This window comes from Streptomyces sp. NPDC006309 (genome assembly GCF_040613095.1).
Lineage (GTDB): Bacteria > Actinomycetota > Actinomycetes > Streptomycetales > Streptomycetaceae > Streptomyces.
Genome location: NZ_JBEXRO010000001.1, coordinates 1 through 113065, shown reverse-complemented (window position 1 = coordinate 113065; position 113065 = coordinate 1). Strand labels below are relative to the sequence as shown.

The window sequence follows — 113065 nt, the reverse complement described above, 5'->3', positions numbered from 1 at the left end:
GGAACGGCGACGAGTTCCGGTACTCGCTCACCGGCGCCTTCCCGGTCGCACTCGGCTTCCAGGAGAGCGTCGCCCTGCCCGCCGAGCGCACCGACTACGTCTCCACCGGCCCCGGGCAGCGCTGGCAGGAGACCGTCACGGCCGCCGACGGCGCCCTGGCGGAACGCGGCGGCCCCGTCCGCTACACCGGCGGCACCCGGCCGGAACTGGACTGGTTCGCTCCCGTGTGGCATCCGTGGCTGGGCACAGCGCTCGGCGGGGGCCAGGAACGCGCCGGGAACCGGATCCGGCTGGACACCCCCGGCTGGGGCGACTCCGGGCCCGACCACACCGGCTCCGGGGACGTGTGGAGCGGGAGCAGCGGGATGACGCAGACCACCGCCGTCCGCGTGGACGGCGCCCTGGCCGACCGGCGCACCGGCTCCGCCGTCCACGTGGAGGACGCGCCCGCCGGCGAGCACACCTACACGGTCGTCACCGACACCGCCCTGGACGCCGGCCGCTGGCCGCTCGCCACCCGGGGCCACAGCGAGTGGACCTTCCGTTCGGCGGCCACTCCGGAGGACCACTGGACCGCCCTGCCGCTGATCAACCTCGCCTGCCGCCTCGGCACCGGCCTCGCCGGGACCGTGCCCGGCGGGCGGCGGACCCCGGTCACGCTGCGCGCGGAGTACGTGGCGGACGCCCAGGGCACCGGCACGCTCGGCGGTGGCCGGCTGGAGGTGTCGTACGACGCGGGCCGGACCTGGCGGCCGGTGCCCCTGACGGGCCGGGACGCCTCCTGGCAGGGCACCCTGGCGGTGCCGCGCACCGCGACCGACGTCTCCCTGCGGGTCTCGGCGCACGACGACCGGGGCGGCTCGGTGACCCAGAGAATCGTCCGGGCGGCGGCGGTGCGCCGGCCTACGGGCGGGGCCGTCCCCCGCGGGCGGCCCCGCCCGGGTGCTCCTGATGCCCCTCGTGCGTGACGATGCCCCGGACCACCCCCTGCTCCACCAGGTCCTGCGGGCGCAGCCGCAGCTGCCCCGCGGTCGCCTCCACCTCCCCGGGCCCGCGTTTGAGGATCGCCGCGGCGAGTTCCGGGGCGATCACCGAGAAGTAACTGTCGGGTGTGGCCCAGGTGTTGCCGGGCGCCGCCAGCGCCAGGGCCCCGCCGGAGCCGCCCTCGCCGATGACGAGGGCGGTGACCGGCACCCGGGCGGCGGCCACCGCGCCGAACACCTCGGCGATCGCCGGGCCGGCGCCCTGCCGCTCCGCCTCCGCGTCGTTGGCGGCGCCCGGGGTGTCCACCAGGGTCAGCACCGGGATCCCCAGCCGGTCCGCCAGCCGGATCAGCCGGGCGGCGGTGCGGTACCCGGCGGGGCGGGTCGCCGCCCCGGTCTGCGCCGCGTACGCGACGGTACGGCCGTCCCGCTCGCCGAACCCGCACAGCATGCCGTCGGTGTCCGTGCCGCCGCACCGGTCGCCGCTGATGCCGGCCCGGTGGGTGAAGTAGGCGTCCAGGTAGGCCCGGCAGCGCGGCCGGTGCGGCGAACGGGCCCGCCGGACGGCCTCCCAGCCGGTGCCGGGCAGCCCGGCGGCGCCGAGGGCGGCCGGCACGTCCGCGGCCACGACCGGCCCGCCGTCCACGGGCGTCCCGCGCGTCAGCAGCCGCAGCCACCGGCCCAGCACCGCGCGGACCTCGGCCGGCTCCACCACCGCGTCCGCCGAGCCCGCCGCCACCTGCGCCTCGGCCGTGTAGGCCGCCGGGTCGGCGTCCGGGGGGCGGACGCGGGAGCCGGCGAAGCCGACCTGGGCGCCGGACAGGGCCAGGACGACGTCCGCGCCCGCGCCCAGCGTGGCCCAGCCGCCGCCGGTCGTCGGATCCCGCAGGACGGCGATCTGCGGCAGACCGGCCTCCCTGGTGAGCGCGGACTGACGGGCGACCCGCTGGAGCTGGGTCAGCGCGAGCATGCCCTCCTGCATCCGGCTGCCGCCGGTCGCGACGAGCGGCACGACGGGCAGCCGGTGCGCGCGGGCGTAGGTGTACGCCGCCTCCAGCCGGTCCCCGGTGCGTTCGCCGAGCGAGCCGCCCAGGAAGCCGAACTCGAAGGCGATCAGCACGGCCGGGGTGCCCGCGACGCTCGCGGTGCCGCAGACGGCCGACTCCCGCTCACCGGTGCGCTCGGCGGCGCGGGCGCGCGAGGCGTCGTAGCCGCGCCAGCCGAGCGGACCGTCCGGCCGGGACTCCGCCGGCGGCGCGGGAAGGTCACGGAAGCTGCCGGCGTCCGTGACCAGCGCCAGCACCTCCCGCGCCGGGAGCCGCCGGTCAGGCACCGGTCAGCGCCCGCTTCAGGATCTTCCCCATGTCGTTGCGGGGGAGCTGCTCCAGGTAGCGGACGACCCGGGGACGCTTGTGCGGGGCCAGCCGCCGGGCCACGTGGTCCGCCAGTTCCTCGGCGCCCGGCGGGGTCCCCGGCTCCGCGGGCACGATCCAGGCCACGATCCGCTCGCCCAGGTCGGCGTCGGGTTCCCCGGTGACCGCCGCCTCCCGCACCCCCGGATGCTCCAGCAGCGCGTTCTCGATCTCACCCGCCCCGATCTTGTAGCCGCCGCTCTTGATGAGGTCGGTGGCCTTGCGCCCCACGATGCGGACGTAGCCGTCGGGCTCGCGCACGGCCATGTCGCCGGTGCGGAACCAGCCGTCGGCGGTGTACGCGGCGGCGGTGGCGTCGGGCCGGTTCAGGTACTCCGTGAACAGGTGGGGCCCGCGCACCTGGATCTCGCCGACGCTCTCCCCGTCGTACGCGGTGATCTGCGAGCCGTCCTCCTCCACCAGCCGCAGCTCCACGCCCGGCAGCGGCACCCCGACCGTGCCCGCCCGGGCCTCCCCGTCGGCGCGGACACTGGTGTTCATCAGCGTCTCGGTCATGCCGTACCGCTCGATCACCCGGCGCCCGGTGGCGGCGGCGATCCGCTCGTGGTCGTGCACGGGCAGCGCCGCCGACCCCGAGACGAGCAGCCGGGCCCGCCCGAGCGCCTCCGCCAGCCCGGGGTCGTCCGGCAGGGCCTCGGCGATGCGGTGGTACATCGTCGGCACCCCGAACACCATGGTCGCGCCGTCGTTCAGCTCCCGGGCGACGCCCTCGGGGGAGAACCGCCCCAGGTGCCGCACCGCGCCGCCGCGCCGCAGCGGGCCCAGGACGCCCAGCACCAGCCCGTGCACATGGAACAGGGGAAGCGCGTGCACCAGGACGTCGTCCGCGGTCCACTGCCAGGCGTCGGCGAGCGCGTCCAGCGTGGTGGCCAGGGCCCGGCGGGGCAGCACCGCGCCCTTGGGCGGGCCGGTGGTGCCGGAGGTGTAGACGACCAGCGCCGGGTCACCGTCCGCGGCCTCCTCCCCGGGAACGGTGCCGGTGGCGCAGGCGTCGACGTCGATCCTGGGCAACGCGGCCAGGAGGGGAGGCAGTTGAGCCCCGGGCGCGGCGAGGACCAGCGACGGCGCGCTGTCGGACACGATGTGCGCCAGCTCCTTCTCGCCCGACCTGGGGTTCAGCGGCACCGCGGCCACCCCGGCCAGCAGCGCGCCGGTCACGGCGACGGCCGTCTCCAGCTCGGGGGTGGCCCACACGGCGACCCGTCCGGTGCCCCGCAGCCGGCCGGCGAGCGCGCCGGCGGCGCCCGCGAGTCCGCCGTACGTCAGGGTCCGCGGGCCGAACCGCAGGGCGGCCCGCCCGCCCGGACCGTCCGTCAGAGCGGGGAAGAGAGAGGACACCTGGCGCACTCCTTCACAGTCGGCACTGTCGACCGCCGGGGACGACAGCACCCTTCCTACACCAGACACCCCCGGCCCACGACCGCCCTCAGACCGGTGAGGTGTCCACCACATCGGCGACCACACAGCTGACGTTGTCCAGGCCGCCGGCCGCGTCGGCCGCGGCGATCAGCCGGTGGACCGCCGCGTCCGGGCCGGGGGCGGCCGCTAGCAGCTCCCGGACCCGCTCGTCGGGTACGACCCCGGTCAGGCCGTCGGAGCAGAGCAGATACCGGTCGCCGGGCCGGGCGTCGTGCAGCCGCAGGTCCGGTGCCGGGGTCAGGCCGCCGCCCAGGGCCTTCAGCAGGAGAGCGCGCTGGGGATGGCTGCCGGCCTCCTCAGGGGTCAGCCGGCCCTCGTCGACCAGCGACTGCACCACGCTGTGGTCATGGGTGATGCGGAACAGCTCCCCGTCCCGCAGCACATACGCCCGCGAGTCCCCGATGTGCACGAGCGCGAGCTTCGACCCCGTCCACAGCAGCGCGGTCAGCGTGGTGCCGTTCTCCCCGTCGCCCTCCGCCAGGTCCCGTACGGCCTCGCTCGCATCGCGCACGGCGTCCTCCAGCAGGTCCAGCACACCGCCCGCGGCCGGTTCCCCGCGGTCCGCCAGGCGTTTCAGCGCGGCCACGGCGGCGCTGCTCGCGGGCGCCCCCGCCGGCCCGAACCCGTCGGCGACGGCGAGCAGTCCGCGGCCCGCGTACACGGAGTCCTGGTTGGCCGGGCGGACGTGTCCGCGGTCGGAGTGAGCGTGGTAGCGCAGTTCCATCATGGTGGTGGGTGCCCTTTCCGGTTCGCCGGTCAGCTGGTCGACGAGGAACGCGGCGAGGTCCCGCCGTACGGCCGTCTCCGCCTCGACACGCGCCCAGTACGCCCGGATCTCCCGGGCCGCGTCCGCCGGGTCCAGGGCGCACACCGCCCGGATCCCGGCGAGCGGCATGCCCAGCCGGCGCAGCCAGGCCACCAGCCGGGCCCGCTCCAGCTGCGCCGTGGCGTAGTACCGGTAGCCGGTGTCCGGGTCGACCCGGGCGGGCCGCAGCAGCCGCAGCTCGTCGTAGAGCCGCAGGGCCTTGGGGGAGAGCCGGCTCGCCTTCGCGAAGGCACCGATCGTCAGAAGTTCCACGCGCACCCCGTATCTCTCGTCGTCCGCCACCGATGCTGGGGCTTCCCCGAGGGGGAAGGTCAAACGAGGTGCCGCTCGCGCGTGGTGCTTGTTAGCCTCGCAGCGCCCGCCCATCGAACCGACGTACGACAGGGAGCCCGCCGTGCCCCGCATCGCCCTGGCCACGTACGACCCCGGAGCCGTGCCGAGCAGGGACGCCGACCTGCCGCTGCTGGTACGGGCGTTGAGGGACGCCGGGGCGCGGGCGGACGCCCCGTACTGGGACGACCCGGCGGTGGACTGGGCCGGCTACGACCTCGTCGTCATCCGTTCCACCTGGGACTACAGCTGGCGGGCCGAGGAGTTCACCGCGTGGGTGGAGCGGGCCGGCGCGCTGACCCGGCTGGCCAACCCGGCGTCCGTGGTGCGCTGGAACACCGACAAGCGCTACCTCGGGGAGCTGGCGGCGGCCGGCGTGCCCACCGTGCCCACCCGCTACGCGGCGCCGGGCGAGCCGGCCGGCCTGCCCGCCGGCCACGACTTCGTCATCAAGCCGACGTCGGGCGCCGGCGCCCGGTTCGCCGCCCGTTACACGCCCGCCGAACACGACACGGCGCTCCGGCAGCTCGCGCGGATGCACACCGAGGGCCTCACGGCGATGGTGCAGCCCTACATGCCGGGCATCGACGCCACCGGCGAGCGGGCGCTCCAGTTCTTCGGCGGCCGGCTGCTGCACGCCAGCCGCAAGGGGGCCGTGCTGTCCCTGGGCACCCCGTACGACGCCGACAAGGTCGCCCATCCCGGCCTGGAGCCCTGGCGGCCCACAGCCGCCGAACTCGCCGTCGCCGAAAGGGCGCTGGCGGCCGTACCCGGCGGCGCCGCGCTGCTGTACGCGCGCGTGGACCTGGTGGACGGGGAGGACGGCGCACCCCGCCTGATGGAACTGGAGCTGGTGGAACCCAACCTCTTCCTGTGGCTCCACCCGGGCTCGCTGGAGCACGTGACGGCGGCGATCCTGACGGCGGCCGGCGCCGGTTAGCCGCGCGGCTCAGGTGACGACCGCCGTGCGCTGGAGCAGGCCCCAGGTGAACTCGGCGACCACCTCGTGCCGGGTGCCCGCCCGGTCGGGGGCGGTGAACGCCAGCCCCCAGCGGGTCGGGGCGGTGCCCTCCAGCGGGCGGGCGGGGGCGAACGCGCGGGCCGCCTCGTCCACCGTGCACGACCAGGGCGTCAGGTCCTCCAGGGCGCGCAGGTCCGGGGCGGGGGCGTCCGGCGCCCGCACCAGCCACTCGTTCCAGACTCCGCCGTCGGGCCCGACGAGGACCTCGAAGCGCAGGCCGGGCCAGAGCGGGAGGGCCCACTGCCGGGCCTCGCAGTCGACGTCGCCGAGACGGCGCGGGAGCACGCGCGCGGGTGGGCCGAGGACGGAGCGGTAGCGCGCGGCGGCGCCCCGGGACCGCGGCGAGCGGACCATGGCCTGCCAGCGCTTGTTCGTCTCCCTCATCTGAGCGAGGGAGGCGCCCAGTTCGCGGCGGGCCTCCTCGACGAGGCCGGGGTTGTGGTCGGCCATCCGGCGCAGCAGCACCAGCTGGAAGTCGAGTCGCATGGCATCCATGGTGCCCGGTCCGTTCCGTCCGCTCCCGGCCATTGCCCGCACCCCCTTCCCTGACTAGCCTGTGTTCGTCATGCCGATCGTCTGTTGATATCTCGAACGTCGGGATGTCGCCCGCAGGCGCCTAGACCCAAAGGGAGGGGGCCGGACGTGGGACGCCTCGTGCCTGCCGTGACCCGGGCTCTCGACATTCTGGAGCTGTTCCTCGACGGGGACGGGACACTCTCCGCCCCCGACATCGTGCGCCGGCTCCAGCTGCCGCGCACCACCGTGCACGAGCTGGTCACCACGCTCGCCGCGCGCTCGTACATCGTGCCGCTGCCCGGACAGCCCGGACGGTACCGGCTCGGCGTACGCCCGTACCAGCTCGGCAGCCGCTACGCCGAACAGCTCGATCTCGCCGCCGAGGGCCAGCAGGTGGCCCGCTCCGTCGCCGAGACCTGTGACGAGACGGTCCACGTCGCCATCCTCGAGGGCACCGACGTCATCTACATCGCCAAGGTCGACTCCACGCACGCGGTCCGCATGGTCTCCGCCGCCGGCCGCCGCCTGCCCGCCCACTGCACCTCCGTGGGCAAGATGCTGCTGGCCTCCCTGCCGGAGCCGGAGCTGGCCGCGCGGATCCCCGACGGCACCGAGCTGGCCGCGATGACCCCGAACAGCATCACGCGGCCGGCCGCCCTGCGCGAGGTCCTGGCGGAGATCCGGCGGCGCGGGCTCGCGGTGGAGAACCGCGAGTCCAACCCGGACGTCTCCTGCGTGGCCGCGCCGGTCCGCGACCGCACCGGCCAGGTCGTGGCCGCCCTCTCCATCTCCGTGCCCATGATCCGCTGGAGCGAGGAGCGCCGGTCCGAGCTGGAGCAGCTCGCCGTGAAGGGCGCGGCGGAGCTGTCGGAGCGCCTGGGCCACCGGAGCGCGGCATGACGGCGTACGAGGTGGCGGTGCGGGCCGGAGCGGCGCTCGGCGAGGGCCCGACCTGGGACCCGGCGACGGGCCGGCTGATCTGGCTCGACATCCTGGGCATGCGGGTGCACACGTACGACCCGGTGACCGGCCGGCGCACGGTCCGTACGACGGAACAGCACGTCGGCGCGGCCAAGCCCCGGGCGGGCGGCGGCCTGGTGCTGAACCTGCGGGACGGCGTGGGCCTGCTGGACGCCGACGACACCTTCCGCTGGCTGCACCACGAGCCGGTCGCGGGCCGCCGCGCGAACGACGCCGCGGTGGCACCCGACGGCTCGCTGTGGGCGGGCACGATGCGCTACGACGAGGCGACGGGCGGCGGCACCCTGTCCCGGCTGACCGGGGACGGGACGGTGCGCACGGTCCTCGCCGACGTCACCGTCAGCAACGGCACCGGCTGGAGTCCCGACGGCAGCCTCATGTACTACGTCGACACCCCGACCCGCCGCGTGGACGTCTTCGACCACGACGCGGACGGTGTGCACGACCGCCGCCCCCTCGTGGAGATCGAGGAGGGCGCGGGCTACCCGGACGGCCTCACGGTCGACGCGGAGGGCTGTGTGTGGGTGGCGCTGTGGGACGGCGGCGCGGTGCGCCGGTACACGCCCGACGGGGTGCTCGACCGGGTGATCCGGGTGCCCGCGCCGCGCACGACGGCCTGCGCGTTCGGCGGCCCCGCGCTGACCGACCTGTACATCACGACGGCCCGTACGGGGCTGCCGGCGCCGCACCCCCTGTCCGGCTCGCTCCTGGTGATCCCGGACGCGGGCCGGGGCCTGCCCCAGCCGGCGTTCACGGGCTGAGCCCGCGCCCGGCGGCGGGTCCGCCGGGCAGGACGCGGATGATCCGGGCGGGGCGTCCCTCACTCGTGGGCGGCGACGCTCTTCGCGGGGGCGGTGGCGGGGGCGGTGGCGGTGGCACGGGCGCGGACCGCCTCGATGTCGCCGGGACGGCGGAGGGCGCGGGAGACGGCCCCGATCTCCTGGAGCAGACCGGTGGTGTCGGGCCCGGTGGCCGGTCCGGGCGGTGCCGGCGTACCGGCCCCGGCGCCGACGGCGTCGAGGATGCTCACCGCGGCGGCCAGCGCCCGGGCCCGCTCCGGGGGATGGCCGAGCCCGAGGGCGGCGTCGTAGGACCGTCTGCCCAGGCCGGTGTCGAGGTGCCGGGCCAGCGGCAGCAGCACGTCCCGGATGAACGTCTCCCGCCGGGTGAGCCGGAGTTCGGGGGTGGCGCGCAGCACGAACGGCACCCCGTCGCCGCTCGCGGCGCGCATCAGCCGGTACAGGGGCCGCAGTTCACGGTGGGCGAGCCGGATCCGCCAGCGGTCGCGCAGGTACTGCCCGGCGTGCGGCAGGATGAAGCCGGCCGCGATGACGATGGCGGACAGCGCGGCGACCGGCGGGGCCAGGTCCGTGCTGAGCCAGTCCAGGTCACGGCCGCACCAGCGGGCGGTGACGGCGGTCAGCTTGGCCGCGTCGAAGATCAGGTTGAGGACGTAGCCGGCGCCCAGCAGTTTCAGGCCCCACCGCAGCCAGGCGTCCAGGCCCTCGGCGCGCACCCAGTTCCAGACGAGGCGGGACGTGATCAGGCAGGCGGCGCAGTGCGCGAGGAGGTAGAGCAGGATCTCCTCGCGCATGAACGGCGTCGTGGCGTAGTAGGTGTCGAGGTCCCGCAGCCGTTCCTCGGGGGCGTCGGCGAGCAGGAACAGCGTCCACAGGGCGGCGATCACCCCGGAGTACACCGTGATCACCCAGCGCGTCGCGCGGCGGGTGGCGGCCGAGCGGTCCGACAGGCCGTTGCGCCAGGTGATGATGAGCAGCAGGCAGGACCCGCAGAACGCGGTGATCAGCGAGTAGCACCACGGCGCCGAGACGTTGGGCACGCCGGTCAGCCGGTTCACCCCGGCGATGGTGGAGGGCGTGCAGAACACGAACACCGCGCAGGCGAGCAGCAGCAGCCCGCCGACCGCGCGCAGCAGCGGGTCCCGCCATAACCGGATGATCGAGGGCAGCTTGATCACCAGGGCGGCGGTGAGCACGGCGGTGGGGATCCGGAAGGAGATGTAGAACTCGCCGAGGAGTCCCGAGGGATCCAGCGCCAGCCGGGTCACCGCGTGGCTCCACCTGTTCCCGTCGCGCGGTCCGCCTGTGGGGCGCGCCCTTCGCGCTCACCCGCCCGTTCCCGTCCGCGGTAGCCGAGGGAACGCTGGACGGGGTCGAGGGGGAGGTCGCGGGCGCGGGAGAGACGGTCCCGGAACAGGGTGGCCAGCCGGTGCCCGAACTCGTCGGCCTCGGCCTCGTCGGCCTCCCGGGAGCCGTTGCGGGCGGCCACCGTGAGGGCCGTCTCCCGCCAGCCGGGGGTGCCGGCGAGGGCGCGGGCGGCGGCCCCGGTCAGGTGCTGGTGGCGGTGTCCGGCGTGCAGGTGCCACAGTTCGTGGCCGAGGATGACCAGTTGCTGCACCGCTTCGGCGCGTTCCTCCACGATGACCAGGTCGAAGTCGGTGAACTCCACCCACAGTCCGGTCACTTCGATCTCGTCCGGGAACCGTTCGAAGCGCACCTCCACCGGCCGTCCGCCGCGCAGCGCGCCCATCTCCTCGCACAGCGCCAGGCACAGTTCGCGTACGCCGTCGGGCTGCCGTGGCCGGGCGCGGACGGCGGTGGCGAGGTCCCGGGCCAGGGAGCGCATCGCGGAGCGCGGACGGGGGCGCCGCAGGCGGGCGGCCAGGCGTGCGGCTCCTTCTCGCGCGCCGCCGAAGCTCATCGGTCTCCCTTCCCGCGGTGTCCGGCCGGTCCGAGCGTACGCGTCCGGGCGTGTCCGCGTCATGCGATCCGGCGACCGCCGTGCCGCGCGGAACGATCTGTTCCGGAGTGTGGTCAGACGGGCGTGACCGGCACTCCGCCCGCCGCCGCGCCCAGCAGGGTCAGGCGCACCGACCCCGGCCCCGACAGCGTGGTGAACTCCGAGAGGACCGCCAGCGCGAGCGTGTTGGTGCCCCGGGTGCGCAGGATGCCGTTGGGCAGGACGAAGGTGTGCTGCGGGCCCACGTTGTTGATGTACTGGCCCAGGTTCCAGCCGTTGAGGAAGATCTGCGCGCGGTAGGCGCGGTACGGGTCGTCCTCCAGGGTCAGCCCCACCGAGGCGTCGACGTCGGCCGGCACCGACAGCCGGAAGGCGGTCCGGTACCAGGTGACGCCCTGCCGTCGCACGGCGCGCGGGAAGCTGACCTCCTCCCAGTCCCGGTCCCGGAAGCCGGGCAGGTGCCAGCCCTCCCGCTCCCCGTACAGACCGCCGTTGTTCATCGGCCCGCGCACCGGGTCGGGAGCGCCCTCGCCCTGGATGCGCCAGCGCACCTTCGGGGACGCGCCCTCGAAGGTGACGGCCGTCAGCCCGCGTGCCGCCTTGTGCGTGTCGAGGGACTTGCCGTCCTGGTCGTGCTGCATGCGCCGGACGAGGACGGACAGCACGTGCCGGCCCGGGGAGCGCAGCCGCTCGCGCACCGGGAAGACCGCCGTGTCCGTCCAGGTGCCCTTGCGGATCGTCGTCTCCTTGTCGGGCACGGGCATGCGGTGGGTGCCGAGCGGTTCGCCGTCCAGCCAGGCCATCAGCAGGCCCTGGGTGCCGCTGCTGTAGGCGAGCGAGACCGCCTCGACACCGGTGGTGCCGGTGAGGGTGCCCCGGTACCAGACGTCTCCGTAGTGGAAGCCGTAGTCGTCGGCGAACAGCACCGGCTGCCCGGCCGGGACGGCCGTGGTGCTGTACGACGACGTCCTGTCCGCGGCCCGCCACGTCGAGTCGTCGAAGCCCGGGCCCGCCTCCGGGTTCTCCGTGCGCATCCGCCAGCCGCCCAGCGCGGGCAGCCGGACCTCGGGGACGGCCGGCAGCTCGCCGGTGGTCATCACGCTGCCGGAGAGGGTGACCCGGGTGGCCTGCCGGCGCCCGTTCCACACCAGGGTGTCGATGCCGCGCGGACCCCACACCTCCAGGCCGGCCGCCTCGCTGATGTCACCCGTCAGATGGACCTCGGAGCCGCGCACCTCGGCGTGGCGCAGCAGGGCCGGGCCGTACACGAGCAGCGTTCCGGACGGGGTGTCGTACGGGAAGAGGCGGACGGCGGTGGCGTCGTCGGCGAAGAGCAGCAGCAGCGGGGTGCCGGTCTCTCCCTTGCGCACCAGCACCCGGATCAGGCCGCCCCGGCCGAGCGGTGCGCTCACGTGGAGCCGGTCCCGGTCGTAGACCCAGGCGGCCTCCGGGTCCAGCCGCTGCACGTACGGCTCGGCCGGGCACCTCAGCACCAGTTCGGCCATCTCGCCGCGCCGGCCCGCGAACACGGCGATGTCCTGGCGGCCCGCCGTCAGGCACAGCATGGGCGCGACGGTGGCGTACTCCAGGGTCCGCGCGCCCAGCGGCAGCCCGGTGGTGAGCAGCTTGGCGTCCTTGCCGGGCACGGTGATCCGCAGCCGGCCGGCGTCGGTCGGCAGGTCGGTGGTGACGTCGTCGGTGCCGTCGTTGCGGGCGACGTACACGTGGGTGCCGGTGTCCTGGTTGGTGAGGTGGTAGACCTTCAGGCCCTCGGCCCGCACGTCGGCCGCCCGGTCCAGCCTGGCGAAGGCGGGCACGCGTTGCAGCAGGTGCCCCAGCTGGTGCAGCGGGGCGATCTTGCCGGTGACGTTGCGGGCCTCGTCGATGGCGGCACCGTAGTCGTACGACGTGTAGACGACGGGGGCCGGCAGCCAGCCCCACGACGTGCCGCCGAACGTCATGTACACGTTGTGGAGGGTGAGCCCGTTGGCGAGGTTGGTCAGGTAGAAGCGGCGCTCGTAGGCCGCGTCCCGGGTGCGCCGCGACTCGGCGTACCCCTTGCCGTCGAACCAGGACCCGCCCCACGGGTCGAACCAGCCGCCCCCGAACTCGGGCACGAACCCGGGCGTGGACGGCGACGCCGTGGCCCCGCCCTTCGGCCCGCCGGGCCCGTAGTGCCCCCAGTCCGGCGGGGTCCGGTCGGGCGAGGGGTACCCGTCGAACCCGTACAGCCAGCCGCCCCGCTCCCCGCCGGTGTCGAACGACCCGGGCACCCAGTACCCGTTGCGTCCCTTGTCGTTGTGGAACAGCGGTACGTCGATCCCGTCGGCCCGCACCTTCCGGTACAGGTGGGCCATGTAGTTCCGGCCGGCGGCCTCGCTCACATGGGCGTCGTACTCGTTCTCGATCTGGTACAGCAGGACCGTCCCCGTGCCCCGCGTGAACAGGTGCTCGCGCACGATCCGGTTCACCCGGGTCAGCCACTCGTCGACGTGCGCGAGATAGGCCGGGTCGTCGGTGCGCGCCCTGCCCTTCGCCGCCGTCAGCCAGCCGGGGAAGCCGCCGCCGTCGACCTCGGCGTTGATGTACGGGCCGGGCCGCAGGATGACGTACAGCCCGGTCTCGGCGGCCGTCCGCAGGAACAGGCCGAGGTCCCGGACGCCGGTGAAGTCGTACCGGCCCGGTGCGGGGGAGTGGTAGTTCCAGGCCACGTAGATGCTCACGGCGTTGAAGCCGTGGGCCCGCATCTTCTGGAGCACGTCCCGCCACAGGGAGGGGCTGGGCAGCCGGAACGGATGCATCTCCCCGGACCACACCACCAGCCGCCGCCCGTCCACGAGCAGGGAGTGGCGGTCGTAGCCGACGGTGTGCCGGGCACCGTCCGCGCTCGGCGGAGCCGGCGCCGGGCCGGTCGGCACACCGGCGCCCGCGTACGCCGAGGGCGCCCCCGGGCCGCCGCTGCCGCCCATGGCGAGACCGAGCGCGGCCGAGCCGGTCAGGGCACTGAAGGTACGTCTGCTGAGCGCCAAGGTGGATCCTCCCGGGCGATCTTACGGGGCGCGGGTGCGGCCATTCTGCACGGGAGGACGCCCCACAATGGACGCATGAGGATCTCGGCGCGGGCGGATTACGCGGTACGGGCGGTGCTGGAGCTGGCCGTACGGCAGGGTGACGGCCCGGTGAAGGCGGAGCGGATCGCCGCCGTGCAGGAGATCCCGCACAAGTTTTTGGAGGGCATCCTCGGCGACCTGCGGCGGGCCGGGATCGTGGACAGCCGGCGCGGCGGGGGTGGCGGCTACCGGCTCGCCGGGGACCCGGCGGCGATCACCGTGGCGGACGTCATCCGCGCGGTCGACGGCCCGATCGTGTCGGTACGCGGCGAACGCCCGACCGGCCTCGCCTACACGGGTACGGCCCGGCCCCTGCTGCCCCTGTGGATCGCCCTGCGCGCCAACGTCCGCCGCATCCTGGAGGGCGTCACCCTCGCCGACCTCGCCGCGGACACCCTGCCCGAACCCGTCCGGGCGCTCGCGGCGGAACCGGCCGCCTGGGAGAACCCCTAGAGACCGTGCCACTCGTCCAGCCGGGGGACGGGCGGGTTTCCCCTACGGGGGTCCGTCGTTGGGCCCGGCATGATCAGGAAACTCGCCTGTGCCTCCGTCCTCGCCGTCGCCCTCCTGGCGTCCGCCCCCGCCGCCGAGGCGGCCGTGACGCCCGCTCCGTCCGCCGGGGTGCCCGGCGCGCCCCTCCTCAGGGGCCTCCTCGGCGCCCTGGAGGTGGGCCACCCGATGGGCTCCCCGCAGTCCCTGGTGCCCCGGGGCGTCCTGGGCGGGTGAACGCCGGGCCGGGCACCGTGAAAACCCCGGTGTGAATGGCCGGAGTTCACCCTGCCGGGCCCGGGTGGGGCTCCCTACGATGCCCACGCCTCCCTCCCCGCTTCACAGATGACACACAGCTCCTTCACCTGTGGACGGACGCCGGAGGGAGGCGCACCCCCCACCCGACGACCCGGGAGAAACCATGACCGGTGGACTCATCCTGAGCGGCGCCGTAGCCGCTCTGCTCACCACCGCACTGCCCGCCCAGAGTCCCTCCCCCGTGTTCGACGACCCGCCCCCGGACAAGATCGTCATCGACGTGGCGACGGTGAACGGCTCCGGCTGTCCCGCCGGTACGGCCGCCGTGGCGGTCTCACCGGACAACACGGCCTTCACCGTCACCTACAGCGCCTACCTGGCCCAGGCCGGCGGCAACTCCGACCCCACGGCCTTCCGCAAGAACTGCCAGCTCAACCTGGTGGTGCACGTCCCGCAGGGCTTCACCTACGCGATAGCCAGCGCGGACTACCGCGGCTTCGCCTCGCTCCAGCGGGGCGCCACGGGCACGCAGAAGGCGTCGTACTACTTCCAGGGCTCCTCCAGCACCGTCCCCCGGACCCACCCGTTCGGCGGCCCCTACAACGACGACTGGCAGGCCACCGACTCCACCGACTGGGCGCAGCTGGTCTGGGCGCCCTGCGGGGTGCTGCGCAACTTCAACATCAACACCGAGCTGCGGGTGAACGCCGGCACCGCGGCCCCCGACAAGGTCAGCTTCATGACGATGGACTCGACCGACGGGGACATCAGCACGGTGTACCACATGGCCTGGAAGAACTGCCCGAAGTCGTGACGGGAGCAGATCAGGGAGCCCGCGGCCCCGGACGGGGGCGCGGGCTCCCCCCGGTCACTTCCCGGCGTGGCCGACGAAGGCCGACCAGGCGGCGGGGGAGAGGGCCAGCTGAGGGCCTTCCTCGGCCTTGGAGTCGCGGATGTGGATGGTGGTGGGGTGGACAGCGACCTCCACACAGTCGCCGGACCCGCTGCTGCTGTAGCTGCTCTTGAACCAGGCCAGTTCGGAGGTGCTCATAGGTCTCCTCGCATCCGTTCCAGCAGGCTCACGGAGTCCTCGATCGAGAGAGCCTGTGAACGCAGTCTGGCATAACGGCCGTTGAGTACGCTGATGGCCTCCGGGGCCGAGAGGAGCATTCCGCACTCGGGGGCTTCCATGTAGGCGAACCACCTGTGCTTGGGGGTTTCCAGCAGCTGCATAGGCCCGTGCAGCCCAGCGTGTGACATCCGCGCCAGCGGCATGATCTGGATCTCGACGTTGCGCAGCCGTGCCGTGTCCAGCAGGTGGCCGATGGTCTCACGCATGACTCCCTTGCCCCCGGTTCGGCGCAGGAGGACCTGTTCCTCGATGATGAAGCTGAAGGCGGTGTTCGGCCGTTCCGGCAGCAGTCGCTGGCGCTGGGCTCGCGCGACCCAGTTGACCTCGATCTCCTCGTCGCTCAGGGGCGGCAACTCATCGGTGAACAGTTGTCGTGCGTACGCCTCTGTCTGCACCAGCCCCGGGACCATCCGGCACTCGTAGGTGTAGAGGGTGATCGCGAGCTTCTCCAACTCGGCCCACCGCCGGAACCAGGACGCCAGTCCCGGCTGGCGTTCCAGATGCCCCGCCGCCCGCCGCAGCGCCCCCGTGTTCCCGAGCGCCGGTTCCGCCGCCTCGATGAAGTCCGCATCCGGCATGCGACGGCCCAGCTCCACCGAGGCGACGGTGTGCTTCGAGTACCCGACGAGCCGGCCGAACTCCTCCCGGCTCAGCCGGTGGTACTCCCGCAGCGCTTGCACGACCGCCCCGAACGTCCGCATGCTGTCCGACGACTCCGGCTCGCTGCCCGCACGACCATCGACCACCTCGGTCACCTCCCGGCGCCCATAGTCACGATCGGTCACCGGTACTGTCCAGTGCGTCACCGCGTACGCTCCCGCAGCGTACGCGGCCCGCGCCTGGTGAAGTGCCCGTCCCGCCCGCCACATTGGGCCCATGACAGCACCACCGGTCCGCCCGCCCCTGCTCGCGCAACGTCTCAGCCCCACCCCCCGAGGCGCTCGCCTGGCTAGGCGGCTCGCGCTCGCCCAACTCGATGACTGGGGCATCCCGCCCGGCTCCGCCACGGCCGAGGCGGTCGCCGTGATCGTCGCCGAACTCGCCGCCAACGCCGTGACACACGGGCGTGTGCCGGGACGGGACTTCGAGCTGCGGATCGCTCTCGTCGCCGGGAGTGTCCGGATCGAGGTCAGCGACACTCGCGCCGAACGGCGCCCGCCCGGCCCGGGGGACGTACCCGAGCCCGCGTCCCTCGCGGAGACGGGGCGCGGGCTCGTACTGGTGGACGCGCTGGCCGACCGGTGGGAGGTGGTCGACCGCGAGCCGCCGGGCAAGACCGTGCGGGCCGAGGTGGACGTGCCGCCCTGGCTGTCCGTCGCCACCACCGGCCCGCGCCACCGGCCCGGCGGCGCGTCCGCCTGATCGGTCGGAGCCCTATCCCGCCCGGCCGATGTCCGCCGCGTTCGGCCAGCTCTGGGCGTTGGGCCAGCCCGTCGCGGGGGCGGGGGCCAGGCCCGTGGCCGGAGCCGGGGCCGTCATCCCGCGGACCTGCGCCGCGGTGAGCCCGCCGCGGGCCGGGACACCGGGCGGAGTGGGGGCGGCGAACGCCGCGGGAGCCAGGGGCGGGGGCGCGGGGGGCGCGGTGGGCGGCGGCACCGGCGCGGGGAAGGCGGGCGGTACGGGTGCGGGCGCCGGTGCCGGTGCCGGTGCCGGTGCGGGCGAAGAAGCCGGCATCTGGACGTACGCCGGTTGGGGAGCCGGGGTGAACACCGGTTGAGGGGTGGGAGTGAACACCGGCCGGGGGGCCGGGGTGTACACCGGCTGGGGGAAGGCGGCGGGGGCCGGCTGGGGGAGGGAGGCCGCCGCCGGAAGCGGTGTTCCCGTGCCGGCCGGCGGTACGGCGGCGGGGAGCGGCATGCCGGTGCCGGTGGCCGGGGCGGGGGCGGCCGGGGTGACGGCCCCGCCCGTGCCGGTGGCCGGGGCGACGGCCTGGGCGGCCAGCCCCGGCAGACCCGCCCCGTTGGTCTCGCTGACCAGCCGGTCGACCGCCGCCGTACCCGAGCTGTAGCTGGTCCCGGCGCCCGGCCCGGGTACGGCGGCTCCCCTCCTGGACCCGTAGAGCACCTGTTCCAGGCCGGACACCAGGCGACGCACGTCGACCTGGGGGCGCACCACGAGCCGCAGGAAGCGGCTGGAGGATCCGATCTTGTTGCCGCATTCGCGGACCAGGATCCGGTGCTCGGTGAGCATCCGGTCCCGGACCACCGTGCCCTCGGCGCCGACGGGCAGGCGCACGAAGAGGAAGTTGCCCTGGGAGGGGTAGACCGTGAGGCCGGGGAGCGCGGAGAGCCGGCCGGCCATGTCCGACCGGTCGCGGCGGACCTGCTCCAGGCTCTGCGCGTACTCGGGCCCGTGCTCGCGCAGCATGAACACGACGTGCTCGGCGAGGGAGTTGAGGTTCCACTTCGGCAGCGTCGAGCGGATCCGGCCCGCGAGCGCCGGGTTCGCGACGAGGTAGCCGAAGCGCACGCCGTGCAGGCCGAAGTTCTTGCCGAGGCTGCGCAGCACGACGACGTTGGGGCGGAGCACGGCCTCCTGGACGACGCTCGGCTCGGCCTCCGCGTCGGCGAACTCCAGGAAGGACTCGTCCACGATCACCAGGTCGAGGTCCGCCATGGTGTCCATGAACTCCACGACCTGCCGGCGGTGCAGATAGCCGCCGTCGGGGTTGTTCGGGTTGCAGACCACCGCGACCCGGGTGCCCCGGGCGCGGATGAACTCGGCGTACCGGCCGAGGTCCAGGGCGAAGCCGTTCGCCTCCTGGAGCGGGAACATGTCGACGCGCTTGCCGGTCTCCATCGGCTGGTCGGTCCAGCGGCCGAAGGTGGGCACCGGGATCGCCAGGGACTCGCGGACGAGGAGGTGGTCGATCCAGGTGATCAGCTCCGTGGAGCCGTTGCCCATCGCCACGCACTGCGGGGGCAGCTGGAGCAGGCCGCACAGTTCCGCGGTGATGGTGTCGGCGCTGCTCGGGTAGTACGTGATGATCTCGCGCAGCCGGGCCCCCATCTCCTCGAACATGGCGGGGGTGGGGAAGTACGGGTTGCACGGGATGCAGAAGTCCACCGGGCCCGACCCGTCGCTCTCCCGCGTCAGCGCCGCCATCGAAGGGCTGTGCGCGGCGGCGTCGCGGAACAACGAGGTGACGTTGTCAGGCAAGGGAACCTCCGTCCGGGGGCGGCCCGTGCGGGGGAGCACGGGCCGCCCACTGGTACGCAGGGGGCCTCAGTGGCGTTCAACTCGGCGGCTGTGTGAGCCGCTTCACGCCCCGAACGTGTGGACCGTCGTCGTCCGGTAGGTCTGCCCGGGCCGGAGCACCGTCGAGGGGAAGTCCGGGTGGTTCGGGGAGTCCGGGAAGTGCTGGGTCTCCAGGCAGAGGGCGTCGCCCTGGCGGTAGGTGCGGCCACCGGTGCCGGTCAGGGTGCCGTCGAGGAAGTTGCCGGAGTAGAACTGGAGGCCCGGCTGGTCGGTGGCGATCCTCAGGGTGCGGCCGGAGCGCGGGTCGCGGAGCGTGGCGACGTGTTCGGGCCGGGCGGTGATGCCCTTGTCCAGGACCCAGTTGTGGTCGTACCCCTTGGCCTGCACCTGCTGCTCGTGACCCGCCCGCAGGTCCCGGCCGACCGGCTTGCCCCGGCGGAAGTCGAAGGGGGTGCCCGCGACCCCGGCCAGCTCGCCGGTGGGGATCAGGCCGGAGTCGGTGGGCGTGTAGCGGGAGGCGGCGATCGTGAGCTCGTGGTCCTCGATCGTGCCGCTGCCCTCGCCGGCCAGGTTCCAGTACACGTGGCTGGTCAGGTTGACGATGGTGGCCCGGTCGGTGGTGGCCTCGTAGTCGATGCGCCAGTCGCCGTGCCGGGTCAGGGTGTACGTCACCTTCGTGCGGAGGGTGCCCGGATAGCCCATCTCGCCGTCGACGCTGGTGTAGTGCAGGTGCAGGCCGACGTCGGAGCCCTCGGTGAACGGCTCGACGTGCCACACGTGCTTGTCGAAGCCCTTGGCGCCGCCGTGCAGGTGGTTGACGCCGTCGTTGACGGACAGCTGGTGGCTGGTGCCGTCCAGCGTGAAGCGGCCCTTGCCGATGCGGTTGCCGTAGCGGCCGATCAGAGCGCCGAAGTAGGGGCTCTTCGCCTCGTAGTCGGCGATGTCACCGAAGCCGGCGACGACATCGGCGTGCCGGCCGTGCCGGTCCGGTATCTCCAGCGACTGGACGATGCCGCCGTACGACAGCACCTTCAGCCGGGTGCCGCCGTTCTCCAGCGACCAGCGGTGGACCTTCGTGCCGTCGGTGAGCGTGCCGAAGGGCTCCCTCACCGGTTTCCGGCCGGCGGCGGCCTGGGCGCTGCCCGTGCCGAGGGTGGTGGCGGCCAGGCCCGCCGCGGCGGCGCCTGCGATGACCGTGCGTCTGTTCAGTTCCATGGGTGCGGCTCCCTTGTCTGGGCGCTTACGAACCGGACTTGCGCTTGTTCCACACGTCGAACCCGACCGCCACCAGCAGGGCCAGGCCCTTGATGACCTGCTGCCAGTCGGTTCCGACGCTGAGGAGGTTCATGCCGTTGTTGAGCACGCCGAGGACGAGACCGCCGATGATGGCGCCGAGGACGGTGCCGACACCGCCGCTCATGGAGGCGCCACCGATGAACGACGAGGCGATGGCCTCGAGTTCGAAGTTGAGGCCGGCCTTCGGCGAGGCCGCGTTCAGACGGGAGGCGACCACCAGGCCCGCCAGGGCCGCGAGCACGCCCATGTTCAGAAAGACGTAGAAGGTGACCTTCTTGTCCTTCACGCCGGACAGCTTGGCCGCCGGCAGGTTGCCGCCGATGGCGTAGATGTGGCGGCCGAAGACGGCGTTGCGCATGACGTAGCCGTAGCCGACCACCAGCACGCCGAGGATGATCAGCACGGTCGGGGCGCCCTTGTAGCTGGCGAGCAGCATCGTGACGACGAGGATCGCGGCGGTGATGGCGACGAGCTTGAGCAGGAAGATGTTGCCCGGCAGCACGTCGAGCGAGAACTCCTGCTGGCGCCGCCGGTCGCGGATCTCCCGCAGGACGGTGAAGACGATCAGGGCGATGCCCAGCAGCAGGGTGAGGTTGTGGTAGTTCGTGTCCGGGCCGGTCTCCGGCAGGAAGCCGTTGCCCATCTTCTGGAGGCCGTCGGGGAACGGGCCGAGGGTCTGGCCCTGAAGGAAGATCTCCGTCAGGCCGCGGAAGATCAGCATCCCGGCGAGGGTGACGATGAACGAGGGTATGCCGAAGTAGGCGATCATGAAGCCCTGTACCGCGCCGGCCACCGCGCCCACCAGCAGGCACAGCACCAGGGCGACGGGCCAGGCCACGCCGTGCTCCACCGTCAGGACGGCCGCGAACGCACCGGTGAACGCCGTCAGCGAGCCGACCGACAGATCGATGTGGCCCGCGATGATCACCAGCATCATGCCGATCGCGAGGATCAGGATGTGGCTGTTCTGGAGCACCAGGTTGGAGACGTTGCGCGGCAGCAGCAGATCACCGCCGGTCCACACCGAGAACAGGATCACGATGAGGCCGAGCGCGATCAGCATGCCGTACTGCCGCATGTTGTTGCGCAGGCCGTCCAGGATCAGGTGCAGCAGGCCGCCTGTGGCCTGGCCGTCGCTCTTCCCGGGCGGCGCCGGTGCCGGGGTCTTGGCGGTCACGTCCGTGCTCATCGGGTTACCTCTTTGTCCTTCGTCATCTGGCGCATCAGCGATTCCTGGGATGCCTCGGCCCGTGAGAACTCACCGGTCAGCCGACCCGCGGCCATCGTGTAGATGCGGTCGCACATGCCGAGCAGCTCCGGCAGCTCGGAGGAGATGAAGACGACCGCCCTGCCCTCGGCCGCCAGCTGGTCGATGACCGTGTAGATCTCGAACTTGGCGCCGACGTCGATGCCGCGCGTCGGCTCGTCCAGGATCAGCACGTCGGGACCCGCGAAGATCCACTTGCTGAGGACGACCTTCTGCTGGTTGCCGCCCGACAGCTTGCCCACCGGCTCGAAGACGGTCGGCGCCTTGATGTTCATGGACGTGCGGAACCGCTCGGCGACCCGCCGTTCCTCGTGCTCGTCGACCACACCGCGCCGGGCCACCTTGTGCAGGGAGGTCAGCGAGATGTTGCGGTTGATGGTGTCGATGAGGTTGAGGCCGTAGTGCTTGCGGTCCTCGGTGACGTAGGCGATGCCGTGCCCGATGGCCTCGGGGACGGTCCGGGTACGGATCTCCGCGCCGTCCTTGAGGACCGTGCCGCCCGCGTACCGGCCGTAGGAGCGCCCGAAGACGCTCATGGCGAGCTCGGTGCGGCCGGCGCCCATGAGGCCCGCGATGCCGACGATCTCCCCGCGCCGCACCTGGAGCGAGACCCGGTCGACGACCTTGCGCTGCTGGTCGATCGGGTGGTGCACGGTCCAGTCGCGGATCTCCAGGGCCGGGGCCGCGCCCTCCTGCGGCTCGTGCGGGGTGCGCTCGGGGAAGCGGTGGTCGAGGTCGCGGCCGACCATGCCGCTGATGATCCGGTCCTCGGTCGTCCCCGCCGACTTCACGTCGAGCGTCTCGATGGAGTGCCCGTCACGGATGATCGTCACCGAGTCGGCGACCTTGCGGATCTCGTTGAGCTTGTGGGAGATGATGATCGAGGTGATGCCCTGCTTCTTCAGCTCCAGGATCAGGTCGAGGAGTTTGCCGCTGTCCTCGTCGTTCAGGGCGGCCGTCGGCTCGTCCAGGATGAGCAGCTTCACCTTCTTGGACAGCGCCTTGGCGATCTCCACGAGCTGCTGCTTGCCCACGCCGATGTCGGCGACGCGGGTCTCCGGATGGTCGCTCAGGCCGACCCGGCGCAGCAGTTCGGTGGCATGCCTGAGCGTGTCGTTCCAGTTGATGAGGCCGCGCGTGGCGTGCTCGTTGCCGAGGAAGATGTTCTCCGCGATGGAGAGGTACGGCACCAGCGCCAGCTCCTGGTGGATGATGACGATGCCGTGCTGCTCGCTCGCCCGGATGTCCTTGAAGCGGCAGGGCTCGCCCTCGAAGAGGACGTCGCCCTCGTAACTGCCGTACGGGTGGACGCCGGAGAGCACCTTCATCAGGGTGGACTTCCCGGCGCCGTTCTCACCGCAGATGGCGTGGACCTCGCCCTGACGCACCGTCAGTGTGACGTCCGAGAGCGCTGTGACACCGGGGAAGGTCTTGACGATCGAGCGCATTTCCAGGACGGGTCCCGCCATGGTCGTGCCTTTCAGTCAGGTGTGGACGGTCGGCCGGGGGGACTACTTCAGCTGGCCAGCCGTGTAGTAGCCGCCCTTGACGAGCACGTCCTGGTAGTTGGCCTTGTCGACGCTGACCGGCTGGAGCAGGTAGGCGGGGACGACCTTGCTGCCGTTGTCGTAGGACTTGACGTCGTTGACCTGCGGCTTCTTGCCCTTCAGGACGTCGTCGACCATCGTGGAGGCCACCTCGGCGAGCTTGCGGAGGTCCTTGTAGACGGTCTGCGTCTGCTGCCCGGCGATGATCGACTTCACGGACGCGAGTTCGGCGTCCTGGCCGGTGATGACCGGCAGCGGCTTGTTCCCGGAACCGTAGCCGTCCGACTTCAGCGCGGACAGGATGCCGATGGAGATGCCGTCGTAGGGCGAGAGGACCGCGTCGACCCGCTCGCTCTTGTACGAGGAGGTGAGGATGTCGTCCATGCGCCGCTGGGCGGTGGCGCCGTCCCAGCGCAGGGTGGTGACCTTGTTGAGCGCGGTCTGGCCGGAGCGGACGACGAGCTGCTTCTTGTCCATGTACGGCTTCAGGACGCTCATCGCGCCGTTGAAGAAGTACCGGGTGTTGTTGTCGTCGTTGGAGCCGGCGAACAGCTCGATGTTGAACGGGCCCTTCTTGCCGCTGTCCAGGCCGAGCCTGTGCGCGATGTACGTGCCCTGGAGCCTGCCGACCTTCTCGTTGTCGAAGGAGGCGTAGTAGTCGACGTTCTTGGTGCCGAGGATCAGCCGGTCGTAGGAGATGACCGGGATGTGCGCGTCCGCGGCCTGCTGGAGGACGCTGTCCAGGGACTTGTTGTCGATGGCCGCGACGATCAGGCCCTTGACGCCCTGCGTGATCAGGTTCTCTATCTGCGAGACCTGCTGCTCGGGGTCGTCCTCGCCGTAGACCAGCTTGGTCTTGTAGCCCTTGGCCTGAAGGTCCTTCACGACGTTCTTGCCGTCGGAGATCCAGCGCTCGGAGGACTTCGTCGGCATCGCGATGCCGATGGTGGCGCCCTTGACGTCACCGGGCTTCTCCTTGCTGCCGCCCTCGCCGCTCTGCCCGCAGGCGGTCAGGGTCAGGGCGAGCGAGGCGGCCGCGGCTGTCGCGGCGAGTACGGCTCTGCGGTTGCGCATGGGATCAGTCCTTGTCGGTCTGGTGGAGGGGAGCGGATGCTTCGGCGGGGAAGCGGTGGAGCGGTCCGGGCAGCCGGGAGCCGAGGGGCGCCATGCCGTCGTCCGCGCCGTGCCGGGCGAGCAGGTCCAGGGCGAGCCGGCCGCGCCGCACCCGCTCCCGGGCGGTGTGCAGGGTCAGGTCCCTGAGGTGGGTGCCCGACGGGTAGATGCCGGGAGCCTTCGAGAGGCCGAACTTCAGGTAGAGCGGTGCGCCGCGCCGGATCAGCTCGGCGACCTCGTACATCCGGATGTAGCCGCCGAGGTCGTCGGGGGCCTCGATGTACATGTCCATGGGAGCGCCGGACACCCGGCGGATCTCGGTGAGGTGGTCCAGCGTCAGGTCGCTGGGCACGTTGACGGAGTCGGCGCCGAGCCGCTCGTAGACGGCGTACGAGGCCGGGTTGACGGGGCCGATGAGCGCCGACACCTTCAGCGTGGTGTCGGCCGGGACGATCCCCGCCTCGCGGGCCCGGTGCAGGGTCCACAGCACGCCCTCGTCGGCCACGAGCAGGCACTTGACGCCCAGTTCGGTCGCGCGGACGGCGTCCTCGACGCAGCCGGCCACGGCGTCGTGGCCCCGGGCGCGCAGTCCGGCCCCCCGCGAGTCGGACCGCACCGAGCCGCCGATGTCCCAGGTGCCGCGCGGGCCGGTGAACAGGCAGAGTTCGATGCCGCGTTCGGCGGTGGCGTCCACCATCTCGGTGATCTCGGCGTCGGTGAGCATCCACACGCCGCTGCCCTGGCTGATCCGGTGGATCGGCACGTCGAGGCGCGAGGCCTCCTTCAGGATGACCGCCAGCGCTTCGGGACCCTCGCACGAGGGGATCTCGGTGCGCCAGCGGCCACCGCCCGGGAAGGTGCGGGCGGAGGCGTCGGCGGGGTCGAGGGCGGGCGCCCCCAGGCCGAGTGCGGCGAGCACCTGCTCGCCGGGCCTGCGGACTGCCGGGGCGGAAGCGTCGGTCACAAGCTGTCCTTCGTGTTCGGTATATCGGACAAGGTTCGCGGCTCTGGGTACGGCGAGGCGCTGGTGGTACACCGGCCGGGGCGCCGTCAGGTCACGCCCCGGCCGGCGTACGACTGTTCGGGCGGCAGGCCCTAGGGGCGGAGCAGCACCTTGCCCACCGCCGGGTCGCCGGACCCGGCCAGCTCGATGGCCCGCGAGAACTCGGCCAGCGGCAGCTCGTGCGTGACCAGCGGCAGCGGGTCCAGCAGCCCGGCGCCGAACACCCGCACGGTGTGCGCCCAGGCGTCCGGCGGCGCCCCGAAGACCGTCCGCACCTCCAGCTGCCGTACGACGAGATCGGTCGGGTCCAGCCCGTCCGCGCCCGGCGCCGGGATCCCGGTGAGGACCAGGCGACCGCCGCGCCGCACCAGTGCGGCGGCGGTGCGCGCGGCGGACGCGGACCCGGCGGTCTCGATCACCACGTCGAAAGCGGCGGGCAGTTCCTCGTCCTTCAGCCGGAAACCGGTGGCCCCGAACCGCCGGGCCAGTGCCTCCCGGTCGTCACGGGTGCCCACGACGAGCAGCTCCGCGGGCGAGACGGCCCGCAGGAACTGCACGGCGAACATGCCCAGCGTGCCCGTGCCCACCACCGCGACCCGCTCACCCGGCCGGGCCTCCGCCTTCAGCGCGGCGGCGGCGACACAGGCGGCCGGCTCCAGCAGCGCAGCGGCGGTCAGGTCGGCGTCGTCCGGCAGGACGTGCAGCAGCCGGGCCGGCAGCGTCAGCGTGGCCGCCATGGCGCCGGGCCGGGTGAACCCGGTCTCCTCGTACCCGGCCGTGCACAGCGTGGTCTCGCCCGCGTGACAGCGTTCGCACACCTGGCAGTTGCGGAAGCCCTCGCCGACGACCTTGCGGCCGGCGAGCGTGCCGGGCACCCCGGGCCCCACCGCGGTGACCGTCCCCGACCACTCGTGCCCGGGGGTGAGCGGGTAACGCACGTACCCCTCGGGCCGGTTGCCCTGGTACACCTCGCGGTCGCTGCCGCAGATCCCGACCGCGTGCACGGCCACCAGCGCCTCACCGGGGCCCGGGTCGCGGGGCGTGTGCGCCTCCACCCGGTGGACACCGGGCGCCTCGACCAGGATCTGGGAACTCACCGTGTGCCCTTCGGCTTGCGCTGCTCCCAGCCCTCGGCCCACAGGTCGAACCGGGCCTGCTGCTGCGGGAACTCGGCCGCCGCGTCGACGTCCAGCTCCACGCCGAGACCGGGCGCGTCGGACAGGTGGAAGTACCCGTCCACGACCTCCGGTGCCCCCTTGACCACCTTCTTGATCTCCGCGTCGGCGAAGTCGTTGAAGTGCTCAAGGATCTTGAAGTTCGGGGAGGTGAAGCCGACCTGGAGGGAGGCGGCGGTGAGCACGGACCCGCCCACGTTGTGCGGGGCGACCAGCATGTAGTGGGTCTCGGCGGTCGCGGCCAGCTTCCGGGTCTCCCAGATGCCGCCGATGTGGCCGACGTCGGGCTGGATGATGTCCACCGCCTGGCTGTCGAACAGCTCGCGGAACTCGATCCGGTCGTGGATGCGTTCACCGGTGGCGACCGGGATGTCGACCTTGGCCGCGACCTTCTCCAGCGCCTTGAGGTTCTCCGGCGGCACCGGCTCCTCCAGCCAGGCCGGCTTGAACGGCGCCATCTCCTTGGCCAGCCGGACGGCGGTGGCGGGGGAGAAGCGGCCGTGCATCTCCAGCATCAGCTCCGCCTCCGGGCCGATGGCGTCCCGCACGGCCTCGATGAGCGAGACGGCGTACAAGGTCTCCCGGTGGTCCAGTTCGAAGTGCCCGGTGCCGAACGGGTCGATCTTCAGCGCCCGGTAGCCGCGCTCCACGACCCCCTGCGCGGCCTTGTGGTACGCCTCCGGGGTCCGCTCGGTGGTGTACCACCCGTTGGCGTACGCCTTGACCCTGTCGGTGACCTTCCCGCCGAGCAGCTGCCACACCGGCACGCCCAGCGCCTTGCCCTTGATGTCCCAGCAGGCCATCTCCACGACCGCGATGCCCGACATGACGATCTCGCCGGCGCGGCCGTAGTCGCCGTACTTCATCCGGCGCACCAGGTCCTCGACCGCGAACGGGTCGGAGCCGAGAATGTGGTTGGTCTCGGCCTCCCGCAGATAGCCGGTCAGCGCGTCGGTGTGACCGAGCATCCGGGTCTCGCCGACGCCCGTGATCCCTTCGTCTGTATGCACCTGGACGTAGGTCAGGTTCCGCCACGGTGTACCGACCACGTGCGTGCTGATTCCGGTGATGCGCACGACAGTTGCCCCTCAGCTGTTCGAGATTTCGTCACACGTTCGAAATGCTGGCGTGACAGTAAGGACGGTCCGGCAGGGGTGTCAATGGGGCGAACAGGTAACGGTTTCGGCACGGCGACCGGAAACTTATTCGGTCTCGCACGAAACCTTCACAGCCTCGCCTGGAAGCCGGGTCGTGCGGACTCTAGTCTTCCGGCGTCATGAACTTCTGTCACCCGTGCCAACGGCACCTCAACGGCGCCCTGGCCTGCCCCGGGTGCGGAACACCGGCCACGTACGCGCAGACGCCGCCGACGGCCTACGAGGCATACGCGTACACGCTTCCGCAAGCCCCGAACCAGCCGACGGCTGCCGATGTGGCCGGCGGCGTCGCGGCTGCCGACGAGTACGCGTACGGTGAGCCGGAGCCGGAGCCCACGGACCGGCCCGCCGAAACCGCCGAGGGGTTCCCGTACGGCGAGCCGGAACCGACGGACGAGCCCGCCGAAGCCGTCGAGGGCGTTGCGGCCGCCGAGGACGCGGTCGCGCCCGGCGGCCGGCGGGCCCGTGGCCGCGCCGAGGACAGCCGGCGGGACCGCAAGGCCGCCGCACACCGCCGCAGGCGCCGCCGTACGGCCCTGGTCGCCGCCGGGTTCGTCCTCGCGGCGGGCGGACTCAGCCTCGCCGAACTGGGCACGGACATGCCCTTCTCGCCGTTCACCGGGGGCACGCCGGCCCCGGCCGGGGACGCGGCGGCGGACGGCGGCGCCACACCGGCGGCACCGGCCCGCTCGGCGGCCCCGCTGGACGCCGGCTCCGCTGCGGCCCCGGGCGCGCGCGGCTCCGCGTCCGCCGACGCGTCGGCCTCCGCATCGGCCTCGGAGTCCCCGCGGGAGAAGCCTTCCGCTTCCCCCTCGGCTCAGGACACCGGCAAGTCCGCACAGCCGGCCACGACACCTTCCGGTACGACCGCTGCGGGCGACCCCGCACCCCCGGCCGCCACCCAGCCCACCGTCACCCCGACGGCCACCCCCACGACCACGGCCCCCACCCCGACCCCGACCCCCACCAGGACCTGCGACCGCTTCCTCTGGTGGTGCACCTGACCCCACGATCCCGTTGAGGGTGCACGCCGGGTCAGAGGTCGGCGCAGATGCCGCGAGCCTCGGCCAGCTCCTTCCTCACGGTGGCGTCGACCTGGAAGACCTGGTTCTGGCGGATGCGCGCGCGGGTGATGGCCTCCGCGAGTGGCTTGTACGAGGAGTCGCCCGCGGCGGCGGCCGTGGCCAGGTCGGAAGCGCCCGCGAAGCGGTACAGCGCCTGCTCGCCCGCCTTGCCTCTCGTCGAGAGCTTCGATTCGTCCACGCCGTCCAGCGCCTCGCACGCGCCTCGGGCGTCGTCCACGGCGCTGCTGCCTGCGTCCGACGGGCCACCGGTCAGCGCCCAGGCCATGCCCACGCCACCGCCGCCCACGAGCAGTCCGATCAGCAGAGCGGCCACCAGTGGTCCCCGGCCGGCTGCCGGAACGGTGGGCGGGGACGGCGGGACGGAGGCCTGATACGGCTGATTTGCCTGCATGTACACGACCATAACCGGCTCCGGCGCGGGGTGAGCGCACCTTCGAAGTCCCGGTAGCCGGGCCGACCGAAGGCCAACGGGAGGCCGCGGGGTGTTGTCACGAGCGTTCGGGCAGGGGGCGTGCGACCAGCTCCGCCAGCCGCAGACAGGCGTTCACGGTGGCTGCCCGGAGATCCCTCAGTTGCCAGTGCGCCGACTGCAACGGTCACCACATGGCGGGAGGGATCGTCAGAGCTGTCCCACCGGTTACGGAACCACCCCACGCGTCACTCCGCACCGGGCGTCGCGCCGGCGTCCGCGTCGGGCTTCCAGCTGGCCGTGCGGTGAGATGCGCCTGCCCGGCCGCGCCGACGATCCCGAACTTGAGGTCCTGCCCGACCTGCACGCCGAAGGTGACGCTCAGCTCGGTGGGTGGCTCGGGCACCGCCATGGCCGCATTGTGGACCTCCTGCAACAGCGGTCCGATGGGGCGCAGGGCGGCGCGCAGCGCGTCGGCCGCGAGGTTCGCGACCGCCCGGCTGCCGGCCCCGACCGGCACGGCGCGGCCCATTCCTTCAGGAAGGTCGTCATCCACGGCGGAAGGCACCGCATCCGCGACAGACGCCAACAGGAATCGGACCGGAGTGCCGTCGGAGAGCGCGAGATCGGGTGAAATCGACACGTCATCGGTATCGGCCCGAACCTCACACGGAACGCGACCTTTGCCCAACTCGGTTAGGCGAACGATGCCTTGGTACCTCGCGAGGCACACTCGACTCAAGCACGACCCGGGCCGATCACCCGGCTCCGGCAGCGAGGTGTGGTGCTCGGCGATGTCACCGAACCGCCGGCGACCGACGCCACAGACCCGCGAAGAGGCCCGTCGGCCGGTAGGCGCAGGCCCCAGGACCCCGGCGCCTCCTGACCGAACCCCGGCCCCAACCCCCCAGGGGCGCGGGGAACTGCGCGACAAGCCCCCACGGACCCCGGACCCGACAACGCGCCGAACCCACCCGCACCCCACCCCCGCCCAGGCCCAGCGCCAGCGCAACCGTGCCGGTGACTTCAGGCCAGCGTCACGCTGATGTTCCCGCGCGTCGCCTTCGAGTAGGGGCAGACCTGGTGAGCCTTCTCGACCAGCGCCCGCGCCGTCGCCCCGTCGACGCCGGGAATGCTCGCGGAGATCTCCACGATGATCCCGAACCCGTCCTCGTTCTTGCCGATACCGACCTTCGCGGTGACGGTGGACCCGGACACGTCGGCGCCTTCCTGCCGCGCGACGACACCGAGCGCCCCCTGGAAGCAGGCGCTGTACCCCGCGGCGAACAGCTGCTCGGGATTGGTGCCGGCGCCGTTGCCGCCCATCTCCTTGGGCGGGTTCACGACGACGTCGAGCGCGCCGTCGTCGGTGGCGACCCGCCCGTCGCGGCCGTTCTCGGCGGTGGCGACGGCGGTGTACAGGACGTCGGACTGCGTGATGGGCATGCGGTTGTCTTCCTCTTCGGTCCGCCGCGACTCGCGCCCACGATCGCCGACGGATTTCGGAAAGAATTTACCGCATGCCGAAAACGACGGGAAGGCCGCCCGGGAAGTGGGCGGCCACCACGGAAGGGTGCCGTCAGAGCTTGACGACCATCTTCCCGATGTTGTCGCCCCGCAGGACCCCGAGGAACGCCTCCAGGTTGTTCTCGATGCCCTCGACGACGGTCTCGCGGTACTTCAGCGCGCCCGAGGCGACCCACGGGCCGACCTCCTGGACGAACTGGGGCTGGAGGTCGTAGTGGTCGCCGACCAGGAAGCCCTCGATGCGGCCGCGGGTCTGGATCAGGCGGGCGAGGTTCTTCGGGCCGGGGGCGGGCTCGGTGTTGTTGTAGACCGAGATCATGCCGCAGACGGCGATCCGGCCGCCCTGGTTCAGCGAGCCGATGGCGGCCTCGAGGTGGTCCCCGCCGACGTTGTCGAAGTAGACGTCGACGCCGTCGGGCGCGGCCTGCCGCAGCTGCTCGGCGACCGGGCCGTTCTTGTAGTTGAAGGCGGCGTCGAAGCCGTACTCCTCCACCAGGAGCTTGACCTTCTCGTCGGACCCGGCGGAGCCGATGACCCGGGAGGCGCCCTTGAGCCTGGCGATCTGTCCGACCTGGCTGCCGACGGCACCCGCCGCTCCGGAGACGAAGACGGCGTCGCCCTCCTTGAAGGAGGCGGTGCGCAGCAGGCCGGCGTAGGCGGTCAGGCCGGTCATGCCGAGGACGCCGAGGTACGCCGAGAGCGGCACGTCCGGGACGCCCGCGTCCACCTTGACGGCGGGCACGGTCGCCGGACCCACCTTGACGGCGTTGCGCGCGTCCACGACCGCGTACTCGCGCCAGCCGAAGAAGTGCAGGACGTGGTCACCGGCGGAGATGCCCTCGGCGCGGGACTCGATCACCTCGCCGACCGCACCGCCCTGCATGACCTTGTTCAGCTCGAACGGGGCGGCGTACGACTTCGCGGCGCTCATCCGGCCGCGCATGTACGGGTCGACGGAGAGGTACTTGTTCCGCACCAGCACCTGGCCCTCACCCGGGGCCGGGACCGGTGCCTCGACGAGGGCGAAGTCCTCGGGCTTGGGCCAGCCGACGGGACGGCTGAGCAGGTGCCACTCGCGGTTGATCATGACAGCGCCTTTCGTTTACTTCAGTACCTGAAACAACCATGCTCATGGATATTTCATGATGTCAAGTAACCGGGTATCCTGGTGGTTATGTCCACGCCATCGAAGTCCCCCCGTCCCGACGCGCTCACCCTGGAGGTCGTCGAGCTGATCGGGGACGTCGTGGCCCGCTTCTACGCGGACTACGAGAAGGCGGCGGGCGAACACACGCTGACCGGCCCGCAGGCCCGCCTCCTCAGCCTGCTCTCGCTGGAGCCGCTGCCCATGCGCAAGCTGGCGCAGAAGCTGAAGTGCGAGCCGTCGAACGTGACGGGGATCGTGGACCGCCTGGAGGCCCGCGGGCTGGCGGAGCGCCGCCCCGATCCGGCCGACCGCCGGGTGAAGGTGGCCGCCGCCACCGAGGAGGGCCGGCGCGTGGCCCGGGACCTGCGCGAGGGCCTGCACTTCGCCCGCGAACCGCTGGCCGGCCTGTCCGAGGAGCAGCGCCGCTCCCTGCGGGACCTGCTGCGCCGCATGCTCGACGACTGAGGATCCGCCCCGGCGCCGAGCCAGTAAAGTCCATGTCATGCGTGATCTCGGGGTGGGTTTCGGTTATCTGCTGAAGGGCCAGCGGTGGGTGGCCCGGCACGGGCGGCAGTACGGGTTCGGGCTGCTGCCCGGACTGATCACCCTCGTGCTGTACGCCGCCGCGCTGGTCGCGCTCGCCGTGTGGGGCGAGGACGCGGTCGCCTGGGCGACCCCGTTCGCGGACGACTGGTCCAGCCCCTGGCAGGGCCTGTTCCGCGGCCTGCTGACCGCCGTCCTGTTCGCCCTCGGCCTGCTGCTGGCCGTGCTGACGTTCACGGCCGTCACCCTGCTGGTCGGCCAGCCCTTCTACGAGAGCCTGTCGGAGAAGGCCGACGCGGACGTCTCGCCCGACGGCACCGCGCCCCGCTCGGACCTCCCGCTCTGGCGCGAGCTGTGCATCTCCGCCCGTGACAGCCTGCGCATCCTGGTCCGGGCCGCCCTGTGGGGCGTGCTGCTCTTCGGCCTCGGGTTCCTGCCGTTCGTCGGGCAGACCGTCGTCCCCGTGCTCGGCTTCTTCGTCACCGGCTTCTTCCTCACCGAGGAACTCGCCGCCGTGGCGCTCCAGCGCCGGGGCATCGGCCTGCGTACCCGCCTCACCCTGCTCCGCTCCCGCAAGAGGCTGGTCTGGGGCTTCGGCACCCCCCTGGGCCTGGCCTTCCTGGTGCCGTTCGTCGCGGTGTTCCTGATGCCGGGCGCGGTGGCCGGCGCCACCTTCCTCGCCCGCGACCTGCTGGGCGAGGAGAGCGCCGCCGGCGGGTCCGCGGCCGCCGCCGGACTGCCGGACACGGAGGACGTCTCCCGGTGACCGGGGGCGTCAGCCGTGCGCCGCGCGCGCCGTGGCGCCGGCCGCGACCGTCACGATGGACCGCACCTGGGCGATGATGTCCAGCCGGTTGCGTACGAACCCGGGATCGGTCACCGCACCCGTCGCCGGGTCGGTGTTGCCGGTGCCGAACGTCAGGACGGGCGTGTGCACATGCCCGCCGGGCAGGGTGTCGTGCAGCCCGAGCCGGTCCCGCAGCAGGGTGACCCGGTAGGCGATCTCGTTGGAGAGGTAGTCGCCGCCGCCCCCGGCGCGGGCGGTGGAGCCGGGGCTCGGCCCGTCCGGCCGTACGACCGGGTCCGTGCCTCCCGCCGGGATCTCGGTCACCTGGGTGTGGTCGTAGACGGGGAAGCGTCCCGTCCGGTCGGCCACGACGGCGGCGTACGGCAGGGTCGTGCTCGTCCACTGCGGCTGCGAGGCCGGGTCGGCGACGGGGACGGTCTCCGTCCGCGAGACGTTGTCGTTGTCCGGGAAGCCGCCCCGCCAGGCGCCGTTGGTGCGCTCGATGTCGAACCGGCCGGCGCGGCCCTGGCTCACGGTCGTGAACAGGTCCACCCGGGGCAGGTACGGCCGCAGGGCGCGCTCCACGGTGCCCTCGGCGAAGTCCTGCCAGCGCACCGGGAACACGGTGGTCTCGACGCGCGCCGGCCCCCGGTCCGTCTCGATCACCGTGCCGTCCAGCGCGAGCGCGCTCGCCCCCGACGGGTTGGAGATGCGGATGTCCCGGTCGAGGGTGAAGGGGTCGAAACCGGTGAGCAGCACCCGCCGCAGCCGGCTCGTCGCGGGGTAGTGGATGCCGGTCTGCCCGCGCGAGGTCCGCTCCAACTCATCCAGCAGGGAGCCGCGTTGCCCGTCCGTCAGCCCGAACTCCGGTTCCCAGAGACGTAGTTCGCGGCTCATGCCCAGCCGGGCCCAGTACAGCGGCCGGTCGTCGTCCCGGCTCAGGTCACCCCCCGCCGGCCCCCGCCCCTGCGCCCGCGCCACGGCCCGCCGCCACAGCGCGGTCCCCTCCCGTACGACGAGGCTGCGGGCCCTCGCGTAGGAGTGCGCCCGCTCCAGCCCGCGGCGGAACCCGGGCGCCACCCCGTCGAACCCGGAGCGGCGCAGGATCTCCCGCGGTGCGGCCTGGTCGAGCCGCTGTTCCTCCACCGTGGGGGAGGGCGCCGCCGGACCGGCGCAGGCCGCGGTGGCGGGGGCGGACAGGCCGGCCAGCAGGGCCAGCCCGACGACGCCGAGGCGAAGGCATATGCGGGTCAAGGGAGTTCGGGTCCTTCCGTCGCTGTGGGGCGCGTGCCGCGGTGGACGGCGGCAGTATGACCCGGCGGGAGCCGCCCGCGCCATGCCGCCGACCGGGGCCGGGGCCGGGTACGGGCGGCCGAGGGGGTCGACGACGTACGACCGGCCGGTAAGGATCAACTGCCGTGCTCACGAGGACACTTCGCAGTACCACCCCCGACCGCACCCCGGCCACCCGCTGAGCGTGACGGCCGCGGGAAGGGACCGGCCCGCTCAGCCCGCCGGTTCGCCCAGCAGCCGCAGGAAGTCGCGGAAGGCGCCCGGCATGTCGACCGACTCCGGGTCCAGCAGCCACTGGTACTGGAGGCCGTCCATCACGGCGACGAGCAGGGGCGCGGTGCGTTCCGGGGTGAGTCCGTTGGGCAGCCGGTCGCCGTACTCGGTGCGCAGGACCGCGGCCATGCTCTCCCGGACGCGGGCGTAGCGCTCGGTGAAGTAGGCGCGCGCCGGATGGCCCTCGGTGACGCTCTCGCCGAGCAGCGCCGAGAAGGTCTGGACGATCGCCGGGCGCATCGCGTTGTACTCGACCAGCGCGGCCAGCAGGTCCGTCCGCCAGGGTGTGCCCGGCACGGCGTCCCACCGGTCGCGCTCCCGGAGCACGGCCACCAGCAGGGCGTCCTTGGTGGGGAAGTGGTGCAGCAGGCCCTGCTGGGTCAGCCCCGCCCGCTCGGCCACCGCGGCCAGGCTCGCTCCCCGGTAACCGCGCTCGGCGATCACCTCGAGGGCCGCGCCGACGATCTCCGCGCGCCGCTCCTCGCTCCGCACCCTCGCGCTCATGACGTCACCGTACGACATCCTCCCGAACCGAATATAACGGCCGGATAACAAAACCTACCGCGCCATAGGAGGCGATGCACGATGGAGGCACCTGCACGGACCCGACGAGGAGGAACCGATGGCGGGAGCCCAGCCCACCCCGGCCGACCAGGCCCGCGAGGCGGTCGTGGAGGCCGCCCTGCGCACCCTCGACCTCGACACCAAGGCACACCTCCTGGCCGGCCAGGACATGTGGAGCCTGCCCGCGCTGCCCGGGATCGGCCTGCGGTCCCTGGTCATGTCCGACGGCCCGATCGGCGTCCGGGGCGTGCGCTGGACCGCCGACGACCCCTCCGTCGCCCTGCCCTCACCGACCGCGCTCGCCGCCACCTGGGACCCGGAACTCGCCCGTCGCGCCGGGGTGCTGCTCGCCCAGGAAGCCCGCCGCAAGGGCGTCCACGTCCTGCTCGCCCCCACCGTCAACCTCCACCGCTCCCCGCTCGGCGGACGCCACTTCGAGTGCTACAGCGAGGACCCGTATCTGACCGGCGTCATCGGCACCGGCTACGTCCGCGGCGTCCAGTCCGGCGGTGTCGGCACCACCGTCAAGCACTTCGTCGCCAACGACGCCGAGACCGACCGCCTCACCGTGAACAACCTGGTCCCCGAGCGCGCCCTGCGCGAGCTGTACCTGGCCCCCTTCGAGGCGATCGTCCGCGACGCCCGCCCGTGGGGCGTCATGACCGCCTACAACACGGTCAACGGCACGACGATGACCGAACACCACCACCTCGTCAACGAGGTCCTGCGCGGCGAGTGGGGCTTCGACGGCGTCAACGTCTCCGACTGGACCGCCGCCCGGGACACCACCGGCGCCATCGAGGGCGGCCTGGACGTGGCCATGCCCGGACCGCGGACCGTCTACGGCGAGGCCCTCGCCCGGGCCGTGCGGGACGGCAGGGTCGGCGAGGCCACGGTCGACGCGGCCGTCCGCCGGGTACTGCGGCTCGCCGCCCGCGCCGGCATCCTGGACGGCGCCGAACCCGTGGTCGCCGCACCGCCCGCACCGGTCGACGGCGAGGCCCTGGCCCGCGAGATCGCCCGCCGCTCCTTCGTCCTCCTGCGCAACGAACGCCACGTCCTGCCCCTGAAGCCCCACGGCACCGTCGCCCTGATCGGCGCCGCCGCCCGCGACGCCCGCATCCTCGGCGGCGGCTCCGCCACCGTCTTCCCGGCCCGGATCGTCTCCCCGCTCGACGGCCTCACCGCCGCACTCGCCGACGGCACCCTCCGCTACGCCGTCGGCGCCGACCCCGCCACCGAACTCCCCGTCGCCGACGCCGGCTTCACCCTGCGGGCCGTCTGCCGCGACGCCGCCGACGAGGTCATCGGCACCCGTTCCGCCCCCGGCGGCCTGATCCAGTGGATGGGCACCGACCTCCCCGAGGGCGTCACCCACGAGACCCTCCACACCGTCGAGCTGACCGGCACCTTCACCCCGCGCGAGTCCGGCACGCACACCTTCGGCATCAAGGGCACCGGCGACTTCACCCTCACCGTCGGCGGGACGACGTACTACGACGACGACCAGCGCCCCGGCGACGGCGACCCCTTCGAGGCGTTCTTCGGCGCCCCCGTGCCCCGCGCCCGAATCGGCCTCACCGCGGGCGAGCCGGTCGACGTCTCCCTCACCCATGTCGTCCGGCTCCCCGACAACGTCCCGATGAGGGTCGTCGCGTTCGCGCTCGCCCACTGCGGCCCCCGGCGCGACGCCGACGAGCTGATCGCCGAGGCCGTCGAGACCGCCCGGAACGCCGACACGGCCGTCGTCATGGTCGCCACCACCGACCGCGTGGAGTCCGAGGGCTTCGACCGCCGCGACCTGCGGCTCCCCGGCCGCCAGGACGACCTGGTCCGCGCGGTCGCCGCCGCCAACCCGAACACGGTCGTCGTCGTCAACGCGGGCTCCCCGGTGGAACTGCCCTGGCGGGACGAGGCCGCCGCCGTCCTGCTCGGCTGGTTCCCCGGCCAGGAGGGCGGCGCCGCCCTCGCCGACGTCCTCACCGGCGCCCACGAACCCGGCGGCCGGCTGCCCACCACCTGGGGCTCCCTCGCCGACGCCCCGGTCACCCAGGTCGTCCCGGCCGACGGCGAACTCCGCTACGACGAAGGCGTGTTCATCGGCTACGCCGCCTGGGAGAAGGCCGGCCGCACCCCGTCGTACCCCTTCGGCCACGGTCTGGGCTACACCGACTGGGCCTACGAGTCCCTGGACGTGGACGGCACCACCGTCCGCGTCCGCCTGCGCAACACCGGCGAGCGGCCCGGCCGCGAGGTGGTCCAGATCTACGTCGCCCCGGCCGGCCCCGGCCCCGAGCGCCCCGCACGCCGGCTGGCCGGTTTCGCCTCCGCCGAGGCCGGCCCCGGCGAGAGCGCGGAGGTCACCGTCGAACTGCCGCGCCGCGCCTTCGAGGTCTGGGACGAGACGGCGAAGGCGTGGGCGTGTGTGAAGGGTTCGTACGAGATCGCCGCCGGACGCTCGATCGCCGACCGCAGGCTCACCGCACCGATTAACGTCTGATCCGGGACAAGTCCCCCCACCGGGCGGGACACCCCCCGAGAGCGGCCCCGGTCCAGGACCTGACCCCTGGACCGGGGCGACATCAGTCGCCGGCCCCGTCCCGCCCCCGTGCTCCGAACCCGTACACCGTCTCGGAGCGGAAGGGGGTGCCCGGTCGCAGGACCGTGGCCGGGAAGTGCGGGTGGTTGGGGGAGTCCGGGAAGCGCTGGGTCTCCAGGGCGATCGCGGCGCCCGGGGCGAACGGGTCGGACAGGTGGTCGGCGGTGTAGAGCTGGACGCCCGGCTCGGTCGTCGCCACCGTCAGGACGCGGCCGGACACGGGATCGTACAGCTCGGCCACCTCCTCGGCCGCCTCGGTCACCCCCTTGTCCAGCGCGAAGTTGTGGTCGTAGCCGGTGCCCACCGCCCGGGCCGTGCGGAAGTCGAGGCGGGAACCGGTCACGTCCGCCAGGGCGCCGGTGGGGATCAGGTCCGCGTCCACCGGCGTGTAGCGGGACGCGGCCAGCCGCAGTTCGTGGCCGCCCGCCTGGCCGGAGCCGCTCAGGTTCCAGTACGTGTGGTTCGTCAGGCTGATGACCGTCGGCGCGTCGGTGACCGCCTCGTAGGCGATGCGCAGCGCGCCCGTCTCCGTCAGCGTGTACGTCACCGCGACCTCCAGCCGGCCCGGGAAGCCCTCCTCGCCGTGCGGGCTCACCCGGCCGAGCCGCACCCCGTGCCCGACCGGCGTCACGTCCCAGACCCGCTTGTCGAAGCCCCGCGTGCCGCCGTGCAGCGAGTTGGCGCCCTCGTTCCGCGTCAGGGCGTACGTCCGGCCGTCCAGCGGGAACCGGCCGCCCGCGATCCGGTTGGCGTACCGGCCGATCACGGCACCCAGGTACGGCTCCGGATGCTCCAGATAGCCGTCGAGGGACGGGAACCCCAGCACCACGTCCGTCATCCGTCCGGCCCCGTCCGGGACCTCCACCGACTGCACGATCCCGCCGTACGACAGCACCCGGACCCGGACCCCGGCGCGCTCCAGCGTCCAGCGGTGCACCGGGGTGCCGTCGGGAAGTGTGCCGAAAAGTTCGTTCATGTGGGAACCCTAGGTCACGGATGCGTCGCCGTGATCCTCCGGTAGGCGATCTCCGCCAGCCGCGCCTGGCCGTCCGTGCTGGGGTGGAACCAGTCCCACTGGCTGAGCTGATCCGTGCCGAAGCGGTAGTCGTAGACCGCGTTCCCGTCGAACCGGCAGCGGCGGTCCCTGGCGCACACCTCCTTCAGCACCGCGTTGTACGCCACCACCCGTTGCTGCACGCTCTCCCGCCGCACCATCGCCGGCGCGGTCAGATCGTCCGCGTCGGCCAGCATCGACGGGCAGATGCCCAGCTTCCACACCTGTTTGCCCAGCGCGTTCGTCCGGCCCTCGGACCACAGCCGCTTCAGGTTCGGCACGCTGGCCACGTACACCTGGGTCCTCGGCAGCGCCGTCCGCAGCGTGCGCATCGCCTTCTCGAAGTCCGCGCGGAAGTCCGCCACCGGCGTCATCGCCGACGCCGACGACCGGCAGGCGTCGTTCGCGCCGGCCATGACCGTCACCAGCTGCGGGCCGCGCCGGGCCGCCTGCTCCATCTGCCCGGGCAGGTCCGCCATACGGGCGCCCGTCACCGCGTAGTTCCAGCTGCGCTCCGCCGCCCCCGGCACGCCCAGCAGCCGCACCGCCAGGCTGTCCACCCGGGCGTCGCCGCCCGTCGCCCACGACACCTCCGGGCAGTCCGACAGCACCGCGCACGCGTCGAAACCGCGCGTGATGGAGTCACCCACCGCGGCGATCGACTCCGGACTGCGGTCCCACACCGGCGGCCGGGCCGCGTGCGCCTTCGTGCCTCCCGGCGCGGCCGGGCCCCCGCCGCCGTCGCATCCGGCGGCGCCCAGCACGACGGCCGCCACGGCGGCGAGCACGGCCCGCGCACGGCGGCTTCGCTTTCGCATCCCTGGTGTTCCCCTCGCTCGACGGTCGGCCTCCTCCCCTGACAACGTGCGGGGGTTCCCGCCGGCTCCCCGGGGAACGGCACACCCCCGCACAAGCGTCCCCCTGGGTGAATGGCGGCGTTTTCCTGGCAGCGGGACCGACGGTACGTCACACTCCTTGCCCCGCCGCAAGGTAGCCTCGCCATCAACGCGGCCGTCGTGCCACAGCCGCCCAGCCAGTCCGCAAGATGTCCCGCTCTGCCCGGAGGTTCCGGTGACGACACGTGGAGTTCTGTACGTGCACTCCGCGCCGCGCGCGCTGTGCCCGCACGTCGAGTGGGCCGTCGCGGGGGTGCTCGGCACGCGCGTCAGCCTCGACTGGATCCGGCAGCCCGCCGCCCCCGGCACCTGGCGTTCGGAGTTCTCCTGGCAGGGTGAGGCCGGCACCGCCTCCAAGCTCGCCTCCGCGCTGCGCGGCTGGCGCCTGCTGCGCTTCGAGGTCACCGCCGAGCCCTGCCCCACCGCCGAGGGCGAGCGCTACAGCTGCACCCCCGACCTGGGCATCTTCCACGCCGTCACCGGCATCCACGGCGACATCCTCATCCCCGAGGACCGGCTCCGCGCGGCCCTGCAACGCAGCCGGCGCGGCGAGACGGACCTGGAGGGCGAGCTGTCCCGGCTGCTGGGCAAGCCGTGGGACGACGAACTGGAGCCGTTCCGCTACGCGGGAGAGGGCGCGCCGGTGCGCTGGCTGCACCAGGTGGTGTGAGTCCGGCGGGCGCCGGACATGACGAAGGGCCCTCACCACCGGTGAGGGCCCTTCCCCATGTGTCCGCTCAGACGGTCCTGAACGCCAGCACCACGTTGTGCCCGCCGAACCCGAACGAGTCGTTCAGCACGGCGATCCGGCCCTCGGGCAGCGCCCGCGCCGCACCGGTCACCACGTCCGCGTTGACCTCGGGGTCGAGGTTGTCCACGTTGATGGTCGGCGGAGCCGCGCGGTTCACCAGCGCCAGGATCGACGCGACGGTCTCGACACCGCCGGCGCCACCCAGCAGGTGACCGGTCATCGACTTGGTCGCGGAGATCGCCATGTGGTCGACGTCGTCGCCGAACACCTTCCGCAGCGCCTTGATCTCGGCGACGTCGCCCTGCGGGGTCGACGTGGCGTGCGCGTTGACGTGCACGATCTCGGCCGGCTTCAGATCCGTGTGGTCCATCAGGTTGTGCAGCGCGTGCGCGATGCCGTTGCCGGACGGCTCCGGCTGCGTGATGTGGTGGGCGTCGGCGGAGATGCCCTGGCCGACCGCCTCGGCGTAGATCCGGGCGCCGCGGGCCTTCGCGTGCTCCTCGGACTCCAGCACGATCACACCGGCGCCCTCGCCGAGCACGAAGCCGTCACGGCCCGCGTCGTACGGCCGGGACGCGCCCGTGGGGTCGTCGTTGTTCTTGGACATCGCCATCATGTTGCCGAACGCGGCGATGGGAAGCGGGTGGATGGCGGCCTCGGTGCCACCGGCCACGACCACGTCCGCACGCCCGGTGCGGATCATCTCGATCGCGTACCCGATGGCCTCCGCGCCCGAGGCGCAGGCCGAGACCGGGGTGTGCACACCGGCGCGGGCACCCAGCTCGATCCCGACGTTGGCCGCCGGGGAGTTGGGCATCAGCATGGGCACGGTGTGCGGGGAGACACGGCGGACGCCCTTCTCCCGGAGCACGTCGTACTGGTCCAGGAGGGTCGTCACACCGCCGATGCCGGAGGCGATGACCGCACCGAGGCGGTCGGGGTTCACGGACGAGTCCTCACCCGCCCTGGCGGTGAAACCGGCGTCCTTCCAGGCCTCCTGAGCGGCGATCAGCGCGAACTGCGCGGACCGGTCCAGCTTGCGGGCCTGCGGGCGGGGGATGATCTCACCCGGCTCGACGGCGACCCGCGCGGCGATCCTGACGGGCAGCTGGGCCGCCCACTCCTCCTCCAGGAGGCGGACACCGGACGTGCCGGCGAGGAGTGCCTCCCAGGTCGAGGCTGCGTCGCCACCCAGCGGTGTGGTTGCGCCGATACCGGTGACGACCACGGTGCGATTGGTCGGGCTCACGGGAATTCTTTCTCCAACGGATACGGGATTCGACGGCGCCACCGCCGGGTGGCGGGGCCTAGCAGCCTGTTGCCTGCGCGGTGGCTCAGGCCTGGTGCTTGAGGATGTAGTCGGTGGCGTCGCCGACGGTCCTGAGGTTCTTGACGTCCTCGTCGGGGATCTTCACGTCGAAGCGCTCCTCGGCGGCGACGACGACCTCGACCATGGACAGCGAGTCGACGTCCAGGTCGTCGGTGAAGGACTTGTCCCTCTGCACGTCCTCGGTGGGGATCCCGGCGATCTCGTTCACGATCTCGGCGAGACCGGTCACGATCTCTTCCTGAGTGGCGGCCATGTCAGGCGCTCCTTCTTCGATGTTCCAGACGGTTTGTGGCAGTTGTCCCCGTTCCGGACCGCATGGTCCGGCACGGAGTGCCTAGGGGAGGGTAACGACCGTGGCGGCGTAGACGAGACCCGCCCCGAATCCGATGACGAGCGCGGTGTCGCCGCTCTTCGCCTCCCCGGTCGCCAGGAGCCGCTCCATCGCGAGCGGGATCGAGGCGGCCGAGGTGTTGCCGGTGGTGCGGATGTCACGGGCGACCGTGACGTGCTCCGGCAGTTTCAGCGTCTTCACCATCGAGTCGATGATCCGCACGTTGGCCTGGTGCGGGATGAAGACGTCCAGTTCGTCCGGGGTGATCCCGGCCGCGTCCAGCGCCTGCTGGGCGACCTTCGCCATCTCGAACACGGCCCAGCGGAACACCGCCTGGCCCTCCTGCGTGATCGCAGGGAACTTGATGTTGCCGTCGCTGTCGAGCGGCAGCGCGGAGAGGTCGCCGAGCCGGAACCGGTCCCACGACACGGTCTGCCGGATCGTCTCCGCCTTGTCGCCCTCGGAGCCCCACACGGTCGGGCCGATCCCCGGCTCGTCGGAGGGGCCGACGACGACCGCGCCCGCACCGTCGCCGAAGAGGAACGCGGTCGCCCGGTCCTCCAGGTCGGTCAGGTCGCTCAGCCGCTCCACACCGATGACCAGGACGTGATCGGCCGAACCTTCCACCACCATGCCCTTGGCGAGCGTCAGGCCGTAGCCGAAGCCCGCGCAGCCGGCCGAGATGTCGAAGGCCGCGGCCTTGTTCGTGCCCAGCCGGTCGGCGATCTCGGTGGCGACGGCCGGGGTCTGGCTGAAGTGCGAGACGGTGGAGACGACCACCGCGCCGATCCGCTCGGCGTCGATGCCCGCGTCCGCGATCGCCTTGCCGGAGGCCTCGACGGCCATCGTGGCCACGGTCTCGTCGGGTCCGGCCCAGTGCCGGGTCTCGATACCGGAGCGCGAACGGATCCACTCGTCGGACGAGTCGATCTTCTCGAGGATCACCTCGTTGGGCACGACCCGGGTCGGACGGTAACCGCCGACACCGAGAATGCGCGCGTACGGGGCGCCCTTGCTGGGCTTGATCTTCGCCATGTACGGCTCCTTAGACGCCGGCGTGCTCTGCGAGGAGAGCACGGGCCGCGTCGAGATCGTCGGGGGTCTTCAGGGCCAGCGTCGCCACGCCGGGCAGTGCGCGTTTGGCCAGGCCGGTCAGCGTGCCGCCCGGGCACACCTCGATCAGCGCGGTGACGCCGAGTTCCTTGAAGGTCTCCATGCACAGGTCCCAGCGCACGGGGTTGGCGACCTGACCGACCAGCCGCTCCAGCACCTCGGCACCGGTGGCGACGGCCCGCCCGTCCTTGTTGGAGACGTAGGCGACCCGGGGGTCGGCGGGCGTGAGGTCCGCCGCGGCCTTGGCCAGCGTCTCGACCGCGGGGGCCATGTGACGCGTGTGGAAGGCGCCGGCGACCTTCAGCGGGACGACCTTGCGGACGCCCTCGGGCTTGTCCTCGGCCAGCGCGGCGAGCTGCTCCAGCGTGCCGGCGGCGACGATCTGGCCCGCGCCGTTGATGTTCGCCGGGGTCAGGCCCAGCTTCTCCAGGTGCGCGAGGGTGACCTCCGGGTCGCCGCCCAGCAGCGCCGCCATGCCGGTCTCCGTGACCGCGGCGGCGTCGGCCATCGCCAGACCCCGCGTACGGACGAGACCGAGGGCGGCCGTGTCGTCCAGGATGCCGGCGAAGACGGCGGCGGTGATCTCGCCGACGCTGTGACCCGCGACCGCGCCGGGCGCGATCTCGGACATGTCACCCAGTGCCGCGGCGGACAGGATGCCGGCGGCCACCAGCAGCGGCTGGGCCACCGCGGTGTCCCGGATGGCGTCGGCGTCGGCCTGGGTGCCGTAGTGGGCCAGGTCCAGTCCGAGGGCGTCCGACCACGCGGCGACGCGGTCCGCGGCACCGGGGAGGTCGAGCCAGGGGGTCAGGAAGCCGGGCGTCTGGGCGCCCTGGCCGGGAGCGACGAGTACGAGCACTCTCACACTCTCTCTTGGGGACGGGCACGGCCGCCCGTGAGGACAGGGACGAAGAACATGGGGGGCTTTTGTGGAGCCCCCACAAAACCCTATGTCTGAGCATCACCGTCGGCCAGACGCCCCAGGATGAGCGCGATCCGCAGTGTGAAGGCGGATCGTACATCCGAGGGCGACCAGCCGGTGACGTCCGTCACACGTCGGAGCCGGTAGCGCACGGTGTTCGGGTGAACGAAGAGCATTCTCGCCGCGCCTTCCAGGCTGCTCGCCTGCTCCAGGTAGACACTCAGGGTTTCGAGGAGAGCCGAGCCCGCCTCCTCCAGCGGTCTGTAGATCTCCTCCACCAGTTGCTCACGGGCGCCGGGATCGCCCGCCATGGCGCGCTCCGGCAGCAGGTCGTCCGCGAGCACCGGCCGCGGCGCGTCCTGCCAGGCGGAACAGGCCTTCAGGCCCGCGGCGGCGGCCTGCGCGGACCGGGTGGCGGCCAGCAGGTCGGGTACGACGGGTCCGGCGACCACCGGCCCCGCCGCGTACGGCCCGATCAGGGACTTCGCGACGGCGAGCGGGTTGGGGCTGCCGCCGGCGACGACGACGAGCCGGTCCCCGAGCACCCCGGTGAGCACCTGGAGCTTGGCGTGCCGGGCGGCCCGCCGGATGGCCTCGACGGTCAGCTCGCTGTCCCCGTCCGGGGCGGTCCCGAGCACCACGCACACATGCTCCGGGGAGTTCCAGCCCAGCGCGGCGGCCCGGCTGACGGCCCCCTCGTCGGCCTCCCCGCTCAGCACGGCGTTCACCACGAGCGACTCCAGGCGCGCGTCCCAGGCACCCCGTGCCTCGGCGGCCTGGGCGTACACCTGGGCGGTGGCGAAGGCGATCTCACGGGCGTACACCAGCAGCGCCTCGCGCAGCACCCGTTCGTCGCCGGGCGCCGCCACCTCGTCGATGGCGCTCTCCATCACCTCGATCGTGGTGCGCACCATCTCCACGGTCTGCCGCAGCGTGATGGCCCGGGTCAGCTCGCGCGGCGCGGTCCCGAAGACGTCCGTGGAGATCGCCTGCGGCGCGTCCGGGCGCCGGAACCACTCGGTGAAGGCCGCGATGCCCGCCTGGGCGACGAGCCCGATCCAGGAACGGTTCTCCGGGGGCATGGCCCGGTACCACGGCAGGGTCTCGTCCATCCGCGCGATGGCCTGCGCGGCGAGACTCCCGGAGGACTTCTCCAGTCGCCTCAGGGTCGCGGCGTGCGCGTGGACGGCATGTACGGCGGGGTCGCCGCGGTGGGTTTCGGGTTCGGGCACGGGACAAGACTGCCTTATCGGGACGGGCCCCTGCGTCGCCGGGTCCGGGACGGGGTCTACGGTGGGGCCCGTGATGGACGTCCGGCGCGCCGGTGAGCGCTACCGCGGAGGGGACCCGGAGAACGGGACCGACTCCCGCCACGCCTTCTCCTTCGGCCCGCACTACGACCCGGACAACCTCCGCTTCGGCGCGCTGATCGCCTGCAACGAGGAACGGCTCGCCCCCGGCGCCGGCTTCGGCGAACACCCGCACAGCCACACGGAGATCCTCACCTGGGTGATCGAGGGCGAACTGACCCACCGCGACTCCACGGGCCACCGGACGACCGTCCGCCCCGGCGACGTCCAGCACCTCAGCGCGGGGACGGGCGTGCGGCACACCGAGCGCAACGACGGCGCCGTCCCGCTGGTCTTCCTCCAGATGTGGCTGGCCCCCCGGGAGGCGGGCGGCGAGAGCGCGTACCGGACCGTCACGGGCATCGCCGACTCCACCCCGTACGCGGTCCCGGCCGCGGGCGCGATGCTGCACGTACGGCGTCTGGCACCGGGGGAGCGGACCGCGGTGCCGGACGCGGCGTTCGTGTACGTGCACGTGGTGCGCGGTGCCGTGCGGCTGGACGGCGAGGAGCTGGGAGCGGGCGACGCGGCCCGCGTCACGGACGCGGCGGACCTGGAGGCGGCGGCGGTCACGGCGGCGGAGCTGCTGCTGTGGGAGATGGCGCCGTGACCACGGCCGTCACCCGGCCCGGCCGCGCAGTTCCGTCAGCACCGCGTCCGTGAACGCCGGCCACGCCTCGGCCGCCCAGGGGCCGAAGGCGCGGTCGGTCAGGGCCACGCAGGCCACTCGCGCGTCGGGGTCGATCCACAGGAACGTACCGGACTGGCCGAAGTGCCCGAACGTGCGCGGCGAGGACGAACCGCCCGTCCAGTGCGGGGACTTGCCGTCGCGGATCTCGAATCCCAGGCCCCAGTCGTTGGGGTTCTGGTGGCCGTAACCGGGCAGGACGCCCTTCCGCCCGGGGTACTGCACGCTCATCGCCTCCGCGACCGTCCGCGGGTCCAGCAGGCGTGGTGCCTGCACCTCGGCCGCGAACCGCAGCAGGTCCGACACCGTCGACACGCCGTCCTTGGCCGGCGAGCCCTCCAGCGAGGTCGACGTCATGCCCAGCGGCTCCAGCACCGCCTGCCGCAGGTACTCGCCGAAGGGGATGTCCGTCGCCCGGGCGATGTGGTCACCCAGCTGCTCGAACCCGGCGTTGGAGTACAGCCGCCGCTCCCCGGCCGGGGCGGTGACCCGGTGCTCGTCGAAGGCCAGCCCGGAGGTGTGCGCGAGCAGATGGCGGACCGTCGACCCGGGCGGACCGGCCGGCTCGTCCAGCTCGACCGCCCCCTCCTCGTACGCCACGAGCGCCGCGTAGGCCGCCAGCGGCTTGGTGACGGAGGCCAGCGGGAAGCGGTGCCCGACGGGGCCGTGCGTCCCGAGGACGGTCCCGTCGGCGCGTACGACACCCGCCGCGGCGGTGGGGACGGGCCAGTTCTCGATCAGTGCCAGGCTCTGCGACGACATGCGCCCGAGCCTATGCGGCTCACAGCGGCAGCCGCATCGACGGGTCGGGGTCACGGGTGAAGCCGAGGGAGGCGTACAGCGGCTCGGCCTCCGGCGAGGCGTTGAGCAGCACGTGCCCGGCACCCCGCGCCCGGAACCAGGCCAGCAGCTCGGTCATGCACGCGCGCGCGTACCCCCGGCGCCGGGCGTCCGGGTCGGTCGCGACGCTGAAGACGTACCCGACCCGCCCCCGCGGATTGCCCGCCTTGCCGATGCGGTACTCCACGGTGCCCGCCACCAGCGCGGCCAGCGCCTCCGGCCGCCCGGCGCGGTCCACGACGAACGCCGCGAAGTCCCCGTCCTCCTCGCCGAGCCGCTCCCGCAGCGTCGGCAGCGACTGAGCGTGCCAGTCGGCCGCTCCCGGACTCCCGTTCCCCCACAGGGAGTCGAGCATCAGCTGGCGCAGTCGCAGTACTTCGGCGGCGTCCTCGGGCCGGGCCCGGCGTACGGAACTCATGGCCCGCACGCTAGCCAGCCGGCCTCGGTCACGTCGCGCGGATTTCTCACCGGTCGCGCTTGCCTGGAGTGCACTCCAAGGTCATAGCGTGGGGGCCATGACGGTGATGCAGACCACGACGGCGGCCACCGGGCGCGCCACCCCCGCCGACATCTGCTCCGCCCCGCCCCGGCGGCATCCACTGCCCGACGGCCAAGACCACTACACGATCAGCGAGGTCGTCGCCCGCACCGGTCTGACCGCGCACACCCTGCGCTGGTACGAGCGGATCGGGCTGATGCCGCACGTCGACCGCTCGCACACCGGCCAGCGCCGCTACAGCAACCGTGACCTGGACTGGCTGGACTTCGTGACCAAGCTGCGGCTGACCGGCATGCCGGTGGCGGACATGGTCCGGTACGCGGAACTGGTGCGGGAGGGCGAGAGCACGTACGGGGCGCGCCGGGGGCTGCTGGAGGCCACCCGCCGGGACGTGCTCGGCCGGATCGCGGAACTGCGGGACACGCTCGCCGTACTCGACCGCAAGATCAGTTTCTACGCCACGGAGGGAACCGACCGATGACCGACGGCAGGATCGCCACGGTACGGCTCGGCGCGCGGGGGCCGGTGACCGGCGTCCAGGGGCTCGGCTGCATGGGCATCAGCGCCGCGTACGGGCCCACCGACACCGCCCGGGCCCGGGCGACGCTGGAACGGGCCCTCGAACTCGGCGTCACCCTCTACGACACCGCCGACTTCTACGGCTCCGGCGAGAACGAGCGGTTCCTCGCCCCGTTCTTCGCCGCCCACCGGGACGAGGTGGTCATCGCCACCAAGTTCGCCCTGTCCTGGCACCCGGACGACCCGGGGAAGCGGATCATCCGCAACGACCCGCCCTACATCCGTCAGGCCGTCGAGGCCAGCCTGCGGCGGCTCGGCGTCGACGTGATCGACCTCTACTACATGCACCGCCGCGACGTGGACGTCCCCATCGAGGAGACCGTCGGCACGATGGCTGACCTGGTCCGGGAGGGCAAGGTCAAGCACCTCGGGCTCAGCGAGGTCACCGCCGACGAGCTGCGCGCCGCGCACGCGGTGCACCCGGTCGCGGCCGTGCAGTCGGAGTGGTCCCTGTTCAGCCGGGACATCGAGGCCCGGGTCGTACCGGCCGCGCGTGACCTGGGCGTCGCCCTCGTGCCGTACTCCCCGCTGGGCCGCGGCTTCCTCACCGGCACCTTCGCCGACGCCGCGCGGGACCTCACCGCCGACGACTTCCGCCGCCACATGCCCCGCTACAGCGGGGACAACGCGGCCGCCAACGCGGCCCTGCTGGCGCCGGTCCGCGCGATCGCCGAGGCCCACGGCGCCACCCCGGGCCAGATCGCCCTGGCCTGGATCCAGCAGCGGGCGGCGGTCGACGGGCTGACGGTGGTCCCCATCCCGGGCACCCGCAGCCCGGACCGGGTGACGGAGAACACCGCGGCGACACGCATCACCCTGACCGACACGGAACTGGCCCGGCTGGAGCCGCTCGCGGCCGAGGTGGCGGGCGACCGCTACGCGGACATGGCCTTCACCTCGGCGGGCAGGGAGTAGCGGCCGTCCGAGGCGCAAGTCCGGTGGCGGCCGTCCGAGCCCGACGTCCTGCCGGAGCCGGCCGGACCTCGCCGGGCAGGCGGCCCGGGAGACGACACGGTCCACCTCCGGCGGCCGGGGCCGGTTGGGGGTGGGCCGTGGTCGGCGGTGGGGGCCGGTGGTGGGGGCCGGTGGTGGGGGTGCTGGTCCCGGGGTTGGCTGTGCCCGGCCGATGGAGCGGCCGGGAAGGGGCGGGGCCCCCGGCCCGGCGGACCGCGCCCGGCGGACCGCGCCCGGTGGACGGGGCCGGTTGGGGGTGGGCCGTGGTCGGCGGACGGGCCGGCTGCGGGGGTACTCGCCCCGGGGTTGGCTGCGCCCGGCCGATGGAACGGCCGAGAAGGGCCGAGCCCCCGCCCGCCGGACCGCGCCCGCCGGGCCGTGCCCGGCGGACGGGGCCGGTCTGGGGCGGGCCGTGGTCGGCGGAGGGGGCCGGCCGCGGGGGTACCCCCGGTGTTGACCGGACCGGGCCGGGCCCGGACCGCGCCCGGTGGACGCTACAGCTCGGCGAGCAGTTCGGTCTTCTTCGCGGCGAACTCCTCGTCGGTGATCAGCCCGGCCCGGTGCAGCTCCCCGAGGTGCCGGATCCGCTCGGCGATGCCGGCGGGATCGCGTGGTGACACGGCCGGTGCCACCGGGGCCGGCCCGCGGGAGCGCACCGCCGCGAGGACCGCCGCGGCGAACGGCAGCGACTCGTGCACCGGACCGTAGCCCAGCCCGAACACCACCGACGCCGGGTCCTGGTCCGGCTGCGCGGACCGGCCGGCGCCCGGGTCACGGGGCAGCAGCCGCAGGTGTCCCTCGAAGACCTCCGGCGACCGCCACTCCACCCCGCTCAGCCCGGCCACCGCGAAACTCTGGTCGCCGGCCTTCCACTTCGCCGAGGACGCCCCCGTCCAGGACCAGCGGAACTGCACGGACGTCCCGTCGAAGGAGGCCTTCCCGTCGTACGCCTTGAACTGGAGCGGTGCCTCGGGCGCCGCCACCAGGTACCGGTCGGCGGGCCCGGACCCGGTCAGCAGGCCCCTCAGCTCGTCGGCGTAGTACTCCGCGAGGGTCTCCCGCTCCGCCGGCAGCACCAGCCGGTAGGGGTCGGAGCCCTCCTTCAGCTGGCCGTCGGCCGCCTCCATCAGCGGATCGGCGCCGGGGCGTGGCCGCAGCCGCAGGACGACCGTGCCGCGCCGGCCCGGGGTGAGGGTCACCCCCTCGACCGCGGCCAGCGGAATCAGGCGCTCGCCGAGCGCCTGGAACAGCTTCGGTGTCCGCATCCCCCGTTCGTAGCGGATGAGCACGGAGTCGGACTCGAACTCCCAGACGGCATGAAAACCCGCCAGTACGTCACCCATGCGGCTCATCGTATGCGGCACGTGCTCCTCCGTCGCCACCCGCGCAGACCGCAATTCCTGCTGTCTCTACGCGCGTCCGGCCGTCGTCGTGCCGGACAGACCGGACCGGCACACGTCGTTCTCCTGTGCGCACGTCACCCCGTCGTACGCGCCCACGCCGATCTCGGCGAGGTTGCGCAGGCTGTCCGTGCCCGGCTGGAAGTATCCGCTGTGGCCCTGCGCGTCCCGCGCCGACAGCACCCGCGCACCGAACCCCGCGGACACCGGGTCGGCGCCGTGACCGAGGCCGCCCAGCTCCAGGTACGGCACGTCCTGCACCCAGTCGGTGGCATCCCGCATGGCCCACACCCGGGCCGTCGTGCCCAGGCGGCCGGCCGCGGCGACCCGCATGCCGGGGCTCGCGGCCACGGCTATGTCGGTCACCCGGCCGGGCATGCCGTGCGCGGCGACCCCGCAGACGACGGAGCCGTAGCTGTGGCAGAACATCGACACCGGGGCCCGGCCGGGCAGCGCGCGCAGCAGCGCGTTCAGCCGTACGGCGCCCTCCTCGGCGCGCAGGCCGGTGGCCGCGTCCACGCCGAGCCCGTCGGGGGCGGTGTAGTCGGCCCAGGCGATCACCGCCGTACCGGTCGTGGGGCTCGCCGTGCGCTCGGCCGTGTACAGGGCCTTGGCCATGCCGACCGGGGCGGTGTACCTGCGGTACGTCCGCTGGAAGGTGAGCAGGTCGGTGTCGACGCCGGGGACGACGACCGAGACCCGCTGCGCCCTGTCGAGGTCGCCGAACACCTCGGCGACCCGGCCCGAGCCCTCGGGGTCGAAGGCCAGGATGTGCCGGCCGGGGCTCAGCAGGGACGTGTAGCGCTGCATCCGGCGGCCCGCGTCCTGCTGGCCGGCCGAACTGAGCCGGCTGTCGTGCATCCGCTTCCGCTCCACCGCGCGGGCCTGCTTCAGCGCGACGCGGTTGGCGCGGTAGCGCAGCGGGACGGGGGCGCCGTTCATGTTGCCGACCGCCAGCGGGTAGCGGTGGGCGAGACGGTCGCGCTCGTGCGGGGTGAGCGAGGCGAAGAAGCGGCCGAGGGACGCCGGGCCGGACCCGGGGTCCGGCAGGTGGCGGCCGTGGGTGCTGCCGTGCTCCCACTGGGAGAGCGAGGCCTGGAGTGCCGTCGACTCCCGGTGGCTGCGCATGGCGGTCCAGCCGGTGGTCGCGAGCATCACGAACACCACGGCCAGCGCCGGCAGGGCGCGCCAGACGTCGAATTTCGGGGAGGTGTCGAAGGAAGTCACTGGGAGGACACACTAGGAGAACGGGAGGGTCTCGCGGTAACCGAGTGACAGGGATCACGTGCCCGGACACGTTTCAGCGGGCGCCGGACACCACGCCGACGGCCGGCCGCCGTTCCGCCGGTGGTCGCCGCGGTCCGCCGACGCTCTCAGCCGGCGCGCCAGTTCCCCGTGAGCGCCGAACCCAGCTGGTCGAGGTACGACGCGGTGAGCGTGCGGATCGACTCCAGGCCGAAGTCCTCGCTGGTGCACCACTGCCGTTCGGAGACCCGGATCACCCCGCCGAACACGGCCACCGCCAGCCGTGGCCGGGGGTCGGTGTCCACGTCGACGCCCTCCCGCTCGGCCAGCACCCGCGCGATGGTCTCCTCCGTCGCCGCGGACCGGCGCAGATGGGCGGCCAGCAGCGCGGGCGTGGAGTCGATCGTGCGGTACATGCGCAGGTACAGCTCGACCGGGACGGCCGACGCGACGGTCTCGCGGATCGCGTCCCAGCCCTCCAGGAACGCCTGCCGCAGCGCCTGCATCGGCGCCTCCTGCGGTGGCCGGGCCCGTACGGCCGCCACGAAGGCCGCCTCCGTCGTCTGCTGGACCGCGAAGGCCACGTCCTCCTTGCCCGCGAAGTAGCGGAAGAAGGTGCGCTGCGAGACGTCGACGGCCTCGGCGATCTCGTCGACGGTGGTCTGCTCGTACCCCTGCGTGGTGAACAGTTCGAGAGCGGCCCGCAGCAGCGCCTCCCGGGTACGCCGCTTCTTGCGTTCGCGCAGCGTCTCCATGGGCCTCTCTTCCGTGAACGTCCGGCCTGTTCAGCCTATCCGGCGGCGACATGTCAGTAACCGTCTTGTGATTCCGTTTGTCAACTGTCAGACGCTGTCACTAATCTCAGGGTATGACTAGTCAGACCGCCATCGACTCGACGGGACCGGGGGACAAGGCGCCCGCTCCGTCGGGACCGCCCCCGGCCCCGGGCCTGCGCGGCCACCCGTGGCTCACCCTCATCACCGTTGCCGTAGGGGTCATGATGGTGGCCCTGGACGGCACCATCGTGGCCATCGCCAACCCGGCCATCCGCGACGATCTGCACGCGTCCTTCGCCGACGTGCAGTGGATCACCAACTCCTACTTCCTCGCTCTCGCGGTCACACTGATCACCGCGGGCAAGCTCGGTGACCGCTTCGGCCACCGGCAGACCTTCCTCATCGGGGTCAGCGGCTTCGCCCTCGCCTCCGGCGCCATCGGGCTCTCCGGCAGCATCGCCGCGGTCGTCACCTTCCGCGTCTTCCAGGGGCTCTTCGGCGCGCTGCTGATGCCGGCCGCGCTCGGCGTGCTGCGGGCCACCTTCCCGGCCGAGAAGCTCAACATGGCCATCGGCGTGTGGGGCATGGTGATCGGCGCCTCCACGGCGGGCGGCCCCATCCTCGGCGGCGTCCTCGTCGAGCACGTCAACTGGCAGTCGGTGTTCTTCATCAACGTGCCGGTCGGCGCCCTCGCCCTGCTCCTCGGCACCATGATCCTGCTCGACCACCGGGCCGAGAACGCCCCCCGCTCCTTCGACCTGCTCGGCATCGCCCTGCTGTCCGGCGCGATGTTCTGCCTGGTCTGGGCGCTCATCAAGGCGCCGGCGTGGGGCTGGGGATCGGGCCGGACCTGGCTGTTCCTCGGCGTCTCGGTGCTGCTGTTCGCCCTCTTCGCCCTCTGGGAGACGCGGGTGGCGGAACCCCTGATCCCGCTGCGCCTGTTCCGTTCCGTGCCGTTCTCGGCGGGCGCGGTGCTGATGGTGATGATGGCCATCGCGTTCATGGGCGGCCTGTTCTTCGTGACGTTCTACCTCCAGAACGTCCACGGGATGAGCCCCGTCGACGCCGGCCTGCACCTGCTGCCGCTCACCTGCATGATGATCGTCGGCTCCCCGCTGGCCGGCGCCGCGATCACCCGGCTCGGTCCGCGCATTCCGCTGGCCGGCGGCATGGCCGTCACCGCGGTCGCCCTGTACGGCATGTCCACGCTCGAGGTCGACACCGGCAGCGCGCTGATGTCCCTCTGGTTCGCCCTGCTCGGCCTCGGACTCGCGCCGGTCATGGTCGGTGCCACCGAGGTCATCGTCGGCAACGCCCCCATGGAGCTGTCCGGCGTGGCCGGCGGTCTCCAGCAGGCGGCCATGCAGATCGGCAGCAGCCTCGGTACGGCCGTGCTCGGTGCCGTGATGGCCTCCAAGGTCGACAGCGACCTGCCGGGCAACTGGGCCGGCGCCGGCCTGCCGAAGCTGACGCCCGGTCAGCTCGGCCAGGCCTCCGAGGCGGTGCAGGTCGGTGTGGCCCCGGTGACGAAGAGCATGCCGGCGCCGGTCGCCGCGAAGATCACGGCCGTCGCCCACGACACCTTCATCTCCGGCATGAGCCGCGCCTCCCTGGTCGCGGCCGGCGTGGCGGCGGTCGCCGTCCTGGTCGCGCTGCTCACCAAGCGGGGCGACAACGCGGAGGCGGGCGCGGGCGTGGGCCACATCTGAGACCCGCTCACCGCTCCACCCTTCGGCGGAGTTCCCCTATCAGGGTGACCCCGCTCGAGATTTCTCGCTCCCGGCGCGCGCCGCAGGTCACAGTGGGTCAAGTCCTCCGCAGGGCCTGGGGGGACGGCCGGGCCGCGGCGCGCGCTGCCGGAGGGGGCGGCGCGCGCGGGTCTGCCGGGGCGGAACCGGGGTACCCGCACACCGAAGCCGAACTGTCCAGAAAACCTCAGGGAGTTGATGATGGCGGGCTTCGGGCAAGGAACGCGCGGGTACCCCCGGTCCCGCGGCCGGACGTGGCAGCGGACCGGGCCGGACCGTGCGACGCTCGGGATCATCGGAACCATCTGCGCGGTCGCCGGCTTTTTCGCGCTGGGCATCGTCCTCGGCCCCGTCGCGATGTTCTGCGGCTGGCAGTCGATGGGCCGCGCCTGGTCGAACGACCGCAACGTACCGGCTCTGGTGGCCCTGATCCTGGGCGCGATCGACACCCTGCTCGCCATCATCGCCCTGGCGGGCGCGGCGACCTGGGGCCACGGCCTGCTGTGACGGACGACGCGTCACCGCGGACGCCTGCGGCCGGCGGCGCCTTGTTGTAGGGCTACGGGTGCGGCTGCGGGACCGTCGTGGCTGGTCGCGCAGTTCCCCGCGCCTCTGGCGGGGCGCGGTCGGCGTGGGCCGGTCGAGCGCGGTCCCGGCCGGCTGCCGTGGTCGGCGGTGTCTCGCCGTAGGGGTGTGGGTGCGTGGGCGGCTGCGGGATCGTCGTGGCTGGTCGCGCAGTTCCCCGCGCCCCTGGCGGGGTGCGGCCGGCCTGCGCCGGTCGAGCGCGGTCCGGACTCGTCCGGCCTCGGGTCAGCGGTGTTGGTGTTGTTCCGCGGTCAGGCGGGCCACCTCGGCCCGCAGGAGCCGTACCTCCTCGGTCAGGGAGGCGATCGCCTCCGTCTGCCGCCGTTCCTCCACGTCGTCCTTCTCGAACCGCGAGATGAACCACGCGGCGATGTTCGCGGTGACGACACCGAGCAGCGCGATGCCGGACAGCATCAGCCCGACCGCGATCATCCGTCCGAGCCCGGTGGTCGGCGCGTGGTCCCCGTACCCGACGGTCGTCATCGTCGTGAAGGACCACCACACGGCATCGCCCAGCGTCAGGATGTTCCCGTGCGGCGATTCGCGTTCCACGGACAGCACCGCCAGCGAGCCGAACATCAGCAGCCCGATCACGGCCCCCACGACGTACGTGGTCAGCCGGATCTGCGGAGCCATCCGCGCCCGCCGGCCCACCAGCAGCAGCGTGGACACCAGGCGCAGCAGCCGCAGGGGCTGGAGCATCGGCAGGATCACCGCGCACAGGTCGAGCCAGTGGCGCCGTACGAACTCCCTGCGGTGCGGGGCGAGGGCCAGCCGCATCAGGTAGTCGACGGCGAACGCGCCCCAGACCACCCACTCCACCACCGTGCACGCGACGGTCAGCGAGCGTCCGGCGGACGCGTCCACGATCGGTACCGCGTAGGCGACGGCGAACGCGAGCGCGAACGCCAGCAGCGGCCGTTGGGTGTGCCGCTCCCACCGGGCCTGCGCCGACAGTTGTTCCATGCACGCATAGTAAAGAAACCGTAAGGGCGGTGGAGCGTCGGCTCCACCGCCCTCGGATCGTTCTCGGGCCGCTCAGGTCACGCGTCGCCGCCCGCCGCGCCCGGGTCCGCCGCCGAGACGTCCAGCAGCTGGTACCGGTCGATGGCCTGCTTCAGCACGGACCGGTCCACCTTCCCCTCGCGCGCCAGCTCCGTCAGCACCGCCACCACGATCGACTGGGCGTCGATGTGGAAGAAGCGGCGCGCGGCCCCCCGGGTGTCGGCGAAGCCGAAGCCGTCCGCGCCGAGGGACTGGTAGGTGCCGGGCACCCACCGGGCGATCTGGTCCGGAACCGACCGCATCCAGTCGGACACGGCCACGAACGGGCCCTCCGCAGCGCCGAGCTTCCGCGTCACGTACGGCACCCGCTGCTCCTCCTCGGGATGCAGCAGGTTGTGCCGCTCGCACTCCACGGCCTCGCGGCGCAGCTCGTTCCAGGAGGTCGCGGACCACACGTCGGCCCTGACGTCCCACTCCTCGGCGAGGAGCCGCTGCGCCTCAAGCGCCCACGGCACCGCGACGCCCGAGGCCATGATCTGCGCCGGGATCGAGCCGCCGGTGCCCACGCCGATCCGGTGGACACCCTTCACGATGCCCTCGACGTCCACGTCCGCGGGCTCGGCCGGGTGCTGGATGGGCTCGTTGTAGACGGTCAGGTAGTAGAAGACGTCCTCGCCGTGCGGGTGCTCGGGCGAGCTGCCGTACATCCGGCGCAGGCCGTCCTGCACGATGTGCGCGATCTCGTAGGCGTACGCCGGGTCGTAGGCCACGCACGCCGGGTTGGTCGAGGCGAGCAGCTGGGAGTGGCCGTCCGCGTGCTGGAGACCCTCACCCGTCAGGGTCGTACGGCCGGCGGTGGCGCCCAGCACGAAGCCGCGTGCCAGCTGGTCGGCCATCTGCCAGAACTGGTCACCGGTGCGCTGGAACCCGAACATCGAGTAGAAGACATAGACCGGGATCAGCGGCTCGCCGTGCGTGGCGTACGCCGAGCCGGCCGCGATCAGCGAGGCCGTGCAGCCCGCCTCGGAGATGCCGTCGTGCAGCATCTGGCCGGTCGGCGACTCCTTGTAGGCCAGGAGCAGCTCCCGGTCCACCGCCTCGTACTGCTGGCCGAGCGGGTTGTAGATCTTCGCACTCGGGAAGAAGGAGTCCATGCCGAACGTGCGGTACTCGTCCGGCGCGATCAGCACGAACCGCTTGCCGATCTCCTTGTCCCGCATGAGGTCCTTGAGCAGGCGCACGAAGGCCATCGTCGTCGCGATGGACTGCTGGCCCGTGCCCTTCTTCACCGTCGCGTACGTCTTGTCGTCCGGCAGCGGCAGCGGCTGGGAGCGGACGACGCGGGTGGGCACGTAACCGCCGAGCGACCGGCGGCGGTCGTGCATGTACTGGATCTCCTCCGTGTCCCGGCCCGGGTGGTAGTACGGCGGCAGGCCGGACTCCAGCTCCTTGTCGGAGATCGGCAGGTGCAGGCGGTCCCGGAAGCGCTTGAGGTCGTCGACCGTCAGCTTCTTCATCTGGTGGGTGGCGTTGCGGCCCTCGAAGTTCGGGCCCAGCGTCCAGCCCTTGACCGTCTTGGCGAGGATGACCGTCGGCTGGCCGCGGTGCTCCTTGGCCGCCTTGAACGCCGCGTAGATCTTGCGGTGGTCGTGGCCGCCGCGGCCGAGGTGCAGGATCTGGTCGTCGGTCATGTTCTCGACCATCGCCCGCAGCCGGTGGTCGTCGCCGAAGAAGTGGTCGCGGATGTAGGCGCCGGACTCGGTGGCGTACGTCTGGAACTGGCCGTCCGGGGTGCGGTTCATCTTGTTGACGAGGATGCCGTCCCGGTCCTGCGCGAGCAGCGGGTCCCAGGTGCGGTCCCAGATCAGCTTGATCACGTTCCAGCCGGCGCCCCGGAAGACCGACTCCAGCTCCTGGATGATCTTGCCGTTGCCGCGCACCGGGCCGTCGAGGCGCTGGAGGTTGCAGTTGACGACGAAGGTCAGGTTGTCCAGGCCCTCGCGCGCCGCGATGGTCAGCTGGCCGAGGGACTCCGGCTCGTCCATCTCGCCGTCGCCGAGGAACGCCCACACGTGCGAGCGGGAGGTGTCCGCGATACCGCGCGCCTCCATGTAGCGGTTCATCCGCGCCTGGTAGATCGCGCCGAGCGGGCCGAGGCCCATGGAGACCGTCGGGAACTCCCAGAAGTCCGGCATCGAGCGCGGGTGGGGGTAGCTGGACAGGCCGACCGGGTGCTTCGACTTCTCCTGGCGGAAGCCGTCCAGCTGGTCCTCGGTGAGCCGGTCGAGCAGGTAGGCGCGGGCGTAGATGCCGGGGGAGGCGTGGCCCTGGAAGAAGACCTGGTCGCCGCCGTCGCCCTCGTCCTTGCCGCGGAAGAAGTGGTTGAAGCCGACGTCGTACAGGGAGGCGGAGGAGGCGAACGTGGCGATGTGGCCGCCGACGCCGATGCCGGGGCGCTGGGCGCGGGACACCATGACGGCCGCGTTCCAGCGGGTCGCGTTCAGGATCCGGCGCTCGATCTCCTCGTTGCCGGGGAAGAACGGCTCGCTCTTGGTGGGGATGGTGTTGACGTAGTCCGTGCTGCGCATCTCGGGCACGGCCACGCGCTTCTCACGCGCCCGTTCGATCAGACGGAGCATGAGATAGCGGGCCCGCTCCCGGCCGCGCTCGTCGACGGCGGCGTCCAGGGAGTCGAGCCACTCCTGGGTCTCTTCGGGATCGAAGTCAGGAACCTGACTCGGAAGGCCGCCAATGATGATCGGATTACGATCGGATCCGGAAGCCACGCTGTTCCTTACCTGTGAGAGGGCCAGTTGCTGCGCCTGCCTACGCCGTTCCCCATCGTGTACCTCGGGAAGGCGTACGTCATCCGCACCGGTCAAAACGCAACGATACGCCCGGGGTGTGACGCGCTTGGCAAAGTCGTTCGAGTGACGTGTCTGTGGATGATTCCGAACGGTGCAAACGGGGCACATCGGTGTGAGGTGGGTTACGTAGAATCGGGATACGGTGCCAGAAGTTGCGGCGACCCGGCCGGGATCGTCACCGTTTCGGCGGTCCCGAGGGCCGGGTACTTGCGCGATCCGCCCCGCCCGTGTGGACTACGGCCAATGCTTCGCGCACGCGCGTGGCTGAGATATTCCCAAAACATGATCAGGAGGCACCCCGTGAGCGCGACCGCGGACCACGCGGAGGAGCGGACGAACCCTGCCGGCAGGCTGGGGTTCCAGCCCGGGCAGGTGGTCCAGGAGATCGGCTACGACGACGACGTCGATCAGGAGCTCCGCGAGGCCATCGAGGAAGCCATCGAGGGCGACCTCATGGACGAGGACTACGACGACGTGGCCGACGCCGTTGTGCTGTGGTTCCGTGATGACGACGGCGACCTGACGGATGCGCTGGTGGATGCCACCACGTACATCGAAGAGGGCGGCATCATCCTGCTCCTCACGCCGAAGACCGGCCGTTCGGGGTACGTGGAGCCGAGCGACATCCAGGACGCCGCCACGACGGCCGGCCTGACCGCGGCCAAGAGCGTCAGCGTCGGCAAGGACTGGAGCGGCAGCCGCCTGGCGACGCCCAAGGCGGCCAAGTCCAAGAGGTGACCGCCTCGTCACCACCGGACGGGCCGGGAACGCCCGGCCCGTCCGTATCCCCCGGGGATCGCTGCGTAGGGTGGACCACGGCGTTTGCTGTGCCCTCCCCCCGACAGCCCACCGAAGGGATGCACCACGATGGCGATCCAGGTCGGAGACAAGGCCCCCGACTTCGAGCTGAAGGACAACCACGGCCGGACCGTGCGGCTCTCGGAGTTCCACGGCGACAAGAACGTGGTCCTCCTCTTCTATCCGTTCGCCTTCACCGGCGTGTGCACCGGCGAGCTGTGCGAGCTGCGCGACAACCTGCCGAAGTTCTCGGACCGCGACACCCAGTTGCTCGCCGTCTCCAACGACTCCATCCACACCCTGCGCGTCTTCGCCGAGCAGGAGGGCTTCGAATACCCCCTGCTGAGCGACTTCTGGCCGCACGGCGAGGTCTCGCGCGCGTACGGCGTCCTCGACGAGGACAAGGGCTGCGCCGTTCGGGGCACCTTCATCATCGACAAGGAGGGCATCGTCCGGTGGACCGTGGTCAACGGCCTGCCCGACGCGCGTGACCTGGGCGAATACGTCAAGGCGCTCGACGCCCTCTGAGCCGTCCGGCGGCTCGGAACCGCTGATTTCCCGGGCTCATGATCTGCGGGGGGCGGGAACCCGTCACTAGGATCGGCACGTTGATCCCATATCCGAAGCACGACGGGGCCCCCGCCCCCGAACACCACCTGGAGGACCCGTGGGAGTCAGCCTCAGCAAGGGCGGCAACGTATCCCTGACGAAGGAGGCCCCGGGCCTGACCGCCGTCATCGTCGGTCTGGGCTGGGACGTGCGCACCACCACCGGCACGGACTTCGACCTCGACGCCAGCGCGCTGCTGCTGAACAACTCCGGCAAGGTCGCGAGCGACCAGCACTTCGTCTTCTTCAACAACCTCAAGAGCCCCGACGGGTCCGTCGAGCACACCGGCGACAACCTCACCGGTGAGGGCGAGGGCGACGACGAACAGGTCAAGGTCGACCTGGCCGGCGTCCCCGCCGACATCGAGAGGATCGTCTTCCCGGTGTCGATCTACGAAGCCGAGAACCGCCAGCAGTCCTTCGGCCAGGTCCGCAACGCCTTCATCCGCGTCGTGAACCAGGCCAACCAGCAGGAGATCGCCCGCTACGACCTGAGCGAGGACGCCTCCACCGAGACCGCCATGGTCTTCGGCGAGCTGTACCGCAACGGCGCGGAGTGGAAGTTCCGCGCCGTCGGCCAGGGCTACGCCTCGGGTCTGCGCGGTATCGCCCAGGACTTCGGCGTCAACGTCTGACACCGATCCGCTCCCGCTCCGGCGCCGCACCGTTCCACGGGCGGCGCCGGACGCGCAGCACCACCAGGCAAGCACCACCCAGGGGAGGACCAGCATCATGGGCGTCACGCTCGCCAAGGGAGGCAACGTCTCCCTCTCCAAGGCCGCACCGAACCTCACCAACGTCATGATCGGGCTCGGCTGGGACGCGCGGTCCACCACCGGCGCCCCCTTCGACCTGGACGCCAGCGCGCTGCTGTGCGACGGCGCCAACCGGGTGCTGGGCGACGAGTACTTCGTGTTCTACAACCAGCTCACGAGCCCCGAGGGTTCCGTGGAGCACACCGGGGACAACCTCACCGGTGAGGGCGAGGGCGACGACGAGTCGGTCCTGGTGGACCTCGGCAAGGTGCCGGCCCGGTGCGAGAAGATCATCTTCCCGGTCTCCATCCATATGGCGGACGAGCGCGGCCAGACCTTCGGACAGGTCTCCAACGCCTTCATCCGGGTCGTGAACCAGGCCGACGGCCAGGAGCTGGCCCGCTACGACCTCAGCGAGGACGCCTCCACCGAGACGGCCATGATTTTCGGCGAGCTGTACCGGTACCAGAGCGAGTGGAAGTTCCGTGCCGTCGGACAGGGGTACGCGTCGGGACTCCGGGGCATCGCTCTAGACTTCGGAGTCAACGTTTCGTAAAGCCGCGTACGGCGCGGGGGAGACCCTCCCCCAACAGATGATGGGGTAGCCAGTGCTTCTGAAAACCTTCGGCTGGTCGTTCGCGATTACCGCGCTCGGCCTGGTCGCTGCGGTGTTCTACGGGGGGTGGACCGCCTTCGGCATCGTGGCGATCCTCGCCGTCCTGGAAATCTCGCTCTCCTTCGACAACGCGGTGGTCAACGCCGGGATCCTGAAGAAGATGAGCGCCTTCTGGCAGAAGATCTTCCTCACGGTCGGCGTGCTCATCGCGGTCTTCGGCATGCGGCTGGTGTTCCCCGTCGTCATCGTGGCCGTCACCGCCAAGATGGGCCCGCTGCGGGCCGTCGACCTCGCGCTCAACGACAAGGACCGCTACCAGCAGCTGGTCACCGACGCGCACCCGGCGATCGCCGCCTTCGGTGGCATGTTCCTGCTGATGATCTTCCTCGACTTCATCTTCGAGGACCGGGACATCCAGTGGCTGCGCTGGATCGAGCGGCCCCTGGCCAAGCTCGGCAAGGTCGACATGTTGTCGGTCTGCATCTCCCTCGTCGTCCTGCTCATCACCTCCTTCACCTTCGCCACCCACGCCCACCAGCACGGCGGCGCCCACGCCGACAAGGCCCAGACGGTCCTGATCGCCGGCATCGCGGGTCTGATCACCTACATGGTCGTCGGCGGTCTCTCCGGCTTCTTCGAGGACAGGCTGGAGGAAGAGGAGGAGCGCGAGCACGAGGAGGAGGAAGAGGCCGTCCGCTCCGGCAAGCAGCGCTCGGCGGTCGTCCTGGCCGGCCAGGCCGCGTTCTTCATGTTCCTCTACCTCGAGGTCCTGGACGCGTCCTTCTCCTTCGACGGTGTGATCGGCGCGTTCGCCATCACCAACGACATCGTCCTGATGGCCCTCGGCCTCGGCATCGGCGCGATGTACGTCCGGTCGCTGACCGTGTACCTGGTCCGCCAGGGCACCCTCGACGACTACGTCTACCTGGAGCACGGGGCCCACTACGCGATCGGCGCCCTGGCCGTCATTCTCATGGTCACCATCCGGTACGAGATCAACGAGGTCATCACCGGCCTCGTCGGTGTCATCCTGATCGCCTGGTCGTTCTGGTCCTCCGTCCGCCGCAACCGGGCGCTGGCCGCGGCCGGCGAGGGCAGCGGCGAAAAGGCGGAGGTGCCGTCCGGGGTGTGACGGCCCGGCGGGTGAGGAACGCTCTCAGCGGGGCGGCCGACGCGGTCGGCCGCCCCCGACGGCGTCTGGACGAGCACGCGAGTACCTGGGGGCGGGAATGGGTTTCTTCGACGGACTGCTGGGCGGGCGCGCCGCCGACTTCGACTCGGGCAACGGGACCAACGCCATCGAGCTCACCAGACGGCATCAGGCGGTGTCCCTCACCAAGCAGGACGCGGCCACCGGGCACCTGCGTGTCAACCTCACCTGGCGGATGCGCACCTCCGACTTCGACGGGGGCCGGCGCCCCAGCCTGCTGCGGCACCCCTTCCGGGCACTGAAGCCGCCGGAGATCCTCGGCCACGGGGAGAGCATGGTCGACGTCGACCTCGACCTGGGCTGTCTGTACGAGCTGGCCGACGGCACCAAGGGGGTCGTCCAGCCCCTCGGCGGATACCTCGGCGACGTCAACGCGCCGCCGTACATCAAGCTCAGCGGCGACGACCGGTTCGGCTCGGGGTCCGGCGAGACGATGTACGTCAACCTCGACCACCGGGACGAGCTCAAGCGGCTGCTGGTCTTCGTCTACATCTACGACCGGACGCCCGCCTTCGACCGCACCCACGCGATCGTCACCCTCTACCCGAGCAACGGCCCCCGCATCGAGATAGGCCTGGACGAACGCCACCCCCAGGCCCGCTCCTGCGCCGTGGTCATGATCGAGAACGTCAAGGGGGAACTCGTCGTCCGCCGGGAGGTCAAGTTCGTCTACGGCTTCCAGGGCGAACTCGACCGCCTGTACGGCTGGGGACTCCAGTGGGGCCGGGGCTACAAGACCAAGGTGGACCGCTAGTCACGCCGGGGACGGCCCCGTAGGCGCCGCCCCTACCGCCCGATGAACTGCGGCCCCTGCGGCGGCAGCCGGAAGTACGGGTCCGGCCCCACGGTCGCCGGCACGGGCACCGGCACCGGCTGGGGGTGCGTCTGCGGCGCCGGCTGCGGGTAGCCGTAGGCCGCCTGCGGCGGCACCACGGACGCCGGCAACTCCGGGGGCAGCGGCCGGGACCCCGGCCCGGCCGGAGCCGGCTCCTCCTCCGTCCCCTCCGACTCGTCCACCGAGATCCCGAAGTCGGTGGCCAGCCCCCTCAGCCCGTTCGAGTAGCCCTCGCCCAGAGCGCGGAACTTCCAGCCCTCCCCGCGGCGGTACAGCTCCCCGCAGATCAGCGCCGTCTCCGCGCCGGTCTCCGGCTTGATGTCGAACCGGGCCAGCGGCTCCCCGTCGGCGGCCCCCGCGTCGTACAGCAGGATGCACAGCGCCGGCACCCGGTCGAAGGGGACGCCGTCGGCGGAGGCGACCAGCAGGATCCGGCCGATGCTCGGTTCGACACCTGGCAGGTCTGTCTGGATCGTGTCGGTCAGTCCCTCGGCGATCCGCTTCTTGCCCAGCCGCCACACCACCCCGGAGGGGTGCCGGGGCTGGTTGTAGAAGACGAAGTCCTCGTCGGAGCGCACACGGCCGTCAGGGCCCAGCAGCAGCGCCGAGGCGTCCACGTCGGGCACTTCCTGTCCCGGCGTCCAGCGCAGCACCGCGCGGACCGTGGTGGCCTCCAGCGGGACGTTCGACCCCTTCAGCATCGCGTGCGTCATGCGGTCATCCTGCCCTCTCGGTCCTGCTCACGACAATGCGGGGGGCCGTGGCGCCGACACGGGCGGATCACCGGAAATTCATGCCCACCGGGAACTCCGGACACCGATCCATACGTACTATTACCGGCCACCCTTTACCGAATCCACAGACTCGGCTCGCACCCCAGAGGGAGTCCTATGCGTCATTTCGGGCACATCGCCCCGGAGGTGCGTCAGCGTCTCTTCCACCGGGAACCGTGCGCGTTCACCGCCGACTCCCCGGCCCGGCTGCTCTCCGCGGCCCTGGGCGCCACGCTGTACAGCCCGGCCACCCGGCCCCGGCTGGCCGACGACATCGTCAGACAGGCCGGGAACGGCGTGGTCTCGATGGTGCTGTGCCTGGAGGACTCGATCGGCGACGCGGACGTCCCGGCGGGCGAGGAGAACCTCGTCCGTCAGTTCACCGCCCTCGCCGGCCACGCCGCCCGGCCCGGCGTGGAGCTGCCCCTGCTGTTCATCCGGGTGCGCACCCCCGAGCAGATACCCGACCTCGTACGGCGTCTCGGCCCTGCCGTGCGCCTGCTGTCCGGTTTCGTGCTGCCCAAGTTCACCGGGGAACGCGGCATCCCCTTCCTGGAGGCCCTGACCGTCGCCGAGGCCGCCGCCGGCCGGCGGCTCTTCGCGATGCCGGTCCTGGAGTCCCCCGAACTGCTCTACCTCGAGTCCCGGGTGGACGCCCTGGAGGGCATATTCCGCGCGGTCGACAAGTACCGCGAGCGGGTCCTGGCCCTCCGCCTCGGCGTGACCGACTTCTGCTCCTCCTACGGCCTGCGCCGCGCCCCCGACATGACGGCCTACGACGTCCGGATCGTCGCCTCCGTGATCGCCGACGTCGTGAACATGCTCGGCCGCGCCGACGGCACCGGCTTCACCGTCACCGGCCCGGTCTGGGAGTACTTCCGCGTCTCCGAGCGCATGTTCAAGCCGCAGCTCCGCCAGAGCCCGTTCCTGGAGATGCAGGCCGTCGCGCTGCGCGAGAAGCTCATCGAACACGCCATGGACGGCCTGCTCCGCGAGATCTCCCTGGACCAGGCCAACGGCCTCCTCGGCAAGACCTGCATCCACCCCTCCCACGTCCTTCCCGTGCACGCGCTCTCCGTGGTCAGCCACGAGGAGTTCAGCGACGCCCAGGACATCCTGCGGCCGGAACAGGGCGGCGGGGGTGTCCTCAGGTCGGCGTACACGAACAAGATGAACGAGGTGAAGCCGCACCGCGCCTGGGCCGAGCGGACCCTGCTGCGCGCCGAGGTGTTCGGCGTCGCCAACGAGGACGTCGGCTTCGTGGAGCTGCTCGCCGCCGGCATACCCGGCTGACCCTGCCCACCTCTTTCCAAGGAACGCATGAACAACGCAGTGAACGACGGGGTCTGGTCCGGCAGCTGGGTCGCCGAGCGGCTCGGGGTCGGACTCACGGGCGACGACGAGCTGCCGGCCCTCCTCGGGCTCGCCCTGCGCCGCAACCCCAAGCGGGCCCACCTGCTGGTCTCCAACGTCCTCGGCAAGCACGTCCCCCAGACGCCGTCCGTGGTCCACGGCCACGGGTTCCGGCTGGGCCGCCGGGTCGCGGAGCTGCTCGGGACGCAGACGGCCACCGCCGTCGTCCTCGGCTACGCGGAGACCGCGACCGGGCTGGGCCACGCGGTGGCCGACGGCCTCGGGACGGCGCCGTACCTGCACTCCACCCGCCGGCCGGTGGCCGGCGTCACCCGGGCCGGCGGCTTCGAGGAGTCGCACTCCCACGCCACGTCCCATCTGCTGCTTCCCGAGGACCCCGGGCTGCTGTCCGGCGACGGGCCGCTGGTTCTGGTCGACGACGAGTTCTCCACCGGGAACACGGTCCTGAACACCATCCGTGACCTGCACGGACGGTATCCGCGGCAGCGCTATGTCGTCGTCGCGCTGGTGGACATGCGCGCGCCCGAGGACACCGCACGGATGGAACGGTTCGCCGGTGAGATCGGGGCGCGGGTGGATCTCGTCGCCGCCGCGTCCGGGACCGTGCGGCTGCCGGAGGGGGTGCTGGAGAAGGGCCAGGAGCTGGTCGCGCGGTACACGTCCGCCGACGACGTCTGCCCGCACGCCCGGGAAGAGGCGCCCCGGCCGGGGCGGGCGGCCCGGGTCGACCTGTGCTGGCCCCCCGGCCTGCCCGACGGCGGCCGGCACGGCTTCACACCCGCCCACCGCGCCCGCCTCGACGCCGCGCTGCCCGCCATGGCCGCCCGCACCGCCGCGGCCCTCCCCGCCGGCGCCCGCCGCGTCCTCGTACTCGGCTCCGAGGAGCTGATGTACGCCCCGCTGCGGCTCGCCCGCGAGCTGGAACGGCTCCTGCCGGCCGACGTACGGTTCTCCACCACCACCCGCTCGCCCGTGCTCGCGGTCGACGACCCCGGCTACGCCATCCGCACCCGGCTGGTCTTCCCCGCCCACGACGACCCGGCCGACGGCCCCGGCGAGCGCTACGCCTACAACGTCGCCGGCGCCGGCTTCGACGCCGTCGTCGCCGTGGTCGACTCGGCCGGCGACACCCCCGCCCTGCACGCGCCCGACGGCCTCCTCGCCCGCCTCGCCGCGCACGTCCCGCACGTCCTGCTCGCGGTCGTCCCCTCGTACGTCCCACACGCACCCGAAAGGCCGGCCATGCTGCCCGAGCCCCTCCGCGGCCCCGCTTTCTCCTCGTACGCGCCCGAGGAGGTCGGCTGGCTGCTCCAGGACCTCTCCGACGTCACCCTGGAGGCGCCGACCGAGGAGCGCGAGGAGGCCATCCAGAGCGGCGGGGCGCACTACGCCGAGTCGCTGCCGGTGGAGTACCAGCCCAGCGAGCAGTACCAGCAGCTGTTCCACGCCGCCCTGGACGCCTCGGCCGCACGGATCGCCCGGGCGGCCGGCGCGGTGACGGAGCTGGTCCTGGCGGAGCGCTCGCCGCGCCCGGTGCTGGTCTCCCTCGCCCGCGCGGGCACTCCGGTCGGCATCCTCATGCGCCGCTGGGCGCGGTTCCGGCACGGCCTCGACGTGCCGCACTACGCCGTCTCCATCGTCCGGGGCCGGGGCATCGACGCCAACGCATTGCGCTGGCTCGCCGCCCACCACGACCCCCGGGACGTCGTCTTCGTGGACGGCTGGACCGGCAAGGGCGCCATCACCCGCGAACTCGCCCAGGCGGTGGAGGAGTTCGAGGCGAAGGAAGGCATCACGGGCTTCGACCCGGAGATCGCCGTCCTCGCCGATCCCGGCTCGTGCGTCCGCACCTACGGCACCCGCGAGGACTTCCTCATCCCCTCCGCCTGCCTCAACTCCACGGTGTCCGGCCTCATCTCCCGCACCGTCCTGCGCGCGGACCTGGTCGGCCCGGACGACTTCCACGGCGCCAAGTTCTACCGCGAACTCGCCGGCTCCGACCTCTCCGGGGCCTTCCTCGACGCCGTCTCCGCCCGCTTCCCGGAGGTCGCCGGCTCCGTCGGCGCGGCGGCCGGGGAACTGATGGCCGAGGACCGCTCGCCCACCTGGGCGGGCTGGCGGGCCGTGGAGCGCATCAGCGAGGAGTACGGCATCCACGACGTGAACCTCGTCAAGCCCGGCGTCGGCGAGACCACCCGGGTGCTGCTGCGCCGGGTGCCGTGGAAGATCCTCGCGCGCGCCGGCGCCGGCACCGACCTGGACCACGTCCGGCTGCTCGCCGGGCAGCGCGGGGTGCCGGTCGAGGAGGTCGACGGCCTGCCGTACACCTGCGTCGGGCTGATCCACCCCCAGTACACGCGCGGTGCCACGGGCGCCGACGGCCGGGCGGTGACCGCGTGATGCCGGTGCTGGTGGCGAGCGACCTCGACCGTACGCTGATCTACTCCGCCGCGGCCCTCGCGCTGACCATGCCGGACGCACGGGCGCCCCGGCTGCTGTGCGTGGAGGTGCACGAGGCACGGCCGCTGTCCTACCTGACGGAGACCGCGGCCCGGCTGCTGACCGACCTCGGTGACGCGGCCGTCTTCGTGCCGACGACGACCCGGACGCGCAAGCAGTACCAGCGCATCAACCTGCCCGGACCGCCGCCGAAGTACGCGATCTGCGCCAACGGCGGCCACCTCCTGGTCGACGGGGTCACCGACGCCGGCTGGCACACCGGCGTGCAGGCGCGGCTCGCCGACGAGTGCGCGCCGCTGGAGGAGATCCGCGAGCACCTGCTGAGGTCCGCCGACCCGGTCTGGGTGCGCCGGCAGCGGATCGCCGAGGACCTGTTCGCCTACCTCGTGGTCGAGCGCGAGCTGCTGCCCGAGGAGTGGGTGAAGGAGCTGGCGGTGTGGGCGGAGGACCGGGGCTGGACGGTCTCGCTCCAGGGCCGCAAGATCTACGCCGTGCCGAAGCCGCTCACCAAGAGCGCGGCCGTCCGCGAGGTCGCCCGCCGCACCGGCGCGGAGCTGACGCTGGCGGCGGGGGACTCGCTGCTCGACGCCGACCTGCTGCTGGCCGCCGACCGCGGCTGGCGCCCCGGCCACGGCGAGCTGGCCGACACCGCGTGGAACGCGCCGCACATCAGCGCGCTGCCCGAGCGGGGGGTGCTGGCGGGGGAGCGGATCCTGCGGGAGTTCCTGGAGGCGGCGCGGGCGGCGGGGGCGGCGGGTGCGGCGGGTGCGGCGGGTGCGGCGCGGGCTGGACTCGGGGCAACGGACGTTGGCCCACAGCCGTAGGCCCACGGTTGTGTGCCCACAGCCGTAGGCCCACGGTTGTGTGCCCACAGGCGTGGGCCAACGGGTGTTGGCCCACAGGCGTAGGTGCCCGGGAGACGGGCCACAGCCGTGGGCTCACGGATGTCGACCTACACCGACGGGTGTTGGCCTACCGACGTTGGCCCATCGGGGCTGGCCCATCGGCGTTGGCCATCGGTGTTGGCCCACGGACGTAGGCCAACGGTTGTTGGCCTACGTTTGTAGGCCAACAACCGTTGGCCAACACCCGTGGGCAACCGCCCCCGCTCAGCCGCAGCACCCTCCGCCGCAACACCCACCGCCACCGCCCCCGCCTCCGCCGGCCCGGGGTGCCGGGGTCGGGGTGGAGGTGCGGGAGACGCCGGCCACGGCCACCGTCGACAGCAGTTTGACCGTGTCGTCGTGGCCCGCGGGGCAGCTCGCGGGGGTGGCGGACTCCGCCATCGGGCGGTTCAGTTCGAACGTGTTGCCGCAGGTCCGGCAGCGGTACTCGTAGCGAGGCATGGGCCCAGGTTAGTCGTCGAGCGACCCTGGGGGGCATCTCAATGTTCTATGAGTGTTGCTTACTATCCGGCATATGTGCGGGGCATTCGAAAACGTTACTGATAATTTGTGAATGCCGTTGCGAGGATGCTCAGCTCACCCGCGCGAGCAAGACCTAGTGCGGAGGGAGACGCAGGCGTGACCGACGCGTCGCAGGGGGAGGGCGGCTCCATGGGGGATGGCCGGGGCGAGAAGCCACGGGAAGCCGACGAGACCCTGCATCTGAGAGTGGACGCCCTCAGGGCCGACGAGACCATGCAGTTGCGGGTCCCGCCGCCGCCCGAGCCGTCCGTCCCGGCCGGCGGCCGGGCGGAGCGGCGGCGCGGCGCGCGCGCCGCCGAGGGCACCCCGGCGGATGCTTCCGGCCGTTCTTCCGGCCGTTCTTCCGGCGGCCGTTCCTCCGGTGGTCGTTCCCCCGGTCTGACCTCCGGCCTCCCTTCCGGCCTCTCCGCCGCCCTCTCCGCCGCCCGCGAGCGCGCCGTCGCCGCCCTCGCTCCGCTGCTCGCGCTACTGGCGCCGTACGCGCACCGCCTGACCCCGTACGCGCGTCGTCTGAAGCCGCTCTACCCGCGCCGCGGCCGGACCGGCTGGCGGCGCTGGATACCCTCCTGGCGCCAGTCGCTCGGCGCCGTCCTGACCTCCTTCGGCCTGCTCGGCGCGTTCCTCGTGACCGCCTACGCGATGACGGACATACCGAGCAATCTCAACTCGTATGCGACACAGCAGGACAATGTGTACTTCTGGTCCGACGGTACGCCCATGGCCCGGACGGGCTGGGTGCAGCGGCAGGCGATGCCGCTGCGGGACATACCCCCGGACGTCCGCTGGGCGGTGCTCGCGGCGGAGAACGAGAGTTTCTACTCGGACCCGGGCATATCCGCCAAGGGCATCACCCGGGCGCTGTTCCGCACCCTGGGCGAGGGGGACACCGAGGGCGGGTCCACCATCACCCAGCAGTACGTCAAAAACGTTTATCTCACACAGAATCAGACGGTAAGCCGCAAATTCACCGAGGCGATGATCTCCCTCAAGCTCGACAACGCGATGAGCAAGGATGAGATCCTCGAGGGTTATCTCAATACCAGCTGGTTCGGCCGCGGCACCTACGGCATCCAGCGGGCGGCGCAGGCCTACTACGGCAAGGACGTCGGCAAGCTCAACGCCTCCCAGGCGGCCATGCTCGCCTCGCTGCTCAAGGGCGCCGGCCTGTACGACCCGACGCTGAGCAAGGCCAACCACGCGCGGGCGGTGGAGCGCTGGTCCTGGATCCTCGACCGCATGGTCAAGATCGGCAAGCTGTCGCCGGAGGAACGGGCCGGGTACACGAGGTTCCCCGAGCCGCTGAAGAGCAATCCGCTGTACGACACCGGTGAGCAGAGCGACTACCTGGTGGAGCTGGCGACGCAGTACGCCAAGAAGGCCGCGCATCTCACGGACAAGCAGTTCGACCTGGGCGGCTACCAGATCTACACGACGTTCGACCGCAAGCGGGAGAAGGCGCTGACCGACGCCGTCACCAAGGCCCGCAAGCAGGCGAAGCGGGACGACCCGAAGGTGGCGGCGGACGCGCACTACGGCGCCTCCTCGGTGGCCGCGGACGGGCGCATCCTGGCCGTCTACGGCGGCCCGGACCACCGTAAGCAGGGCTACAACGACTCCAACGCGACCACCGTCCCGGCCGGCACCGCGTTCACGCCGTTCGTCTACGCCGCCGGACTCGAACACGGGGTCCGCACGTCACGCGACGGGCCCGCCACGCCCGTCACCCCGGATTCCGTGTACGACGGCGACGACGGCGTGCCCGTCACCACCCCGGAGGGACCCTACTGGGACCGCAGCGGCAAGAAGGTCGCCGCGCACAACGACGGCGGGAGGTCGTACGGGCGGATCACGCTGCGCGAGGCGATGGCCCGGTCGGTGAACACCCCGTTCATGCAGCTCGGCATGGACGCCGGCCTGGCCACCGTACGCCGGACCGCCGAGGCGTCCGGGCTGCTGTCCTCCAGCATCGGTCCCCAGGTGCCCGCCCTGTCGCTGGGCAACTCCACGCCGAGTGCGATCCGGATGGCCAGCGGTTACGCCACGTTCGCGGCCGGCGGCACCCACACCGAGCCGTACTCGGTGCGCCGCGTCACCCGCAACGGCGCCCCGGTCGCCCTGACCGTCCCGCACGCCACCCGGGCGGTCGGCGCCAAGGTGGCCCAGGAGGTCACCGATGCGCTCACCGACTCCTTCCGCACCGCCCATCCGGAGGTGGCGGCCGGCCGGACCGGGGTGTCGGGCAAGGCCGGCTCCACCGAGAAGGACACCGCCGCCTGGTACGTCGGCACGGCCGATTCCGTGTCCACCGCGGCCGTCGTCTACCGGATCGACCTGGCCACATCCCTGGAACCGCTGCCGCTCCAGGGACTGGCCGGCACCTCCGACAACAGCGTCCCGTACGCCCTCTGGTCTGCCGCGACGGGCCTCGGCTGAGACCCGCCCACCTTCCCCTTCCCCAGAATGAGCCGCGCATGCCCCGCAAGATGTCGTCCTCAGGCCGCCGTCGCGCCCCCCGTCGCCGCGGTGCACCCCGCCCCACCCGGCCCCAGGTGCTGACCGCCCTGGCGGCGCTCCTCGTCGTGGCGTCGCTGGTGGCCGGTTTCCTGGTGCTGTCCCGCTCGGACAGCACCACGCCGACCGCCTCCGCGGACCGGAAGCCCGCGGCCGCCCCGAAAGCCACGCCGAGCCCGAGCTGGGACGGCAGGACCAGAATCCTCGGCGACGGCTCGACCTCGTACACGGGCCCGCAGAAGGGGCGGTTGAAGCCGGTGCCGCTCAAGCCGGGGGAGAAGCCGCCGCAGTTCGTGGTGTTCTCCTGGGACGGCGCGCTGGAGGGCAGCGACCACCTGTTCTCGCACTACCGGGAACTGGCCGAGCAGTACGACGCCCACATGACGTTCTTCCTCACCGGTATCTACCTGCTGCCCAAGAGCAAGAAGTCGCTCTACCACGGCCCCATGCACTCGCCCGGGGACGCCGCGATCGACTACGCCACCGACGACCACATCCGCACCACGCTGGAGCAGCTGGGCAAGGCGTACAAGGACGGCGACGAGATCGGCACGCACTTCAACGGTCACTTCTGCGGGGCCAAGGGCGGCGGTGACTGGAGCGTGCAGGAGTGGAAGAGCGAGATCGACCAGTTCTTCTCGTTCGTGGAGCACTGGAAGACCAACACCGGCTTCAAGGACGTACCCGCGCTGCCGTTCGACTTCAAGCAGGAGGTCACCGGCGGCCGGGCGCCCTGCCTGGAGGGCCAGAAGAACCTGCTGAAGGCCATCAAGAGCTACGGCTGGCGCTACGACGCCAGTTCGCCGGGCGACTTCCAGATATGGCCGTCGAAGAAGAACGGCATCTGGGACTTCCCGCTCCAGATGCTGCCGTACGAGAGCGGCAAGTACCAGGGCCTGTCGATGGACTTCAACTTCCTCTACAACCAGTCCGGCGGCGAGACCAAGGGCGACCCGGCCAAGTACCCCGAGTGGGAGCGGCAGACCGTCGACTCCTACATGGCCGGCTTCAACCGCGTGTACTACGGCAGCCGGGCGCCGCTGTTCATCGGCAACCACTTCGAGGACTGGAACGGCGGCATCTACATGCGGTCCATCGACCAGGTGGTCAGGAACGTCTGCACCAAGAAGGGCGTGAAGTGCGTGTCCTTCAAGGAACTGTCCGACTGGCTCGACGTACAGAAGCCGCAGACCCTGGCCGCCCTGCGCAGCCTCGACCCCGCCCAGTCGCCGGACTGGTCCGCGGTCGTCAAGTGACCGGCGTGTGCCGCCGGTTCCACTTGTGCAACCCCCTTCACAACCGCCGCACACGCCGTGCGAAGATGCCCCTCTCCCGGTAGGTGTACCGGCGTAGAGGGGAAACATCATTGAAATCAAGAAGACTGAGCCGTAAGCGGAGCCGCACGGCCATAGTCACCGCGGCCGCCGCCTCGGTGGTCGCCGGTGTGGCCCTGGTGCCCAACTGGAGCGCGGGTGCGGCGGTGACCGACGATCCGACCGTGGACGCGGCCACCAAGGCGACCTTCCAGCGGCTGGCCGACGCGGTCTTCACCGACCGCACGCAGGCGCTCGTGGAGGGCGCAGGCAAGGCCGGCACCCGGCACACGTCCGGCTTCTCGGGGTCGGTGCGCCTGTCCGGCGGGCAGACCCGCCAGCAGACGTCCGCGCTGGACGAGCTGCGTGACCGCCGCAGCCGGCTGGCCCGGCTGGGCGAGACGTACGGCGGGGGGAACACCAAGGTCACGCTGGACGCGACCCGGGTCACGGGCCGCCACGCGAAGGTCGCCGTCACCGAGAACACGACGCTGTCCTACGACAAGGCCACCACCAAGGGCCCGAAGTCCACCGGCTTCCAGGCGCACCACGAGCTGACCTTCACGGCCGACCGGCACGGGAACTGGCAGCTGACCGGCATCCGTGACACGGACGACGGCTATCTCGCGGTGAACCAGGTCGCCAAGCCGGCCGTCGCGAAGGTGAAGACCGCCGGTGAGGACGACGGCCCGCCCAGTGCGGCCCGCTCGGCCACCAGCTGGCCCGCGCCGGCCAACGCGAAGAACTTCTCCGCGTCCGGCTACGACTATCAGGCCATGGCGGCGTACGCGGCCAAGTACTGGAACACCTACAACCCGGCCTACCCGGACTTCAACGGGCAGGGGGCGGGCGGCGACTGCACCAACTTCGTCAGCCAGTCCCTGAAGGCGGGCGGCTGGAAGCACGTACCCGGCTACACGAACGACTTCCACAAGTGGTTCGGCAACTCCGACATCCAGTCGGACTCCTTCGTCGGGGTCAACGAGTTCTCCTGGTTCGCGCTGTCGTCCAAGCGGGTCACCAGCCTGGCCAACGTCTATCAGCTGGACGTCGGTGACGTGCTCCAGATGGACTTCAACCGGGACGGGTCGAAGGACCACTCCATGATCGTCACGTACCGGGACCGCCGGGGCGTGCCGTACGTGAGCTATCACTCGACCAACACCTACAACAGGTCGGTGGCCAGCCTCGTCGCCTCGTACCCGGGCGCGGCGTTCTACGCCTACCGCACCTGACCCCGCCGGGGGTCCTGCCGCTCCGGCCCGTCCCGCTGTTCCTGCGGGGAGGGGTCGGGGTGGCGGGCCCGCCAGTACGGGTTGTCGTACGGCAGGGCGTGCCCGACCCGGCCGTACATGCCGAACGTCATCAGCAGCAGGCCCACGATGAAGCTGAAGAACACGTTCTGGATCTTGAAGGCCAGGAAGTTGCTGCCGGTGTCCAGCAGGCCGAGGAACAGGAAGCCGTTCAGCAGGAACAGCACGCCGAGGACCATGTTCAGGGTCGAGGCGACGTTCCCGCCGATCACCATGCCGGCCAGCAGGATCGCGCCGATGCAGATCGACAGGACACTGAGCGAGCCGTTGGTGTTCAGCCCGACGACCCTGGCACCGCCGGTGTTGAAGTAGCCGATGTGGTCGATCAGGCCGAGGATGCCGAAGACGATCAGGAACGCGCCGATCAGGCCGGCGCCGAACCGGTAGACCCGGTTGAGGCGGTGATCGACGGGCAGGTGGTCGTCCAGCCGCATCTTCGGGCGCTCGTCGGCTTTCCTCGTGTGCACAGCGTGTGCGGCCATGTCCGGCTCCCTCGGGCGCTAGCGGAGGCCATCCGTCCACTTCAATATCCGCCCGCCCCGCCCCCCTCGGCAACACGGCGCGGCAGCTCAGTGCCCGGTGCCGCGCTCCTCGCGGATCCGCGACACCACCCGGGCAGCCGCCTGCCGCACCGCGTCCGTCTCGGTCAGGAAGTGCCAGTAGTCCGGGTGCCGCCCCTCCAGCGTGCCGATCGCCCGCTCCAGCCGGGCCACCGCGTCGTCCAGCGGCCGGGCGTCCCGCGGATCGGGGGTCGTCCGGCCCGTCATGGCCAGCCGCTGGGCGTCCCGGAGTGCGAACCGGGTCCGCTCGATCTCCTGATGCGGATCCTTCTGCACCGCGTTCAGCCTGGTCAGCCGGTCCCCGGCGGCCGAGACCGCGTCGTCCGTGGTGTTCAGCAGGGCCCGTACGGTCGACAGCAGCGCGGTCGCGTCCGGCCACCGCTGGGCGTCCCGCGCCTCCTGCGCCTCGCGGAGCTTGAGCTCGGCCTGCCGCACGTTCTCCGCGGCCTGTTCGGGCACGTGCTGGAGATCCTGCCAGCAGGTGGCGGCGAACCGGCGCCGCAGCTCGCTCAGCACCGGCTGCACCTGCCCGGCACGCGTGGTCAGCGCCTGCGCCCTGGTGCGCAGACTGACCAGCCGGTGGTCGATCTCGGCGGCCTTCTCCGGCAGCCGTCCGGCCTCCGCCCGGATCGCCCCGGCCTCCCGCTGCACCCGCTCGGCGCGCTCCAGCGTCGGCGCCACACCGTGCTGCCCGGCACCCTGGTTCAGCCGGGTCAGCTCGGGTGACAGGGCCGCCAGCCGCGCGGCCAGTTCGTCGGCGCGCAGCCCGTGCTGCCGTACGGCGTCCAGGGCGTTGCTCGCGGCCAGCAGTGACTGCCGGGCCCGCTCCACGGCCGGTGCCAGCCGGGCCAGAGCGGTCTCCGCGCTCCCCAGCAGCGGCTCCAGCGAGGCACCGAACCGCTCCAGGTCCTGGCGGACCCGCACCAGCTCGTCCCGGGCCGCGGTCAGCTCGGCCCGCGCCCGGGCGGCCGCGGCGGCCTCCAGGCCGTCGTGGTCCAGGTCATGGGCGTCGACGGCCTGGATGTACTGTCCGCTGGCCTCGTCGATCCGGCGCCCGAGCGCCTCGAAGTCGGACGCGGCGCGCCGGGCGGCGGGGGAGTCGTCCACCGCCGTGATGGTCTCGACCGAGATCCGCAGATCCCGCTGGGCGGTGTCGAGTTCGTAGAACGCGGCCGCCGCGGCGTCCTTGGCGGCCTGCGCGTCGGCCCGCTGGCTCTCCGCCCGCCCGCCGAACCAGCGGCGGGTGCCGCCGCCGGCGAACGCGGCGGGCAGCGCGAGCGCGGCCAGCACGGGCAGGCCCATCAGGGTGAGGGTGTCCCGCAGGGCGCCCCGCCGCGGGGCGGACCCGCGCCGGGCCCGTGCGGGGGGCGGCGGCGGCGGGTACGGCCGCGTCGCTGGCGTGCCCGGTGTCGCCGTCACATCCCTCTCCCGTGCTGTGGTCCGCGCTGGGTGGTGTCATTCTCCCACCCGTCGAAGACGAACACACGGGCCGGTCAGTTCGCCGTACGCACCGTGACTTCGCCGTCCTGTGCGTGCGCCGACACCCGGTGCGGGCTGCTGTCGTCGCGGGGCACGGACACGGACACCGTGCCGTCGTCGGCGCCGGCCGACACCCGGTACGCGCCCTCGGGCACGGTGACCGTCACCGAGCCGTCGTCGCTGTGGACGTCCACGAGGTCGGGCGCGGCGGACAGCCGGACGTCCACCGGGCCGTCCTGCGTGGCGGCCCGCACCCGGCGCGAGGAGACCTCCGCGCGCACGGAACCGTCGTCGGCCCGCAGGTCCAGCGGCCCGCTGGAGCCGGTGACGTGCACGGCGCCGTCGCTGACGCGGACGCTGAGCGGGTCCCGGAACCCGGAGGCCCGCACGGCCCCGTCCTCGTTCACCACGTGCACGCCGACCCCGCGGGGCACCTCGATCCGGTGCCGGGCCGAGCAGTCGGTGACGATCCCGGAGCAGTGCACGCGCAGGACGAGCCGGTCGCCGGTCATGGACCACCGCACCGTGGGACCGCTGCCGCCCACCACGGACCCGTCGAACCAGCGGATCACGGCGACGGTCCCGGCCCGCTGTCCGTCCGTGGCCTCGATCTCCAGGGCGGAGTCGTCGGAGTCGATCGTGAGGGTGCGGCCGTGCAGGGCGAAGGACCGGTGGTCCGGGTGTTCGTCGGCGGCGGCGGAGGCGCCGCAGGCGCCTACCCCCGCCAGGAGCGCGCCGGTGAGGACGGCCGCGCCGGCGGTACGGACGAGGACGGAACGGGCTATCGGATCTTCCCCCCTGAGCCGGCCCGCGGGACCGGGGGCCGGAGTACGTCGGTCTCCGGCGACTCTAGGCGGCGGCGGCCCGCCTGACGCTCCGGCGGACACCCGGACCCGGGGTGGGGACAACCCCCCGTCGCACGGCCCTCGCCCCGGGCGGCGGGACGAACGGTTTGCGGCGCGGCCCACCGGGCAATGTAGGCTGTCGGCCTGTCCCGGGTGCGTAGCTCAGGGGTAGAGCGCCTGCCTTACAAGCAGGATGTCGGCGGTTCGAAACCGTCCGCGCCCACCGACCGGCCCCCCGGAGAAGTCTCCGGGGGGCCGTCGTGCTCCAGCGGCGCCCCGCCCGCTACCTCCCGCCCTCCGCGGTCTCCTCGTGGACGTGCTTCAGCCGGGTGCGTGCCTCGACGCGGTCGGCCGCCGCGACCTCGGCCCAGAACCGGTGGGTGCTGACGAAGACCGCGAGTTCGTGCTCGCGGCGCCGCAGCTTCTCCACCTCGGCCTGCTCGTCGTCCGTCCAGCCGGGGGACGCGGGCCGCTCCAGCTTGCGCCAGCCGTTGTCGTCGCTGAAGCCGTCCATCGGCTCGACCGACCAGGGAAGCCGCCTGAGCAGGGCCGACAGCTCGGCCCGGACCTGATGCAGCTCCTCCTGGCCGGCGAGGAGGTCACTGGGGAAGTCATAGGTCGTAGCCACGCGCTAATGCTACGCCTGTTCGAATTCGCGAGGCGAGTCCGCGCGGCGGAAGCGGACGCTGTTCATCCGAACGGGTGACCGATGTCAGTGGCCGGCGCCGCGCAGCTCCCGCACCAGCCGCGCCGTCACCGGCACCGCCACGCCGTGCCGGCCGGCCGCGCGGAGCAACGCCCCGCCGACGGCGTCCAGTTCCAGCGGCCGGCCGGCCTCGGCGTCGCGCTGCATGGACGACCGGGCGCCCGGCGGGAAGGCGTCGTACCGGGCCATGGCCCCGGCCGGATCGGCCGGCCCGCCACAGGCCCGGCTGACCGCGGCGGTCTCGGCGACCAACGCCTCCAGCTCCTTGCGGTGATGGGTGCGGACCTCGCCGAGCGGGCGGCCGTACCGGGTGGTGAGCAGCGCGAACGGGGCGAGGAAGGTCATCTTGGCCCACAGGGCCGCCGTCTCGTCCCCGGCCACGCGGACGGTCGTACCGGCGGCACGCAGGTGCGCGGCGAGGGCGTCGAGACGGGCGCGGGGTACGGCGTCCCCGGCCAGGTCCAGCTCCGTGAACGGGCTGCCGTGTTCGATCACGCCCGGAGCGAGCCGGGTGGACTCCACCCGGATCACGGCGGGGGCGACCCGGTCGGGGCGGTAGCGGGCGCGGAGGAGCGCCGGGTGCTCGACGCCGTTCAGCAGCGGTACGACGAGCGCGTCACCGAGGGCGGCGGGCGGAACACGGGTGAGTGCCGCGTCGAGCGCGGTGTGCTTGACGGCGATCAGGCAGGCGTCCACCGGTCCGCGCAGCTCGGTGTCCGCCTCGACGGGGGCGGTGAACTCGCCGAACTGCGGGCTGCGGACCGTGATGCCGGTACGGCGCAGGGCGGCGGCCGTGTCGTCGCGGGCCACGCAGACGACGCGGTGGCCGGCGCGGGAGAGGAGGGCGGCGAGCAGGCCGCCGGTGCCGCCGGGGCCGAGTACGGCCACGGTGAACGGGTGCGTCATGGAGTTGTCCTTCCGACGGTCGGCCCCTGGGTCGGTGGCCGCCTTCGCGGGGATCATCGCAGGGTCGGCCGGGGCGCGCCAGACTGAGGGCATGTGCCGGAGCATCAAGACGCTGCGTCCGCCCGCGCTGCCGGGCGAGGCCACGGACGAGGACATGCGCGCCGCCGCGTTGCAGTACGTGCGGAAGGTGTCCGGGTTCCGGGCCCCCGCCGCGCACAACCGCGAGGTGTTCGACCGGGCGGTGGACGCCGTGGCCCGGGCCACGGCGGAGCTGCTCGACGGGCTGGAGGTCCGGGGCGCGGGCACCGCGCGGGCGGAACCGGACCGGGCGGCGCGGGAGTAGCCGGCCGGCCCCGGGCCCGGCGGAACGGCGGACCGGCGGTCCGGAGGCGGGCGGTCCGGTCGAGGGCGGTCCGGACGCGGGCGGTCCGGTTGAGGGCGGTCCGGTCGCGGGTGCGCCGTCCCGCAGTCTCGTCATGCCGTCATGCCGTCATGCCGTCATGCCGTCATCCCGCTCGTGCCGTCATGTCCTTACGCCCTCAATGCCGGTGCGCGGGCGGGACCTCGACCTCGTATGTTGAACTTGCAAGTACTGATTAGGTTCCCCTAACCTGGACTCTCGTTCGGTTCCGCCGCCCCCACGGCCGGCCCCACGTCCCCGGCCGGTCCGACCGACACCGAAGAGGAGAAGTCCCCCATGTCCGCACGTCTCGATTCCGCTCAGCCCTACGTCCTCGGGCTCTTCCGCGCAGTCATCGGCCTGCTCTTCGCCGTGCACGGCGCCGCCTCCCTGTTCGGCGTCCTCGGCGGCGCCGCGGGCACCGGCGGCACGGTCGATGCCGGCACCTGGCCCGGCTGGTACGCGGCCGTGATCCAGCTGGTCGCCGGCGGCCTGGTGCTGCTGGGCCTCGGCACCCGCGGGGCCGCGCTGGTCGCCTCCGGCTCGATGGCGTACGCCTACTTCGACGTCCACCAGCGGGTCGCCCTGTGGCCCATACAGAACGGCGGCGAGCCGTCGGTGCTGTTCTGCTGGGCGTTCCTGTTGCTGGTCTTCACCGGTTCCGGCGCCTTCGGCCTCGACCGGCTCCTCGCCCGGCGCACGGCGGCGGCCGGCGGGCCCGCCGCCGAACAGGCCCCGCTGGCGGCCTGATCAGCCACTGCGGAAACCCCGCGAAACCTCCTGTCACACCCCCGGCGTACGCTGTACGGCTGTCAACGGGGGAGTGTCGGGAGTCGTGGTGTTCGAAAGCGTGGGGTCGCTGGCGGCCGGTCCATGGATCTATGCCGTGGTGGCCCTGTCGGTGCTGTTCGACGTGTTCCTGCCGGTCCTGCCGAGCGGGGTGCTCGTCATCACGGCCGGCACGGCGGCGGCAGCGGGGTCGGGCGCGGCGGCGGGCGGGGTCCCGCACGAGGTGCCGGACATCCTGGCCCTGATCGCCTCCGCGGCGACCGCCTCGGTCGTCGGTGACCTGGTGGCCTACCGGCTGGCGTGGCGGGGCGGCGCCCGCCTGGACCGCGCGATAGCCCGCTCCCGGCGGCTGACCACCGCGCAGGAACGTCTCGGCGACGCCCTCGCCCGGGGCGGCGGCGCGCTGGTCGTCCTCGCCCGCTTCGCCCCCGCCGGCCGCTCGGTCGTCTCCTTCTGCGCGGGCGCCGCCCACCGCCGCGCCCGCGACTTCCTGCCGTGGTCGGCGCTGGCCGGCCTGTCCTGGGCCGCGTACAGCGTCGCCCTGGGCTACTACGGCGCCCAGTGGCTGGGCGCGACCTGGCTGGCCGCGGGTGTCTCCGTGGCGGCGCTGTTCGGGGCGGGCGCGGCGGCGGGCTTCCTGATGCGCCGCCGGCCGGCCGCCTGACGCGGCACGCCGTGCGGTGCCCGCCGAGGCGCGGGCACCGCACGACCGGCCCCGGCGGCCCGGCGGTCACCGGGTGCGCGGAGTTCAGCAGCCGGCGAGGTAGTTCGTCAGCGCGCTCTTCTCGGCGGTGTCGACCGAGAGGTTGTAGTAGTACTTCACCTGCACCCAGGCGCGGACGTACGTGCAGACGTACGCGGACCGGGACGGCACCCAGGTGGCCGGGTCCTGGTCGCCCTTGGCCTGGTTGACGTTGTCGGTGACGGCGATCAGCTGCGGCCGGGTCAGGTCGTTGGCGAAGCCCTGCCGCTGGGCGGTGGTCCACTTGCTCGCCCCGGAGTCCCAGGCCTCGGCGAGCGGGACGAGGTGGTCGATGTCCAGGTCCGAGGCGGCGGTCCAGGTGGCGCCGTCGTACGGGGAGTACCAGCTGCCGCTGGTGGCCGCGCAGGCGGAGTCGGTGACGACGTTCGTGCCGTCCCGCTTGAGGACCGTCTCGCGGGTGTTGCAGGTGCCGCTGATGGTGATCCAGAGCGGGAAGAGGTCGCGGCTGTAGCCGGTGCGGTTCTCGGTGGCCACGGTGAGCTGGGCGAGGTAGCCGCGGGCGGTGGCGGCGCTGACCGGCGTGGGGAGGGCGGCCGAGGCGCTCGGGGAGTTGACCAGGGCGGCGGAGGTCATCAGGCCGGTGAGGGCCGCGAGTATGCTCAGCCGTCGACGCGCGTAGAGTTTGGACATGGGGTAACTCCCTTGTGGGGTGCGGGCGTTGGGGTGCGGGCGAGGGAATGCTCGCGGGGCCGTGTTGCCGGGGGGTGAGCGCTCGGTAAGAAGCTAATGACGTGCGCATGACACGACAAGGTTCACGGCGGAACCTTCACATCCCGTACGATGGGTGGCGCAGAAGGGGAGTAGCTCTTCGCCGGACCGTCGACATACTGCTCAGCGAGCCTGAGCCGGCGCCCGGAGGCGGACCACCGATCCTCATCGATGTCCGCCAGCGAGACCTTCGGCAAGCAGTGCACGCCCGCGCCTCCCGGCGCGGGCGCCGTGTGCGCTGCCGTGCCGAGGTGTCAGCGCAAGACGTACCGCACTCTCGGCGGGGCAGCCCGACCGATTGAGGGACCTTGATCAGCATCACCGTGACGGCGCTCGTCTTCGGCGTCATCTTCCTCGCCGAACTGCCGGACAAGACCGCGCTCGCCGGCCTCGTCCTCGGCACCCGCTACCGCGCCTCGTACGTCTTCGCGGGCGTCGCCGCCGCCTTCCTGCTGCACGTCGTGCTCGCCGTCGCGGCCGGCAGCGTGCTGACCCTGCTGCCGCAGCAGATCGTGCACGCCCTCACCGGCGTCCTCTTCCTCGGCGGGGCCGCGGTGCTGCTGCTGAAGAAGGGTGAGGACGAGGAGGAGATCAGGAAGCCCGCCGACCAGTCCTTCTGGAAGGTCGCCGGCACCGGCTTCATGCTCATCCTGGTCGCCGAGTTCGGCGATCTCACCCAGATCATGACCGCCAACCTCGCCGCCCGCTACGACGACCCGCTCTCGGTCGGTCTCGGTGCCGTGCTGGGCCTGTGGGCCGTCGCCGGACTCGGCATCGTCGGCGGAAAGGCCCTGATGAAGCGCGTACCGCTGCGGCTGATCACGCAGATCGCGGCGGTGCTGATGCTCGCGCTCGGCGTGTGGAGCCTGTACGAGGCCGTGGCCGGCTGAGCTGAACGGCGGGTGAACGTCCGCCGGGGGTGGTGGCGGGATGCCCGGCAGATTTTGTACCGTGGAGAAACAAAGTGGCTCCCGCCCGTTTTCCCTGACCGGCGGGCGGGGCCGCCTTGTCCCTCCCGCCTTGTCCCTCCCGCCGTCCCCCCGACACGGGACCATTTTCCCGTTCCTGGAGCTGCCGATGCCGGCCACCGCCACGCCCACCGTCCTCACCGCGCGCGCCCTCCTGCTCGACATGGACGGCACCCTCGTCGACTCCCACGCCGTCGTCGAACGCATCTGGCGGCGCTGGGCCGAGCGGCACGGGCTGGACGGCGACGAGGTGATGAAGGTCGTGCACGGCCGGCAGGGACACGCCTCCATGGCCGTCCTGCTCCCCGACCGGCCCATGAAGCAGAACCTCGCCGACAACGCCCGCATGCTCGCCGAGGAGACCGCCGACACCGACGGCGTCACCGAGGTGCCCGGCGCGAGCACCTTCCTCGCCGCCCTGCGTAGGGTCCCGCACGCCCTGGTGACCTCCGCCGACGTCGCCCTCTCCACCGCCCGCATGAACGCCGCCGGGCTGCCGCTGCCCGCCGTCCGCGTCACCGCCGAATCCGTGAGCGCGAGCAAGCCCGACCCCGAGGGGTTCCTCAAGGGCGCCGCCGAACTGGGCGTCGACCCCGCCGACTGCGTCGTCTTCGAGGACTCCGGCGCGGGTATCGCGGCGGGGCGCGCCGCGGGGATGCGGGTGGTGGGGGTGGGTGCGCGTGCCGCGGTCCACGGGCCCGACGCCGTCGTCCGCGACCTTACGCAGGTGGCGGTGGAGGTTTCCGGCGACACGGTGCGGCTGCGCCTGGGCTGAGCGTTGTCGGGCGTGGTTCGGTCGGTGTTCGGGTTCGGGGTGGTCTGCCGGCGGCTCGCTGCACGCCGGTCGTTCGGGTGCGGGTCTGTGGGGGCTGGTCGCGCCGTTCCCCGCGCCCCTTGGGTGGGGGTGCTTGCCCGGTATGGGTGGGGTGGGCCGGTGCGGTGTTCGGGTGCGGGGTGTTGACGAGTGGAATCGGGGCGCCCCCCGAGCGGGGCTCCTGCCCCGGGGTGAAGCCGTCGGCTATGGCTGTGAGGTTTCCGATTCCAGGCTTGCTCGGGTTGCCGGGCCGTACTCGCCCGGGGTGTCGCCCTCGATGCCCCGGGCCAGCTGGTAGTTGCGTACGGCGTCCTCCACCGGGCGGGTGAAGACGCCGTTGATCTGGTCGCCGTAGAGGTTCAGCCGGCGCAGCCGCTGCTGGAGGTCCGTGACCTGCGGACCGGTGTCGCCGCGCCGCAGCACCGGTGCCGCGGCGAGCGTGGTGTGCGGGGTGCCGGAGACCGTCCCGGACGGGGTGGGGGAGGCGGAGGCGGACGCGCTGCCCGACGGCGTCGGGGTCGGGGACGGGGACGCCGAGCCCTGGGACGGGCTGGGGTCGGCCGATGCCGACGGGGACCGGGGCGGAGGCGGCGCCGGTGAGCGGGGCGCGGCCGGGGGTGCCGACGCCGGGGCGGGGCCCGGCGCGACGGCGTCCGGGATGCTCTGCCTGACCTCCGGGGCCGCCTGGTCCCGCGAGGGCTCATGGTAGGAGGACAGCGCGAAACCGGCCGCCGCGACGAGCGCGATCCCCGCACCCCCGGCCGCCAGCAGCACGGTACGGCGGGAGCGGCGCGGTGATCGGGGGCGCGGGCCGGACCCGGTCACCGGGTGGTCGGGCCGCGTGGACGTGCCGCTCTCCGCGGCTGGGTGGTCCGGCGGGTCGGACGCGGCGGTCCGCGCCGGCGGGTCCGGCGGCGCGGGTGTGCCGGGCGCCGCCGTCAGGTGCGGGGGGCCGGGCGCGTCCGGCGGCCCCGCGAGTGCCTCCGGTGGCCCGACCGGGGTCCCTGCCGGCTCAGCCGGCGGCCCCGCCGCCGCGCCCGGCCTCTCCGCGGGCAGCCCGGGCGTGCTCCCCGGCGCGTCCCGCATGCCCACGTACGGGCGTATCCGCAGGGGGTCGAAGTCCTCCGCCGCTGCCACCTCGGCCGTGCGTGTCTCGCGCAGTGCCTCCGCGGCGCGCTCGGTGCAGTCGCAGGACGGTGTGCGGTCCGGTGCCCGCGGCGTCCCGCAACCCGGGCACCTGGTGTCCTCTGCCCCCGTTTTCCCCGTCTTCCCCGTCACCCGTCCGGCCCTCCCCTCGGGAACTCCAGAGATTATGCGGGTCTTCTCGTCGTCCGCAGGACTCAACAGGCCATAAGTGGTGACACCGATCACGATGGGAGTGGCGCATCCGAGCCCCGGGAGGTCTCCATGGCCCTGGACACGCACGGCGCGGCCAAGGACGTGCACGGCGGCGAACACGTACCGGGCAGTGTGCTGGTGCCGATCGGCGCCCTGCTGCTCGGCCTGTTGCTGGCCGCGCTCGACCAGACCATCGTGTCGACCGCGCTGCCGACGATCGTCAGCGAACTCGGCGGTCTGGAGCACCTGTCCTGGGTCGTCACCGCCTATCTGCTGGCGTCGACCGCCGCGACCCCGCTGTGGGGCAAGCTCGGCGACCAGTACGGTCGCAAGCGGCTCTTCCAGACGGCCATCGTGATCTTCCTGATCGGCTCGGCGCTGTGCGGGGCCGCGCAGGACATGCCCCAGCTGATCGCCTTCCGGGCGCTCCAGGGCCTGGGCGGCGGCGGACTGATGGTGCTGTCCATGGCGATCGTCGGCGACATCGTGCCCCCGCGGGAGCGCGGTCGCTACCAGGGTCTGTTCGGTTCCGTCTTCGGCGCGACCAGTGTGCTCGGGCCGCTGCTCGGCGGCCTGTTCACCGAGCACCTGAGCTGGCGCTGGGTGTTCTACGTCAACCTGCCCGTCGGCGTCGTCGCGCTCGCCGTGATCGCCGTCGCCCTGCACATCCCGCACCGGGCCGCCCGCCACGTCATCGACTACCCGGGCACGTTCCTGATCGCGGCCGTCGCCACCTGCCTGGTCCTGGTCGCCTCCCTCGGCGGCACCACCTGGGCCTGGGGCTCGGCGCGGATCATCGGGCTGGCGGTGCTGGGCGTCCTGCTGGCCGTGGCGTTCGTCGCCGTGGAACGCCGGGCCGCCGAACCGGTCCTGCCGCTCGGCCTGTTCCGCGTCCGCACCTTCACCCTGTCCGCCGTGATCAGCTTCATCGTCGGTTTCGCCATGTTCGGCGCGATGACCTACCTGCCGACGTTCCTCCAGGTCGTGCACGGCGTCTCGCCGACCCTGTCCGGCGTGCACATGCTGCCGATGGTGATCGGCCTGCTGCTGTCGTCCACGGTCTCCGGGCAGATCGTCAGCCGCACCGGCCGCTGGAAGGTCTTCCCGGTCGCCGGCACCGCCGTCACCACCATCGGCCTGCTCCTGCTGCACCGGCTCGACGAACGCAGCGGGACCGCCGGGATGAGCGTCAGCCTGTTCGTCTTCGGCCTCGGCCTCGGTCTGGTCATGCAGGTCCTCGTGCTCATCGTGCAGAACGCCGTCTCCTACGAGGATCTGGGCGTCGCCACCTCCGGCGTCACCTTCTTCCGCTCCATCGGCGCCGCCTTCGGCGTGGCCATCTTCGGCTCGATCTTCGCCGGCCGCCTCGGCGACAAGCTCGCCGGGGCCTTCCGGGGGCTGCGCCTGCCGCCCGGCGCGACCCCCGACGCGCTCAAGGCCGACCCGCGGGGCATCGCCGCCCTGCCGTCCGCGCTGCGCCCGGCGGCCCTGCACGCGTACGCGTCCGCCATCACCGACGTCTTCCTGTACGCCGCGCCCGTCGCCGCCCTCGGTTTCCTGCTGGCCTGGTTCCTGAAGGAGGACCCGCTGCGCGGCTCGGTCACCGCACCGGACATCTCGGAGACGATCCCGCCCAACCCGGTCGAGCGTTCCTCCTACGACGAGGTGTGCCGGGCCCTGTCCGTGCTCGGCACCCGCGAGGGCCGCCGGGAGATCTACCGGGACATCACCGGACGGGCCGGGTACGACCTGCTGCCCGCCGCCAGCTGGCTGCTGTTGCGCATCCGCCGGTACGGCTCCGTGGAGCCGGCCGTGCTCGCCGAGCGCAGCCCCGTCCCGCTCGCGGCGGTCATGGCCGCCGCCCGCCAGGTCGAGGAGCGCCGGCTCGCCGAGCGCCGGGGCCTGGAGCTGGTGCTGACCGGCACGGGCCGCGAGGCCGCCGAACGGCTCACCGGGGCCCGCGAGGAGACCCTGGGCGAGCTGCTCGGCGACTGGTGGCAGCCGGGCCGTTCCACCGATCTGACACAGCTGGTCCGGGAGCTGACCGGCGAGCTGTGCGGCGCCGAACGCGAACGCCCGCACGACGGCACGGTCACGAGGGCCGGGGCCCGCTGAGGGACTCGGCCGGGCCCAGTTCCCTGCGGAACCAGTGCTCGGCGTACGGCTCGTCGTTGTGCGGGCCGGTCTCGGTGTAGCCGAGCCGGGCGTACAGGGCGCGGGCCTCGACCAGGTCGCCGCGGGTGTCGAGGACGATCCGCCGGGCACCGAGGGCGCGGGCCGCATCCTCGGCGGCGGTGACGAGCAGTGCGGCCCCGCCCCGGCCGCGCGCCCCCTCCCGAACGAAGACCCGGGTCAGTTCGGCCGTGTCCGCGTCCAGCAGCCGTACGCCCGCCGTACCGGCCGGTGTGCCCGCGTACCGCCCGACGAGCAGCCGCCCCGTCGGCGGGGCGAGTTCGGCGCCCGGGCGGGCCGCGATCTCGCGCTCCAGCTCGTCCGGGTCGGTGCGGTGCCCCTCGTGCAGCAGGTACCAGCGGTCGCTGACCTCCGTGTAGTACGCCCGCCACAGGGCGGCGGCGGCCGGGGAGTCGTAGGGCTCCGGAGCGATCGTCCACGTCATGCCGGCCATTGTCGGCAGGGATCCGTCACCCTCGGCAACTGGATATGCGCGACGGTGTACGGAGGCCGTTTGTGGCCCGGGTTCCGGGTCACACGAAGGATGAACCGGCCAGCGGGGCCGGTCGATCGAAAGGCAACCATGTCCACAGGCATGATCATCGCTTTGGTCGTGATCGTGGCGGTCGTGGTCGTCGGGGCGCTGGCCCTGATCGCGCGCGGCCGCGGACGGCACGGCGGGTCCAGCCTCAAGCGGCGCTTCGGCCCCGAGTACGAGCGGACCGTGGCCCTGCACGACGGGGACCACAAGGCAGCCGAACGGGAGCTGACCGGGCGCCTCGAACGCCACGGCGCGCTGCGGGAACTGCCGCTGGAACCCGCCGAGCGGCAGCGCTGGGTGGAGCGCTGGACGGCCGTCCAGGAGCGTTTCGTCGACTCCCCGCACGAGGCGGTGGCCGACGCCGACCGGCTGCTCGCGGAACTCGCCGCGATGCGTGGCTACCCCTCCGGTGAGCGGTACGAGGAGCAGCTCGACGCGCTGTCCGTGCACCACACCGAGCACGTCGACGGCTACCGCCGGGTGCACCTGGCCGCCCGCACCGGCACCGGCACGGCCGAGTCCGGCGCCGGGACCGAGGAACTGCGGTCGGCGCTGCTGGGTGCCCGCGCCCTCTTCGACGACCTGACGAGCACGGAACCGGGCCGGCACCGCGCCTCCGCCGGCACCGACCGGCCCGGGGCGACCGGCACCCACGCCCGGTCCCACACCCCGGTGCTCCACCGGAGCCGACCCGAGGAGAGCTGAACAGCATGCCGGACAGGACGAGCGGTACGAGCGGTACGGACGACGACCGGCGCCTCACCCGCACCCCGCCGGACGCGGGGGTGCCGGCCGGCGAGCAGGCGCACAACGACGAGTGGGCCCCCGGGGACGCGGTGCCGGGCCACCGCACACCGAGGGAGGCCCTGCCGCAGGAGCGGCTCCCCGGGGAACCCGCTCCGGGCGAGCACCCGGGCGGCTCGCTCACCGGCTCGGCCGGCCCCGGCCCGGACGGGCTGACGGCCGACGGCAGCACTCCGCGGAGCACGGCACAGCCGGCACCGGGACCGGACACGGCAGGACCCGCCACGTCCCGGGCATCCGTGCCGGGGCACGGCACCGAGGGCCTGCGTCCCGGTACGGAGGACCTGGGCCCGGAAACACCCGGCACCGGCCTCGGCACCGCCGGCGTCGGCACGGACAGGACGTCCGGCGCGCCGGCCGCGTCCGGCACCGGCGTGGACGCGCCACTGCTCCCGCACGACGAGGCGGACCGGTGGGAACAGCGGATGCGGGAGGTGGTCGCCGGGTTCGTGGACGAGCCGAAGGCGGCCGTCGAGGAGGCCGACCGGGCGCTGGAGGAGATCGCCGCACGGTTCACCGAGGCGGTGACGAAGCGCCGCCGCACCCTGCGCACCTCCTGGGAGGGCGGCGAGGACCGCGGGCCCGGGGCCGGCAGCGACACCGAGCAGCTGCGGCTCGCCCTGCGCGACTACCGGGAACTGGCCGGACGCCTGCTGCACGGCTGACTCCGGCCCTTCCCCCCTGGCGGCAGCCCTGAGCTGCCGCCATTCGCGTACCACCTGCTCGACGCCGTACGGCGGCCGGCCCAGCGGCGGACCGGACGGCGGCCGTCATCCCCGGTCCCGACCACGTTCCCCGGGACGACCGGTGGCTTTCGCTCGGTCATGAACCCCTTGTGCCGGACGGGACCCCGCCGGGCGTTTTATCATGCGGCGGCGGTACGGCGATCCGCCCACCGCGCCAGGACGTTTCAGGGGGAACGCTCGTGCTCGAACTCACCATGGCCACCGTCTCCGGGGAGGACGCGGGCGCCACGGCCGGCATGACGATGGCCGAAGCGCCCAGCGAGCCCGGTGCCGTGCTGCGGGTCGGCCGCGACGGGACCGTGTGCCGGCTGGGCACCCCCGAGGACTGGCTGTTCGTCTCCCGGGTGCACCTGGAGTTCCTGTGCGGCCCCGAGGGTGTCTGGCAGGTGACCTGGCTGCAGGGCTCCCAGCCCGACCCGGCGTCCGAGGTCCGGGTCACCGTCGGGGAGTACGCCCAGCCCGTCGGCTACGGCGCGACCGTGGTGCTGCCGTACGGCGGGTCCGGCGAGATCGTCATCCAGGACCGCACCGCACCGCGCAGTGTGAACGTGGGCTTCTACCACGAGCCGTGAGGCAGGTGCCGGCGCATCGCGTCCCGGCGGTCAGCCCAGCACGTGGGCCAGCGCGAAACCGTCGTAGCCCTTGCTGCCGACGGTCTGGATCGCCGTACCGCTCAGTCTCGGGTGCGTGGCGATCAGATCGATCGCCGCGCGGGTGCCCACCACGTCCGGCTCGGTGCTGTCCGCGTCGGCGACCCGGCCGCCGCGCACCACGTTGTCCACGACGATCAGGCTGCCCGCGCGGGTGAGCCGCAGCGCCCACTCCACGTAGTGCCCGTTGTTGGCCTTGTCGGCGTCGATGAACACCAGGTCGAAGGGGGCCGGGTTCTCGTCGGCGAGCTTGGGCAGCGACTCCAGCGCCGGACCCACCCGCACCTGCGCGATCCGCTCCAGGCCCGCGCGGGCGATGTTCCGGCCCGCCACCTCGGCGTGTTTGGCGTTGTACTCCAGCGACACCAGCCTGCCGTCCTCGGGCAGGGCGCGGGCCAGCCAGATCGTGCTGTAGCCGCCGAGCGTGCCGATCTCCAGGATGTTGCGGGCGTTCTGGAGCCGGGCGAGCAGGTGCAGGAGCTTGCCCTGCGCGGCCGTCACGCCGATCTGCGGCAGCCCCGCGGCCTCACTCTCCCGCAGGGCCGCCCGCAGCGCCTCGTCGTCCGGTGAGAGCCGGCTGATGAAGTAGTCGTCGACGTCGTCCCACAGCTGCGACCCGCTCATAGCGCCTGGTGCCTTTCCCGAGTGTCGTTCCCGAGTCTTCCCCGGACTGCCTGCCCCTGCCCACCCAGATGATCCCAGCACACAACCCCGCACCCACGAAGGGGCACGGGGCTCCGCGCGCCAGATACGGCGGACCCCGCACCCGAGGGGGCGCGGGGAACCGCGCGGCAAGCCACGACGAGCCGCACCCGGCGAGCGACCGCAACCCTGCGGCACTCACCCGTCACGTGCGGACGGTCACCGCTCCTCCACGGCCGGCGCGGACCCCGGCAGCGGCCGGCCCGCGGACTCGGACATCCGCCACACCGCGAACCCACCCACGACGGCCGCGGCCATCATGTAGTACGCGGGCATCATCATGTTCCCGGTCACCCCGATCAGCGCGGTCACGACGAGCGGGGTCGTCCCGCCGAACAGGGACACGGACACGTTGAAGCCGATCGACAGGGAGCCGTAGCGCACCCGGGTCGGGAACAGCGCGGGCAGCGCGGCCGGCATGGCGGCCGTGAAGCAGACCAGCAGCAGACCCAGCGCGCCCATGCCCAGCGCGACGGCGACCAGGCTGCCCTGGCGGATCAGCAGCAGCGCGGGGACGGACAGGAGCAGGAAGCCCGCACAGCCCGCCGCGATCACCGGCCGGCGGCCGACGCGGTCGGTCAGGGCGCCCGCGAACGGCTGGACGACCATCATCAGGACCATCACGCCGAGCACGACCAGCAGGCCGTGCGTCTCGTCGTACTTCAGCTCACTGGTGAGATAGCTCGGCATGTACGACAGCAGCATGTAGTCGGTGACGTTGAAGACCAGGACCAGGCCCATGCACAGCAGCAGCGCCCTCCACTGGCCCGCGACCATCTCGCGCAGCGGCACCTTCGGCCGGGCGGCCTCCGCCTTCTCGACCTCGGCGGCGAACGCCGGGGTCTCTTCCAGGCGCATCCGCAGGTACAGGCCGATGATGCCCATCGGGCCCGCGATCAGGAACGGGATCCGCCAGCCCCAGGAGGTGAGGTCGTCGGAGGAGAGCAGGGCCGTCATCAGGGTGACCAGGCCCGCGCCGCCTATGTAGCCGGCGAGCGTGCCGAACTCCAGCCAGCTGCCGAGGAATCCGCGCTTCTTGTCCGGGGCGTACTCGGCGATGAACGTGGTGGCACCCGCGTACTCGCCGCCGGTGGAGAAGCCCTGCACGAGCCGCGCGGCCAGCAGCAGGAGCGGCGCGCCGACGCCGATCGTGGCGTACGACGGGATCAGGCCGATCGCGAACGTGCCCGCGGCCATCATGATCATGGTGACGGCGAGGACCTTCTGCCGGCCGACGCGGTCGCCCAGCGGGCCGAAGACCATGCCGCCGAGCGGCCGGACCAGGAAGGCCGCCGCGAAGGCGCCGAAGGTCGACAGCAGCTGCGCGGTCGGGTTGCCGGACGGGAAGAAGACCTTGCCCAGGGTGACCGCGATGTAGCTGTAGACACCGAAGTCGAACCATTCCATCGCGTTGCCGAGCGCCGCCGCCTTCACGGCGCGCTTGACCAGCGCGGGGTCGATGACGGTGACATCACCGGCGTCGCGGGCCGTGGTGGCCCGTCGTGACTTCAGGGGCGGGTTGACGGCTGTGACGGTCGCCAAGACGGAGCTCGCCTACCTTTCGACGGGGACAGGGGACGGACCCGGACGGCGTCGCTGACGTACGACGGGCCGAAAAACGACCATAGGGGCATGTCTGCCCTTTACGTACCGTGTGCGGATCGATGCTGCATGCAGTTAAAGGCGGGATACGCAGGTACTCCTGCCCCCTCACCACCTGCCATTCCGCTTGATCGATGTGATCCTTGTCGCCTCCCCGGCACGCAACCGAGGGTCACCGGGACTGCCGTCCGGACTGCCGCTTCCGGACAAAGACGGATCGACGTCAGGTGAAGGGGAGGTTTCCCGCGTCCCCCTGCACGGGGCCCGAAAGCCTCTTGGGAGGCTTGGAGGGGGCCCGGCGCGCAGGACGCGCCCGGGACGCGACGGGGCGGGAGGCCGACGAGGCGTGGCGAACGTGCGGCACAGCGGGCGACCGACGGATGCCTTAGCGGGAGCGGCGGCCGGAACGCGGCTGCGCGCCGCCCGGCTCGCCCTGTGGGCGATCGCGGCGATCCTCGCCGTACGGCAGATGACCGTCGTCCTGACCACCCCGAGCGGCGAACGGCTCACCGACCTGGAGACCTGGGTCGGCCCCGAGGGCGTCCTGCACGTGAAGGGCTCGATCTACGACTCGACGAGGTTCACCGGCACCCCCTTCGGCGGCCTGGTCCTCAAGCCCCTCACCCGGTCGGCGGAAACCGCCCTCGGCTGGGGCTGGACCTTCGGCACCCTGCTGCTGGTCGTCGCCCTCGGCCTGGTGGCCGCCCGCGCGCTGCCCCAGCCGGTCAGCCGTCGCACCTCGCTGCTGGCCGCGCCGGTCGCCATCAGCCTCCTCATGCTGTCGCTGCCGGTCCGCAGCGCCCTGTGGCTCGGCCAGACCAGCATCATCCCGGTGCTGCTCGTCCTGCTCGGCTGCTTCACCGTCCGCGGGCAGCGCGCGAGCGGCCTGTGCCTGGGCCTGGCCGCCGCCCTCCAGCCGACCGTGCTGCTCTTCGCCCCGCTGCTGTGGTTCACCGGCCGCCGCCGGGCCGCCCGCAGCACGGCCGGCACCTTCGCCGCGTGCACCGCGCTGGCCTGGGCGGCGCTGCCGCACGACTCCGCCACCTACTGGGTGCACCACACGGCCGGCGTGGGGCTCGGCGGCGAGGCCGACGGCCTCGCCAACCAGTCCCTGCACGGCGCCCTGCTCCGCCTCGGCCTCACCGGCCCCCTGGAGATCGCCCTCTTCCTGCTGCTCGGCGCCGCCGTCGCCGGCCTCGCCCTGCGCCGCGCCGTCCGCTACGCCCACGACGGCCAGCTCCTGCTCGCCGTGGCGGTCACCGGCTGCGCCGCGGTCGCCGTGTCCCCCACCAGCTGGCAGCACCAGCTGCTGTGGGTGCTGCTCGCGGTGGCCGGCCGGGTGGGCAGGCGGGCCTCCGACCGCTACGTCTGGCCGGTCGCGGTGATCCTCGTGACCACGCTCCCGGCGCGGATGATGCTGCCGGACACGCCGGTGCTGTACCCGCTGCGGGACGACCTCGTGCTGCTCGCGGCCCTCGCCGCCGCCACGGCCGTCCCCTTCCTGTCCCGCACCTCGCCGCACTACCAGATCCCGGTCCCGACGGAGTACGCCCCGCGGTCCCCGGCCCGCTTCCGCCGCGTCCCACCGCCGCCGGCCCTCCGCCGGGCCCTCACCCGCCCCAACCTCCTCCTGGAGCTGCTCCTCATCCGCGTCACGTACGCGGCCTACCAGCAGGTACGGCTGGCCGCGACCGGCGGCACCAACTCCGGGGGCCGCGCCACCGCCGAGCACCACGGCCGCCTGGTCCTCGCCGCCGAGCGTTTCCTGCACATCGACATCGAGCACGCCGTCAACCACGCCGTCGTCAGGGTCGGCTGGCTGCGGGGCTTCTTCGACCACTACTACGAGACCTTCCACTTCATCGTCCCGCTCACCCTCCTCGGCGTCCTCTACCGGCGCCGCCCGGTCGACTACCGCTGGGCCCGCGCCTCCCTCGGCTTCGCCACCTTCCTCGCCCTCATCGGCTTCTGGCTCTTCCCCCTCGCCCCGCCCCGCCTGATGCCGGCCCTCGGCATCATCGACACCGTCCACGGCGTCCAGGACTTCTCCCAGCCGGACTACGGCACCCTGACCGCCCTCACCAACCAGTACGCCGCGATGCCGTCCCTCCACTTCGGCTGGTCCCTGTGGTGCGGGATCGTCATCGCGGTCATCGCGCCGAAATGGTGGATGAAGGCCCTGGGCCTGCTCCACCCCCTCTTCACGGTCTCGGCCATCGTCGCCACCGGCAACCACTGGGTCCTGGACGCGGTCGGCGGCGCGGTGGTGGTCGGCGCGGGGTTCGGACTGGACCGTCTCCTCCTGGGCGCACGCGCACCTGCCGTAGCCGCGGAGCGGGCTGTGCACGAGTCCCCGGCGTCACAGCCGAGTGCCGTCCGCACACCGGGACGCCGCAGCTGAGTCCGCCGGTCCGGGGTTCCGTCCCGCCCCACCCGACGCAGCATCCGAGTCCAGGCAACCGCGGTCGGCACGGTGATGCTGATCTCCGCGAGCGCTGCCGAAGCCTCGGCCACCGCAGTCATCGGCTTCGGCAACGCGGTCATCGACGACGTATGCGCCGACACGGGCTCTCCCGCTGCTCGCGGCACCGCCACGGCCGGACCCGGCACGCTGGACGCGCCGGCCGTGGCCGTGCCCGTCGGCTCACCCGGAAGGTCGGCTTCCTGAGCGCAGCTGCCCTTTCCTGGGCGTCCGCCGGCACCCAATGCCCTCACTCCCGTCCCGACGCCACCACCGCCGCCCCGCCGGCGGCCCCCGCCGCGAGGAGGAGGGGGAGGGCCAGGCCGTGGTGGAGGACCAGCCACGCGCCCAGGCCGGCGCCCGCGGCCATGGCGAGGGCCGAGGCCGTGCGGCGTGGGGAGCGGTGGCCCGTGGCGTCGCCGAGGCGGGACTCGGAGGCCAGGGCCGTCAGGGTCATCGTCAGGACCGTGGTGGTGAGGTCGGGGACGCCGAGCTTGCGGACGGTCGCGTTGCGCAGGCCCATCGCGAAGGCCGTGAGGGCGATCAGGGCGTAGTGGGCCGCGGTGGCGTCCGGCCAGGCGAAGGCCACCGCGGCGGAGCCGCCGACGAGCACCGCCTCCGCCGCCAGGGTCCGCCGGGCCCACGCGCGGCGCGAGCCCCGGACGTGGCGGGCCGCCACCCGGCCGCCCGCCGTCGCGCCGAGCAGGAAGCAGACCAGGGACGTGGCCGTGTGGGGCACCGAGAAGCCGGGGGCGCCGGCCGCGGCGAAGCCCAGGACGACCACGTTGCCGGTCATGTTGGCGGTGAAGACGCGGCCCAGGCCGAGATAGCTGACGGCGTCGATCAGTCCGCTCACCACGGTCAGCACCAGCAGTACGGCCACCAGCCGCAGCCCGCGCGCCTCCGGGTCCGGAACCGGTGGCGGTACCGGTGGTGTCGGCGTCGTCATCGTTCCTCCGGAGGGACGGTGGCCGCGGGGGTGGAAAGAACTCCCCACGGCGCGCGAAAGAAGTCCACCCCGAGGACGGGGGGCTCTCGGATGTCCCGGCGCAGCCTGCGTCCGTAGCGTTCCGGACATGACACAGGACACGCGCGAAGTGGCGGGAAAGCAGCCCGGTCGGCCCATGCGGAAGGGGCCGGCGGTCACCCTGGGCGCCCTGGCGCTCGTCGGGGTCGCCGGGGTGGTCCCGGGGCTGCCCGCGGCCGAGGGGCAGGGGAGCGGTGACCGGGGGGAGGTCGTGTCGGTCGTACCGGTGGCCGCGCACAGCCGCGCCGAAGTCGCCCGGGCCCTGGGCCGTCAGCACATCGGGGCCGTACCGCTGCGCTACGGAGTCCTCGCGTACCGGGTGACGTACCGCACGGTGGACCCGCAGGGCCGGCCCACCACCGCGACCGGCCTGCTGACCGTGCCGGCGGGCGGCGGGCGCCGGCTCGGCCTGGTCTCCGACACCCACGGCACCATGGCGAACCGCGCCTACGCCCCCTCCGTCGCGGAGGACGCGCGAACACGGTCGTACCTGTTCGCCGCCACCGGGCGCGCGGTCGCCGCGCCCGACTACCTGGGCCTGGGCGAAGGACCCGGACGGCACCCCTACATGGACACCCGGTCCGCGGTGACCGCCTCCGTGGACATGCTGCGCGCGGCCCGGACGGCGAGCCGTCTGCTGGGGCGCTCACTGGACCGGGACCTGTACGTCACCGGATTCTCCCAGGGCGGCCAGGTGGCGATGGCGCTGGCCCGGGCCGTGCAGGGCGGCGACGCGGCCGGGTTCCGGCTGAAGGCGGTGGCGCCGGTGGCGGGGCCGTACGACCTCCAGGGCACCGAGGAGCCCGCGCTCACCGACGGGCGGGTCAACGATGTCAGCGGAGTGTTCTACCTCTCCTACTTCCTCGTCGCCCAGAACCGGCTGCACCCGATCTACAAGGACCCCGCCGAGGTGTTCCGGCAGCCCTACGCCGGGCGGGTCGAGGGGCTCTTCGACGGGCGGCACAAGGACGAGGACATCGTCCGGCAGCTCGCGCCGACCGTGCGGCATCTGCTGACCGACCGCTTCTACCGGCAGCTGCGCCGGCCGGCCGGCGGCCTGCTTCAGGCGCTGCGCACCAACGGGCACGCCTGCGACTGGAAGCCCGACGTGCCGGTGCGGCTGTACGCGGGCAACCGCGACACGGACGTGCCCATCGGCAACGCCCGGACATGCGCGCGCACCCTCGCCGGCCGGGGGGCGAGGGTGCGGGTGCTGGAGGTGGGGCCCGTCGACCACTTCGGGTCGGACCGGGCGGCCCTGGCCGGGATCGCCCGCTGGTTCAGCGGTGCGACCGCGTAGGGGTGGCTCAGTACCAGCCGTTGGCCTGCCAGAAGTTCCAGGCCTGGGCCGGGCTGCCGTAGCGGGAGTTCATGTAGTCCAGACCCCACTTGATCTGGGTGGCGGGGTTGGTCTTCCAGTCGGCGCCGGCGGAGGACATCTTCGAGGCCGGCAGGGCCTGGACCAGGCCGTAGGCGCCCGAGGAGCTGTTGGTGGCGCTGGGGTTCCAGCCGCTCTCGTGCTCCACGATCCTGCTGAAGGCGTTGAACTGCGCGGCGTCCGGGATCATCTTGTGCGCGATCGCCTGGGCGGAGGAGCCGGAGGAGGCGGCCTGGGCGGGCGCCGCGGAAAGCGCCATGCCGGCGGTGGCGGCGGCCAGGGCGACGGTGGTGAGGGCCTTCTTCGGGGAAGCGATGCGACGGATGAAGGAGACGGACACGGAGAAACCTCTTCGGTGGGGGACGGTGGATCACCCGCATGGGAAGGACCACGCACTGTGGCCGCATGCGGCGGCGCCGCGGCCCGGGTGGGCTCGTGGCGCCTGGTGACGTCCTAAGAGAAACAGGCGGGAAACGAGTCCGCAATGACCCCTTTTACTAGTTGTGGCCGGATCTGCCCGTCTGACCGACTCTGTGGCGTGGGTCTCAAAGCGCAGGTCAGAAGGGGTGCATGGAAGGGTGTATCGGACAAATGGGACTACGACTCAGGTTCGTAGGTGACGTGCGTCATGTGGGGTGCTTCACCGTCCCGCTCACCGTGCGGACACGGCGCCTCACGCACCGGGACCGCCGGCTGTGACGGCCGTCTCGCACCGGGACCGTCGAATGTGACCGCCGTCTCGAACGCCGCCCGCCGCGTGGCCCGGCGCAGGGCACGCAGCACCGCCGGACCGAGAGCGAGCGTCAGCACCACCGTGCACACCGCCCGGCCCAGGTCCCAGCCGAGCGAGGTGGCCAGGCAGTACGCGACGAAGCGGGCCAGGTTGGCGGCGACCGGCGCGTCCGCGTCGAAGGAGATGCCTGAGGCCGCCGCAGCCATGAACGGCCAGCCGGCCAGGTTCATGACCGTGCCGTACGCGAAGGCCGCCAGGAAGCCGTAGGCGGCCAGCACCGCCAGTTCACCGCGCCCGCGCAGGCGGACCGGCCCCGGAAGTAGGCCGGCGCCCATCGTGAACCAGCCCATCGCCAGCATCTGGAACGGCAGCCACGGCCCCACCCCGCCCGTGAGCAGCGCGGACGCGAACATCGTCACCGAGCCCAGCGCGAACCCGAAGCCCGGGCCGAGCACCCGGCCGCTGAGCACCATCAGGAAGAACATCGGCTCCAGCCCCGCCGTCCCCGCGCCGATCGGGCGCAGCGCCGCCCCCGTCGCGGCCAGCACCCCCAGCATGGCCACGGCCTTCGGCCCGAGATCCGACTCGGAGATCGTCGCTGCCACGACCGCCACCAGGAGCAGCAGCAGACCGGCGAACAGCCACGGCGCGTCCTGGGCGTGCGCGCTCAGCCCGGAGCCGGGCGGGGCGAGGAAGGGCCAGCCGAAGGCCACCACACCCACCGCGCCGCTGATCGCGAGCGCGGCGACGGAGCGGGGGCCGAGGCGGACGGCACGGACCCGCGGGGCACGGCTCATGCCAGGGCCTCCCGCACCTCGGACACCGTCAGCCACCGCTGCGGGGCGAGGATCTTCGTCACCTGCGGGGCGAACGACGGCGACGACACCACGATCTCGGCCGTCGGACCGTCGGCGATCACCTCGCCCTCGGCTAGCAGCACCACCCGGTGGGCCAGCTCGGCGGCCAGTTCCACGTCGTGCGTCGCCAGGACGATCGCGTGCCCCTCGGCCGCCAGGGTGCGCAGGACGGCCACCAGACGGCCCTTCGCCGCGTAGTCCAGGCCGCGCGTCGGCTCGTCCAGCAGGAGCAGGGGAGGGCGGGCGGTCAGCACGACGGCCAGGGCGAGCGCCAGGCACTGGCCCTCGGACAGGTCCCGGGGGTGCGTGTCGTCCGCGATCCCCGGCAGCAGCCCCGACACCAGCGCCCGGCAGGTGCCGGGCGCCGCGCCCGCGTCCCGGTCGGCCGCCGCGCACTCGGCGGCCACCGTGTCCGCGTACAGCAGGTCGCGCGGCTCCTGCGGGACGAGACCGGCCTTGCGGACGAGGTCCCGGGGCGAGGTGCGGTGGGGGACGGCGCCGCCGACGCTGACCGTGCCGGTACCGGGCGCCACGAGCCCGACGAGCGAGCCGAGCAGGGTCGACTTCCCGGCACCGTTGCGGCCCATGAGGGCCACCGTCTCACCCGGGGTCACGGTCAGGTCCACCCGCCGCAGCGCGTGGACACCGTCCCGGCGCACGGAGAGGGCACGGACCTCGGCGACAGGCGCGTCCGGCGGCACCGGCCCGGGGGAGGGGCGGCGGCGGAACAAGGGGCGGCGGGTGGGCCCGGCGGGTGCGGCGGGTGCGGGGTGCCGCGACTGGGCGGGAACGCCGGTGGCCGTGCCGGCCGGAGCGGTGCCGGTACCGGTGGCGGTGGCGGTGCCGGTACCGGTAGTGGCGGTGGTGGCGGTCTCAGCCGCCGTCCTGGCCGCGGCGGTCAGGCGGGTGCGCAGGTCGGCCGCGCGGCGGCGGGCGTCCCGGACGGTCAGGGGGAGGGGGGACCAGCCGGCCAGCCGGCCCAGGCCCACCACCGGCGGGAACACCGGGGACACGGCCATCACCTCGGCCGGGGGACCGACGACCGGTGCCGCACCGGGCGCCGGCAGCAGGACGACCCGGTCGGCGTACTGGATCACCCGTTCCAGCCGGTGCTCGGCCATCAGCACCGTCGTCCCCAGGTCGTGCACCAGCCGCTGCACCACGGCCAGCACCTCCTCCGCGGCGGCAGGATCCAGCGCCGACGTCGGCTCGTCCAGGACCAGCACCCGCGGATGCGGGGTGAGGACCGAGCCGATCGCGACCCGCTGGCGCTGCCCGCCGGACAGCGTGGCGATGGGCCGGCCCCGCAGCCCGGCCAGGCCCAGCAGATCGAGGGTCTCCTCCACCCGGCGCCGCATCACGGCCGGGGCGATCCCCAACGACTCCATACCGTAGGCGAGTTCGTCCTCAACGGTGTCCGTCACGAAGTGCGCGAGCGGATCCTGGCCCACCGTGCCGACCACGTCGGCCAGATGACGCGGCCGGTGCGTACGGGTGTCCCGGCCGGCCACCGTGACACGCCCGCGCAGGGTGCCGCCGGTGAAGTGCGGCACCAGCCCGCTCACCGCGCCCAGCACCGTCGACTTGCCGACCCCGGACGGACCGGCGAGCAGCACCAGTTCACCCTCGGGCACCTCGAAGTCGACGCCGGCGACGGTGGGGCGGGCCGCACCGTCGTACGTCACGCTGACATCCTCGAAGCGGATCACGACGGCTCCCTGGGGACGACGAAGGCGGGCAGCAGGGCGAACAGGACGGCCGCGGCGGGCCAGACCGGAAGGCCGGGGGCGACCAGGGGCACGACCCCCGGGTGCAGCGCGTCCGGATCACGGACGGAGGCGAGGGTGAGCAGCGCGGCGACCGCGGCACCGGAGCCCGCGACCAGCCAGGCGCGCGCACCCCACGGGTCCGGGCGGTACCGGGTCCGCGGGGAGCGCCGGCCGCCCAGCCGCAGGCCCGCGAGCGCTGCGGCGACCCCGGCGCACAGCACCGGGACGCCGTACGCGCCCCGTTCGGCCGTCAGCAGCCCGTACGTTCCCGCGCACACGCCCAGCAGACCACCGAGGGTGAGCGCGGCCGTCGTACGGCGGACCCGGGCGGGAACCTCGGCGGTACGGCCGTAACCGCGCGCCTCCATCGCGGCGGCCAGCGCCACCGAACGCTCCAACGCGCCCTCCAGGACCGGCAGTCCGACCTGGAGCAGGCCCCGCACGCCCCGGTCCGGACGGCCCCGCAGGCGGCGGGCGGCCCGCAGCCGCCGGACGTCGGCCACGAGGTGCGGCGCGAAGGTGAGCGCGACGACCACCGCCACGCCCGTCTCGTACAGCGCGCCGGGCAGGGACTTCAGGAGACGGGCCGGGGACGCCAGCGCGTTCGCCGCGCCGACGCAGACCAGCAGGGTGGCGAGCTTCAGCCCGTCGTACGCGGCGAAGACCACCGCCTCCGCGGTGACCCGGCCCCCCAGGCGGATGCCCTGCGCCCAGTGCGGCAGCGAGACCTCGGGAAGGGTGAGAAGCGTGTGCGTGCCGGGGATGGGCGAGCCGAGCGCCACGGCGAAGAGGAGCCGGACGAGGACGACGGCGAGCCCGAGCCGCGCGAAGGCGGCGTACGAGCGGGACCAGGGCGCGGACGACCGGTGCGTCGCCACGACGTAGCCGGAGGCGGCTATGAGCAGGCCGAGAAGCAGCGGATTGCTGGTACGGCCGGCAGCGACCCCCAGCCCGAGAGCCCACCCCCACCAGGCCCCAGGATGCAGAACACCCCCACCGGAACCCGACCTTGACCGCAACTCCTCAGGGGCGCGGGGAACTGCGCGATCAGCCACGCCGCACCCGCACCCACAAGACGCCCCGCACCCTCCTCCGGTCTCACCCGGAGTCATCGCGCCGCCGCTTGGTCCGCCACACCGCCGCCCCCGCCAGCGCGGCGACCACCGCCACGCCGACCGGCAGCCCCAGCGACGGCCCGCCGTCGGACGCGTTCCCCCCGTCGGACGCGGTCCCGCCCCCGGCGGAGGTCTGCTCCCCGCACCCCTTCCGCGGATACCCGCCGATCGCGCACAACAGGGCGTTGGCGTCGTAGCGCAGAGGCTTCGCCACAGCGGCCAGCGCCTCCGCCGCCGTCGCGTCCGGCGACACCCGCGCGCACGCCGTACGCGACGCCGGCGGAGTCTCACCGGACGGCGCGTCCGACGCCGTACCGAAGTCCAGCACCAGACCCACCCGCTTCGTACCGGACTTCGCGTGCGTCCCCGCGCACACCGCGGCGAAGTCCGCCGTACCGCGCGGCCGGCTCGCGTCCGCGGAGTCCGCGCTCACCGCGAACCGGAAGCCCTGCACGCTGCCGTCGTCGGGCCGGACGGACGCCGGGCCCTGCGTGGCGTACGCCCAGTGGCCCCCGGTGCGCTCCCAGAACGACCAGTAGCGGTAGCCGGTGGCGCCGGCCTGCCCGGCGGAGCCGGACAGGAGCGCCGCGGCGACGAGCACCGGCACGGTACGGCGGACGGCCACGGTACGGCGGACGGAGGTCACGGCTGCCGCTTCTTCCGGCCGCTCAGCAGGAAACCGATGCCGATGCCCGCGACGAGACCGACGCCGACGATCCACCAGACGGCGGTCTTCGAGTCCTTCTCGTCGGAGGCCGACGGGTCCGCGGCGGAGTCCAGGTGCGGGGCCGGGCCGAGCGCGTTGAGGGAGCGGACCAGGCTGGTGCCGTCGAAGTCGCCCGGCTGCTCCCCGACGGCGTGCGCGGCGAGGATGAGCTGCGCGTACGCGGCCGGGCCGCTCTGCGTCGCCCACTGGGCGGCGTTCTTCTCCAGCCAGGCGTACGCCGTGCGGGCGGCGTCGGTCCGGCCGTCCGCGGCGAGCGCGACAACGGCGTCCGCGGTGTTGCCGAAGTCGGGCTGGTCCTTGGCGCCGGGCAGCGTGGACCGCAGATGGCCGGTCTTCGCGACGGCCGCCGCGAGGTAGGCGCCGGCGTTGTCGGCCACCTGCGCCCGGGTGAGGTGGCCGGCCTCGGTGCAGGCGTCCTTCGCCGGGGCCTTGCCGGCCCGGACCACGAAGCCCTTGCCGAGGGCGCCCAGCAGGCCGGCCGCCGTCGCGTCCGCGTTGGCGAGCAGCTTGCCCTTCTTGTCCGGCTGGAAGGCGAGGGCGCCCCCGCCGTCCTGGCCGCAGGGGACGGACCAGGCGGGCAGCGGGTCGTAGGGGGAGCGGCCGGACTTGCGGACGTCCGCCGGGTCCGTGCCGGCGGCGGTCAGCGCGCCGATGACGACGGAGGTGGAGTTGGTGTCGCTGGGGTCGCCCGGGTAGTAGCCCCAGCCGCCGTCCTTGTTCTGCACGGACTTCAGCCAGTCGACGGCCTTGCCGGCCGCGGCGCCGCGGCCGCCGACCGCCGCGAGGGCCTGGACGGCGGCGGCGGTGTTGTTGGTGTCGAGCTTGACCTTGCTGTCGCAGGCCGTGCCGGGGGTGGCGCGGAACGCGGCGAACCCGCCGTTCGCGCACTGCTGTCCGGTGAGCCAGTCCACGGCCGCGGCCGCGGGGCGGTAGCCGACGGTGCGCTGGGCGACGATCGTGAGGGACTGCCGCCACACGCCGTCCCACGTCGGGTCGCCCTTGCCGTACAGCCCGGACGGGACCGTCACCTGGGGGGACGGCGCGGACGGGGACGGGTCGGCGGCCGTGGCGGGCGCGGCGGCGGCCAGCACGCCTACGGCGGCGAGGGCCGCGGCACTGCGGCGGACGTTCATGGTCGGCGACTGCCTCTCCTGCGGGGAGCCGGCAGCGCGTGGGAGAACCCTCGGGCGGCTCGGCTCCGTAGAACTCGACGGTGCCGTGCGCGGCGGGCCGCCGGCGCACGGGAGCCGGTCAACGTCCCGTCCGGGGCGGTCCGGCGCACCGTCGGACGACGGTTCACGGACAGGGATGTCCCCTGCCCGGGCCAAGTCGAGGGCGTGGGAAGGGCCTACGCCGGAATTGCACCGGCTTCCCCCCGTACGGGTGTGATGACGACCCCGCCACTGTACCGGCCGCCCCACGCGGGCCGAGGGGTGGCCGTCGGCACACGGCCCCGGTGACCGGGGTCACGGCGGTGACGGCCGCGACGGCCGTACAGGTTGTCGCAGAGGGCGGGGCGGCGCCCGCGCGAGCGTGGTGCGGGCGGGCCGTCGTACGTACACGGACCGTCAGGTGCACCCGCCGCACCTGCCGTCCGCCGGGCCTGCCGTCCGCCGGGCCTGCCGTCCACTGGGTCTGCCGTCCGCCGGGTCTGCCAGGTCTGCCGTCTGTCGGGTCTGCCCTCCGCCGGGTTTGGCGGACCTGCCGGACCTGTCGTCCACCGGACCTGCCGTCCACCGGACCTGCCGTGCACTGGGTCTGCCGGACCTGCCCTCCGCCGGTGCCGGCGTCGGGCCCGGTGGGTGTTCGTGGCCCTGCCGGGTCGCCGGTGCCGGCGTCCGACCCGGCCGGGTGTCCGTGGCCCGGCGGGCTACGCCGCGTACGTGTTCGCCGTCGGGGTCACCGTCGCGCTCAGGTGGCGGGCCATGCGGCGCAGTGCCTCCTCGCACTGCGCGGGGTCCTCACCGGTGGCGACCCAGTGCGCGAGCCGGTCGGTGACGTCCGCGTGGGCGGCGGCCGTCACCAGGTCACCGGACCGCCGGGTGAGGACCATGCGTTCGGCGGACGGCTCGTGCGCGGCGCCCGGGTCCAGGCGGAGGTCGGTCAGGCGGCCGGTGGTGGCCGGGTAGGCGAACTGGACGGCGGCGGCCCGCTGCCGGGTCGGGGTCAGTTCCGGGAGCCGGCCGGTGGCCAGTGTGGCGGCGGCCCGGGCGAGGTCGACGCCGGTGGCCTGTTCCACGAGCAGCGGGAGCAGGTCGCCGGGCAGGTGCGGGGCGACGCCCGTGACGCGGGGGCCGCGGTCGGTCAGCCGCAGGGTGAGGTGCGCGACCGTGTGTGTGAGCCCGAGCGCGCGGACGGTCCGCTCGACGCACTGGCGCAGGAACCGGTTGTGCAGGAGCCCGTCATGGGCGTGGACGCAGTGCCGCAGCGCGCGGCGGGCGGGCGCCGGGCCCGTCGTCGTCCGGGTGAGCGCGACGATGCGGATCTCGTCGTCGAGGACGACGGTCTCGGCGGACACGAGCGGCCCCTCCGTGTCCTCGGGGCCGGCCGGCGTCACCCGGTGCCGCAGCAGCAGCGCCCGCAGCGCGGCGGGGTCGGCGCAGGCCGCGGCCGTCTCGTACGGCAGGCCGGGCAGCCCCAGCCGGGCGGCGACGCGCGCGGCCGTCACCAGATGCTCCGCGGACCAGGTGAGCAGGCCGCCGACCGGGCGCCGGGCCGCGTACCGCAGGACCGCGTCGGCCGTCTGCGCCTCGCGGGCCGGGTCGGCCGCGAGGTGGCCGGCCAGATACGGGCGCGCCCAGGCGGGCGGCTCCGGGTCGACCAGGATCACCGGATGGACCGCGGCGATCCGCGCCAGCGCGAACTCGCCGCACGCGTCCCCGTGTCCGGCCCCCAGGAGGAGGACGGGCTGCGCCATGGGTGCCTGGTCCTTCCTCGACGGCGAAGGCGGACGAGAAACACCCCGGGTGCCGCTCCCCCATCGGCGGCACCCGGGGCGGGTCAGATCTTGCTCTCTGTGCAGTGATCCTCACCCACAGCACCAGCAACTGTCAACGATAGCTGCGTACTTCCGCAGGGAGTGTTGTCACGTCTGGTAGGCGCACGGGCGACCCGGTAACCTCGCGTCAGCTCAGCCGCCGAACGGACGACACGCCCAGGGGGGACCTCGGTGAGTGACGCCTACGCCTCGCTGGCCGAATTCCTCGACCGGCTGGGTGAGTTGACCGGACGGCCGGGCCGCCTGCCGGAGGTCCTCGACGTGGCCGGCCTCTCGTACCGCACCGGCATTCCCGTAGGTACCGTCGTCGAACTCCTCAGCGGGGGCCGGGTGTCCGAGCCGTGCCTGGCCCAACGAGTGCGCCAGCGACTGGATTTCATCCGGGAGACCCGGCGCAGGCCCGACGGCAAGCGGTACTCCCTGGACGAGCTGGCCCGGATCGCCGGGACCAGCCGGCAGTGGCTGAGCGAGTGGCGCAAGAGCGGTATGCCGAGCCTCGAACACGCCGACCGGTTACGCCGGTTCTTCGGCCTGCCCGCGGGCTTCTTCACCGCGGACGGACCGGAGGCGCTGCACGAGGCGCTGCAACCGGTGCTCCAGAGCCTGGAGGCCGAGGCCGACCCGCTGCTGCGGCTGCGCGAGAGCGGACTGGTCCGGCTGGCCGCCCGCGCGCCCCAGATGAACGCCCGGCAGCTCGCCACCCTGGCCGACCTGGCCGAGATGATCATCTCCTCGGAGCGGGCGAAGGACACCGGGCGTGCCTGAGCGACCCGCCCGGTCCCGGAAGTCCCCGGCGCCCGCTGCCCGCCCGCGGCCGGCGGCCTGCCCGCCGTACCCGAAGTCCCCCAAGCGCTTCCTGGACCAGCTCGTGCGCGACACCGTCCGCACCCTCACCCCGCCCACGGAACCGAAGGCGTTCCTGCACGCGCTGTGCGCCACGCTCAGCCCGCGCCTCGACCGCCCGGTGCGGCTGAGGTTCGTCGCCTTCCCGGCCACCCTGGACGTCTCCGGGATCACCCTCGCCCGGGACGAGGAGTACCTCGTCGTGGTCGAGGAACGCGCCCCCGAACTGCACCAGTTCGTCATCGCCGGGCACGAGATCGGCCACGTCCGCTACGGCACGCTGGACGTGCACTACCCGGCCGGGCTGCCCGCCGCCGCACGCCGGCTGCTCTCCCGGGCCGAGGACGACATCCCCTGGGACCAGGTGGTCGCCACGGCCACCCGCTCGCCCGCCGCGCCGGCGGCCGCGGCCGAGTGGGAGGCCGAGGAGTGCGGGCTGCGCCTCGCGGCCAAGTTCTCCAAGGTCGTCGGGCCGGGCGCGGCCGGCCCGACGACCCAGGACACCCTGACCGACCGGCTGTCCTCCTCACTGGGCAACATCGGCGGGCCCTGATGCGCTGGGACCTCGCCGGCTGTCTCGCCGCCTACGCCGTCCCGGCCGTCCTGCTCGGCGTGGCCTTCGTGATCAAAGTGCCGCTGCTGCGGCGCGCCTGGCAGGACCCGATCCTGCGGGCCACCGCCCTGCTGCTGGGCATCGGCGCGGTCGTCTTCGCCTCGCTGCCGCCGGCCGGCCTGCACGGCATCAACGAACTCACCGGCATCCCCAACTTCGCCGGCCTGTGGGTCTACTCGCTGCTGACCGTCTACTGCGGCGCCTGCCTGTGGCTCATCATCACCTGGCGCGAGCCGCCGTCCGCCGTCCGCCGCCGGCGCACCCGGCTCGTCTGGGTGACGTACGCCGTGATCATCGTCGGCCTGTGGACGACGTTCCTGCTCGGCGACCACCATGTGGAGCGGGTACGGGACCTCGACACCTACTACGCCGCCACACCCTGGATGCGCGAGTTCGTGCTGCTCTACCTCGTCGCCCACCTGGTGTCGGCGCTGGTCGCGGCCGGCATGCTGTGGGCCTGGTTCCAGGAGGTGGAGGAGACCTGGCTGCGCCGGGCGGTGATCTTCCTCCAGGAGGCCTACGCCCTCGGACTCCTCTTCGACCTGGCGAAACTCGCCGCGATCGGCGCCCGGTGGAGCGGCCGGGACTGGGACTGGCTGTCCACGTACGTCGCCCCGCCCTTCGCCATCGCCGAGGCCGCCCTGGTGGCCGTCGCCTTCATCGCCGGGCAGGCCGGGCCACTGGTGGCGGAGCGCCGCCGGCTCGTGCGCACGTACCGGCGCCTGAAGCCGCTGTGGCAGATCATGCTGACCGTCAGCGCGCCGGCGGCCCCGGCGACCGGCCGGGTCAGCGGTGCCGCCCTGCGCCTCGAACTGCGCCGGGCCGCCATCAACGACGGCCTCCTGAAGCTGGCACCGCACCTCAGCGGAGCCCGGCGCGAGCGGACCCTGCGGGCGGCGACGGCGGCGGGCCACCCGGAGTGCGTGGCGCGGGGTATCGCGGCGGCGGTGGACATCCTCGTCGCCGTCGAGCTGCTGCACGCGCCACGGGCCCGGGACCGCCCGCCACCGGCCGGCCTCATCGCCCCTGTCCGCGGTCCTGGCACGGCCGGCCCCACCGCCCCGGCCTGCGGTCCTGGCACGGCCGGCCGCACCGCCCCCGCCTGGGGTCCCGGCGAACTGGAGTCCGTCGCCCACGCGCTGCGCTTCCACGCCGCCGCGGTCGACGGGTTCCGCCACCGGACGGCCACCACGGAGGGCCTCCCGACCCACGTCTGACCCATCCGGCGCACCGGCCGTACGGCCGTACCGCCTCCCGGCGCGCCCCGCAGGCACCTGCCCCGGCCCGCCCGCCTGTCCGGCGGGGCCAGCCCTGTACGGAGCCGCCGCCGGGCGTCACCGGAGGTCCGGCCGGTCAGGGCGCCGGACCCGCCGGGGTGGCCGGACGTTCTCGGGTCCGGGTGCTGCCGGGGCGCCCGGGGGCGGTGTCACCCCGGGGGCAGGGGGCCGGAGGCGCGGGGTAGGCTCCTGCGTTTCGACGGGTACCGACCGGGGTGGGGAAGACAGCGTGCGCAAGTCCGAGGCCGAGCAGCTGATCGAGCGGGCGTACCAGGCCTGGGACGCCGAGGAGTGGCTGACCGCCGCCGGTCTGCTGGAGCGGGTGCTCGCCCACTTCCCCGACGAGGAGACGAGCGGGGTGTGGTGGTACGACGCCGCCCTCGGCCACAAGTTCCTGCGCAACTGGGCGAAGGCGTACGAGCTGGGCCGGGAGGCCGCCGCCCGCGCCCCGCGCGGTGAGGGCGACCCGGCGTTCTGGAACCTGGGCATCGCGGCCACCATCCAGCGCGACTGGGTCACCGCGCGCCAGGCGTGGGAGGGGTTCGGCATCACGCTCCCGGCGGGCGAGGGCGCGATCGAGGCCCGTCTCGGGCCGGCGTGCGTACGTCTGGACACGGGCGGCGAGCGCGAGGTCGTGTGGATCGACCGGCTGTGCCCGACCCGGGGCCGGGTGATGAACGTACCGGTGACCGCCGGCCGCCGGTACGACGAGGTCGTCGTGCACGACGGCGAGCCGACGGGCCGCCGGGTCGTGGACGGCCACGAGTACCCGGTCTTCGACGAACTGCTCCTCTTCGAGCCCTCCGGCCTGCCGACGCTCACGGTGACGGTGCACGCGGCCGGGGCCGCCGACGTCGAGGCGCTGGTCGAGCTGTTCGGCGGGCAGGACTACGGCGCCGAGCCCGCGAGCGGCTTCGACCTGCTGTGCTCCTGCTGTAGCGCGGGAACGCAGGAGCGAGAGCGGAACACGCACGCCGGCACCCAGCGGGTCTCCCTGGCCGCGCCGCCCGAGGAGGCCCGCCGTCTGCTGGAGGAGTGGGCCGGCCGGCAGGCGCCCGCCCGGAGCTGGAAGGGGCTGGCACCGGCCGGCTGAGCGGCACCCGGCACAGCCACCGCACAGGGCACAAGCAAGGACCTACGAGGCGGGTTCCCTTCGCCGGCATGGTCCGGATCAGGTGCTGGGGGTCGCCGTCCGGCCTGACTGCTGCCGTCCGGCCTCTCAGCCCCACCGTCGCTGTCGGCCCCGGCGGATGCTTGCGCGTCTCGCCGTAGTCGGCTACTCCGGTTGGACTCCCTCACTCGCCTCGTAGGCTGTTATCAGCATAGCCCGGTCAACGGTGTCAGAACCCGTCATTTCGTACCACTTACCGACAATTTGGGTATTCGGTCAGTCGTCCGGTTCCGTCAGGTCGATCAGGCGGCACACCGTCCCCAGGTCGGCCTCCACCTGGGCGACGGAGGCGCGGCCGGACAGCCAGGTGGAGAGCGCCGAGTGCCAGGTGTGCTCGATGACCCGGACCGCGGACAGCTGCCCGGGCGTGGGGTCCGCCAGTCCCGTCGCCTCCAGGATGATCGCGGTCGTCTGCCGGGAGACCTGCTCGACCTCGGCCGAGACGCCGCGGTCGGCGAAGATGAGGGCGCGGACCATGGCGTCGGCCAGGCGGGGTTCGCGCTGGAGGGCGCGGAAGGCCCGGATCAGGGTCTCGGTGACCCGCTCGGCGGCCGTGTCACCGGTGGGGGGTCTCTTGCGCAGGGTGCCGTGCAGGTGCTCCAGCTGGTCCTGCATGGTCGCCACGAGGAGATGCACCTTGGACGGGAAATAGCGGTACAGGGTGCCGAGGGCCACCTGGGAGACCTCGGCGACCTCACGCATCTGCACGCCGTCGAACCCGCCCCGGCCGGCCAGCTGGGCGCTGGCGCGCAGGATGCCGCGCCGGCGGGCCTCCTGCCGTTCGGTCAGCTGCGCGGGTGCGGCTGCCCGTCCGAGTGGGTCCGGGGGCTCGGGGGACGGACGCGGGGGACGGGCTTCGGCGGGCATGGGTACCGTCCGTGACAGTCGGTGAGGTCGTCCGTGGGGCTCGCGATCAGCCGGCATGGCAGCGCCGCGCGCCGTGGCGCGAATCACCTGATCCACTGCTCACCGCGCTCCTACCTGCCGGTAGATTCAGAGCCTCCTGAACGATCAAGTCTGAAACTTGTTCTAGATTATCTCCCGTCGTAGTGTCGCGGGCAGTGCAGGCAGAAGGGGGCACGGAGTGACCGCTGAGGCCCGGGAGGCGGGTGCCGGCCAGGAGCCCGCTGCCGGTGGGGGTCCCTCCCGCCCGAGCGCGGCCGGGGGCGGGGCGGAGCGGCCGCTCCACATCGCGCTCCTCACCTACAAGGGGAACCCGTTCTGCGGGGGACAGGGCGTCTACGTACGGCACCTCTCGCGCGAGCTGGCCCGCCTCGGCCACCGGGTCGAGGTCATCGGATCGCAGCCGTACCCCGTCCTGGACGAGGGCTACCCGAACCTCGCCCTCACCGAGCTGCCCAGCCTCGACCTCTACCGCCAGCCCGACCCCTTCCGCACCCCCGGACGGGGCGAGTACCGGGACTGGGTCGACGCCCTGGAAGTGGCGACCATGTGGACCGGCGGCTTCCCCGAGCCGCTGACCTTCTCGCTGCGCGCCCGCCGCCATCTGCGCGCCCGCCGCGGCGAGTTCGACGTCGTCCACGACAACCAGACCCTCGGCTACGGCCTGCTGGGCGACATCGGCGCCCCCCTGGTGACCACGATCCACCACCCCATCACCGTCGACCGGCAGTTGGAGCTGGACGCGGCCGGCACCTGGCAGCGCCGCTACTCGGTGCGCCGCTGGTACGCGTTCACCCGCATGCAGAAGCGGGTCGCCCGCCGCCTGCCCTCGGTCCTCACCGTCTCCGGCAGCTCCCGGCAGGAGATCGTGGACCACCTCGGCGTCCGCGACGACCGCGTCCACGTGGTCCACATCGGCGCCGACACCGACCTCTTCGCGCCGGACCCGGCCGTGCCCGAGGTCCCCGGACGCATCGTCACCACCTCCAGCGCCGACGTGCCCCTCAAGGGCCTGGTGTTCCTCGTGGAGGCGCTCGCCAAGCTGCGCACCGAGCACCCGGCCGCGCACCTCGTCGTCGTCGGCAAACGCCCGCAGGAGGGCCCGGTCGCCCAGGCGGTCGAGCGGTACGGCCTCCAGGGCGCCGTCGAGTTCGTCAAAGGCATCTCCGACGCCGAACTGGTCGACCTGATCCGCTCCGCCCAGGTCGCCTGCGTGCCCTCCCTGTACGAGGGTTTCTCGCTGCCCGCCGCCGAGGCCATGGCCACCGGCACCCCGCTGGTCGCCACCACCGGCGGCGCGATCCCCGAGGTCGCCGGCCGGGACGGCGAGACCTGCCTGGCCGTACCGACCGGTGACGCGGACGCCCTCGCCGCCGGTCTCGGCCGGCTGCTCGGCGACCCGGTGTTGCGGGCCCGGCTCGGCGCGGCCGGCCGTGAGCGGGTGCTCGAACGCTTCACCTGGGCCCGGGCCGCCGAGGGCACCGTGGCCCGCTACCGCGAGGCCATCGCCCGCTCCGGCGGCCCCCGCCCCCGGCCGCAGGACCCCGGCCGCCCCGCGGCCATCCCCGGCGTCTACACCGAAAGCAGGGCCACGTGCTGACCGTCGACTTCTCCCGGTTCCCGATCGCCCCCGGCGACCGTGTCCTGGACCTCGGCTGCGGAGCCGGGCGGCACGCCTTCGAGTGCTACCGGCGCGGCGCCCGGGTCGTGGCGCTGGACCGCAGCGCCGAGGAGATCCGCGAGGTCGCCAAGTGGTTCGCGGCGATGCGGGAGGCCGGGGAGGCCCCCGAGGGCGCCACCGCCACCGCCATGGAGGGCGACGCCCTCGCCCTGCCCTTCCCCGACGACTCCTTCGACGTCGTCATCATCTCCGAGGTGATGGAGCACATCCCCGACGACAAGGGCGTACTCGCCGAGATGGTCCGCGTGCTCCGCCCCGGCGGCCGGCTCGCGGTCACCGTGCCCCGCTACGGCCCCGAGAAGGTCTGCTGGACGCTGTCCGACGCCTACCACGAGGTGGAGGGCGGCCACATCCGCATCTACCGGGCCGGCGAACTGGTCGCCAAGGTCCGCGAGGCCGGCCTGAAGCCGTACGGCAGCCACCACGCGCACGCGCTGCACTCGCCGTACTGGTGGCTGAAGTGCGCCTTCGGCGTGGACAACGACAAGGCGCTGCCGGTGCGGGCGTACCACAAGCTGCTGGTCTGGGACATCATGAAGAAGCCGCTCGCCACCCGCCTCGCCGAGCGGGCCCTGAACCCGCTCATCGGCAAGAGCTTCGTCGTCTACGCCACCAAGCCGCACCTGCCGCGCCTGGCCGACGCCGGCACCGAGACCTCCGAGGCGGCCGCCAAGTGACCACCCCCCGGACAGAACACCTCGTCCTGCCCGGGGTCCTCACCGCCGAGCAGGCCGCCGCGACCGTCCGCGGCATCCTCGCCGTGCAGCGGGAGGACGGTGCGCTCCCGTGGTTCCGCGGGCACCACCTGGACCCGTGGGACCACACCGAGGCCGCCATGGCCCTGGACGCGGCCGGTGAGCACGAGGCCGCCGAGCGGGCCTACGACTGGCTCGCCCGGCACCAGAACGAGGACGGCTCCTGGTACGCCGCCTACGCCGACGGCGCCCACGACGACGTCACCGACCGGGCCCGCGAGTCCAACTTCGTCGCCTACATAGCCGTCGGCGTCTGGCACCACTACCTGTCCACCGGCGACGACATGTTCCTGGACCGGATGTGGCCGACCGTCTACGCGGCCATGGAGTGGGTGCTGCGGCTCCAGCAGCCCGGCGGGGAGATCGGCTGGCGCCGCGAGGACGACGGCGCACCGGCGACGGACGCCCTGCTCACCGGCAGCTCCTCCGTCCACCACGCCCTGCGGTGCGCGCTCGCCATCGCCGAGGAACGCGAAGAGCCCCAGCCCGACTGGGAGTTGGCCGTCGGCGCGCTGCGCCACGCGATACGCCGGCACCCCGAGCGCTTCCTGGACAAGAACCGCTACTCGATGGACTGGTACTACCCGGTCCTCGGCGGCGCGCTGACGGGCGAGGAGGCCAAGGCGCGCATCGAGGAGTCCTGGGACCGGTTCGTCGTCCCCGGCCTCGGCGTGCGCTGCGTGACCCCCAACTCCTGGGTGACCGGCGGCGAGTCCAGCGAACTCGCCCTGGCCCTGTGGGCGGTGGGGGAGTCCGACCGCGCCCTGGAGATCCTCCAGTCGATCCAGCACCTACGGGATCCGGACAGCGGCCTGTACTGGACGGGCTACGTCTTCGACGACGACGCCGTCTGGCCGCGCGAGCTGACCACCTGGACCGCGGGCTCCCTGCTGCTGGCCGTCGCCGCACTGGGCGGCCACGAAGCCACCTGCGCGGTCTTCGGCGGGCAGTACCTGCCGGCCGGCCTGGCCCCCGACTGCTGCGACTGACCCGTACCGGCCGCGCACCGCCCCGCCGGGGGCGGATGTCCAGCCGGACCGACGGGCCGAAGACGGGCACCGGGTCGCCCGGGCCCTTGCGCTGTCCGGACGGCCGTAC

Annotated in this window: 106 protein-coding genes and 1 tRNA gene (1 of these 107 cut by a window edge); 49 read left to right on the top strand and 58 right to left on the bottom strand. The window is 73.0% G+C overall.

Going from position 1 to position 113065, the window contains the following annotated elements; translation table 11 throughout:
* Positions 1–968 carry the 3' end of a S8 family serine peptidase gene (locus tag ABZ117_RS00535; protein ID WP_356816163.1) on the top strand. It extends 2755 nt beyond the left edge of the window, so only the last 968 of its 3723 coding nucleotides appear in the window; its start codon lies beyond the left edge, outside the window; its stop codon occupies positions 966–968.
* On the opposite strand, the gene ABZ117_RS00530 is transcribed toward ABZ117_RS00535, so the two are convergent.
* The 3 genes from ABZ117_RS00530 to ABZ117_RS00520 all read right to left on the bottom strand — a co-directional run bounded on the left by ABZ117_RS00530 (position 904) and on the right by ABZ117_RS00520 (position 4913).
* Positions 904–2316 carry a carboxyl transferase domain-containing protein gene (locus ABZ117_RS00530; RefSeq protein WP_356816162.1) on the bottom strand — a complete coding sequence of 471 codons (1413 nt, stop codon included), beginning with the start codon at positions 2314–2316 and terminating at the stop codon, positions 904–906. The two genes, ABZ117_RS00535 and ABZ117_RS00530, sit on opposite strands and share 65 nt — an antisense overlap.
* Positions 2309–3754 carry an acyl-CoA synthetase gene (locus ABZ117_RS00525; RefSeq protein WP_356816161.1) on the bottom strand — a complete coding sequence of 482 codons (1446 nt, stop codon included), beginning with the start codon at positions 3752–3754 and terminating at the stop codon, positions 2309–2311. Before ABZ117_RS00525 ends, ABZ117_RS00530 begins: the two co-directional genes overlap by 8 nt.
* A gap of 88 nt (positions 3755–3842) precedes the next feature.
* Positions 3843–4913: a MerR family transcriptional regulator gene (locus tag ABZ117_RS00520; RefSeq protein WP_356816160.1), complete on the bottom strand. Its 1071-nt coding sequence runs from the start codon at positions 4911–4913 to the stop codon at positions 3843–3845.
* A 142-nt stretch (positions 4914–5055) separates the two neighbouring features.
* On the opposite strand from ABZ117_RS00520, the gene ABZ117_RS00515 reads away from it, so the two are divergent.
* Positions 5056–5931: a hypothetical protein gene (locus tag ABZ117_RS00515; RefSeq protein WP_356816159.1), complete on the top strand. Its 876-nt coding sequence runs from the start codon at positions 5056–5058 to the stop codon at positions 5929–5931.
* Between the two features lie 9 nt (positions 5932–5940).
* Here the strand turns inward: ABZ117_RS00515 and ABZ117_RS00510 are convergent, their stop codons facing one another.
* Positions 5941–6498, bottom strand: coding sequence for a hypothetical protein (locus ABZ117_RS00510; protein ID WP_356816158.1), 558 nt, complete (start codon positions 6496–6498; stop codon positions 5941–5943).
* A 156-nt stretch (positions 6499–6654) separates the two neighbouring features.
* On the opposite strand from ABZ117_RS00510, the gene ABZ117_RS00505 reads away from it, so the two are divergent.
* Together ABZ117_RS00505 and ABZ117_RS00500 are read left to right on the top strand one after the other, a co-directional pair.
* A complete protein-coding gene (locus ABZ117_RS00505; RefSeq protein WP_356816157.1) occupies positions 6655–7428 on the top strand; it encodes an IclR family transcriptional regulator in 774 nt (257 codons plus the stop codon).
* Complete coding sequence (locus tag ABZ117_RS00500; RefSeq protein WP_356816156.1) at positions 7425–8270, top strand: SMP-30/gluconolactonase/LRE family protein; 846 nt, start codon at positions 7425–7427, stop codon at positions 8268–8270. The genes ABZ117_RS00505 and ABZ117_RS00500 overlap by 4 nt, the downstream gene beginning before the upstream one ends.
* 59 nt (positions 8271–8329) lie before the next feature.
* Here the strand turns inward: ABZ117_RS00500 and ABZ117_RS00495 are convergent, their stop codons facing one another.
* The 3 genes from ABZ117_RS00495 to ABZ117_RS00485 all read right to left on the bottom strand — a co-directional run bounded on the left by ABZ117_RS00495 (position 8330) and on the right by ABZ117_RS00485 (position 13298).
* Positions 8330–9577 (bottom strand): MAB_1171c family putative transporter, encoded by a 1248-nt coding sequence (locus ABZ117_RS00495; protein WP_356816155.1) that lies wholly within the window; start codon positions 9575–9577, stop codon positions 8330–8332.
* Positions 9574–10230: a toxin-antitoxin system, toxin component family protein gene (locus ABZ117_RS00490; protein ID WP_356816154.1), complete on the bottom strand. Its 657-nt coding sequence runs from the start codon at positions 10228–10230 to the stop codon at positions 9574–9576. Before ABZ117_RS00490 ends, ABZ117_RS00495 begins: the two co-directional genes overlap by 4 nt.
* 113 nt (positions 10231–10343) lie before the next feature.
* Positions 10344–13298 carry a beta-galactosidase gene (locus tag ABZ117_RS00485; RefSeq protein WP_356816153.1) on the bottom strand — a complete coding sequence of 985 codons (2955 nt, stop codon included), beginning with the start codon at positions 13296–13298 and terminating at the stop codon, positions 10344–10346.
* 75 nt (positions 13299–13373) lie between these two features.
* Between ABZ117_RS00485 and ABZ117_RS00480 the strand changes: the two genes are divergently transcribed.
* The 3 genes from ABZ117_RS00480 to ABZ117_RS00470 all read left to right on the top strand — a co-directional run bounded on the left by ABZ117_RS00480 (position 13374) and on the right by ABZ117_RS00470 (position 14940).
* The gene (locus tag ABZ117_RS00480; RefSeq protein ID WP_356816152.1) at positions 13374–13832 is read left to right on the top strand and encodes an Rrf2 family transcriptional regulator; all 459 of its coding nucleotides are present in this window, start codon (positions 13374–13376) and stop codon (positions 13830–13832) included.
* Positions 13833–13901: 69 nt separating this feature from the next.
* Positions 13902–14105, top strand: coding sequence for a hypothetical protein (locus tag ABZ117_RS00475; RefSeq protein WP_356816151.1), 204 nt, complete (start codon positions 13902–13904; stop codon positions 14103–14105).
* Positions 14106–14289: 184 nt separating this feature from the next.
* Entirely contained in the window at positions 14290–14940 is a 651-nt protein-coding gene (locus ABZ117_RS00470; RefSeq protein WP_356816150.1) for a DUF4360 domain-containing protein, read from the top strand.
* Positions 14941–14994: 54 nt separating this feature from the next.
* Here the strand turns inward: ABZ117_RS00470 and ABZ117_RS00465 are convergent, their stop codons facing one another.
* Both ABZ117_RS00465 and ABZ117_RS00460 read right to left on the bottom strand, forming a co-directional pair.
* Positions 14995–15177 carry a DUF397 domain-containing protein gene (locus tag ABZ117_RS00465; protein ID WP_356816149.1) on the bottom strand — a complete coding sequence of 61 codons (183 nt, stop codon included), beginning with the start codon at positions 15175–15177 and terminating at the stop codon, positions 14995–14997.
* The gene (locus ABZ117_RS00460) at positions 15174–16004 is read right to left on the bottom strand and encodes a helix-turn-helix transcriptional regulator (RefSeq protein ID WP_356816148.1); all 831 of its coding nucleotides are present in this window, start codon (positions 16002–16004) and stop codon (positions 15174–15176) included. Before ABZ117_RS00460 ends, ABZ117_RS00465 begins: the two co-directional genes overlap by 4 nt.
* Before the next feature lie 130 nt (positions 16005–16134).
* On the opposite strand from ABZ117_RS00460, the gene ABZ117_RS00455 reads away from it, so the two are divergent.
* A complete protein-coding gene (locus ABZ117_RS00455; protein WP_356816147.1) occupies positions 16135–16620 on the top strand; it encodes an ATP-binding protein in 486 nt (161 codons plus the stop codon).
* 12 nt (positions 16621–16632) lie between these two features.
* Here the strand turns inward: ABZ117_RS00455 and ABZ117_RS00450 are convergent, their stop codons facing one another.
* The 8 genes from ABZ117_RS00450 to ABZ117_RS00415 form a co-directional block, all read right to left on the bottom strand.
* On the bottom strand, positions 16633–18417 hold the full coding sequence (locus tag ABZ117_RS00450; RefSeq protein WP_356816146.1) for an aminotransferase class I/II-fold pyridoxal phosphate-dependent enzyme: 1785 nt from the start codon (positions 18415–18417) through the stop codon (positions 16633–16635).
* Positions 18418–18519: 102 nt separating this feature from the next.
* Positions 18520–19671 (bottom strand): aldose epimerase family protein, encoded by a 1152-nt coding sequence (locus ABZ117_RS00445; protein ID WP_356816145.1) that lies wholly within the window; start codon positions 19669–19671, stop codon positions 18520–18522.
* A gap of 25 nt (positions 19672–19696) precedes the next feature.
* The gene (gene mmsB, locus ABZ117_RS00440; RefSeq protein ID WP_356816144.1) at positions 19697–20941 is read right to left on the bottom strand and encodes a multiple monosaccharide ABC transporter permease; all 1245 of its coding nucleotides are present in this window, start codon (positions 20939–20941) and stop codon (positions 19697–19699) included.
* Positions 20938–22488 (bottom strand): multiple monosaccharide ABC transporter ATP-binding protein, encoded by a 1551-nt coding sequence (mmsA, locus tag ABZ117_RS00435; protein WP_356816143.1) that lies wholly within the window; start codon positions 22486–22488, stop codon positions 20938–20940. The genes mmsB and mmsA overlap by 4 nt, the downstream gene beginning before the upstream one ends.
* Before the next feature lie 42 nt (positions 22489–22530).
* Complete coding sequence (chvE, locus tag ABZ117_RS00430; protein ID WP_356816142.1) at positions 22531–23640, bottom strand: multiple monosaccharide ABC transporter substrate-binding protein; 1110 nt, start codon at positions 23638–23640, stop codon at positions 22531–22533.
* Positions 23641–23644: 4 nt separating this feature from the next.
* Complete coding sequence (locus ABZ117_RS00425; protein WP_356816141.1) at positions 23645–24643, bottom strand: hypothetical protein; 999 nt, start codon at positions 24641–24643, stop codon at positions 23645–23647.
* 131 nt (positions 24644–24774) lie between these two features.
* Positions 24775–25779, bottom strand: coding sequence for an alcohol dehydrogenase catalytic domain-containing protein (locus ABZ117_RS00420; protein WP_356816140.1), 1005 nt, complete (start codon positions 25777–25779; stop codon positions 24775–24777).
* Entirely contained in the window at positions 25776–26933 is a 1158-nt protein-coding gene (locus ABZ117_RS00415) for a mandelate racemase/muconate lactonizing enzyme family protein (protein ID WP_356816139.1), read from the bottom strand. Before ABZ117_RS00415 ends, ABZ117_RS00420 begins: the two co-directional genes overlap by 4 nt.
* A gap of 200 nt (positions 26934–27133) precedes the next feature.
* On the opposite strand from ABZ117_RS00415, the gene ABZ117_RS00410 reads away from it, so the two are divergent.
* Positions 27134–28018 carry a hypothetical protein gene (locus tag ABZ117_RS00410; protein WP_356816138.1) on the top strand — a complete coding sequence of 295 codons (885 nt, stop codon included), beginning with the start codon at positions 27134–27136 and terminating at the stop codon, positions 28016–28018.
* 31 nt (positions 28019–28049) lie between these two features.
* On the opposite strand, the gene ABZ117_RS00405 is transcribed toward ABZ117_RS00410, so the two are convergent.
* From ABZ117_RS00405 to ABZ117_RS00390, 4 genes are all read right to left on the bottom strand, one after another.
* Entirely contained in the window at positions 28050–28490 is a 441-nt protein-coding gene (locus ABZ117_RS00405) for a hypothetical protein (RefSeq protein WP_356816137.1), read from the bottom strand.
* Between the two features lie 205 nt (positions 28491–28695).
* Complete coding sequence (locus ABZ117_RS00400) at positions 28696–29151, bottom strand: CU044_2847 family protein (RefSeq protein WP_356816136.1); 456 nt, start codon at positions 29149–29151, stop codon at positions 28696–28698.
* A gap of 383 nt (positions 29152–29534) precedes the next feature.
* The gene (locus ABZ117_RS00395; protein WP_356816135.1) at positions 29535–29954 is read right to left on the bottom strand and encodes an organic hydroperoxide resistance protein; all 420 of its coding nucleotides are present in this window, start codon (positions 29952–29954) and stop codon (positions 29535–29537) included.
* Positions 29955–30087: 133 nt separating this feature from the next.
* Entirely contained in the window at positions 30088–31122 is a 1035-nt protein-coding gene (locus ABZ117_RS00390; protein ID WP_356816134.1) for an NADP-dependent oxidoreductase, read from the bottom strand.
* A gap of 87 nt (positions 31123–31209) precedes the next feature.
* On the opposite strand from ABZ117_RS00390, the gene ABZ117_RS00385 reads away from it, so the two are divergent.
* Positions 31210–31647, top strand: coding sequence for a MarR family transcriptional regulator (locus ABZ117_RS00385; RefSeq protein ID WP_356816133.1), 438 nt, complete (start codon positions 31210–31212; stop codon positions 31645–31647).
* A 37-nt stretch (positions 31648–31684) separates the two neighbouring features.
* Positions 31685–32491 (top strand): EI24 domain-containing protein, encoded by an 807-nt coding sequence (locus ABZ117_RS00380; protein ID WP_356816132.1) that lies wholly within the window; start codon positions 31685–31687, stop codon positions 32489–32491.
* Between the two features lie 9 nt (positions 32492–32500).
* Here ABZ117_RS00380 and ABZ117_RS00375 read toward each other — a convergent pair whose 3' ends face one another.
* Entirely contained in the window at positions 32501–33766 is a 1266-nt protein-coding gene (locus ABZ117_RS00375) for a pyroglutamyl peptidase (protein ID WP_356816131.1), read from the bottom strand.
* A 252-nt stretch (positions 33767–34018) separates the two neighbouring features.
* On the bottom strand, positions 34019–34600 hold the full coding sequence (locus ABZ117_RS00370; RefSeq protein ID WP_356816130.1) for a TetR family transcriptional regulator: 582 nt from the start codon (positions 34598–34600) through the stop codon (positions 34019–34021).
* A gap of 100 nt (positions 34601–34700) precedes the next feature.
* Between ABZ117_RS00370 and ABZ117_RS00365 the strand changes: the two genes are divergently transcribed.
* Positions 34701–37142 carry a glycoside hydrolase family 3 C-terminal domain-containing protein gene (locus ABZ117_RS00365; protein ID WP_356816129.1) on the top strand — a complete coding sequence of 814 codons (2442 nt, stop codon included), beginning with the start codon at positions 34701–34703 and terminating at the stop codon, positions 37140–37142.
* A gap of 82 nt (positions 37143–37224) precedes the next feature.
* Here ABZ117_RS00365 and ABZ117_RS00360 read toward each other — a convergent pair whose 3' ends face one another.
* On the bottom strand, positions 37225–38217 hold the full coding sequence (locus ABZ117_RS00360; RefSeq protein WP_356816128.1) for an aldose epimerase family protein: 993 nt from the start codon (positions 38215–38217) through the stop codon (positions 37225–37227).
* Positions 38218–38231: 14 nt separating this feature from the next.
* Positions 38232–39113, bottom strand: coding sequence for an SGNH/GDSL hydrolase family protein (locus tag ABZ117_RS00355; RefSeq protein WP_356816127.1), 882 nt, complete (start codon positions 39111–39113; stop codon positions 38232–38234).
* A gap of 253 nt (positions 39114–39366) precedes the next feature.
* Between ABZ117_RS00355 and ABZ117_RS00350 the strand changes: the two genes are divergently transcribed.
* Positions 39367–39861, top strand: a complete 495-nt coding sequence (locus tag ABZ117_RS00350; protein WP_356816126.1) for a DUF3145 domain-containing protein — start codon at positions 39367–39369, stop codon at positions 39859–39861.
* A 67-nt stretch (positions 39862–39928) separates the two neighbouring features.
* Here the strand turns inward: ABZ117_RS00350 and fabF are convergent, their stop codons facing one another.
* From fabF to ABZ117_RS00325, 5 genes are all read right to left on the bottom strand, one after another.
* Positions 39929–41191, bottom strand: a complete 1263-nt coding sequence (fabF, locus tag ABZ117_RS00345) for a beta-ketoacyl-ACP synthase II (RefSeq protein WP_356816125.1) — start codon at positions 41189–41191, stop codon at positions 39929–39931.
* A gap of 85 nt (positions 41192–41276) precedes the next feature.
* Complete coding sequence (locus ABZ117_RS00340) at positions 41277–41525, bottom strand: acyl carrier protein (protein WP_356816124.1); 249 nt, start codon at positions 41523–41525, stop codon at positions 41277–41279.
* Positions 41526–41606: 81 nt separating this feature from the next.
* On the bottom strand, positions 41607–42638 hold the full coding sequence (locus ABZ117_RS00335) for a ketoacyl-ACP synthase III (RefSeq protein WP_356816123.1): 1032 nt from the start codon (positions 42636–42638) through the stop codon (positions 41607–41609).
* Positions 42639–42648: 10 nt separating this feature from the next.
* Entirely contained in the window at positions 42649–43575 is a 927-nt protein-coding gene (locus tag ABZ117_RS00330) for an ACP S-malonyltransferase (RefSeq protein ID WP_356816122.1), read from the bottom strand.
* A gap of 89 nt (positions 43576–43664) precedes the next feature.
* Positions 43665–44870, bottom strand: coding sequence for a helix-turn-helix domain-containing protein (locus tag ABZ117_RS00325; RefSeq protein WP_356816121.1), 1206 nt, complete (start codon positions 44868–44870; stop codon positions 43665–43667).
* Between the two features lie 73 nt (positions 44871–44943).
* Here ABZ117_RS00325 and ABZ117_RS00320 point away from each other — a divergent pair, with 73 nt between their 5' ends.
* A complete protein-coding gene (locus tag ABZ117_RS00320; RefSeq protein ID WP_356816614.1) occupies positions 44944–45597 on the top strand; it encodes a pirin family protein in 654 nt (217 codons plus the stop codon).
* Between the two features lie 9 nt (positions 45598–45606).
* Here ABZ117_RS00320 and ABZ117_RS00315 read toward each other — a convergent pair whose 3' ends face one another.
* On the bottom strand, positions 45607–46437 hold the full coding sequence (locus ABZ117_RS00315; protein WP_356816120.1) for a serine hydrolase domain-containing protein: 831 nt from the start codon (positions 46435–46437) through the stop codon (positions 45607–45609).
* Between the two features lie 19 nt (positions 46438–46456).
* The gene (locus ABZ117_RS00310) at positions 46457–46933 is read right to left on the bottom strand and encodes a GNAT family N-acetyltransferase (protein ID WP_356816119.1); all 477 of its coding nucleotides are present in this window, start codon (positions 46931–46933) and stop codon (positions 46457–46459) included.
* Positions 46934–47030: 97 nt separating this feature from the next.
* Here ABZ117_RS00310 and ABZ117_RS00305 point away from each other — a divergent pair, with 97 nt between their 5' ends.
* Both ABZ117_RS00305 and ABZ117_RS00300 read left to right on the top strand, forming a co-directional pair.
* Positions 47031–47495 (top strand): MerR family transcriptional regulator, encoded by a 465-nt coding sequence (locus ABZ117_RS00305; RefSeq protein WP_356816118.1) that lies wholly within the window; start codon positions 47031–47033, stop codon positions 47493–47495.
* The gene (locus ABZ117_RS00300; protein ID WP_356816117.1) at positions 47492–48508 is read left to right on the top strand and encodes an aldo/keto reductase; all 1017 of its coding nucleotides are present in this window, start codon (positions 47492–47494) and stop codon (positions 48506–48508) included. The genes ABZ117_RS00305 and ABZ117_RS00300 overlap by 4 nt, the downstream gene beginning before the upstream one ends.
* 533 nt (positions 48509–49041) lie before the next feature.
* On the opposite strand, the gene ABZ117_RS00295 is transcribed toward ABZ117_RS00300, so the two are convergent.
* The 3 genes from ABZ117_RS00295 to ABZ117_RS00285 all read right to left on the bottom strand — a co-directional run bounded on the left by ABZ117_RS00295 (position 49042) and on the right by ABZ117_RS00285 (position 51947).
* On the bottom strand, positions 49042–49890 hold the full coding sequence (locus ABZ117_RS00295) for a DUF4429 domain-containing protein (protein ID WP_356816116.1): 849 nt from the start codon (positions 49888–49890) through the stop codon (positions 49042–49044).
* Between the two features lie 66 nt (positions 49891–49956).
* Positions 49957–51174 (bottom strand): alpha/beta hydrolase, encoded by a 1218-nt coding sequence (locus tag ABZ117_RS00290; protein ID WP_356816115.1) that lies wholly within the window; start codon positions 51172–51174, stop codon positions 49957–49959.
* 146 nt (positions 51175–51320) lie between these two features.
* Positions 51321–51947, bottom strand: a complete 627-nt coding sequence (locus ABZ117_RS00285) for a TetR family transcriptional regulator (protein ID WP_356816114.1) — start codon at positions 51945–51947, stop codon at positions 51321–51323.
* Positions 51948–52060: 113 nt separating this feature from the next.
* Here ABZ117_RS00285 and ABZ117_RS00280 point away from each other — a divergent pair, with 113 nt between their 5' ends.
* Both ABZ117_RS00280 and ABZ117_RS00275 read left to right on the top strand, forming a co-directional pair.
* Positions 52061–53677 carry an MFS transporter gene (locus ABZ117_RS00280; RefSeq protein WP_356816113.1) on the top strand — a complete coding sequence of 539 codons (1617 nt, stop codon included), beginning with the start codon at positions 52061–52063 and terminating at the stop codon, positions 53675–53677.
* 237 nt (positions 53678–53914) lie between these two features.
* Complete coding sequence (locus ABZ117_RS00275) at positions 53915–54223, top strand: small hydrophobic protein (RefSeq protein ID WP_356816112.1); 309 nt, start codon at positions 53915–53917, stop codon at positions 54221–54223.
* Positions 54224–54526: 303 nt separating this feature from the next.
* On the opposite strand, the gene ABZ117_RS00270 is transcribed toward ABZ117_RS00275, so the two are convergent.
* Together ABZ117_RS00270 and aceE are read right to left on the bottom strand one after the other, a co-directional pair.
* Positions 54527–55267, bottom strand: coding sequence for an ion channel (locus ABZ117_RS00270; protein WP_356816111.1), 741 nt, complete (start codon positions 55265–55267; stop codon positions 54527–54529).
* A 77-nt stretch (positions 55268–55344) separates the two neighbouring features.
* Positions 55345–58092: a pyruvate dehydrogenase (acetyl-transferring), homodimeric type gene (gene aceE / locus ABZ117_RS00265; protein ID WP_356816110.1), complete on the bottom strand. Its 2748-nt coding sequence runs from the start codon at positions 58090–58092 to the stop codon at positions 55345–55347.
* A gap of 381 nt (positions 58093–58473) precedes the next feature.
* Here aceE and ABZ117_RS00260 point away from each other — a divergent pair, with 381 nt between their 5' ends.
* The 6 genes from ABZ117_RS00260 (at position 58474) to ABZ117_RS00235 (ending at position 62914) form a co-directional block, all read left to right on the top strand.
* Positions 58474–58911, top strand: coding sequence for a DUF3052 domain-containing protein (locus ABZ117_RS00260; protein ID WP_356816109.1), 438 nt, complete (start codon positions 58474–58476; stop codon positions 58909–58911).
* A 129-nt stretch (positions 58912–59040) separates the two neighbouring features.
* Entirely contained in the window at positions 59041–59499 is a 459-nt protein-coding gene (locus tag ABZ117_RS00255) for a peroxiredoxin (RefSeq protein ID WP_356816108.1), read from the top strand.
* 139 nt (positions 59500–59638) lie between these two features.
* A complete protein-coding gene (locus tag ABZ117_RS00250) occupies positions 59639–60214 on the top strand; it encodes a TerD family protein (RefSeq protein WP_356816107.1) in 576 nt (191 codons plus the stop codon).
* Positions 60215–60311: 97 nt separating this feature from the next.
* Positions 60312–60890 carry a TerD family protein gene (locus ABZ117_RS00245; protein ID WP_356816106.1) on the top strand — a complete coding sequence of 193 codons (579 nt, stop codon included), beginning with the start codon at positions 60312–60314 and terminating at the stop codon, positions 60888–60890.
* 52 nt (positions 60891–60942) lie between these two features.
* Positions 60943–62082 (top strand): DUF475 domain-containing protein, encoded by a 1140-nt coding sequence (locus tag ABZ117_RS00240; protein ID WP_356816105.1) that lies wholly within the window; start codon positions 60943–60945, stop codon positions 62080–62082.
* Between the two features lie 97 nt (positions 62083–62179).
* Positions 62180–62914: a Tellurium resistance gene (locus ABZ117_RS00235; protein WP_356816104.1), complete on the top strand. Its 735-nt coding sequence runs from the start codon at positions 62180–62182 to the stop codon at positions 62912–62914.
* Positions 62915–62946: 32 nt separating this feature from the next.
* Here the strand turns inward: ABZ117_RS00235 and ABZ117_RS00230 are convergent, their stop codons facing one another.
* Positions 62947–63708, bottom strand: a complete 762-nt coding sequence (locus ABZ117_RS00230) for a TerD family protein (protein ID WP_356816103.1) — start codon at positions 63706–63708, stop codon at positions 62947–62949.
* A 177-nt stretch (positions 63709–63885) separates the two neighbouring features.
* Between ABZ117_RS00230 and ABZ117_RS00225 the strand changes: the two genes are divergently transcribed.
* From ABZ117_RS00225 to ABZ117_RS00215, 3 genes are read left to right on the top strand one after another with little or no spacing between them, the layout of a single operon-like run.
* Positions 63886–65061, top strand: a complete 1176-nt coding sequence (locus tag ABZ117_RS00225) for an HpcH/HpaI aldolase/citrate lyase family protein (protein ID WP_356816102.1) — start codon at positions 63886–63888, stop codon at positions 65059–65061.
* A 27-nt stretch (positions 65062–65088) separates the two neighbouring features.
* On the top strand, positions 65089–67542 hold the full coding sequence (locus ABZ117_RS00220) for a phosphoribosyltransferase (RefSeq protein WP_356816101.1): 2454 nt from the start codon (positions 65089–65091) through the stop codon (positions 67540–67542).
* Positions 67542–68426, top strand: a complete 885-nt coding sequence (locus tag ABZ117_RS00215) for an HAD family hydrolase (RefSeq protein ID WP_356816100.1) — start codon at positions 67542–67544, stop codon at positions 68424–68426. Before ABZ117_RS00220 ends, ABZ117_RS00215 begins: the two co-directional genes overlap by 1 nt.
* A gap of 285 nt (positions 68427–68711) precedes the next feature.
* On the opposite strand, the gene ABZ117_RS00210 is transcribed toward ABZ117_RS00215, so the two are convergent.
* Positions 68712–68948 (bottom strand): zinc ribbon domain-containing protein, encoded by a 237-nt coding sequence (locus tag ABZ117_RS00210; RefSeq protein ID WP_356816099.1) that lies wholly within the window; start codon positions 68946–68948, stop codon positions 68712–68714.
* 177 nt (positions 68949–69125) lie between these two features.
* On the opposite strand from ABZ117_RS00210, the gene ABZ117_RS00205 reads away from it, so the two are divergent.
* From ABZ117_RS00205 to ABZ117_RS00195, 3 genes are all read left to right on the top strand, one after another.
* Complete coding sequence (locus tag ABZ117_RS00205; protein WP_356816098.1) at positions 69126–71462, top strand: transglycosylase domain-containing protein; 2337 nt, start codon at positions 69126–69128, stop codon at positions 71460–71462.
* A gap of 38 nt (positions 71463–71500) precedes the next feature.
* Positions 71501–72796, top strand: coding sequence for a hypothetical protein (locus ABZ117_RS00200; protein ID WP_356816097.1), 1296 nt, complete (start codon positions 71501–71503; stop codon positions 72794–72796).
* 188 nt (positions 72797–72984) lie between these two features.
* Positions 72985–74088 carry an amidase domain-containing protein gene (locus ABZ117_RS00195; RefSeq protein WP_356816612.1) on the top strand — a complete coding sequence of 368 codons (1104 nt, stop codon included), beginning with the start codon at positions 72985–72987 and terminating at the stop codon, positions 74086–74088.
* Here ABZ117_RS00195 and ABZ117_RS00190 read toward each other — a convergent pair.
* From ABZ117_RS00190 to ABZ117_RS00180, 3 genes are all read right to left on the bottom strand, one after another.
* A complete protein-coding gene (locus tag ABZ117_RS00190) occupies positions 74076–74648 on the bottom strand; it encodes a DUF4383 domain-containing protein (RefSeq protein WP_356816096.1) in 573 nt (190 codons plus the stop codon). The genes ABZ117_RS00195 and ABZ117_RS00190 overlap by 13 nt on opposite strands.
* Before the next feature lie 87 nt (positions 74649–74735).
* Positions 74736–76028, bottom strand: a complete 1293-nt coding sequence (locus ABZ117_RS00185; protein WP_356816095.1) for a hypothetical protein — start codon at positions 76026–76028, stop codon at positions 74736–74738.
* Positions 76029–76219: 191 nt separating this feature from the next.
* Positions 76220–76990: a DUF4097 family beta strand repeat-containing protein gene (locus ABZ117_RS00180; protein WP_356816611.1), complete on the bottom strand. Its 771-nt coding sequence runs from the start codon at positions 76988–76990 to the stop codon at positions 76220–76222.
* Between the two features lie 211 nt (positions 76991–77201).
* On the opposite strand from ABZ117_RS00180, the gene ABZ117_RS00175 reads away from it, so the two are divergent.
* Positions 77202–77273, top strand: a tRNA-Val gene (locus ABZ117_RS00175).
* A gap of 60 nt (positions 77274–77333) precedes the next feature.
* Here ABZ117_RS00175 and ABZ117_RS00170 read toward each other — a convergent pair.
* Both ABZ117_RS00170 and ABZ117_RS00165 read right to left on the bottom strand, forming a co-directional pair.
* On the bottom strand, positions 77334–77678 hold the full coding sequence (locus ABZ117_RS00170) for a hypothetical protein (RefSeq protein ID WP_356816094.1): 345 nt from the start codon (positions 77676–77678) through the stop codon (positions 77334–77336).
* An 84-nt stretch (positions 77679–77762) separates the two neighbouring features.
* A complete protein-coding gene (locus ABZ117_RS00165; protein WP_356816093.1) occupies positions 77763–78662 on the bottom strand; it encodes a 2-dehydropantoate 2-reductase in 900 nt (299 codons plus the stop codon).
* Between the two features lie 91 nt (positions 78663–78753).
* Between ABZ117_RS00165 and ABZ117_RS00160 the strand changes: the two genes are divergently transcribed.
* The 3 genes from ABZ117_RS00160 (at position 78754) to ABZ117_RS00150 (ending at position 80515) form a co-directional block, all read left to right on the top strand.
* On the top strand, positions 78754–79005 hold the full coding sequence (locus tag ABZ117_RS00160) for a DUF2277 domain-containing protein (RefSeq protein WP_356816092.1): 252 nt from the start codon (positions 78754–78756) through the stop codon (positions 79003–79005).
* A gap of 354 nt (positions 79006–79359) precedes the next feature.
* Entirely contained in the window at positions 79360–79812 is a 453-nt protein-coding gene (locus tag ABZ117_RS00155; protein ID WP_356816091.1) for a DoxX family protein, read from the top strand.
* Between the two features lie 88 nt (positions 79813–79900).
* A complete protein-coding gene (locus ABZ117_RS00150; RefSeq protein ID WP_356816610.1) occupies positions 79901–80515 on the top strand; it encodes a VTT domain-containing protein in 615 nt (204 codons plus the stop codon).
* Between the two features lie 84 nt (positions 80516–80599).
* Here the strand turns inward: ABZ117_RS00150 and ABZ117_RS00145 are convergent, their stop codons facing one another.
* The gene (locus ABZ117_RS00145) at positions 80600–81244 is read right to left on the bottom strand and encodes an HNH endonuclease family protein (protein ID WP_356816090.1); all 645 of its coding nucleotides are present in this window, start codon (positions 81242–81244) and stop codon (positions 80600–80602) included.
* 386 nt (positions 81245–81630) lie between these two features.
* Between ABZ117_RS00145 and ABZ117_RS00140 the strand changes: the two genes are divergently transcribed.
* Together ABZ117_RS00140 and ABZ117_RS00135 are read left to right on the top strand one after the other, a co-directional pair.
* Positions 81631–82212, top strand: coding sequence for a TMEM165/GDT1 family protein (locus tag ABZ117_RS00140; RefSeq protein WP_356816089.1), 582 nt, complete (start codon positions 81631–81633; stop codon positions 82210–82212).
* Positions 82213–82399: 187 nt separating this feature from the next.
* Complete coding sequence (locus ABZ117_RS00135; protein WP_356816088.1) at positions 82400–83065, top strand: HAD-IA family hydrolase; 666 nt, start codon at positions 82400–82402, stop codon at positions 83063–83065.
* A 243-nt stretch (positions 83066–83308) separates the two neighbouring features.
* On the opposite strand, the gene ABZ117_RS00130 is transcribed toward ABZ117_RS00135, so the two are convergent.
* Positions 83309–84241: a peptidoglycan-binding domain-containing protein gene (locus ABZ117_RS00130; RefSeq protein ID WP_356816087.1), complete on the bottom strand. Its 933-nt coding sequence runs from the start codon at positions 84239–84241 to the stop codon at positions 83309–83311.
* 270 nt (positions 84242–84511) lie between these two features.
* Here ABZ117_RS00130 and ABZ117_RS00125 point away from each other — a divergent pair, with 270 nt between their 5' ends.
* Entirely contained in the window at positions 84512–86557 is a 2046-nt protein-coding gene (locus ABZ117_RS00125) for an MDR family MFS transporter (RefSeq protein ID WP_356816086.1), read from the top strand.
* Here ABZ117_RS00125 and ABZ117_RS00120 read toward each other — a convergent pair.
* Entirely contained in the window at positions 86535–87068 is a 534-nt protein-coding gene (locus ABZ117_RS00120) for a GNAT family N-acetyltransferase (RefSeq protein ID WP_356816085.1), read from the bottom strand. The genes ABZ117_RS00125 and ABZ117_RS00120 overlap by 23 nt on opposite strands.
* Before the next feature lie 129 nt (positions 87069–87197).
* Between ABZ117_RS00120 and ABZ117_RS00115 the strand changes: the two genes are divergently transcribed.
* The 3 genes from ABZ117_RS00115 to ABZ117_RS00105 all read left to right on the top strand — a co-directional run bounded on the left by ABZ117_RS00115 (position 87198) and on the right by ABZ117_RS00105 (position 89277).
* Positions 87198–87860, top strand: a complete 663-nt coding sequence (locus ABZ117_RS00115) for a hypothetical protein (RefSeq protein ID WP_356816084.1) — start codon at positions 87198–87200, stop codon at positions 87858–87860.
* A gap of 5 nt (positions 87861–87865) precedes the next feature.
* A complete protein-coding gene (locus tag ABZ117_RS00110; RefSeq protein ID WP_356816083.1) occupies positions 87866–88624 on the top strand; it encodes a hypothetical protein in 759 nt (252 codons plus the stop codon).
* 260 nt (positions 88625–88884) lie between these two features.
* Entirely contained in the window at positions 88885–89277 is a 393-nt protein-coding gene (locus ABZ117_RS00105; RefSeq protein WP_356816082.1) for a hypothetical protein, read from the top strand.
* A 30-nt stretch (positions 89278–89307) separates the two neighbouring features.
* On the opposite strand, the gene ABZ117_RS00100 is transcribed toward ABZ117_RS00105, so the two are convergent.
* Complete coding sequence (locus tag ABZ117_RS00100; protein ID WP_356816081.1) at positions 89308–89979, bottom strand: O-methyltransferase; 672 nt, start codon at positions 89977–89979, stop codon at positions 89308–89310.
* A 237-nt stretch (positions 89980–90216) separates the two neighbouring features.
* Complete coding sequence (gene proP, locus ABZ117_RS00095) at positions 90217–91569, bottom strand: glycine betaine/L-proline transporter ProP (RefSeq protein WP_356816609.1); 1353 nt, start codon at positions 91567–91569, stop codon at positions 90217–90219.
* Positions 91570–92005: 436 nt separating this feature from the next.
* On the opposite strand from proP, the gene ABZ117_RS00090 reads away from it, so the two are divergent.
* The gene (locus ABZ117_RS00090) at positions 92006–94060 is read left to right on the top strand and encodes a bifunctional glycosyltransferase 87/phosphatase PAP2 family protein (RefSeq protein WP_356816080.1); all 2055 of its coding nucleotides are present in this window, start codon (positions 92006–92008) and stop codon (positions 94058–94060) included.
* Positions 94061–94370: 310 nt separating this feature from the next.
* Here the strand turns inward: ABZ117_RS00090 and ABZ117_RS00085 are convergent, their stop codons facing one another.
* Positions 94371–95069, bottom strand: coding sequence for a YoaK family protein (locus ABZ117_RS00085; RefSeq protein ID WP_356816079.1), 699 nt, complete (start codon positions 95067–95069; stop codon positions 94371–94373).
* A 127-nt stretch (positions 95070–95196) separates the two neighbouring features.
* On the opposite strand from ABZ117_RS00085, the gene ABZ117_RS00080 reads away from it, so the two are divergent.
* Positions 95197–96447 (top strand): alpha/beta hydrolase, encoded by a 1251-nt coding sequence (locus ABZ117_RS00080; protein ID WP_356816078.1) that lies wholly within the window; start codon positions 95197–95199, stop codon positions 96445–96447.
* A gap of 7 nt (positions 96448–96454) precedes the next feature.
* Here the strand turns inward: ABZ117_RS00080 and ABZ117_RS00075 are convergent, their stop codons facing one another.
* The 7 genes from ABZ117_RS00075 to ABZ117_RS00045 form a co-directional block, all read right to left on the bottom strand.
* Positions 96455–96865 (bottom strand): transglycosylase SLT domain-containing protein, encoded by a 411-nt coding sequence (locus tag ABZ117_RS00075; RefSeq protein ID WP_356816077.1) that lies wholly within the window; start codon positions 96863–96865, stop codon positions 96455–96457.
* Between the two features lie 257 nt (positions 96866–97122).
* Complete coding sequence (locus tag ABZ117_RS00070; protein ID WP_356816076.1) at positions 97123–98055, bottom strand: ECF transporter S component; 933 nt, start codon at positions 98053–98055, stop codon at positions 97123–97125.
* Positions 98052–99824 carry an ATP-binding cassette domain-containing protein gene (locus ABZ117_RS00065; RefSeq protein ID WP_356816075.1) on the bottom strand — a complete coding sequence of 591 codons (1773 nt, stop codon included), beginning with the start codon at positions 99822–99824 and terminating at the stop codon, positions 98052–98054. Before ABZ117_RS00065 ends, ABZ117_RS00070 begins: the two co-directional genes overlap by 4 nt.
* Complete coding sequence (locus tag ABZ117_RS00060; protein ID WP_356816074.1) at positions 99821–100903, bottom strand: energy-coupling factor transporter transmembrane component T; 1083 nt, start codon at positions 100901–100903, stop codon at positions 99821–99823. Before ABZ117_RS00060 ends, ABZ117_RS00065 begins: the two co-directional genes overlap by 4 nt.
* A 79-nt stretch (positions 100904–100982) precedes the next feature.
* Positions 100983–101645 carry an SCO2322 family protein gene (locus tag ABZ117_RS00055; protein WP_356816073.1) on the bottom strand — a complete coding sequence of 221 codons (663 nt, stop codon included), beginning with the start codon at positions 101643–101645 and terminating at the stop codon, positions 100983–100985.
* On the bottom strand, positions 101642–102859 hold the full coding sequence (locus ABZ117_RS00050) for a prenyltransferase/squalene oxidase repeat-containing protein (RefSeq protein WP_356816072.1): 1218 nt from the start codon (positions 102857–102859) through the stop codon (positions 101642–101644). The genes ABZ117_RS00055 and ABZ117_RS00050 overlap by 4 nt, the downstream gene beginning before the upstream one ends.
* 737 nt (positions 102860–103596) lie before the next feature.
* On the bottom strand, positions 103597–104643 hold the full coding sequence (locus tag ABZ117_RS00045; protein ID WP_356816071.1) for a hypothetical protein: 1047 nt from the start codon (positions 104641–104643) through the stop codon (positions 103597–103599).
* 252 nt (positions 104644–104895) lie between these two features.
* Between ABZ117_RS00045 and ABZ117_RS00040 the strand changes: the two genes are divergently transcribed.
* The 4 genes from ABZ117_RS00040 (at position 104896) to ABZ117_RS00025 (ending at position 108550) form a co-directional block, all read left to right on the top strand.
* Positions 104896–105489 (top strand): XRE family transcriptional regulator, encoded by a 594-nt coding sequence (locus ABZ117_RS00040; RefSeq protein WP_356816070.1) that lies wholly within the window; start codon positions 104896–104898, stop codon positions 105487–105489.
* A complete protein-coding gene (locus ABZ117_RS00035) occupies positions 105482–106120 on the top strand; it encodes a hypothetical protein (RefSeq protein WP_356816069.1) in 639 nt (212 codons plus the stop codon). Before ABZ117_RS00040 ends, ABZ117_RS00035 begins: the two co-directional genes overlap by 8 nt.
* Positions 106120–107397, top strand: a complete 1278-nt coding sequence (locus ABZ117_RS00030; RefSeq protein ID WP_356816068.1) for a DUF6545 domain-containing protein — start codon at positions 106120–106122, stop codon at positions 107395–107397. The genes ABZ117_RS00035 and ABZ117_RS00030 overlap by 1 nt, the downstream gene beginning before the upstream one ends.
* A gap of 289 nt (positions 107398–107686) precedes the next feature.
* On the top strand, positions 107687–108550 hold the full coding sequence (locus ABZ117_RS00025) for a tetratricopeptide repeat protein (protein WP_356816067.1): 864 nt from the start codon (positions 107687–107689) through the stop codon (positions 108548–108550).
* Between the two features lie 294 nt (positions 108551–108844).
* On the opposite strand, the gene ABZ117_RS00020 is transcribed toward ABZ117_RS00025, so the two are convergent.
* Positions 108845–109495, bottom strand: coding sequence for a TetR family transcriptional regulator (locus tag ABZ117_RS00020; protein ID WP_356816066.1), 651 nt, complete (start codon positions 109493–109495; stop codon positions 108845–108847).
* 217 nt (positions 109496–109712) lie between these two features.
* On the opposite strand from ABZ117_RS00020, the gene ABZ117_RS00015 reads away from it, so the two are divergent.
* Genes ABZ117_RS00015 through ABZ117_RS00005 form a run of 3 tightly spaced genes read left to right on the top strand, consistent with a single transcriptional unit; the run spans position 109713 to position 112956 of the window.
* The gene (locus tag ABZ117_RS00015) at positions 109713–111131 is read left to right on the top strand and encodes a glycosyltransferase family 4 protein (protein WP_356816065.1); all 1419 of its coding nucleotides are present in this window, start codon (positions 109713–109715) and stop codon (positions 111129–111131) included.
* Positions 111125–111889, top strand: a complete 765-nt coding sequence (locus ABZ117_RS00010) for a class I SAM-dependent methyltransferase (RefSeq protein WP_356816064.1) — start codon at positions 111125–111127, stop codon at positions 111887–111889. The genes ABZ117_RS00015 and ABZ117_RS00010 overlap by 7 nt, the downstream gene beginning before the upstream one ends.
* Positions 111886–112956, top strand: coding sequence for a prenyltransferase (locus ABZ117_RS00005; RefSeq protein WP_356816063.1), 1071 nt, complete (start codon positions 111886–111888; stop codon positions 112954–112956). The genes ABZ117_RS00010 and ABZ117_RS00005 overlap by 4 nt, the downstream gene beginning before the upstream one ends.
* Positions 112957–113065 lie beyond the last annotated feature (109 nt).

What these genes read in the sequence shown, in the direction of transcription:
- ABZ117_RS00310 (WP_356816119.1), bottom strand. Translation starts at nt 46,933, where the DNA reads ATGAGTTCCGTACGCCGGGCCCGGCCCGAGGACGCCGCCGAAGTACTG.
- ABZ117_RS00030 (WP_356816068.1), top strand. Translation starts at nt 106,120, where the DNA reads ATGCGCTGGGACCTCGCCGGCTGTCTCGCCGCCTACGCCGTCCCGGCC.
- ABZ117_RS00245 (WP_356816106.1), top strand. Translation starts at nt 60,312, where the DNA reads ATGGGCGTCACGCTCGCCAAGGGAGGCAACGTCTCCCTCTCCAAGGCC.
- ABZ117_RS00300 (WP_356816117.1), top strand. Translation starts at nt 47,492, where the DNA reads ATGACCGACGGCAGGATCGCCACGGTACGGCTCGGCGCGCGGGGGCCG.
- ABZ117_RS00070 (WP_356816076.1), bottom strand. Translation starts at nt 98,055, where the DNA reads ATGAGCCGTGCCCCGCGGGTCCGTGCCGTCCGCCTCGGCCCCCGCTCC.
- ABZ117_RS00160 (WP_356816092.1), top strand. Translation starts at nt 78,754, where the DNA reads ATGTGCCGGAGCATCAAGACGCTGCGTCCGCCCGCGCTGCCGGGCGAG.
- ABZ117_RS00490 (WP_356816154.1), bottom strand. Translation starts at nt 10,230, where the DNA reads ATGAGCTTCGGCGGCGCGCGAGAAGGAGCCGCACGCCTGGCCGCCCGC.
- ABZ117_RS00085 (WP_356816079.1), bottom strand. Translation starts at nt 95,069, where the DNA reads ATGACGACGCCGACACCACCGGTACCGCCACCGGTTCCGGACCCGGAG.
- ABZ117_RS00280 (WP_356816113.1), top strand. Translation starts at nt 52,061, where the DNA reads ATGACTAGTCAGACCGCCATCGACTCGACGGGACCGGGGGACAAGGCG.
- ABZ117_RS00335 (WP_356816123.1), bottom strand. Translation starts at nt 42,638, where the DNA reads ATGGCGAAGATCAAGCCCAGCAAGGGCGCCCCGTACGCGCGCATTCTC.
- ABZ117_RS00385 (WP_356816133.1), top strand. Translation starts at nt 31,210, where the DNA reads ATGTCCACGCCATCGAAGTCCCCCCGTCCCGACGCGCTCACCCTGGAG.
- ABZ117_RS00465 (WP_356816149.1), bottom strand. Translation starts at nt 15,177, where the DNA reads ATGAGCACCTCCGAACTGGCCTGGTTCAAGAGCAGCTACAGCAGCAGC.
- ABZ117_RS00360 (WP_356816128.1), bottom strand. Translation starts at nt 38,217, where the DNA reads ATGAACGAACTTTTCGGCACACTTCCCGACGGCACCCCGGTGCACCGC.
- ABZ117_RS00125 (WP_356816086.1), top strand. Translation starts at nt 84,512, where the DNA reads ATGGCCCTGGACACGCACGGCGCGGCCAAGGACGTGCACGGCGGCGAA.
- ABZ117_RS00315 (WP_356816120.1), bottom strand. Translation starts at nt 46,437, where the DNA reads ATGTCGTCGCAGAGCCTGGCACTGATCGAGAACTGGCCCGTCCCCACC.
- ABZ117_RS00110 (WP_356816083.1), top strand. Translation starts at nt 87,866, where the DNA reads ATGCCGGACAGGACGAGCGGTACGAGCGGTACGGACGACGACCGGCGC.
- ABZ117_RS00305 (WP_356816118.1), top strand. Translation starts at nt 47,031, where the DNA reads ATGACGGTGATGCAGACCACGACGGCGGCCACCGGGCGCGCCACCCCC.
- ABZ117_RS00020 (WP_356816066.1), bottom strand. Translation starts at nt 109,495, where the DNA reads ATGCCCGCCGAAGCCCGTCCCCCGCGTCCGTCCCCCGAGCCCCCGGAC.
- ABZ117_RS00275 (WP_356816112.1), top strand. Translation starts at nt 53,915, where the DNA reads ATGATGGCGGGCTTCGGGCAAGGAACGCGCGGGTACCCCCGGTCCCGC.
- ABZ117_RS00135 (WP_356816088.1), top strand. Translation starts at nt 82,400, where the DNA reads ATGCCGGCCACCGCCACGCCCACCGTCCTCACCGCGCGCGCCCTCCTG.
- ABZ117_RS00255 (WP_356816108.1), top strand. Translation starts at nt 59,041, where the DNA reads ATGGCGATCCAGGTCGGAGACAAGGCCCCCGACTTCGAGCTGAAGGAC.
- ABZ117_RS00210 (WP_356816099.1), bottom strand. Translation starts at nt 68,948, where the DNA reads ATGCCTCGCTACGAGTACCGCTGCCGGACCTGCGGCAACACGTTCGAA.
- ABZ117_RS00390 (WP_356816134.1), bottom strand. Translation starts at nt 31,122, where the DNA reads ATGATCAACCGCGAGTGGCACCTGCTCAGCCGTCCCGTCGGCTGGCCC.
- chvE (WP_356816142.1), bottom strand. Translation starts at nt 23,640, where the DNA reads ATGCGCAACCGCAGAGCCGTACTCGCCGCGACAGCCGCGGCCGCCTCG.
- ABZ117_RS00480 (WP_356816152.1), top strand. Translation starts at nt 13,374, where the DNA reads ATGAGGATCTCGGCGCGGGCGGATTACGCGGTACGGGCGGTGCTGGAG.
- ABZ117_RS00470 (WP_356816150.1), top strand. Translation starts at nt 14,290, where the DNA reads ATGACCGGTGGACTCATCCTGAGCGGCGCCGTAGCCGCTCTGCTCACC.
- ABZ117_RS00115 (WP_356816084.1), top strand. Translation starts at nt 87,198, where the DNA reads ATGTCCACAGGCATGATCATCGCTTTGGTCGTGATCGTGGCGGTCGTG.
- ABZ117_RS00045 (WP_356816071.1), bottom strand. Translation starts at nt 104,643, where the DNA reads ATGGCGCAGCCCGTCCTCCTCCTGGGGGCCGGACACGGGGACGCGTGC.
- ABZ117_RS00235 (WP_356816104.1), top strand. Translation starts at nt 62,180, where the DNA reads ATGGGTTTCTTCGACGGACTGCTGGGCGGGCGCGCCGCCGACTTCGAC.
- ABZ117_RS00225 (WP_356816102.1), top strand. Translation starts at nt 63,886, where the DNA reads ATGCGTCATTTCGGGCACATCGCCCCGGAGGTGCGTCAGCGTCTCTTC.
- ABZ117_RS00270 (WP_356816111.1), bottom strand. Translation starts at nt 55,267, where the DNA reads ATGGAACAACTGTCGGCGCAGGCCCGGTGGGAGCGGCACACCCAACGG.
- ABZ117_RS00410 (WP_356816138.1), top strand. Translation starts at nt 27,134, where the DNA reads ATGAACTTCTGTCACCCGTGCCAACGGCACCTCAACGGCGCCCTGGCC.
- ABZ117_RS00340 (WP_356816124.1), bottom strand. Translation starts at nt 41,525, where the DNA reads ATGGCCGCCACTCAGGAAGAGATCGTGACCGGTCTCGCCGAGATCGTG.
- ABZ117_RS00165 (WP_356816093.1), bottom strand. Translation starts at nt 78,662, where the DNA reads ATGACGCACCCGTTCACCGTGGCCGTACTCGGCCCCGGCGGCACCGGC.
- ABZ117_RS00365 (WP_356816129.1), top strand. Translation starts at nt 34,701, where the DNA reads ATGGCGGGAGCCCAGCCCACCCCGGCCGACCAGGCCCGCGAGGCGGTC.
- ABZ117_RS00285 (WP_356816114.1), bottom strand. Translation starts at nt 51,947, where the DNA reads ATGGAGACGCTGCGCGAACGCAAGAAGCGGCGTACCCGGGAGGCGCTG.
- ABZ117_RS00120 (WP_356816085.1), bottom strand. Translation starts at nt 87,068, where the DNA reads ATGGCCGGCATGACGTGGACGATCGCTCCGGAGCCCTACGACTCCCCG.
- ABZ117_RS00355 (WP_356816127.1), bottom strand. Translation starts at nt 39,113, where the DNA reads ATGCGAAAGCGAAGCCGCCGTGCGCGGGCCGTGCTCGCCGCCGTGGCG.
- ABZ117_RS00200 (WP_356816097.1), top strand. Translation starts at nt 71,501, where the DNA reads ATGCCCCGCAAGATGTCGTCCTCAGGCCGCCGTCGCGCCCCCCGTCGC.
- ABZ117_RS00190 (WP_356816096.1), bottom strand. Translation starts at nt 74,648, where the DNA reads ATGGCCGCACACGCTGTGCACACGAGGAAAGCCGACGAGCGCCCGAAG.
- ABZ117_RS00230 (WP_356816103.1), bottom strand. Translation starts at nt 63,708, where the DNA reads ATGACGCACGCGATGCTGAAGGGGTCGAACGTCCCGCTGGAGGCCACC.
- ABZ117_RS00510 (WP_356816158.1), bottom strand. Translation starts at nt 6,498, where the DNA reads ATGCGACTCGACTTCCAGCTGGTGCTGCTGCGCCGGATGGCCGACCAC.
- ABZ117_RS00500 (WP_356816156.1), top strand. Translation starts at nt 7,425, where the DNA reads ATGACGGCGTACGAGGTGGCGGTGCGGGCCGGAGCGGCGCTCGGCGAG.
- ABZ117_RS00380 (WP_356816132.1), top strand. Translation starts at nt 31,685, where the DNA reads ATGCGTGATCTCGGGGTGGGTTTCGGTTATCTGCTGAAGGGCCAGCGG.
- ABZ117_RS00215 (WP_356816100.1), top strand. Translation starts at nt 67,542, where the DNA reads ATGCCGGTGCTGGTGGCGAGCGACCTCGACCGTACGCTGATCTACTCC.
- ABZ117_RS00370 (WP_356816130.1), bottom strand. Translation starts at nt 34,600, where the DNA reads ATGTCGTACGGTGACGTCATGAGCGCGAGGGTGCGGAGCGAGGAGCGG.
- ABZ117_RS00455 (WP_356816147.1), top strand. Translation starts at nt 16,135, where the DNA reads ATGACAGCACCACCGGTCCGCCCGCCCCTGCTCGCGCAACGTCTCAGC.
- ABZ117_RS00050 (WP_356816072.1), bottom strand. Translation starts at nt 102,859, where the DNA reads ATGAACGTCCGCCGCAGTGCCGCGGCCCTCGCCGCCGTAGGCGTGCTG.
- ABZ117_RS00445 (WP_356816145.1), bottom strand. Translation starts at nt 19,671, where the DNA reads ATGGAACTGAACAGACGCACGGTCATCGCAGGCGCCGCCGCGGCGGGC.
- ABZ117_RS00475 (WP_356816151.1), top strand. Translation starts at nt 13,902, where the DNA reads ATGATCAGGAAACTCGCCTGTGCCTCCGTCCTCGCCGTCGCCCTCCTG.
- ABZ117_RS00080 (WP_356816078.1), top strand. Translation starts at nt 95,197, where the DNA reads ATGACACAGGACACGCGCGAAGTGGCGGGAAAGCAGCCCGGTCGGCCC.
- ABZ117_RS00145 (WP_356816090.1), bottom strand. Translation starts at nt 81,244, where the DNA reads ATGTCCAAACTCTACGCGCGTCGACGGCTGAGCATACTCGCGGCCCTC.
- mmsA (WP_356816143.1), bottom strand. Translation starts at nt 22,488, where the DNA reads ATGGCGGGACCCGTCCTGGAAATGCGCTCGATCGTCAAGACCTTCCCC.
- ABZ117_RS00100 (WP_356816081.1), bottom strand. Translation starts at nt 89,979, where the DNA reads ATGAGCGGGTCGCAGCTGTGGGACGACGTCGACGACTACTTCATCAGC.
- ABZ117_RS00405 (WP_356816137.1), bottom strand. Translation starts at nt 28,490, where the DNA reads ATGCAGGCAAATCAGCCGTATCAGGCCTCCGTCCCGCCGTCCCCGCCC.
- ABZ117_RS00295 (WP_356816116.1), bottom strand. Translation starts at nt 49,890, where the DNA reads ATGGGTGACGTACTGGCGGGTTTTCATGCCGTCTGGGAGTTCGAGTCC.
- mmsB (WP_356816144.1), bottom strand. Translation starts at nt 20,941, where the DNA reads ATGAGCACGGACGTGACCGCCAAGACCCCGGCACCGGCGCCGCCCGGG.
- ABZ117_RS00220 (WP_356816101.1), top strand. Translation starts at nt 65,089, where the DNA reads ATGAACAACGCAGTGAACGACGGGGTCTGGTCCGGCAGCTGGGTCGCC.
- ABZ117_RS00395 (WP_356816135.1), bottom strand. Translation starts at nt 29,954, where the DNA reads ATGCCCATCACGCAGTCCGACGTCCTGTACACCGCCGTCGCCACCGCC.
- ABZ117_RS00155 (WP_356816091.1), top strand. Translation starts at nt 79,360, where the DNA reads ATGTCCGCACGTCTCGATTCCGCTCAGCCCTACGTCCTCGGGCTCTTC.
- ABZ117_RS00185 (WP_356816095.1), bottom strand. Translation starts at nt 76,028, where the DNA reads ATGGGCCTGCCCGTGCTGGCCGCGCTCGCGCTGCCCGCCGCGTTCGCC.
- ABZ117_RS00320 (WP_356816614.1), top strand. Translation starts at nt 44,944, where the DNA reads ATGGACGTCCGGCGCGCCGGTGAGCGCTACCGCGGAGGGGACCCGGAG.